We start from the raw sequence: 115,343 nt of genomic DNA, 5'->3' as shown, positions 1-115,343 counted from the left end.
GAATGGACTTCACCGACTCAACCTCGGAATCCTGACCGGTCACGACCGGTAGCGGCTTGCCCGCCTGCTCGGCTGAGGTCAGAATGGCGCGAGCGAGCGTGTCGTTCGGTGAGAGCACGCCGTCGAGCGTCTTGTCGCCGTAGCTCGACGTGAGCAGCGAGTCCATGCGGCGTTGGGCGTTTTCAGCCTTCCAGCCTTCAGTGGCAGTCTGCGCAATCTCGACCTGGCCCGAGGAAACAACGAGCGTGCCGTCGTCAATCTTCGGCTGGAGCACGTCCATTGCCCCGTTGAAGAACACCGCAGAGTTTGCATCGTCAGGTGAACCCGAGAACAGCTCAACGTTGTACGGTGCGTCGTGGTCGGCGCGGGAGTCGAGTCCTTCGAGAAGGGCCTGCCCCTGGAGCTGACCGACCTTGAAGTTGTCGAATGCCACGTAGTAGTCGACGGCCTCAGTGTTCTCGATGAGCCGGTCGTAGGCGATAACAATTGCGCCAGCATCGTGCGCTGCTTCGACCTGCGTCGAGAGCTGCTTTCCGTCCTTCGCGCCGATGACGATGACCTTGGCGCCGGCCGTAACCATAGCCTGGATCTGATTCTGTTGCTCGGCGACCGTGTTCGTCGCGGGTGCGTACTGAACGTCTGCCTTGAAACCGGCATCCTTCAGTCCATCTTCGAAGAGCTGGCCAGCAAGTACCCAGTTCTCCGAAGTCTTGTCGGGAAGTGCAACGCCAATGGTTGCACCGGCATCGAACCCGCCAGTTGCTTCAGAACCGGAGTCGGAGCCCGTGTCGCCGCCACGCTCAGAGGAGCAGCCGGTGAGCGCGAGTGCGGCGGAAGCGCCGAGGGCGAGGGTCGCCAGAAGGAATCGTCTCTTGTTCACTTGTTTCCCTTTTCTGTGTCAAGACCGCCCCCAGTGGGCTCCGCGGTCTTTTCGAGCTCGGCTTCGTTGCCGAGAGTCTGGATACGATACGTTCCGGGATCAGCGGAGTCCGCATCGAAGTTGCCGCGGTTTCTCCCGCGGGTGAGGAACCCGATCACCGAGGGGCGACCTTGGCTCTTGTTGAGAACATCGATACCAACGGCGAGGAGCAGCACGAGCCCCTTGATCATGGACACGAGGTCGGCGCCGACGCCGAGCAACTGCAGACCGTTGTTGAGGAACGCCATGACCAAGCCGCCGATAATCGAACCAATCACAGTGCCGATACCGCCGGAGACGGCAGCACCGCCGATGAAGACTGAGGCGATAGCGTCGAGCTCCCAGCCGTTGCCGTCCTGCGGGCCGGAGGCGGTCGCGCGAGCCACATAGATCATCCCTGCAACCGCGGCGAGCACTGACATGTTCATCATCACGAAGAAGTCAACCCTGCGGTCTTTCACTCCGGAAAGGCGCGCAGCCTGGCGGTTCCCGCCGACTGCGTACACGTGGCGGCCAGCGACGGTTCGGTTCGTGATGAACGAGTAGATGATCACGAGGGCGACGAGGATGAGACCCGAGATTGGGAAGCTGGTGCCCGTGCGCCCCGTGGCGAACAGCCACCCTGCGCCAAGGAGCACGGCAGTGAGCAGGACCACCTTGGTGACGCTCACCCAGAGTGGTGCAATCTCGGCTCCAGCCCGCTGCTGCTTGCTCCGGAGGCGGAACTCGAAATAGATGACCCACACTGCCGCGAGCGCCGCCAACAGCATGGTCAAGACGTTGAACGGCACACCGATCGGCAGCTCGGGCAGATAGCCCGCACCGATCACGGTGAACTCGCGGGGTACGGAGATGGTGGTTGAATCACCCACCCACTGGTTTGCCCCGCGGAAGAGGAGCATTCCTGCGAGGGTGACGATGAAGGCTGGGACGCCAACGTAGGCGACCCAGAAGCCCTGCCACGCTCCGACCAGCGCCCCGAGCACGAGGCCGAGGACGATCGCGAGCGGCCACGGAACGTTCCACTCACTCATTGACTTCGCGACGACGACCCCGACAAACGCGGCGACGGAGCCAACGGAAAGGTCGATATGGCCCATGATGATTACCATCACCATGCCGATCGCAAGAATCAGAATGTATGAGTACTGGTTGACGACGTTGATGAGGTTGCCGCTCGACAGGGTGAGGCCGGTGCCTCGGATCATGAACGTGAGCACCTGGAAGATCACGATGATGACGATCAGGCTGCCAAGAATGCCGAGCTGTCTACCGACGGAGTTTCCGCCCCCAAACATCTTCTTCAAGTCACTGAAGTGAAAACCTGTTGAGTCATGCTGTGTGGTCATACTGCCTGTGCCTTCCGGGTGAGCGAGGTCATGCTCCGCATCAGTGATTCTGGGGTTGCTTCTGCGATCGGGAGGCAGTCTGTGACGCTGCCTTCAAACACGGTGTAGATCCGGTCCGAGATGCCGAGGAGCTCGGGGAGTTCGCTCGAGATCACAATGACGCCCTTGCCGGCTGCCGCAAGCTGATTGATGATCGCGTAGATTTCGTACTTCGCTCCGACATCGATGCCGCGGGTCGGTTCGTCGAGGATGAGCAGATCGGGGTCGGTGAACATCCACTTCGCCAGGACAACCTTCTGCTGGTTTCCGCCGGACAGCGTGTTCACGCCCGTGTCGACACTCGGGGTTTTGATGCGGAGGGCCTTGCGGTAGTCCTCGGCGACACGGATCTCCGCGTCTTCATCGACGACGCCTCGGCGTGCAATCTTGGAGAGTTTGGCGGAGACCACCGACCGCTTGATTGTGTCGAGGAGATTCAGCCCAAGGGTCTTCCTGTCTTCGCTAACGTAGGCGAGCCCCTCGCGGATGGCGCTCGCAACGTCGAGCAGCTCGACCGGCCTGCCGTCCTTGGTAATGCTGCCGGCGAGGTATGTGCCGTAGCTGCGCCCGAATATGCTCCGCATGAACTCGGTGCGGCCGGCGCCCATGAGGCCTGCGATGCCAACGACCTCGCCGCGACGGACGTTCATGCTCGCGTGCTTAACGACGAGCCGGTCGGCAACACTCGGGTGTTGCACCGTCCAGTCACGCACCTCGAAGAACACCTCGCCGATGTCGGCACTGCGGTCTGGGTATCTCGCCTCGAGTGAGCGGCCAACCATGCCCTGGATGATGCGATCCTCGTTGATGTTGTCGCCGACCTGGAGCGTCTCGACCTTTCGCCCATCGCGGATAATCGTGATCTCGTCGGCGATCTGCTCGATCTCATTGAGTTTGTGGCTGATGATGATGGAGGCGATGCCGCGGTCACGGAGGCCAGCGATGAGGCCGAGTAGGTGCTGCGAGTCGGTCTCGTTGAGTGCGGCGGTCGGTTCATCGAGAATGAGCAGTTGCACGTTCTTGTTGAGCGCCTTCGCGATCTCGACGAGCTGTTGCTTGCCTACGCCGAGCTGCTTCACTGCGCTGTCTGGGTCTTCCCTGAGGCCCACCCGCTCCAACAGCTCAACGGCGCGGCGGCGGGCGGCATCCCAATCGATGATCCCGCGACTCGCGATCTCATTGCCGAGGAAGATGTTCTCAACGATGGAGAGCTCAGGAATGAGTGCGAGCTCCTGGTGGATGATCGCGATGCCTGCCTGCTCGCTCGAACGGATGTCGCGAAAGCGCATCACCTCGCCGCGGAGCACGATCTCGCCGGAGTAGGATCCGAAGCCGTAGACGCCGGAGAGCACCTTCATGAGGGTGGATTTGCCGGCACCGTTCTCGCCGCAGATCGCGTGGACTTCGCCCTCGTTGACGCTCAGAGACACTCGCGACAGCGCCTTGACCCCGGGGAACTCTTTGGAGATGTTGCGCATCTCAAGGATGGGGGGCGCGTCGCCTGGTGCCACCGGAGTGGAGTTCATGTGAGCCTTCTTTGCCTCATGGTCATGCAGTGTGATCGAAGATGAACACATAATGTGAACGTTCACATTCGAGAATGGACTCCGCAAGACGAGTTGTCAAGCAGCAGGTTGACTACGGTTGTGTAACGGTGTGTGGCGTGGCGGTTGAGTCGCGAACGATGAGGCGCGGGTGCGCCGGTTCGAGTACCGGCGGCGTCTCCCCGCGAATCTCCGCGAGCAGCAGCAGCAGAGCCCGTCGCCCGAGCGCCTGGAAGTCCTGGTGCACCGTTGTGAGCGCTGGCGTCACATGCGCGGCGACAGGGATGTCATCAAAGCTCACAACGCTCACGTCACGTGGCACCTCGAGCCCCATGTCGCGGAAGCCGTGTATCAAGCCGATCGCCATGACGTCATTGGCAACGAACACCGCCGTCATGTCTCCGCGGTGCGCGAGTTCCACGCCGGCGGTGTGGCCAAAATCAGCGGTCCAGTCGCCACGTACCGGAGGAAATGGGCTGATATCGGCGTCAAGCATCGCGTCGAGGTAGCCCTGCATTCGAGACTCAGCCTCGACCCAGTCCTGTGGGCCGGCAAGGTGCACGACGTCCCGGTGTCCGAGCGAAATCAGATGCTCGGTGGCGAGTCGTGCACCCGCGACCTGGTCTGCCGAGAGCGTCTCCGCGGTCGCACCCGAGGCGGTTTGCAGCGTCACGATTGGGATATCCGCGCGCATCCCCGCGAGCACGTGCGACACTCGAGCCTGTGGCGCGAGTGCGATGAGCCCGTCCACGCGCTCGTTCTGCAGCTGACGCACCGCGGCATGGATCGAGTCCGCTGACACGTCGGGGAGGTTGAGTGTTGTCACTGAGTAGCCTGCGGCGCGAGCCGCCTCCTCGATCGCTGTGAGCGATGAGGTGGCCCCAAACTCGCCAGTCGTAGCCGACAGTACGCCGATGAGGTTGAGGCTATTGGTGACGAGCGCGCGTGCTGCAACGTTCGGGCGATAATCGAGCTGGGCGATCGCGTCGAGTACTCGCTGCCTGGTTCCCTCACGTACGCTTGGGTGTTCGTTGATCACCCGAGAAACCGTCTGGTGCGAAACTCCAGCAAGGCGCGCCACATCGCGGATGCTCGACATCCGTGCTCTGTGCTCTTGCTGAACCAACCCGGTCCCATGTTTCGTTTGATGTTCCGTGCCATTGTGCACGTTCACATCCCACTGTACGGTGGGGAAGGCGCTGAGGCCAAGTAGTGGCTCGTGCTGCAGGCGGCCAACGCACCTGACACCGTGAGACGACTGGAGACCGTGTGAGCTCGACTGACCGCCGTGGAACGCGACCGGGCGAAGGCGCCACGACGACGGGCAGCGCGCTGCTCATCGGGGAGGCCCTCGTTGACATCATCGACGATGCGGGGATTCGCCGGGAATACGTTGGGGGGAGTCCAACGAACACTGCAATCGGCGTTGCGCGGCTCGGCCTGCGGGCGGAGCTCCTCACGAGCGTTGGGCGCGACGACAGGGGCGAGCGCATTGCCGCACTTCTCGCAGCGGAGTCCGTCGAGCTGCTCCCGGCCTCGTGGCATGCCGGCGCCACCTCGACGGCGCTTGCCACGATCGCCTCTGACGGCAGTGCGAGCTACTCATTCGATATCGCGTGGACGCTCCCTGCCGCGGAGACGCGAGCGGTCGACCTCGTGCACGCAGGGTCAATCGGACTGTTCCTCGAGCCCGGGGGCACCGAGGTGCTGCGGGTGCTTCGCGAACGCGCCGCCGACTGCCTCATCACGCTGGACCCGAACATTCGGCCATCGCTACTCGGGGACCGTGACGCCGCGCTCGGGCGCTTTGTCGAAGCCGCGAAGGTCGCAGATCTTGTGAAGCTCAGTGACGAGGACGCAGCGTGGCTCTACCCTGGCTGTGCTCCGGAGCAGGCCGCCAGCTCGATACGAGAACTCGGCCCCCGCATTGTTGTAGTGACGCTCGGTGGAGAGGGCGCGCTCGCTGTGAGCGCTTCGGGAATGACTCGCATTTCAGCCGTGCCGGTAGTCGTAGCTGACACGATCAGCGCCGGGGATTCGTTCATGGCCTGTCTGATCGCCAGCTTGCTCGAGCTCTCGCTCGCGGGCGTCGAACTTGAGCTCGAAGCGGTGCTCTCCCGGGCCGCACACGCCGCTGCGATCGCGGTCTCGGCAGCTGGCGCGAATCCGCCAAGCCGAGCCGCACTCGACGCGGCTGCGGGGTCAATGCCGAAGGCGGAGTAGGCGCGAAAAACCCGGCGGGCATTCGACGTGAACGTCATCGAATGCCCGCCGGGTATCGGAGCAGAGCGGGTTAGCCCGTCGCTTCCCTGGTTTCCTCTGCTGCGTGGCGCGAGCACCGCGCAGCTGGCCCATCATACGGGGCGGCGTCCGCCGCCGCGTTGAAGCGATGCAGGCCGGAGCGCAGCGACTCGAGCTCTTCCTCGCTCCAATCGGCGAGTCGCTCGCGATACGCGTTCGACCACCGCTCCCGCACGTCCCCCAGTAGCCCAGAAGCATGCTCGCTCACGGTGAGCAGCTGCACGCGCCGGTCCTCGGGTGACTCCGTAGCTTCAACAAGCCCGAGGTCGCGAAGCTTCGCAACATGTCGACTCACTAGAGACTTGTCCATCTCGAGCCAGTGCCCGATACCCGTCGCGGTAATGGGCCCGCGTCGGTAGATGATCTGCAGCACGATCATGCTCAGGCCGCTGATTTCCGTGCTTACCTCGTTGGCGTAGCGGGTCCAGCGGGTGCGTGAGAAGGCAAACGCCTCAGAGAACTCGGAGATGATCCCCGCGACGATTTCCTCTTCTGGTGCTGTCGAGGTCATGATTCATCGTCCCTTTCTTCAGGGGGTCCGGTCCGTACCAGGGCGGTGGTTGTGGGAGCATGATCGGCCCGGTCGTGTCAATCAGCACACGGCTCGCCGGCTTCGTCTTGATCGTACCGCTGTCCCCGTTCTCACCCGTCCCGCTCAGCGCGGATTCAGCCTCCTGCAGTTCCGCGATCCGCTCGGCGTTGCTCTTCGTGTTGAGCGGAATATTCGGGATCATGATGATAGCGATCAGCGCGATGATCGCGACGGGGGATGCCGCGAGAAAGATATTGCCGATCGCGTGCCCGTAGGCAGACTCAACAACGTCTCGAATCGGGGCGGTGAGTTCAGCGATCTTCGGGAGCTTGCCGTCGGCGAGCATCTCAGCTCCGACCAGGTCCTTCGGGGGGAGCTTCTTGAGCCCTTCCGCGACATAGGAAGAAACCTGGTGGCCAAGTATCGCGCCCATCACCGAGATGCCTGCGGTGCCGCCAACGGTGCGGAAGAAGGTCACTGCTGAGCTCGCGACGCCCATCTCAGTGGGCGAGACCGTGTTCTGCACCACGAGCACGAGGTTCTGCATCGTCATGCCGACGCCGGCGCCAAGGACGGCCATGGAGATGCCAACGTACCAGTAGTTCGTGTCATAGCGGAGCTGGCCCATGAGCAAGAGCCCTGCCAGCAGCGCGACCGCGCCGACAACCATGTAGCGCTTCCATTTGCCGGTGCGAGTGATCAGCTGGCCCACGATGGTCGAAGCGATGAGCAGGCCGCCCATCATGGGAAGGGTGAGCAGGCTCGACTCGATCACCGATCGGCCACGGGCCAGCTGCATGTACTGGCCAAGGAACACCGCGGTGCCCATCATGGCAAGGCCGACCGCGATGGATGCGATTGATGCCATCGTAAAGGTGCGGTTCTTGAACAGCGTCATCGGGATAAGCGGCTCTTCGACGTTCAGCTCAACGAAGACGGCCGCGACGAGCGCTGCAACGCCGCCGCCAACCATCAGCACGGTCTGCCAAGACCACCACTCGAAGTTGCTGCCGGCAAGCGTGACCCAGATGAGGATGCTGGAGAAGCCAAGCGAGATGAGCGTTGCGCCCCAGTAGTCGATCTTGATCTTGCGCTTGGTCGTCGGCAAGTGAAGCGTGCGCTGCAGCATGATGATCGCGACGATTGCGATGGGGGCTGCAACGTAGAAGTTCCAGCGCCAGCCGATGGTGTCGGTGAGGAGCCCGCCGAGGAGGGGGCCACCGACGGTTGCAACGGCCATGATTGCGCCGAGGATACCCATGTACTTGCCGCGCTCGCGTGGGCTGACGATCTCTGCGAGGACGATCTGGGCGAGTGCACCAAGACCGCCGACGCCGATTCCCTGGAACACGCGGAAGGTGATGAGCCAGGAGGCGTCCTGTGCGAACCCGGCCATCGCTGAGGCCAGGATGAAGATGATGAGTGCTACCTGGAGCAGCACCTTCTTGCTCGTGAGGTCTGCGAGCTTGCCCCAGATGGGAGTTGCGATCGCGCTCGCGAGCATCGTCGCGGTGACGACCCAGGTAAAGGCAGCCTGGGTGCCGCCGATGTCGGCGATGATAATCGGCATCGACGTGCCGACAACGTTCATTGCCAGCATCGATACGAAGTTAGCGAGAAAGAGTCCGGCCAGCGCAAGGTTCTTGGCGCGACCAGTGAGGATCTCGGGTTGTTCTGTAAGTGTGGTTTCCGCAGGTGCTGCGGGGGTGCTACGGCTCATGCGGGTGTGAGGATCCTCTCAAAGTTGATAACGGTCAACTATATCTCGATGGTTGATGTACGTCAACTAATGGCAGGGCGAGTGCCTGAGTCGCCTGGCATCGCGAACCCTGGTAGAACCCTTGCTCGACCCTGAGATGGAGAGAATTCACCGCAATCTCCCCGTACGCTGAGAAATGTGACGAGACCAGAAGACGATGCCGACAAGGCGAAACGCTTAGGAAAGCCGATCGCGCGGTTTATGGCGCGCTGGCGGTCCGCTATCCGCAAGCGTCCCTGGCTCAACGTGCTCTACCGAGCGCTGATCACTGTTCTTGGCGCGCTCATCGTCGTGATTGGCCTCATCCTTGTCCCACTCCCAGGCCCAGGCTGGTTGATCGTCTTCATCGGGCTGACCGTGCTTGGCTCGGAATACCACTGGGCTCGGCGCATACTCGGCTGGCTGCGACGGGCCCTGGCTCGCTTCTGGGAGCGGTGGAACGCATGGCGCGCGCGTCGCGCCTCGAGGCGCTCGGGCCACGAGCCGGTGTCTCAGGAGAACACTCCCGCGCGCGGCGACGGCCGGGCAGTCGCCGCAATTGACGTGGAACGCGAGGTGAGCGAGCCGTTGAGTGCGGGAGAGGCGGCACCGCGGCGCGGCGAGGATCCTGAGAGGCTGGCCGGCTAGGGCGAGCCCAACACACCGCAGGCGGCCCGGGCTTCGCCCGAACCGCCTGCAATTGTGCTCGTTCCCTCAGCTGACGGCTGAGGGGGAGGTGCTATCGCACCATCGGGGCGTTGAAGAGGAACGGGTCGGTTCCGCCCTGGCGATAGGTCTCGGCCACCTTCGTTGCCGCGATGATGTGAAGCACAAAACCGGCAAGGTGGGCTACGCCGACAAGCAGCGGCCCGAGCACCGGAATCACGGCGAAGATCCAGCCGAAAATCAGCAGAGCGGTGCGCAGCAGTGCAAAGTTCAAGTTTGCTGCGTGGAGCGCGCGCACCTGCGGCGAAGACTTGGGGCTCTCAACGAGGAAGAAAATGAGCGCAGGAATCCAGAAGAAGAATACTGACAGCCAGTAGTTGGCCGTCAGGTTCGACAGCGGGTTCGTCGCACCGTTCTGCGGCTGGTAGTACCCCTGCGGTGCGCCGTAGCCTGGCTGTTGCGGTGCGCCGTAGCCAGGCTGCTGTGGTGCGCCGTAGCCTGGCTGCTGTGGTGCGCCGTAGCCAGGCTGCTGTGGTGCTCCGAAGCCAGGGGCCTGGGGAGCGTATCCGGGGGGTGGCTGCGGAGCGCCGAATGGCTGCTGCGGCGCACCGTAAGGTGGTGGCGGCGTCGGTGCGCCGAATGGGGGCTGTTCAAAACCGGCTGGGGCCTGCGGCGGCGCGTAGCTCGGCTGAGCTGTAGGGTCGCCAACCGGGAGGCCATCTCCCTGGGCAGCAGCGTCGTCTGGGGCCTCTGCAGCGGCCGGGGCTGGGACAGCGTCGACTGATTCAGCATCCCCGGAACCGGGGGCGCTGGAGTTCGTCTCAGGCGTCTCATCTGCGGGCCGGGCGTCCTCGGGTGGAAGCGTGGTCATCGGAGTCTGCTCCTTTAAAGTTGCGGGGTACGCGCGATCTCACGAGAAGCCATACGGCAAACTCGTCGGGCGTTCTTCGAGACTACCCCGAAGCTATGGCTTCGCCTAGATGAAATCGGGGCTCGGTGACGATGACGGAAGGATGGCCACGTCAGCGTGCCGGTCGAAGCGGTAGCCCGTGCCGCGAACCGTGCGGACGATGTCTTGGTAGTGGGCCAGCTTCACGCGCAGCCGGCGAATGTGTACGTCAATGGTGCGTGCGCTCGGGATCTCTTCACCCTCGGCATCTGCCCAGAGCGTCTCAATGATCTCCTCGCGCGCCACCGTGCGGCCCTCGCGGAGCACAAGGAACTGGAGCAGTTCAAACTCGCGGAAGGTGAGGTTTGCCGGAACGCTGTCGAGCAGAACACGCTTTCGCGAGAGATCCAACACGACGCCACTCGCCGCCCGGTCTGGGTCGCTCTGCGGCTTTCGGTGTGCGTGGGCAGCCGCTGGATCGCCGAGGGCGAGGCGAACGACGTCGACATCGCGACCGCCGGTTCCCTCCGGTGCGAGCGCAACTGCGGCGTAGGTTTCAGCGCTTGGCGCCAGCTGCGCGACGAGACGCTTGATCTCGGTGACGATCGCACCGATGCTTGGATCGTTCGAGGTCAGCTTGTCTTCAGAGAGGCCGACGTAAAGGGCGAAGCCTCGTACCTCGTTGTCGGTCGGACGCTGCTGGTTGGAAGGCTGGGTTGGAAGTGTGGCGATGGTAGCCATGATGATGAAGTCCTTTGATGTGCTCCGGGTGGGAGCGTTGCTGCGAATGGGGAGGCGTTCACAGGCCGGAGTTCTGTCGCGAAACGTGAATCGCGAGAAATCCTGAGTGCCTGTCGCCAGAAACAGAAAATGCGTGTGGCAGTTAGTTGCACATTCGGCAGCGCATACCGTCGCGACCGGCCATCATCATGCCGGTCATCCCAAAGTTCACCTCGGAGGCGGACTGGGTGCGAACGAAATTATGCATAACGTTAAGTTACGGGTGACTTGCCTTTCTGTCAAGTCTTAGATGGTGAAGCGGGCCGGGGCGGCGTTGGAGAGGCGCCGCCCCGCCCCGCGTCTGGGGCGAAGACCGGGGGTCAGCCAGCGGTTTCTCCGCTCTGCACCCATGAGGATCCGGTGTCGCGAGTTCTGGCTGCGAGCACCAGCTTTACCCGGGGGTATCGGATGAAGCCCCAGATCGCTGCGGTTAGCGCGAGTATCCCGATCGTGAGCAGCATGGGGGTCGACACCCCGCTCGAGAGGAGGAGGTAGCACTGGTAAATGCTGATACTGGATCCGACCACAACGAGCGTCCAATGCGTTCTGGGGCCGAGTTTGAACGGTGCTCGCTCGTGGAGATCCGGTCGTAGATATCGCAGGCGCAGTGAGGCGACTATCACCAGCACGAATATCAGTTGCACGACCCCTGAGACCGCGCTGGCGAGCTCGCCAAGGGGTACGCCCGCGAGCACTGGGGCGAGCCCGAGGAGGAGCAGTATTGTCAGCAGCCAGTGAGGCGTGCCAAAGCGCTTGCTCACGGCCCCGAGTCCGCGGGGGAACCAGCCATCGTCGATAGCGGCGAGCAGGCTCTTCGTCCCCGTCAACATCTGCGAGTTCATTGTGCTGATGACCGCTATCATCGCACCCCCGAGGATAAAGAAGGCCCACGCTGCAGGCGGCAGGAATTCTCCCCCGACGATACTGAGGGGCTTGTCGGCGACCTCCGCGATCGGGAGCACGCCTGCGGCAACGAGCGAGATGAGGATGTACAGCACGCCGGCAAGCATTGTTCCACCGATCATTGCTATGGGTATGGCCTTGCCAGGATTCTTCATTTCTCCGCCAAGCTCTACGACCACAATCGCACCACCCGTTGCGAAAGTGAGGAGCGCGGCGGCTTCGAGTAACTTGCCGAAGCCATCGGGCAAGACGGGTGGGTAGTTGACCCAGTCGACGTTCTGCATCCCGACGGCGATGAAGGTGGCGAAGCCGATAAACATGATCAAGCTCATGACGAGCCCTACGCGGGATCCGATGACCGCCCCGGCGAGGTTCGCCAAGAAAAAACCGACGATGATGACCACAGCCACGACGGTCGGGTTGAACACCGAGTTAAGGCTATTCATATACTGGCCCGCCGAGATTCCGTAGAGGCCGATACTTGACTGCGAGAGGAAGTGCACGAAGAGGGCGATGTAGCCAACGACGGGATGAATGAGCCGGGTTGAGTACGAATACACTCCTCCAACGGTCGGCATCGCTGAGTCAACCGCGGCGTAAGGAATTGAGACGATGACAATCGTTACGATCGCGATGGCGAAGGCGATGCTCACGCCGCCGCCAGTGAGCGCGATCGCCACCCCGGTGAGTGAAACGATCCCACCCCCCACGATTTGATTGAACGCGACTCCTATGGCTCCGGGCGTGCTAATTGTGCGCTTTGAGGTTGCTTTGGTTGAGTTGCTCTGCTGTCGACATCGTTGTCTTCCTTCCGAGTTGCGATGGCGAAACGGATGGGCACTCGGCCAGAGGCAACGGGAAGGACCTCAATAATCCCGTTCCCATTTCGGCTGGGGATTGAAGATATCAACGGAAATACAACCATTGCAACTGCTATTTGAAGTCGCCTACAATTGTGTCGTAACGAGATTTCGAGCGGAGACCTTGGTATGAGCGTTGCACAGAGTATCGACGGCGAGCGCCTCATAGCAGTCTTTACAGCTGTTGTTGAGCAACTGGGTCGCGCGCTGCCGCGAAGCTACGAGCTCGTCCTGCATGACCTCAGCAAGCTGCCCAACTCGATCGTGGCGATTAGCGGCGAGGTTACGACGCGCACCGTAGGAGACCCAGCTACCGACCTGCTCCTCAAACAAGCAGCGACCGGAAACTTCGAAAGCAGACTCGACTACGAAACGGGTTTGGCTGATGGGCGGAGACTCAGGTCATCGACGATGATCATCGAAGATGTCAGCGGTAGGCCGGTTGCTGCACTGTGCATGAACGCAGATGTCTCCGTCTGGGAAGAGTTTCGGAGCATCGCCCACCAGTTGGTCTCAATGAACGCCTCGCCGGGAGTGGCGACGGGCATCGCAGCAGCAGAAGTGGAACCAGCTAACCGGGAGCACATGGAGCCGGGAAGAGGGCACGAGACATTCGTGCATGACGTTGACGAACTTGCCACAATTCTTATCGGAGCGGCCATCAGGAACGTCGGTATCCCTACGACGCTCATGCACAAGAACCACAAAGTGGAAGTGGTCAGGGACCTCAAAGCGCGCGGGCTGTTTCTCCTCAAGGACGCTGTGCAACTCATCGCGGATGAGCTCAACGTCACCAGGTTCACGATCTACAACTACCTCAATCAAATCGCCGAGGAAGAAGAGCCATCTGGGCAAGAACCGGCCACATCGGAAGGAACGTCACATGAGTAACCAGTCATTTGCGGAGCGTGCCGATGCGACGACCGCTGCGGAGCTCCGCAGCATCGGCGGCACGAAGTGGGCTGACCCCGACATGATCGGCGCATTTGTCGCGGAGATGGACTTTGGGGTGGCACCCGAGATCAGAGAGGCGCTGCACCTCGCGGTTGAGGAAGGCGCCTTCGGCTACGCGCCACCGCGGATCACCGGCGCGCTCAAAGCGCAGACTGCGGAGAGGCTACGCAGTCGCCACGGCTGGAATGTGACCGGCGAAGACGTGTTCGCTGTGCCCGACGTGATCACAGCATACGAGGTGGCGATCCAGCACTTTTCCGCCCCGGGAACGAAAGTCATCGTGCCCACACCGTCGTACATGCCATTCCTGACGGTGCCGGGAACGCTTGGCCGCGAGGTCATCGAGGTGCCGATGCTGGAGGTTGACGGCATCTGGCAGTTTGATCTCGTCGGGCTGCAGGCGGCATTTGAAGCCGGCGGTGGCATCCTCGCCCTGTGTAACCCGTACAACCCGCTCGGGCGGGTGTTCACGCGAGAGGAGCTTCTCGCCGTGAGCGAGGTTGTTGACCGCAACGGCGGCCGCGTGTTCTCCGACGAGATCTGGTCCCCACTCGTCTACCCCGGCACAGAGCTCATGCCGTACGCGACGCTCACCGACGTCACTGCGGGGCACACGATCACCGCCACAGCAGCCTCGAAAGCGCGGAATCTGCCCGGCCTCAAGTGCGCACAGCTTGTCGTGTCCAACGCGGTCGACCGGACCCGGATGGCCGAGCTTGAACACTGGGCAGGCCGCGGCACCGCGACCCTCGGCATGATCGCTGCGACGGTCGCATACGCCGATGGCGACGCGTGGCTGGGAGAGGCGCTCGACTACCTCCGGGGGAACCGGGACGAGCTCGTCGCGTTTGTCGCCGAGCACCTTCCCGGGGTGCGCGTGACCTCGCCCGAGGCGACCTATGTTGCGTGGCTTGACTTCCGCGAGCTCGGGATCGAGGAACCCGCCGCATTCTTCCAGGCACATGCAGGCGTCGGACTCACCGAAGGCAGCGCGTGCGGCGAAGCCGGGCGCGGCTGCGCGCGCTTTATTTTTGCGCTGCCCAGGCCACTGATGCGTGAGGCGCTTGAGCGGATGCGCGCGGCGCTGAGCGCGCGATAGTGCGTGACTGGCGCACCCGCTACAGCAGCATGTGAGCCTTAGCGTGCGCGGGCGCGACGCCGCGCCTGGGAGAATGGGGGAGTGGAGCGACAACCCGAAGCCTGAGACCGAACCGCACCCCGAGCGCACCACCGCCGGCGTCGGGCCGTGGCCCGGGGGCCGCGAGGAGTGGCCTTCAGAGCCGCACTTCGATCCCGAGCTCCTCGAGCACGGCGACAGCAGAAACGTCGTTGACCGGTATCGCTACTGGCTCATGGAAGCGATCGTCGCTGACCTTGACGAGCAGCGGCACGCGTTCCACGTCGCGATCGAGAACTGGCAGCACGACATGAACATCGGCTCGATCGTCCGCAGTGCGAATGCCTTCGCCGCCGACACGGTGCAGATCGTTGGTCGGCGGCGTTGGAACAAGCGCGGCGCGATGGTGACCGACCGCTACCAACACGTCGAGCACCGCGAGAGCATCGAAGCGCTCGTAGAGTGGGCGCGGGCCGAGGGGATCCCGATCATCGCGATCGATAACGTCCCAGGGTGTGTCCCAATGGAAACATTTGCCTGGCCAGAACGCTGCGTCATGCTCTTCGGGCAGGAAGGCCCGGGGCTTTCAGACGAAGCGATCGCTGCCGCTGAAGCGGTCGTGGAGATCACACAGTACGGATCCACCCGCTCAATCAACGCGTCGGCCGCCGCCGCGGTGGCCATGTACTCGTGGGTGACCGCCCACTCGCCGCTCGCTCCCCGCGCGGCGTAGCGAGTTAGCCAGGGCCGTCGCTCAACGCTAGAAGAGCCTCCCCGCCGCCGCGGGCTCGGGTTCCTCGAGGCTGAGGAGCGCGCGCTTGCGGTCGAGGCCGCCCGCGTATCCGGTGAGAGACCCGTCAGCGCCAACGACCCTGTGGCAGGGGATGATGATGCTCACCGGGTTATGCCCAACTGCCTGACCGACGCGTTGTGCCAGCGCCCGATTGCCGAGCGCCAGTGCGAGCTCCCCATAGGTCGTCGTTGCCCCGTAGGGAATGTCGCCGAGCATGCTCCAGACCTGCTGTGAGAACTCGTCTCCGCGGGGAGCGAGGGGCACGTCAAACGCGTCGCGCTCGCCGCCGAGGTACTCCCTGAGCTGCCTGGCTGCCTCAACAAGGACGGCGTCCACGGGGTCGGCGCCTAGGCTCTCGCCGATGTCATCGCGCGCGGGCGGGTAGCGGTGATCGGGGAAATAGACGCCGGTAAGCGCGTGGCCCTCAGCCACGAAGAGAAGCTCGCCGAGAGAGGTCTCAAAATAGCCGTGCCTGGTTCCCATGGCGCCAGTGTAATGCGGTCACGGGAACGCCTGTCCAGTCGAACTCGCTGCAGTGCGATGCCTCGCGGCCAGGCACCCCTGCGATGTCCCCCAAGGAAATCGTCGTTCCGTGCGCCAAAAGCCAGCGGATCCCGGCATGGCTCATGCAGGCCGAGGAGTGTGGAGGACGCGACTGCGTCGCGGTTAAGTGGAGGGGCCGACGGGAATCGAACCCGCGTTCTCAGCTTGGGAAGCTGATGTCTTACCATTAGACGACGGCCCCGAGGGGCTCACCGGGAGGAAATCCCGACCCGTATGAGCGTAGCAGAATCTCGGCTGCCGCTCCGCACAGGGAGCGGCACGCCAAGAATCTTTAGCCGGCTGCCTCCGCTTCGCCCTGGCACACGGCGAGCTCGGTGAGGCGCGCACCCTGGTCGTCTGCGGACCAGGGGAGTTCAGCGCCTGTGAGGGCTGCAAGCTGGAAGGCAAGCGCCTGGGCGAATCCTGCCCCCGCTGAGGAGTTATTCAGCGCAACGACGACGGTCAGCCCGGTCGCAGGGTCGCTGTACGCGGCAGTGAGTGAGCCAGTCATTGCGCCGGAGCGGCCGACAAGGGGCCCGACCTTCTCGACGCCGAAACCGATCTGCCTGCCCTCGGTGTCTGGCTCGGTGGTTGGTTCGCCGGCCTCATCGCGCTCGGGGTTCTTCGCCGGCTGGAACTCGGTCACGACCTGTGAGGTCTTCTCGTCACCAAAGCCGCCGCTGAGGAACTTCGTGTAAAAGTCCCGCAGATCGGTCACGGTGGTGAGCGTTGCGCCAGCGCCACGCATCATCGACGGGGACAGGGCGCTCACCTCGGTGACGCCTGCCTCGCATACCGCGGCGCCGCCGGAGGCAGGATACGTGAGCGGCTTCAAGCTGCCCTCAGGCAGCTCCGTGCTCCCAAAGTTTGTCGGGTACGAGGTAGCTGCCATACCGGCAGGCTCGAACACGTGTCGCTTGAGCAGCTCCGCTGAATCGTCGCGCGTGTTCAGCCGGATGGCACGGTCGAGGAGTACCGCGTTGGTGTCCGAGAGGTACACGTTTGCGCCCGGCCAAGGCAGCGGCGAGCTCGCGAGACCGTTGGCGAGGAGTTCCTGTTCCGGCCAGGGGCGGGTTGGGTTGTTCGCGAATCGATCCGTGAAGCCCGCCTTGAAGTCTGCGAGGCCCGAGGTCTGGTCGCAGAGCTGCCCGTACGTCACGTCTTGGATGCCGGCCTGGCGCGGGAGGTCTTCCGAGACCTTCCGACCGAGCGACAGTTCACCCCTGCCTACCGCGTCGAGCAGCAGTGCGCAGACGACCGGTTGCGAAGCTTGGGCTCCGCGGAACTTCGTTGCTGCCGAGACACCGTCGCCAAACCCGCGAACGTAGGCGGCATCGTCACCCTGCCAAACCCCGACAACGGCCTCAGTAGAGCCCGAGAGCGCGAGCGCATTCGCCACAGCATCATCAATGCTCGTTGCGATTTCTGGGCTCACGGTGCTCTGGTCTGAGTTGCCGGATCCCGCGTTGCTGCCCGTGCAGGCAGTGAGGGTAAGACCGACGATCGCAAGCATGCTGATCGCGGCCACGGGGCCAACTCGTTTGACTCTGGAAAACACGAAACCGCCAATCTCGACCCGCAGGCGCGCGGGAGCACGAATCCCTCGATGATACTCTGTGTGGCTCCCAGTGTCGCTGAGCGCGCAGGGCGCGTAGAATGAAAGATGTGATGAATTTTGATGCCGCAGTGATCGCTGCCGTTACGCGCCACATGAATGATGACCATCTCGATGACAGTTTGCTCATCGCGAGGGCCTTCGGGTATCCGGACGCGACCGAAAGCACGATGGTCGGTCTTGACGCGAACGCTGGGATTTGGCGGGTGACCGATGCTGCTGGGGTGCATGACCTTCGAGTCGAGTGGCCCGGTGCGCCGATCTCCGACCGGCCACAGATCCGTCGCCAGGTTGTCGAGCTGTACAAGCTTGCCTGCGAGAAGCTCGGCGTTCCGGCGCGGGACGAGCATGAGCCCGCAGCCGACCCACACGGCGCACACGGTCACGGCGCTCATGGACACGGCGCCGACAACCCACACGCTGCGAACCCGCACGCTGCGAACCCGAACGCTGGCGACGCGGGCGAATCGGACGGCCCGAAGCCGTTCTCGCGCGTCGTCCGAGAAAGCTCGTGGTCTGATCACTCGAGCAGCGAGGGGGCGAGCTTCATGGAAAACATCATGCGCGGCATCGCTTCCAAGCAGGACTACGTTGATCTCGTAGCGCAGCACTTCTTCATGTACGAGGCACTCGAGGAAGCAGGCGAGCAGCTTGCAGGCAACCCCGCATACGAGGCACTGCACCCAGAGGCGCTGCTGAGGCTCGGCACGCTCAAGGTTGACCTTGAGCACCTCCTCGGCGCTGACTGGCGAAACGAGATCCGTCCCGTTCCCGCGACGGCGGCATACGCTGCACGCATTCGCGAAGTTGCCGCAGAGGAATGGGTCGCCGGCATCATCGCGCACCACTACACGCGCTACCTTGGCGACCTTTCCGGCGGGCAAATCATCGCAAAGCGAGTCGCCCGCCAGCACGGCTTCGACGGCCCAGGGATCGAGTTCTACGACTTTGAGGCGCTTGGCGATCTCAAGGCGTTCAAGGAGACTTACCGCGACGGGTTGGACGCGCTGGGCGAGACGCTCGACGCTGACGAGCAGCAGCGAATGGTGGACGAGGTGCGGGCCGCATACGCGTTCAACACCGCAGTGTTCGTCGACCTCGCCGCACAGAAGTCGGCGGCGTAACCCGCAGGGTGGCGCACGCCGGCTAGCCGCGGGTGTGCGCCCACACGACGGCTTGGAGTCGGTCGCGCACTCCGAGCTTCTGCAGCACGTTCGAGACGTGAGTCTTTACCGTTGCCTCTCCGAGAAACAATTCCCCAGCGACCTCAGCGTTTGTCTTTCCCTGCGCCAGGAGGAGCAACACGGCTCGCTCGCGGGGCGTGAGGCCGACCTCGTCCATCGCGAGTTCGAGGGTGGACCCAAGCGATGAGTGTTCGCTAGCCAGCTTCTCGTCTACCTGGGGCGGCGGCGCGGCGCCGTCAGCGCCGGAAGTTTCACCCGGCACGCCCTGGGAAGCTGCGCGCGCATGCGCTTCGGCAGCGGTGCTGCGCACCCGCTCGAGTACTGCCCCGGTGACTTCTGCGCCGAGAAGCGATCCGCCATCCGCGACGACTCGCACGGCATCGATTAGCTGCTCTGCCCGTGAGGTTTTGAGGAGAAACCCGCTCACCCCCGCGCTGAGCGCGTCAAACAGGTAGTCGTCGTGACCGAAAGTGGTGAGGACCAGCACCGAGGTTGCGGCCTGTGGGGCGGAAAGGATCTGCCGTGTCGCCTCAATGCCGTTCATACGCGGCATCTCCACGTCCATACAAATGACGTCGGGAGAGAGCTGCGCTGCGAGGGAGACCGCCTGCTCGCCGTCCTCCGCTTCGCCAACGACCTCGATATCCGGTTCGGATTCGAGGATGATTCGAAACCCCGATCGTACGAGCGCTTGATCGTCGACGAGGAGCACGCGAATGCGCGGTGCGGCGTTCGCGAAGCTCATTCCCGCGCACCCGCCGCAGTGCTGTCAACCGGTTCCGGTTGCCCGGCGGCCGGCCCCCGCGCGGCGCCGTCATCACCACCCGGTTGCGGAGCCGAGAGCGGCACCCGTGCGCGAACCATGAACCCGTCGCGTTCGCGGCGGCCTGTCGCGACGGTTCCGCCGACTGCGCCGATCCGCTCCCGCATGCCGCGCAGCCCGAGGCCGCCCTCGTCTGGCTGGCCTCCAGTTGGGCTGTCTTCCCGTGGGGGAAAACGGCGGGCGACTCCGGTGTCCGTTACCTCCACCTCGATCGCCTGGGCGTCGAAGCGGAGCCGCACGTTGGCCTCAGCGCCCCTCCCGGCGTGCTTTCTCACGTTCGTGAGGCTCTCTTGCGTAACGCGATACAGCGCGACATCAACGAGGAAGGGGATCGGTCGCGGCTCACCGACAACGATAAACGTCGTCGGCACGCCGGCGCCCTGTGCCTCTTCGACGAGCGTGGGGATCTGGCTGATGCCAACCGTCACCCTGCCGTCCTCGTTCTCCGGGGTGCGGAGCGTGTGCACGAGCGCTCGAAGCTCTGCGACGGTCGTGTGCGCGCTCTCCTCGACGACTCCGAGCGCGAGCGCGGCCTGAGCCGGGTCCCGATCGAGGCTTCTGCGCGCTGCGGCAGCCTGGATTCCCATCACCGACACGTGGTGCGCGACGACGTCGTGAAGCTCGCGAGCGACTGAGAGGCGGTCGAGCGCAACAGCCTGGGCCGCGCTGGTTTGCCGCTCGAGCTCAAGCTCCTTGCCCTGCGCTTCAAGCTTCGCCTGTGTGCGCGCGGCAACCCACGCCCGGTGGCCGAACGCGATCGCCCCGCCAAAGTAGAGCAGGTTCGTGATGATCTGAATGACCGCGTACGTCGCGTAGGCCGAAAAAATCCCATACCGCGGCGCCCCAAGGAAGTCCTCTGTGGAGGACGAAGCAACGATGAGGGAGATCACCAACCAAGCGATCATCGCTGTCGTGATTCCGAGGAGAGCCCAGGCGGCAAGAGCTCGGCGCGGTTCCCAAGCGGTGACCGTGTAGATCGCGATGAACAGGCAAATGTTGATCACGAGAATCTCGGGTACCCCGAATTGACCGCACACGAAGAACCCGACCGCGACAACCACAGCGACAGGAATCGGCGCGAGGCGGCGCAGCGCGAGCGGCAGCGTGCACAGCGCGACCCCCACGATCCAGAGCCAGAGGGCAGGCGGGTCCCCAAACATGCCCGTGCGCGCGTAGAGCAGAGAGGTCGTCGTCGCGCCAACAGCAAGCACGGCCGCGAGCAGAATGTCGCGCCGCAGCGCTGGCGCATCCGGGCGCGGGCGCGCCCACTCAGCGGAGCGGCCGGCATGCGCGACGGGGCCGGCTGCTGCAACTGGAGGCCACTGATCGCTCATGATCCAAGGGTATATCGGCCGCTTCACGCGCAGCATCCACCCACAGGGGGAGGGCGGCGGCGCTGGGCGCAGTGGAATCCGCCGTCTGGGGGAGGCAGTACGAATCGTATGCAAATAGCCTGAGAGTAACGAAAGGGGCAAGATGATCGACATTGCAGGAATCACCCGCAGCTACGGCGATCGCCGCGTGCTCGACGAGGTGAGCTTCCGCGTCGAAAGCGGGCGAATGACCGGCTTCGTTGGGGCCAACGGCGCGGGCAAGACCACGACCATGCGCATTATTCTCGGTGTGCTGTCTGCCGACAGCGGCACCGTGAGTCTCGACGGCAAGCCGATCACCGCCAGTGACCGCGCACGCTTCGGGTACATGCCTGAGGAGCGCGGGCTCTACCCGAAAATGGCGGTGCTCGAACAGTTGATCTACCTTGGGCGTCTCCACGGCATGTCAACGGCGGCCGCGAAGGAATCCGCGAACGGCCTGCTCGATCGCCTCGGACTCGCAGAGCGAGCTGGCGATCACCTTGAGAGCCTCTCGCTCGGTAACCAGCAGCGCGCACAGATCGCGGCTGCCCTCGTGCACCAGCCGATCGCGCTCGTGCTCGACGAGCCCTTCTCGGGACTCGACCCAATGGCCGTCGAGGTCGTGCTCGGCGTGCTGCAGGATTACGCAGCGCAGGGCGCACCCGTACTGTTCTCCTCGCACCAGCTCGACATCGTCGAGCGCCTCTGCGATGACGTCGTCGTGATCGGTGGCGGCAGGGTCCGAGCGCAGGGATCGCGCGAGGGGCTGCGCGCAGAGCACGCGGGCAAGGTTTTCGAGTTGGACCTCGTTGGCCAGGCAGCAGATGCCGGCTGGGTGCGGGAACAGCAGGGCGTCACCGTCACGCACCTCGACGGCGGCTTCGCCCGCTTCGAGGCAGAGAGCGATGAGGCCGCCCAGGCCGTGCTCGCGGCCGCGGTGAGGCAAGAATCAACCGATGTGCGCAGCTTCTCGCAGGTCACGCCATCGCTCGCCCAGATTTTCAAGGAGGTCATCCGATGAGCGCCGCACCAGTTACCCAGCTTCGCCCGAGCGCGACGCACCGCCAACTCAGCCCAGCGCAGGGGGCGTGGATCGTCGCCGAGCGCGAGATTATGACCCGACTGAAGAGCAAGGCGTTCGTGATCTCCACCGCGATCCTGCTGCTCGTCGTCCTCGCTGGCGTAGTGATCGGTGGGCTCGTCTCGCAGAGCGGCGGCTTCGGCGGGCCGACGAAGGTGGCCGTGGTTGCCGGGGCATCCGGGGCGGCCGGAAGCGCGGGCCTCGAGGCTGCCCTCGGGGAGTCCTTCGAGGTGACGGAGGTTGCGGATCGCGCGGCCGCCGAGGAGCTCGTGCGCGACGGTGACGCCGACGCAGCGATTGTTGCCGGCGGTGACACCCCCGTCGGGCTCACGGTGATCGCGAATGACAGCCCGCCGGGCGACATTCTGCAGGCGCTCTCCGCCTCACCTGCGGTCGAGCTGCTCGACCCGAGCGAGACGAGCTTCATGCTCGGGTACCTCATTGCTATGGGATTCGGCATGGTGTTTTACATGACGGCGATGACGTTCGGCATGACCATCGCGCAGAGCGTTGTTGAGGAGAAGCAGACTCGCATCGTCGAGATTCTGCTCGCCACCATCTCGGCCCGCACGCTCCTCGCAGGCAAGATCCTCGGCAACAGTATTCTCGCGCTGAGCACGGTGGTCGCTGCCCTTGCGCTTGCCTCCGTCGGCATGCTCGCGACCGGGCAAGACATTCTGCTTGGCGAACTCGGGACCGCGCTCATCTGGTTCGGGATCTTGTTCGCGTTCGGCTTTGTCCTCGTCGCCGGGCTCTATGCCGCCAGCGCCGCGCTCGTCTCGCGCCAGGAAGACATCGGTTCGGTCTCGAGCCCCGTGATGATGCTCGTCATGATCCCGTTCTTCCTCATCATCTTCTTCTTCAACAACCCGAAGGCGCTCGCGATCATGAGCTACGTGCCATTTTCGGCGCCGACCGCGATGCCGATGCGCCTGTACTTCGGAGACGCTGCGTGGTGGGAGCCCATCGTGTCGCTCGCCGTACTGCTCGTCTCGATTGCGGTCGCGCTCTGGATCGGATCGCGCATTTACGAGAACTCCATCATGCGCACCGGTGCCCGTGTGAAGCTCAGTGAGGCAATCAAGGGGTAGTCCTTGCGCTCTGCCTGACGCTCGGCACTGATGGCCCTCGGGAACTCCCGGGGGCCATCAGTGCGTTCGGCGCGCTGCCCGGTTGGGGCATGCGCTGAGTGTGGTGCAACTGTCGGGTCGTCGGCGTCGGCGTTGTTGTTGTTGTTGTTGTTGTTGTTGTTGTTGTTGTTGTTGCTGTTGCTGTTGCTGTTGTTGCTCTTCCAGTCGTAGCCGCGGTATCTCTGTGATCTGCAGAAGCTCTGCCGTTTTCGGGCCGGTGCGACATGGTTATTGCAGATCCCAGAGTTACCGCCGCGCGATCCACCCCGCTGGCCCCGCAATCGCGCCCAGTCGACCGCATTCTGCGCGGGGCAGGGTTGACAAATATCCCGGAGCCTCCTAGGTTCATTAGTGAAGTAATGAACCAGAGAGGTGGATAGGATGCGCAGAGGGAACTACACCCCGCGAAACACGAGGTAGCAATGTTTGAAGACTCAAGGCCGATCTTTCAGCAGATCGCGGAGGGAATCGTCGACGACATCCTGCGCGGACGGTACGCAGAGGGCGAGCAAGTGCCATCGACGAACGAGCTCGCCGCCTACCTGCGGATCAACCCGGCCACGGCGGGCAAGGGCCTCGGCCTCCTCGTTGACCAGGGGATCCTTGTCAAGCGGCGCGGGATCGGCATGTTCGTCGCAGACGGGGCAACAGAGCGCGTTTCCGCCGAACGGCGCGAGCGCTTCGCAGCAGACTTCATTCAGCCGCTCATCGCGGAGGCCAAGGCCATCGGCCTCGACCAAGAGGCGCTCATCCGCCTCATCGCTGAGAGCACACCAGGCGGGGCCCCCGACGGCGGCCCGCCCCACACAGATTGAGAAACCAATGACCTACGCGATAGAAACCCGCGGCCTCACGCGGTCCTACGGTGACACCCGCGCACTCGACGACGTGACCGTGCGGATCCACGCCAACACCATCACGGGCCTCCTCGGGCGAAATGGCGCGGGCAAGACCACGCTCATGGCGCTCGCAACGGCGCAGGTGCTCCCCACCTCCGGTGAGGTGCTGATTGACGGCGAGCAGCCGTTCGAGCGCACGAGGGTGCTTGAAAAGCTCTGCTTCATCCGCGACAACCAGCGCTACCCAGATAACTATCGCTTGAAGCACGCGCTGCGTGCCGCGCGAATCTTTTATCCGAACTGGAGTCAAGAGCTGGCCGACGAGCTCGTCGCCCTCTTTCGGATCCCGGCGAAGACAGACGTCGCGAAGCTCTCGCGCGGCCAGTTATCTTCGCTGGGGATCGTGCTCGGCCTCGCCTCACGCGCCCCGATCACGTTCTTCGATGAGCCCTACCTCGGCCTCGACGCGACCGCCCGTATGTACTTCTACGACGCACTGCTGCGCGACTACCAGGAGGTGCCGCGCACGATCGTTCTCTCGACGCACCTCATTGACGAGATGGATCGCCTGCTTGAGCGCGTGGTGATTCTCGAGCGGGGGCGTGTGGTGCAGGACGCCGATGTTGACGAACTTCGGAGCGCCGCGCACACCGTGGCAGGACCGGCTGCGGCGGTCGACGCGTATGCAGCGGCTCGGAACGTGCTCAGCACGCACCGGGTCGGCGGGCTCGCAACCCTCGTTGTTGAGGGCGCTCCAAGCGCGATGGATCTTCAGGCTGCCGAACGTGGTGGCGTTGAACTCGGCCCCGTCTCGCTGCAGGAACTCGTCTCGGCGTACGGTTTCGACCGTGATCAGGGCCAGGACAGCACGCCCGTGGCCGCGACACTGACCAAGGAGGCACGCGCATGAAGCCGCTCATGAATGTCACCAAGATGCACCTGAATAAACCGCAGATGATGTTCAGCGCCCCGGCACAGATCGTCGGTACCGTGATGGTGGTCACTGCGCTCATCTCCCTGATTCTGCAACGCGCCGACGTCTTCGGCGGGATGGGCGGCTATCTCGGCGTTATGCAGCAAAACAATGCCCTGGTGTTCGCGCTGCCCGGCTTCTTGATCTACTACGGCGTGCAGGCGATCGCGACGACCTACCCGTTCGCGCTCGCGCTCGGGGTCACTCGCCGCTCATATGTGTGGGGAACGGCGCTCGCGAACATCATTCTGTCTGCCTATGTCGCGCTCCTGCTGCTCGTGCTGCTCGGGCTTGAGCTCGCCACCGACCACTGGTTCGCGAACATTTATGCGATGGATGTGTCCGTGCTCGGCAACGGCAACCCGCTCGTGTTGGTGGTGACCGCATTCCTGCTCACCTTTGCGTCAGTCTCCATCGGTGGGTTCTTTGGTGGGGTGTGGGTTCGCTTCGGATCGAAGGGTCCGCTGCTGACGGCGCTCGTGCTCGCCATTGTGGTCGCGGGCCTGTTGTTCCTCGTCGTGCCTTTCTCGCAAGAGATCATCGCCGCGATTACCAGACCGCTGCTCGCGGCAGTGGGTCTTGCTGTTACGCTCCTCGCGCTGCTGGGCACCTGGATCGTGATGCGCAGGGCGTCGGTGAGGTGAGGGCAGAGGTGCAGCACGGTGAGCTCCGGCGTGCTGCACCCGCGCAACGACCGCCATACCGGGCGGCACGAAGCTGGGCCGCCCGTGCAACAATGACGGTGTGTACGTAACCCTGAGCACCACCTCCGCCCCGGTCGAAGACCTCACCTTCCTGCTCCACAAGCATCCGGGCCGCGCGCACACGCGGAAGCTGTCGGTTGGCGAGGTCAGCGTCGCATGCACGGAGCTCACCCAGGAGCGCTGCACGGTTGCGCTCATGCTCGACGTCGACCCGATCGGGCTGCTGCGCGGGCAGGGTGCAGCGCACGAGAGCTTCACGCTCGGGCAGTACGTGAACGACCGACCGTACGTAGCATCGTCGCTGTTGACCGGGGCAATCCGCGGCGTATACGGCACCGCGCTCGCCGGCAACTGTGATGCTAGGCCAGACCGGGTCACTGCACCGCTCGACCTCGAGGTGCACCTGCCAACGGTCGCTTGCGTCGACGGGGCGAGCCTGATCGAGCGTCTCTTTGAGCCGCTCGGTTGGCGGGTCTCGGCGACCGCGCTCCCGCTCGACCCTGAGATTCCCGCGTGGGGCGAATCCCACATTTTCGACGTGCGACTCACGGGCACGGCAGTGCTGCAGCACGCCCTGCAGCAGCTCACGATTCTGCTGCCAGTACTGGACGACGCGAAGCACTACTGGGTGGACCAGACGGAGGCAGAGAAGCTCCTCAGGCACGGCGGGGACTGGCTCGGTGGGCACCCCGAACGCGAGCTCATCCTGCGCCGATTCCTCAAGCATCAGCGCGACCTCATCGCGGCAGCGGGTGCGGCTACTGGCGGGGCGGTGTCGGAAGCTGACGCATCCGCGCGCGCTGGCGGCAGCGAGAGTGAGCAGCCGGCACGTCCGCAGTCGCTCGCGCGGCAGCGGCGGGAGGCCGTGCACGCTGAGCTCACGCGGCTCGGCGTATCGAGCGTGCTCGACATGGGCTGCGGGCAGGGCGCGCTCCTCGCTCCGCTCGCCCGCGACCGGCGCATCACCAGGCTCGTCGGAGCGGACGTGTCGGCGCGTGCGCTTGCCCAGGCGGCCCGCCGGCTGGGGCTCGACGATGCCCCTGACGCGATCCGCGACAAGGTGGGGCTCATTCAGGCCTCGCTCACCTACCGCGACGACCGGCTCGCGGGCTTCGACGCGATCGTGCTCATGGAGGTCATCGAGCACCTTGACCTCGAACGGCTCCCGGTCGCCGAGCGCACAGTCTTCGCTGACGCGCGGCCGGAGCACGTGCTCGTGACGACGCCAAACATCGAATACAACGCCGCCTACCCCGGGCTCGCTGCGGGAGAACTGCGCAACCACGACCACCGATTCGAGTGGACCCGCACCGAGTTCGCCGGATGGGCAGAACGGGTCGCGAGCGCACACGGCTACACGGTCGAGCTGTCGGGAGTCGGACCCGCAGACGCTGACCTTGGAGCCGCCACGCAGCTCGCGGTGTTCAGCCGACAGCGACACACAGACACCGGTGCCACCGTAGCCACCGCACAGCCAGGAGAAACCGCATGACCGAGATTTCGATCCCCGAGGTCGCCCTCGTACTGCTCGTCGGGGCGTCTGGCTCGGGCAAGAGCAGTTTCGCGCGTGAGCACTTCGGGCGCTACGAGACGGTGTCGAGCGACGAGTGCCGCGGCATCGTGTCGAACGACCCGAACAACCAGGCGGCGACGCAACCCGCGTTCGAGCTTCTCCACACGATCGCGGCGAAGCGCCTCGAAGCGGGGCTGCTCACCGTCATCGACGCGACGAACGTGCAGCCCGCGGCCCGCGCCTCGCTCGTCGCGCTCGCGAAAGATCACGACGTGCTCCCCGTCGCGATCGTGTTCGACCTCGCCGAGACGGTCCTCACCGAACGCGACGCCGCCCGCGCCGATACCCCGCGCGGCGCGCAAGTGATTCGCCGCCAGCAGAGCCAGCTGCGCCGCTCCATGCGCGGCCTCAGGCGCGAGGGGCTGCGCGGCGTGCACGTGCTCAGCACACCAGAAGAGGTCGCATCGGTGCGGATCACGCGGCGCAAGCTCCTCACCGACTTCCGTGACGACCACGGCCCGTTTGACGTGATTGGTGACGTGCACGGCTGCCTGCCCGAGCTCGAGGAGCTGCTCGGTGAGCTGGGGTACGCGATCCAGCGCGACGACGCTGGGCGCGCTGTCGACGCGACCCACCCTGCGGGGCGCCGCATCCTTTTCCTCGGTGACCTCGTCGACCGCGGGCCAGACTCGGCCGGCGTGCTCCGGCTCGCGATGGGCATGCACAAAGCCGGTCACGCGTTTGCCGTGCCGGGCAACCACGAGGAGAAACTCGTCGCCGCACTCGATGGCAAACGAAAGACCTTCACCCACGGGCTCGCCGAAACCATGCTCGAGCTTGCGGGCGAGGGCGACGATTTTCGGCGCGAGGTGCGCGACTGGGCGCACGGACTCGTCTCGCACCTTGTGCTCGACGACGGCAAGCTTGTTGTCGCCCATGCCGGGCTGAAGGAAGCATTCCACGGGCGCAGCTCGGGTCGCGTACGGGCATTCGCGCTGTACGGCGACACGACCGGCGAGACCGACGAGTACGGGCTGCCCGTGCGGCTCGACTGGGCCGCCGACTACCGCGGGAAGGCAATCGTGCTCCACGGGCACACCCCGGTGCAAGAGGTGGAGTGGCGCAACAATGTCATGTGCCTGGATACGGGCTGCGTTTTCGGTGGAAAGCTCTCAGCGCTCAGGTACCCCGAGCGCGAGGTCGTGCAGGTGGCCGCCCGCGAACGCTACGCTGACCCCGTCCGTCCGCTCGCCGCCCCGCGCGGTAGCGCGGCCGTTGTTGCGAGCACGGCTCCGGTCGAGAGCGCGGCTCCGGCCGCCCCCTCTGACGGGGGAGGATCCGCTAGCGCAGGAGCCGCGGGCGAGGCGGCCGCGCACCAACGGGCCACGCCCCGCACCGCCGGAGAGCTGCGAGCGACCGACGTGCTCGGGCGCCGCGTCATCGAGACGTCCCTCCACGGCAAGGTCGGTGTGCGTGCGGAACAGGCGGCGGGCGGCTTCGAAACGCTGAGCCGCTTCGCCGTCGCACCCTCGTGGCTGCCGTACCTGCCGCCGACGATGTCACCTTCGCCAACGAGCTCCGAGCCCGGCTACCTTGAGCACCCGCGCGAGGCGTTCAAGGTGTTTGCAGCGGCCGGCGTCGAGCGCGTGGTGTGCGAGGAGAAGCACATGGGATCGCGCGCGGTCGTGCTGCTCTGTCGCGATGCTGAGACGGCCGCGCGGTGCTTCGGCGGCGAGCCAGGCGAAACCGGCATCGTGTACACCCGCACCGGTCGTGCACTGTTTGAGCGCGACACCACCGAGGCGTTCCTCACGGGGCTGCGCGCTGCGGCGGACTCAGTCGAGCTTTGGGACGAACTCGGAACCGACTGGGTGCTGTTCGACGGCGAAATGCTGCCATGGTCGCTCAAGGCCGGCGAGCTACTCACGGGCGTCTACGCGCCCGCGGGGGCGGCCGCCCGAGCGGGGCTTGGGGCGGCCGTGGCCGGGTTCGCGGACGCAGCCGCCCGCGGCGTCGACGTCGCCGCGCTCGAAAGCCGGGCCGCCACACGCCTTGAAGGCGCCGAGGCCTTTACCCGGGCCTACCGCCGCTACGTGTGGCCAACTTCGGGACTCGACGGAGTGAGCTTCGCCCCGTTCCAGGTGCTCGCGACGGAGGGGCGTGCGCGGTACGCGGATCCGCATCCCTGGCACCTCGAGATCATCGACCGCCTCGCGGCCGCCGCCCCCGAACTCGTGCGCCGCACACGCAACCTCACCGTCTCGCCCGCCGACGAGGCGAGCGTCGCCGAGGGCGTCGCTTGGTGGGAGGAACTCACCGGCGCCGGCGGTGAGGGCATGGTCGTGAAGCCGGAGGCCTCGGTCGTGCGCGGGCCGAAGGGGCTCGTGCCGCCAGGGCTGAAGGTGCGCGGGCGCGAGTATCTGCGGATCATCTACGGGCCCGAGTACCTTGAGCCGAAGAACCTCAGTCGGCTGCGCGAGCGAGACCTCGGGCGGAAGCGATCGCTCGCGGCAAGGGAGTTCGCGCTCGGCGCCGAGGGCCTCGATCGCTTCGTTGCCGGGGAGCCGCTGTGGCGGGTGCACGAGGCGGTCGCCGCGGTGCTCGCGCTCGAGTCCGATCCGGTCGACCCAAGGTTGTAGCGGTCTTCGCACGCTGACCGGGAAACCCTTCGGCGCACACTGGGCAAGTTCCCGGCCACGGCATAACCGCGAGGGAGTACCTTGGGAACAGGAGGCATCATGCGAGACATTGAAGTGCAGTTGGCAAGCGGGGAAACTCGAACATTCGGAGACCTGGCGCCCGGTGCGGCACTCGTGGTGAACGTCGCCTCGAAGTGTGGGTTTACGCCGCAGTACGCCGGTCTCGAGGAGCTCCACCGCGAGTTTGGCGAGAGGGGCCTCACCATCATCGGGATGCCCTGCAACCAGTTCCTCATGCAGGAGCCTGGCAGTGACGAGGAGATCGCCGAGTTCTGCTCGGTGAACTACGGCGTCACGTTCCCGCTGCTCGCGAAGGGGAAGGTCAATGGTCGAGGCACCGAGCCACTCTTCAAAGAACTGCGGCGAGGGAAGGACGAGTCTGGCGCGGCGGGCCTCGTGCGCTGGAACTTCGAGAAGTTCCTCGTCTACCCAGACCCGGCAGGAGGCGGCTCCCCCCGCATTCGGCGATTCCGGTCGTCGACGGAACCCGGAGACCCGGTAGTTCGAGAGGCAATCGAAGAGGCACTGGCCGCAGCGTAGTAGCCCGCGGGCGCTGCTCGCGTTTTGAAAAAGTGGTGGTGCGCCAGACAGGCGCACCACCACTTTGCGTTCTGGGGTGCAGTCATGCTCCGGATTCGGACGGGGCCGGGACGGAGGCTTGAGACTGCCCTTCAGAGCCGGGCGATCTCCTGGCGCGGTCGCACAGCCAGATCGGTGAGCTGCACGTCGGCGGGGGCGTCGACGGCGAAGCGGACCGTCAACGCGACGGACTCCGGCCGAATGTAGCGGTCTGCCTCGTAGGAGGCTGCGGGGATGTTGCCGCGCAGCATCGCGGTGTCGGTCTGTCCAGGCGCAATGGTCACGACGCGAAGCCGATGCGGTTCCTCGTCAATGCGGAGCACATCTGCGAGTCCGCGGAGCGCGTGCTTCGTGGCGGTGTACACGGCCGACCCGGGCACGGGCCGCGTGCTCGCGCCGGATCCAATGAACACGACGGTCCCTGCCGCGGCTCGCAGCAGCGGCAGCGTGAGTCGCGTGAGCTCGGCTGGTGCGGAGACGTTGAGCGCAAAGTTCTCGGCCCAGTCGGTCGGCGTTGCTACCGCAACCGGAAGGGATCCGCCCCGCGCTGCCGCGTGCACGAGCACGTCGAGCCGGGTGAGTGCTGTGGCGTTCGCGGTGAGCGCCTCAGTGTCGGTGAGGTCGATTGTCCAGGTCTCTGCGCCGGTCTCCCGTGCGAGCTCGGCGAGCCGGTCACCGTTGCGGCCGACAGCGATGACGCGGTGCGTCGCGACGAGGTCGCGAACGATTTCGGACCCCATGCCTCCGGTCGCGCCGGTCACGAGGGCTACTGGGCGGGAATCAGGCACTGAGTGCTCCTTCGCGGATCGGTGGTGTTGCTGCCAGGGTGGCGATCCCGAGCGCGCTGAATGCGACCCTGTCGGTCTCGCGCAGCATGGGCGGATCAGTTCCAGGCATTGGGCTAATGATGGTGCCGTGGAGGGTGTCGTCGGCGGGAATGCCGCTGAGGTGGACGGCGGGGTCGAGTGTGCCCGACGTGCCGATGAGGCGCCCTGTTGCGGGGTCGATGTCGATCCCAGCGGTAGAAACCGGGGCCTCGCCCGCGCGTGATCGGATATTGAAGACGCGGGCCCGTCCCGCATTGAACAGTGACACGGTCAGTGGATCTTCGCTCGACCGCGCGTCGTGCAGGTGCATCCAGGAGTCGATCAGCACGCGCGCTGTCACCTGGGAGTTGCTTACGGCTGAGGAGCTCGCGACGAAGCCGTTCGTGTTGACGTCGAGTGACGCCTCCGGTCCGATGAAGTGCACGATCCCCGCTGCGGCGAGGGCGAGTAGCTCATTGTTGCGGAACGCTGGCGGGCCCGAGCCAACCATGCCGCCGAGCGAGTTGAGCAGCGCTGCCCCGCTGCTGCGGGATTCCGCGTCAAAGCCGCCGAGGGTGCCGAGCTGTGCGGCGAAGCCGCGCGCCGAGCTCACCGACCACAGCCCGGCCTTCACCGGACTGGCTGCGCCGCGATCGACCTCCCGCAGGTCGGCTGCTACGCGTTCGATCACCCAATCGTTGAATTCCGCTGGCGCCCCAAATGGCCGATTCACCGGGCGGATCTCGCCCGCGAGGTCGAACCGATCCGCCTGTGAGGGGATCAGTGGGGCGACCGCTGCCGCTACCACGTCGGCGGTTTCGGCCAGGCCCGCGTTGGTGGAGCCGTCGATGATGGGTGCGATCGCACGCCGCACGGCGTCGTCGATCTTGGTAAGCGTGGCGTCGGGGGCGTCGCCGAGCGCCGCTGGGGTGACGCGGCGTAGCGTGGTGGCGTGCGCGAGGAACGCGTCGCCGACGATGCGTGGCCAGAGGAGCCTGTCGAAATTGATGGGGCGTCGCACCGAGCTCCAGTCGACCTCGTTCAGGAGGGTTTGCGCGGCGCGCGGAGGGAGTCCGCCGTAGCGCGACTTTGCGCGAAACGGCACGCCGCGCCGGGAGGTGACATGGAGGACTGGTTCCCGGCCGGAGGGGACGTAGCGCAGCCCGCCAGGTGCGTCGGGTTGGGGCGCGTAGCTGCCGCCGCGACCGAGCGTGAGAAGGGTCACGGTGTCGAAGAAGCCCATGCCGAGGCCGCGGACGATCGCGCGTTCGCCTGGCAGGATCGCGTCGAGCTGTTGCTCAACCGGGCTGCCCTCGCGCACCCACGTGAGTTCGTCGCGCTGAGCGGTTTTTGCTTCGAGCGCCGCGTCCGCTGGCGTCGCCTTCCGCGGGAGCCAGCCGGTTGCGGCGATGACGCTGTTTGCGAGTACCTCTGTGGTGCCCTCGGGCGATGGGCGGTCGAGGGCGATGTGCTCGACATCAGCAACGCGGGTGATATCGATGGCCCGCGCTCGGTGGTGGATCACGTTCACTGAGTCGGGAAGCTCGCTGATTGCGCGGTCGAAGAACCAGGAGAGGTATTCACCGTAGAGCGCGCGGCTTGGGTGGGATTCTGGACGCAGCTGCGCGAGCTCGTCGCGGTAATCGGCGACGAGGCCGTCCCTGGCTGGGTAGTCGGCGTACGTGGCCGTGCGTGAGCGGGGGATCGTTGCCCCGACAGGCCCGGCGCTTGTCTCCCGTGCGAGCACGCACCACTCGAACAGGGTGGGGCCTTCGATGATCGTTCCCGTGACGGTGCTGCCGGGTTCGGTGAACAGCGTGACAGCGTCGGCGAGGGTGTTCATGCAGAGGTCGCGCGTCTGGTCCGTGCGCCAGATCCGCCCCGCTCCTGGCTGGGCGTCGTCGATGAGGTGGAGTTGGAGTTGCGGACTGTCCGGGAGTACTGCGAGGTGCGCCCCAAGCCGTTCAATGAGTGAGGCGCCGCGCGGACCGAGCCCGATGATGGCGATGCTCGCCCGGTGGTCGGGCTGGCGCTGTGCTGCGGTGAGGGGCATTGATGGTGATCCCAATATAGGTGTCGGAATTATGTCTCACATAAGCCTAGCTTGGGTCGCCTGAGGCTTACCCGTTCGGCGGCTGAGCGTTACGGAGTGTGACGGGAGGTGTGTGGCTCACGTTGCGTGGCGATCGTGCGACGTGCAAGGATAACCATTTGTAATAGCTCGCAAAAGCAAAAGATATGTTTCGCGAGTTCTCGCCACCGAACTTCGGAGAACGAATCCATGTCACGCATACGTCGCACGGCCCTTGCCGCGCTGTCCCTCGCCGCAACGACCGCGCTCCTCGCGGGTTGCTCAAGCGGCGCGGCCGCTGGCGACGCCCCAGCGGGAGACCCCGTAACGGGCGGAACGCTCAGCTATCTCGAGCCCCAGGCATGGACAACGCTGTACCCACCAGCCGGTGGGTTCTACCCCAACGGCGGCATCGTGAACAACATCACCGATCGGTTGCTGTACCAGGATCCACAAACCCTGGAGCTTGAGCCATGGATCGCGAGCGAACTCCCCGAGGTAAACGCAGACGCGACGGAGTACACCTTCAAGCTTCGTGACGATGTCACCTACTCCGACGGGACACCGCTCACCGCGGAAAACGTCGTGAAGAATCTTGACCTCTACGGAAAGGGCGATGCGGATCGCGCCCTCACCCCCTCAGAAGCCATCAATAACTACGACCACGGTGAGGTCGTCGATGCGAAGACGGTGAAGTTCCACTTCACCGCGCCGTCGCCTGGCTTCGCGCAAGCGGTGTCAACCATCAACTCGGGCCTCGTCTCAGACGCAACGCTCGACCTCGACAGCGAAGGCTTCGGCCCGGGAAGCGCCACCGAGGTTATCGGCAGCGGGCCGTTCGTGATCTCCGAGGAGAAGATCGGCACCGAAACCGGCCTCACTGTCCGCGAGGACTACGACTGGGCACCGGCTGCAGCCGCCCACGACGGCCGCGCCTACCTTGACGGCATCACCTACACCGTCGCAGGCGAGAACAGCGTCCGCGTTGGCACGGTCGTCGCGAAGCAGGCTGACGTTGCTCGGCAGATTCCCGCACCGGACGAGCCGCAGTTCGCCGGCGACGGCCTCTCAATCCTCGCCGCACCCACGAACGGTGTGACGAACAGCCTGAACTTCCGATTCACGAACGACCTCCTTGACGACATCAAGGTTCGCCAGGCGATCATCGCAGGCATCGATCGCGCGAAGATCGTCGACACCCTCTTCACCGACAGCTACCCGCTCGCGACCGGTGCGCTCGCAACGGCAGCCCTCGGCTACGTCGATACCTCCGAGTACTACGAGTTCAACCCGAAGCGGGCAGCCGAGCTCCTCTCAGAGGCAGGCTGGAAGCCAGGCAGCGACGGCGTGCTCGAGAAGGACGGCAAGCGCCTGAGCCTCACCTTCAACGAGGCGCTGCCACAGCCGCGCTCCAAAGAGGTCGTGACACTGATCCAGGAGCAGCTCGGCGAACTCGGCATCGAGGTCAACCTGTTCTCCGGTGACCAGGCAGCGCAGACCGCAGCGAGCCTCGACCCCGACACCGTTCAGGTGTACCACTCGATGGTCGGCCGAGCCGACTACGACGTGCTCAAGTCGCAGTATTTCTCGACGAACCGCAACACGCTGCTGAACTACAACACGGCGACAGGCAAGAACGCCGACCAGGAGCTCGATGATTTGCTGGCGAAGGTCGCATCGGAGCCGACCGCCGACAAGCGTGCAGCGGCCTCAGAGGCAGCCCAGCGCTACCTTGCCGAGAACGCGTACATCCTCCCGCTCTTCGAGGAGCCCCAGGTGTACGGGCTCACCGACACCGTTCAGGGTTTCGCGACTGAGTCGGTCGGGCGGCCGAGCTTCTACAGCACCTGGCTGAACCGCTAGCCACGAGCACACCCGACTCCAGGAAGGAACGATCACATGCCGTACATCGTGAGGCGCGTGCTGCAGGCGCTCGTCGTGCTGCTGCTCGCCTACACGGTGGCCTACGTGCTGCTATCGGCCCTTCCTGGAGACGCGGTGCTCGCCCGCTACGGCAACCCAGAGCTGGGGCTTTCGCCCGAGCAGCTCGACGCGATCCGCGAGAGCTACGGCGCCGACCGCCCGCCGCTTGAGCGCTACCTCGACTCGATCTGGTCGTTCCTGCGCGGCGATCTCGGCTACTCGGTCAACAGCGGGGCGGCGGTGAGCACGCTGCTCGCCACCGCACTGCCCTCAAGCCTCGTGCTCGCTATCTCGAGTCTCGTTGTCGCGGTATTCCTCGCGGTGACTATCGCGTTCACCGCAAGTTTTGGCGGCGCGGTGTGGTTGCGCCGCTTCTTCCGTGGCCTTCCGCCACTGTTCGTGTCGCTTCCCGTGTTTTGGATCGGCATCATGCTCATCCAGGTGTTCTCATTCCAGCTGGGGCTGGTGCCCGCCATCGGGGCGACAGGAATCCAGGCACTCGTGCTTCCGGTACTCACGATCGCGATCCCCATCGCCGCCCCCCTCGCACAGGTCCTCCTCCGCTCCATCGACGAGGTGCGCACGCAACCATTCGTTGCCGTGGTTCGCGCCCGCGGTGCGAGCACCTCATGGCTGCTGTGGCGAAACGTCGCGCGCAACGCCTTGCTGCCGACCCTCACGATGGCCGGCGTGCTGTTCGGTGAACTCGTCGGTGGCGCAGTCGTCTCCGAGACCGTGTTTGCGCGTGCAGGTATCGGGCAGCTCACCGCGCAGGCCGTCGCAAATCGCGACACACCTGTGCTGCTCGCGATCGTCGTGTTCGCCTCGCTCACGTTTGTCATTATCAACCTCGTGGTCGATCTGCTGTACCCGGTGCTCGACCCGCGCCTGCGCGCGAAGACCGAAGCCCCAGCGTCCCTGAAGGGAGCCGTGCGATGAGCATTCTCACCAGACCGCGACTCGAGAAAGACGGCGCCGATCCCGCCGGCAGCGGCCAGACCCCGCGCACTCGGTCGCCACTGCGCGGCACGAACGCAGCACGGGTGTTCGGACTCCTGGTGCCAGCCGGCGTGATTCTTATCGGACTCGCCTGGGCGATCGCGCCTGGCCTCTTCGCGCACGGCAGCCCAACGGAGACGGTCGGACCCGCCCTGCAGGGCCCGAGCGTCGCGCACTGGTTCGGCACCGACGCGACCGGGCGTGACCTCTATACCCGCGTGATCTACGGGGCGTCAGAATCCATCGTCGGCGCACTCGTCGCGGTGCTCGTCGGGTTCGTGGTGGGAACGTCCATCGGTGTGCTCGCGGGCGCAGTTGGCGGCTTCGTCGACGAAGTGCTCATGCGGTTCGTCGACGTGCTGCTTGCGATCCCCGCGCTGCTGCTCTCACTGAGCATCGTGATCCTCCTCGGATTCGGCACAACAAACGCAGCGATCGCGGTCGGCGTCACATCGATCGCCGTGTTCGCGCGCCTCGCCCGCTCTCAGGTCGTCAGCGTTCGCGTGAGCGAATACGTCGAGGCAGCCTACGGCTCGGGCGGCACATTCCTAACGGTGCTGTGGCGACACATCCTCCCGAACTCGCTCACGCCGGTGCTGGCACTCGCAGCGCTGCAGCTCGGCAGCGCTATCTTGCAGATCTCCACCCTCGGATTCCTCGGGTACGGTGCACCGCCGCCCACACCCGAGTGGGGGCTGCTCATCGCGGAGGGCCGCAACTATGTCGCGACCGCGTGGTGGCTGACCGTGCTGCCTGGCCTCGTCGTTGTCGCGATCGTTCTCGCAACGAATCGACTGAGTCACTTCATCAGAGGGGGAGACCCAACATGAGCGAAATCCAGCTGCTGAGTGTGCGCGACCTGCGCGTCGAATACTCGACGCCCTCGGGCACCGTGGATGCCGTGCGCGGTGTCTCGCTCGACGTCGCACCGGGCAAGGTCACCGCGCTCGTTGGTGAATCAGGGTCGGGGAAAACGAGTGTCGCCCAGTCGGTGATCGGGCTGCTCTCGGGCAACGGGCGCGTGACCGGCGGCGAGATCACCCTTGCGAGCGAAGCACGCGGCACAGAACGCCTCACCGGCCTCTCCGAACGAGCTTGGCGTGGGGTGCGCGGTGAGCGCATCGGCCTCATCCCGCAGGATCCCGGAAACTCGCTCAACCCGGTCACGCGGATCGGGACGAGTGTCGGCGAGGCGCTCCGCATCCACGGCTGGCGTGACCGGCGCGCCGTCAACTCGCGCGTGCTCGAGCTCCTCGACCGCGTAGGAATTGACGACCCCGAGCGGCGCGCGCAGCAGTTCCCGCACGAACTCTCTGGTGGCATGCGGCAGCGCGTGCTCATCGCGGCCGCGCTCGCGTTGGAGCCCGAACTGGTGATCGCCGACGAGCCAACGAGCGCGCTCGACGTCACCATCCAGCAGACGGTGCTCGACCTGCTCGACCGCCTGCGGCAGGAAACGGGGATGGGGGTACTGTTCATCACCCACGATCTCGCGGTGGCGGCGGATCGCTCAGACTCGATCGTCGTGATGCGCGGCGGTGAAGTGCAGGAATCCGGTGAGTCCGGGGCAGTGCTCTCACGGCCGCAGTCGGAGTACACGAAGAAGCTGCTCGCAGACGCGCCGTCGCTTGCGCGCGTCGTGGTGCGAGACCGCGTGCCAGCTGACCCTGGCGTGGCTGGCCCTGGCGCGGCAGACCTCGCGCTCGCCGCCGAGCCGCTCGTTCGGGTGAGCGGGCTCAGGCAAGAGTTCAAAACCCCTGGCCGCGCTGCGCCGTTCGTAGCCGTCGACGACGTCACGTTCAGCGTGCCGCGCGGCACCACGCACGCGATCGTCGGCGAGTCGGGGTCGGGCAAGACCACAACGGGGCGCGCGATCGCGGGGTTCCAGCGCCCGAGCGCCGGCGAGATCGTTGTCGGCGATACCGAAGTGACAGGGAAGCGACTCGCCCGTGACTTCCGAAGGCGCACCCAGCTCGTCTACCAGAACCCCTACGGTTCGCTCGACCCGCGGCAGACGATTTCGGCCGTGCTCGCCGAGCCGCTGCGCAACTTCGGTATCGGTTCTGCGGCGGATCGTGCGCAGCGCATCGAACACGCGCTTGACCTCGTTGCACTCGCGCCCGAGATCGGGGCGCGGAAACCGAATGAGCTCTCGGGTGGGCAGCGCCAGCGCGTGGCGATCGCTCGCGCTTTGATTCTCGAACCCGAACTCGTCGTGCTCGACGAGGCAGTGTCCGCGCTCGACGTAACCGTGCAGGCGCAGATCTTGCGGCTCCTAGCTGAGTTGCAGCGCGACCTCGGCCTCACCTATATCTTCATCTCACACGACCTCGCTGTGGTGCGGCAGATCTCAGACACGGTCTCGGTGCTGCAGCGTGGGAAGCAGGTCGAATACGGGACGGCCGACCAGGTCTTTGCTGCGCCTGAGCACGACTACACGCGGGCCCTGCTCGCCGCGATCCCCGGGGCGGGCATCCGCGGCCCGCGCAGCACTGGCACCGTTGCAGCGGAGGCCGCGGCGTCCGCGAGGGGTCTGCTCACCGAGGCGCGCACGGACGCCGAACTCGCCGACGCCGAGCTCGCTGGCGCACCCCGATGATCGGGAAGCGTCCATGAGGGGGAGATCGCAGAGCGCTCGTCCTCGGACAGGGAGCGATCGACCTGGGGTTTTCGTGCAGGGCGCTTTTCTGCCGGGCGCTTTTGTGCCGGGCGCTTTTCGACCAGGTGGTTTTCGATCAGGTGGTTTGCAACCTGGTCGAAAACCGCCTCTGCGGAAACAACCTGGCGATCCGATGCTAGGTGGCGTCCTGCCGGGTGGCAAAGCGCCTGGAGCCGAAGCGACTGGCGACAAAGCACCAGGAGCCGAAGCGTCTGGCTGGAAAGCACCTGGCGGCCGAGTACCTGGGGGCGAAGCACCGGGCGGCCAAGCGCCTGGGGGCGAAACACCAGGAAGCGAAGCACCAGGCTGCAAAGCAACAGGCAGCAAAGCACCTGTTGGGAAACCGCAGGGTGTGATCTCACCCGGTGCTCCGCAACCGAGTGCTCGCGTACCCGGAACCACACATCACCGCACGGGAACACCGGCTTGGCGGCCACCGGGTAGGAAACGAGCAGGTTGTCTGGCAACAGGCAGCAAACCACCTGTTCGCACACCACCCTCACGCCCCTGGCACGGGGCGCCACCACACCACGCCGCACAGCACCGCAGCATCCGCGCAGGCCAACCACGACACACAAAGGACACGCAATGACCACAACCACAGGCGCAGACCTCATCGATCTGCTCGCTGGCATCGCCCCAGGCAGCCCCCTCGCCGCACTCCGCGCGCAGCGGGCCCAAGCCCAGGAGAACGCTCAGCTGAGCTTCGCGGCACTGCTCGAGCCGGAGGCTCCGGGGAGCTTCCCGCTCGCAGAGCGTTACGCCGTCGCGCTCTTCGTCGCGCAGCTCCACGAGTTTCGTGCGGCTGAAGCCTTCTACGCCGACGTTCTCGGTGACGAAGCCCCAGCACTGGCAGCGGTGATCCGCGACCTCGCAACTCAGGCCGCATCGCGCGGCCCTGTTGGTGCGTACCGCGAACCCGGCCTGCACAGTGAGAGCGTGCTCGCGCTCACCTGGGCGCCAGACCAGGCGGCTACCGAAGCGCTCGGCGAGCACCTCGCTGCAGCGCTCGCGCACGCCCACCTGCTCGTGTTCCGGCCGCGGGAAGCGTCGCCAGCTGCCCTCGCCGCGTTGATCGACGCCGGTTGGTCAGCAGACGACATCGTGTCGCTCTCGCAGCTCGTCTCGTTCCTCGCCTTTCAGCTGAGGGCGGCGTGGGGGCTGCGGATCATCGGCGGCGTCGCCGACGAGGCAGCGCCCGAGCAGACACCTTCGCGAACGGCGGAACAGGGCACCGGTGGGCAAGCTGCGCCGTCGGCGGCGCTGTCAGCGGAAAGCCAGGAGCTCATTACCCGCTACCCCGACCTCAGCCGCCCAGACGCGTTCACGCAGCAGGGCCTCGGCTGGGTACCCTGGCTCGCCCCAGTGGCGGAGGCAGACCTCAGCGAGGAGCAGCTTGAAGCGCTCATCGAGCCTGCCAGGGCCAAGCTGCCATACTTCAGGCTGCTCGCGCGCGACCCGAAGGCACTCCACGCCCGCACGCTCACCGACCTCGACATCTTCTTCAACGTGAACGATGGCATCGGGAGGGCGGAGCGTGAACTCGCCGCAACGGCTGCGTCCCGCCACAACGGCTGCGTCTTCTGCGCCTCGGTCCACTCAGCAGCAGCAACACGCGAATCTGGGAACAGCGAAAGCGTGCAACGGCTGCTCGATGAGGGCGTCGGCGCCGACCTGGGTGACCCGGTGTGGAACGCCGTGGTGAGCGCATCCGTCTCGCTCACAAACACCCCGCTCGAGTTCGGAGACGCAGACGTTCGCGCGCTCCGGGAGGTTGGGCTTGGGGATGCGGAGATCATCGACGTAGTGAACGGTGCGGCGTTCTTTAACTGGGCGAACCGGCTCATGCTGTCCATCGGCGAGCCCGAGCTGCCAGCAGGGAGGAGCCGCGCATGACCGCCGCACTCGATCACATTGTGATTGCGAGCCCAGACCTCACTGCGCTCGTTGAATGGTTCGCCGAGCGCACTGGTGTCACCGCCCAGCCGGGAGGCAGGCACCCAACTGGGACGCAGAACGCCCTTGTCGCCCTCACTATTGATGGTCGCCGTGGGCCGCAGTACATCGAACTCATTGGGCCGTATACCGACGCAGCAGCAGGCGCGCTTCCCGAGAAGTTCGGGATCAGTGAGCTTTCGGGCCCCGCAGTCCAGGCGTTCGCTGTGCATCCGTCGGATATCGCGGTCGCAGTTGAACGGGCGCGCACCGTCGGCTGGCCTACCGGACCGGTCGAGGGTCTCTCCCGGCACACCCCAGAGGGGGAGCTGCTGGAGTGGCGACTCACGAAGGGCGAGCCAGGAGTACCGGATCGCTACGATGTGCCCTTCCTGATTGACTGGGGCGCAACGCCGCAGCCAGGGGAGACGACAGTCCCGAGCCTTGAGCTACTCGACTTCGCACGCTTGGAGTCGAGTGTGGAGCGCGTCGACGCCCTGCGGGGTGAGTACGCCGAGGTCGGCGTGAGCGGGATCGATGTTCGGCTCGCGGAGCGCGCAGGGTTCGCGCTGACCGTTCGCACGGCGGCTGGCGACGTCGTCGAGTTCCTGCCGGCGTGACGTCAGTGCCGTGGCTCACCCGCGCCGGCGACGCCGGCGCGGATGGGCTCGGTCGGTCCGCGCTAGGCCGAGGGTGCCGCGGCCTCCGGGGTGCGGTCGGCGAAGAACCGCACGACGTTCGGGTCGACGATGACGTCGCGTGGCTGAAGCGGCCGCGCAAGGAAGAGGCCGTCGAGCGATCGCACCCGGCTGAGCGCAACGTACGTCTGCCCGGCGCTAAACGCGCGCGGACCGAGGTCGATCGCTGCGGCATCGTAGGTGTGGCCCTGCGACTTGTGTACGGTGACGGCCCACGCGAGCCGCAGCGGGAACTGCTCGAATTCTGCAACGACTTCTTTTTCGAGCTTCTTCGTCTCGGCGTCGTAGCGGTACCGGAACCGCTCCCAGGTTGTCGGCTCGACCTCGTATTCCTCATCTCCGACGTCGACCCAGACGGTGCCCTCGATCTTCGAGACCGTTCCGATCGTGCCGTTGACCCAGCGTCCGTCAGGGTCGTTGCGGAGGAACATGACCTGTGCGCCAGCCTTGAGTTCGAGCACCTCATCGGCCGGATACGTGTTTTCGCGAAACTCGCCGGTGATCTCCGCCGCGGCTTTGAGCGCGGTTCCCCGAATCTCGGCGAGCCGTTCTGCGTTGATACGGTTCACGGTCGCGTTCGTTGTCGCGAGTGTGATGACGTCGCGTGGTGCGGGGCGTGCTCCGGCAGCGTTGAGTTCGTTCGCCTGTGTCTCGTCGACGACGCCGTAGCGCACTGCACCGAGGATCTGCTTGAACCGGTCGTCGCTCTGCCTGTGCACCTCGGTGAGCTCGATGACGTCGAGCGGCGTCTCCTGCCACACCTTCGAATCGAAGAACCAGAGGGAGCGGTAGGTGTCGTCGAAGTAGGCCCGCTCGTGCGGATCGCGCGGCGGCACGGGCGGCAGCTGGAACGGGTCGCCGAACATGATGATTTGCGCGCCCCCGAATGCGTCGTGGCGTTTGCCGCGGGCGATCCTGAGCGAGCGGTCGATCGCGTCCATGAGATCGGCAGACACCATCGAAATCTCGTCGATGATGAGGGTGTCGATGGAGGCGAGCATCTTCTTCAGCTCGGCCGGTTGATCGAGTTCGTGGTCTGCGATGACCCCTGTGGGCAGGCGCAGGAGCGAGTGGATCGTTTGCCCACCTACGTTCAGTGCGGCGACGCCGGTTGGCGCACAGACGGCGATAATCTTCGACGTGTTCCACGAGAGGTGGTTGAGGATGGTCGACTTGCCCGTCCCGGCCCTCCCTGTGACGAAAATATGTTCGCGGGTATGCTCGATGCGCTCGTAGACGTTGAGCTGCTGCGGGCTAAGTTCTGGGCGAGACACTCGAATAGGCTACCCCGCAATGGGATACTAGTGCGGCGTCCTCGCGCACGGGCCGCTCATTCCCTCGCTCAGCTTGCCACGAAAGGCGGCCACCTTCGTGCCCCAACTCACCACTTTTAGACGCAATCTTGCGCTGTTCGCGCTTGCGCTCGGCGGTTTCGCGATCGGCACGACCGAATTCGCGACGATGGGTGTGCTCCCTGAAATTGCCGGCGACCTCCTTCCCGGATACGAGGCCGACCCCCAGCGGGTCATCGCGCAGGCTGGGACGCTCATCACGCTGTATGCCCTCGGCGTTGTCGTCGGCGCGCCAGTGTTTGCTGTGCTCGGCGCGAGGCTCTCGCAGACGAAACTTGCGCTGTGGCTGCTCGTGCTGCTCATTATTGGCACCGTGGGTTCCGCGCTGGTGCCGGGCTTTGAGGCAGTGGCCACGTTCCGGTTTATCTCGGGCTTGCCGCACGGTGCCTACTTTGGGGTTGCCTCACTGCTCGCTGCGCGTCTCATGGGCCCCGGGAGCATGGGCAAGGGAATTGCGCTCGCGATGAGCGGGCTAACGGTCGCCAACGTCATCGGGGTTCCGCTGTCGACGGTGCTCGGCCAGCAGCTCGGGTGGCGCTGGGTCTACGGACTCGTCGCGGTGCTGTTCGTGGCGACACTGCTGCTCGTGGCGCTGTACGTACCCCGCTTCCCGGGCGACCCACAGCGGAGCCCGCTGCGTGAGCTGACCGCGCTCGGCAGCGCACGGGTGTGGATCATGGTCGCCGTGTTGTCCATCGGCTTCGGCGGGTTCTTCGCGGTGTATTCCTACATTGCGGAGGTGACGACGCGAGAAGCCGGCCTCGGCGCGGGGATGGTGCCGTGGGTGATCGCGACGATGGGGGTCGGGATGGTGCTCGGAAACATTCTTGGCGGGATACTGACCGACAAATTCCCCATCGGCACCGCGCTGTGGGGGTTTGCGCTCTTTATCTCCTCCTTCGTGCTGTACTCTCTCCTCGCGTCGCACCCTGTTGGGCTTTTCGTCTTTGCCTTCCTGGTGAGTCTCGCCTCGTCGATTCTCCTGCCGACGCTGCAGGCAAGGCTCATTCGCATGTCGAGTGAGGCCAGACTGCTTGGCGCGGCGCTCAATCACGCCGCTGGCAACATCGCGAACAGTCTTGGCGCGTGGCTCGGCGGCCTCGTGATCGCCGGAGGTTTCGGCTACCTCGCGCCTGGATGGCTTGGCGCCGTGCTCGCTGGCGCCGGCCTCGTGCTGTTGCTCGTGAGCCTCGCGGTGCAGCGCCGCGACGGTGGCAAGAGCGTTGATACGGCGGGCATCCCCGTCGTATAGCGGGGTTACGCCTCGGCGAGGTCCGCGGGGTTCGGCTTCCGCACGAATACGAGCGTCATGACGAGGCCGATCCCGACGACGATGATCAGGCCGAGGATCCCGAAGTGCGTGGCGCCGAACCAGCCAATGAACGCGGCCCACAACCACGGCGAGAGGAAACTCATGACGCGACCCGTCGTCGCGTAGAGGCCAAACACCTCACCCTGCATGCTTGCCGGCGCCATGTGGGTGAGCAGCGATCGGCTCGACGCCTGCGCCGGCCCGACGGCGGCGGAAAGGATGAGGCCGCCGATCCAGAAGATCGCCTTGCCCTCCTCCCTGAAGAGGAAGATGAACAGGCCGCTCGCGACGAGCGTGATGAGCGAGAAGACGATGATCGCGCGCGGCCCGAACCTGTCGTCGAGGCGGCCGGCGATGATGGTCGAGACGCCGGCGACGAGGTTGAGGGCGACGCCGAAGATCATGACCTCGGTCGCCGAGAAGCCGAATGACACGGCGGCGAGAATGCCCCCGAACGCGAAGATGCCCGCGAGGCCGTCGCGGTAGACCGCGCTCGAGATGAGGAACCAGAACGTCTGGCGGTGCTCACGGAACAGTGCGCGGAGGTCGCGAACGAGCACCGCGTAGCTGCGGAAGAAGCCGACGCGGGGCCTGTCGGTGCGCGCGGGCGGTTCCGGCACCCAGAGCACAAAGGGAATCGAGAACACCACGGTCCAGGCCGCCGCCCCGACCGCGATGAGGCGGTAAGCAAGGCCGTTCGAGACGTCGAGCCCGAACCAGTCAAGCTCGGTGAGCAGCACGACGACAACGAGCGCGACGATGCCGCCGATGTAGCCGAGGCCCCAGCCGAGACCGCTCACGCGCCCGATCGTCTTCTTCGTCGAGACGTCATAGAGCATCGCGTTGTAGCTCACGCCCGCGATCTCGCTCGCGACCGAGCCGAGCGCGACGGCTGCGGCACCGAACCAGAAGAATTGTGGATCGGCGTAGACGAAGAACATCGCGAACTGGATGAGCGCGAGCAGGGCGGTTCCGAGCACGACCCAGCGTTTCTTGCTGCCGCGGGCGTCTGCCTGCTGGCCGAGCACCGGAGCGAGCAGCAGGATGAGGATCCCCGCGGCGAAGATGACCCAGCCGTAGTTCGCGGAGAGGTCAGCGAGGCCCGAGCAGTATGCGGTGCTCGCGTCTGTGCTTTGGGAGCAGGTGAGGCTCCCGTCGGCGTTCTGCGCCGCGATGTCTGGTGCGAGGAATGCGTCGGAAACGAGGTAGAGCGACACCCAAACAAACGTGAGGATCACCGAGTTGAACGGCTGCGTCGCCCAGTCCCAGAGGGCCCAGGAGGCTACTGTTCGCTTCGTTGCGGGGGTGCGTGGTGTTTCGCTCACACGGCCAGGCTACCCCGACCTGAGAGGGCTGTGGGGGAGTAAACGGCCTGGGAAGGTAACGGTCTCATGAACGAGTCGCGACCGCGCTGGGCGCCGCGGCGCTGGGGTGCCGCCGGCGCTGGGGCTGCCAGCGGCGGCGGCCCCAGCGCCTCACACCGAGCTAGCTGTCTGCGGCGTCCTCGCGCATCTCCAGTGCGATCTGCTCCGCGTCGAGCGTAGCGAGCGCGTGCGAAAGTGTCGCGGAGCTGAACCGGGCCTCTTTGCGCATGGCGAGCAACAGCTCACGCTGAGCGAGCAGGATTTCGCGGCGCAATGCGCTTCGGCGCGCGCGTTCCTGTGCGTCGTGCTCGCCCGCGCCGAGTGCGCCGAGAACCTCTGATTCTTCGCGCTGCTCGAGCCGCCCCGGCGTTACGGTCGTATCGCTGACGTGCGCTGGCCCCACTCGGTCCTTGCCCACCTCGATGAGGAGCTCGAGGAGTTCGGCGCGCTCTGCCGCGTCCTCTTGGGGGTCGGGGGAGTCCGGCTGTACTTTGCGCACCACCCAGGGGAGCGTGCCGCCCTGCAGCAGTAGCGAGGCGCCCGCGACGAGGAAGGCGACGAGGATGAGCAGCGAACGGCTTGGCGTCTCGGCCGGCAGCGTTTGCGCGGCGGCAAGCGTCACGACGCCGCGCATGCCAGCCCAGGCGATCACGGTGCCCTCGCGCCATCCGAGGGGTTTCTTGGTGAAGTAGTCGATGTCCGCGGACTTGCGGCGCACGTGCCCCTGGAGTTGAGAGAGGCGCCGTGCTGGAACGGTCCGCGAGCGGCCGTCTCGCACCATCTCAAAGTCCTCGTCGCCCGCACTGTCGAGCTTCGTCTGCAGGCGCTCGAGCGTCGGTTTGATTTGCTCGCCACGTTTCTGGCTTCGCCCGAGCGAGGCAATGAGGGGTGCTACATACAGTGCTCTGAGCAGGGTCACGACGACGAGGCCGATGGCAGCGAGGCCAACCGCGGTCCACACGCCAGCGCCGTCGCGCTGCACGTCGTTGATGATCTTCGAGAGCTCGAGGCCCATGACCAAGAACACGGTGCTCTCGAGTAGCAGTTCAACGGTGCGCCAGTTCTGCTCGTCTGAGATGCGGTGCTGCGGGGTGAGGTACTTGACCGAGCCCATGCCGGTGATGAGGCCGGCGACAACTGCTGCGACGAGGCCCGAACCGCCGAGGGCTTCGGCTGGCAGCGACGCGAGGAATGGCACGGTGAATGAGATCACGGTGTTCACTGTCGCATCCTTCACTCGTGCGCGAATGAAGAGGTTGAGTACGCCAATGACGAGGCCGATGAGTGCTGCGATGAAGACTGCCCACGCAAAATCTCCGAGCACGGTCCAGAGCGATACGGAGGCGGCGGAGGCGGCGATCGCAGATCTCAGGAGCACGAGCGCGGTCGCGTCGTTGAGGAGGCTCTCACCCTCGAGCACGGTCACGATGCGCGGCGATACGCCCACCCGCTTCACGATGGTGGTCGCGACGGCGTCGGTTGGGCTGAGGATCGCGCCAAGCGCGATGCCGCCGGCGAGCCCGAGACCGGGGATCAGCCAGGAGAAGAGCAAGCCGAGGACCACAGCGCTCACCACCACGAGCGCGACGGACAGGCCGCTGATGGTGGTGAATTCGCGGCGGAAGTCGACCGTTGGCATTGACACCGATGCCGAGTACAGCAGCGGTGGGAGAATTCCGGCGAGGATCCACTCGGGGTCGACTTCGAAGTCGGCCACGAACGGGAGGAAGCTGATAACGATGCCTACGAAGACGAGGAGCAGCGGTGCTGGTATTCGAAGTTTGGGAGCGATGAGACTGGCTCCCGCTATGCCGAGCATGCCGAGTACCCCAATGATGAGAAGTTCCATCCGGGTGCTCCTCTCTGGGTTGTGTTGGCGGGATCCGAGAGCGGATCGGGTCTAGCGAGGTATGCGATGTTGCGCTGGAGCTCGCGGCCGCTCGGGAGCTCGCGTACTCCCGGTGGAAGCTGCGCTGCGGGGCGCGTGATCTGCTCTCCGGTGAGTGTGCCTGGCACTGTGTGAGGAGGAGCCGCGGTTCATGGCTTCCCCTCTGTGTGTGAAAAGCGTACTCCTATAGACACGGTGAGCGCGAGTGAAGGAGGCTGCCCTGGTCCGGGGCCGGTCGCACGAACCTGAGAGTTGAGTGAAGTTCACTCAAGTTTCACTCGCTGAACTTGACTCGCGCCCGGGCTCAGCTAAACTTGAGTGCATAAGGCTCAACTTGAGAAACCACTCGAGGAGCCCCAGAGTCCACCGGCGCTCGCCGCCGGTCCAGCACAACGCAAGGAGAACATATGTCACGTGCAGTAGGTATTGACCTCGGCACCACCAACTCGGTCGTCGCCGTTCTCGAGGGTGGCGAGCCCACCGTCATCGCGAACGCCGAAGGCTTCCGCACGACCCCCTCGATCGTCGCGTTCACGAAGGACGGCGAGGTGCTCGTCGGTGAGACCGCGAAGCGCCAGGCCGTCACGAACGTTGACCGCACCCTCGCCTCAGTCAAGCGCCACATGGGCACCGACTGGAAGAGCGACGAGATCGACGGCAAGAAGTACACCGCGCAGGAGATCAGCGCGCGCACGCTCATGAAGCTCAAGCGCGACGCCGAGACCTACCTGGGTGACAAGGTCACCGACGCGGTCATCACGGTGCCCGCCTACTTCAACGACGCCGAGCGCCAGGCAACGAAGGAGGCCGGCGAGATCGCGGGCCTCAACGTGCTCCGCATCATCAACGAGCCCACCGCTGCTGCGCTCGCCTACGGCCTCGACCGCGGCAAGGAAGACGAGCTCATCCTCGTATTCGACCTCGGCGGCGGCACGTTCGACGTCTCCCTCCTCGAGGTGGGCAAGGACGACGACTTCTCGACCATCCAGGTGCGCTCGACCTCAGGCGACAACCGCCTCGGCGGCGACGACTGGGATCAGCGCGTGGTTGCGTGGCTGAGCGAGCAGTTCAAGAACTCGACCGGCGTCGACGTCTCCAAGGACAAGATCGCACTGCAGCGCCTCAAGGAAGCCGCTGAGCAGGCGAAGAAGGAGCTCTCGAACTCGACGAGCACCCAGATCCAGCTCCCCTACCTCTCGCTCACCGAGAACGGCCCGGCCAACCTCGACGAGACCCTCACCCGCGCGAAGTTCGAGGAGCTCACGAAGGATCTCCTCGAGCGCACCCGCAAGCCGTTCGAGGACGTCATCAAGGAAGCTGGCGTGAAGGTCGCAGACATCGCGCACGTCGTGCTCGTTGGCGGATCGACCCGCATGCCAGCCGTCACCGAGCTCGTGAAGCAGCTCACCGGCGGCCGCGAGCCGAACAAGGGTGTCAACCCCGATGAGGTCGTCGCAGTGGGCGCCGCGCTCCAGGCCGGCGTGCTGAAGGGCGAGCGCAAGGACGTTCTGCTCATCGACGTCACCCCACTCTCGCTCGGTATCGAGACCAAGGGTGGCATCATGACGAAGCTCATCGAGCGCAACACCGCGATCCCGACGAAGCGCTCGGAGACCTTCACGACGGCAGAAGACAACCAGCCGTCGGTTGCGATCCAGGTCTTCCAGGGCGAGCGCGAGTTCACCCGCGATAACAAGAACCTCGGCACGTTCGAACTCACCGGCATCGCACCCGCTCCCCGCGGCGTGCCGCAGGTTGAGGTCACCTTCGACATCGACGCCAACGGCATTGTTCAGGTTTCGGCCAAGGACAAGGGCACTGGCACCGAGCAGACCATCACCATCTCCGGTGGGTCGACGCTCTCGAAGGACGACATCGAGCGCATGGTTCGCGAGGCAGAAGAGCACGCAGCGGACGACAAGAAGCGCCGTGAGGCAGCCGAGCAGCGTAACAACGCTGAACAGCTCGCGTACTCAGTCGAGAAGCTCATCTCGGAGAACGAGGACAAGCTCCCCGAAGATGTGAAGACTGAGGTGCAGGGCGACCTCGACGCACTCAAGGCGGCCCTCGCAGGGGACGACGATGACGCGCTGAAGACGGCCGCCGACAAGCTCGGCGAGAGCCAGCAGAAGCTCGGCGAAGCCATCTACGCTCAGGCACAGGAAGCCCCAGAGGCAGCCGCAGAGGGCGCAGAGTCCAACGACGAAGATGTGGTCGACGCAGAGGTTGTTGAAGACGACGAGGAGCAGAAGTAACCATGGCTAACAAGGAACATCTGGGCGACGACCAGCCAGTGGGCGATGTTCCGGCTGGCCAGGCCGGTGAGGCATCGCAGAGCGATTCCGCACCAGCGCCCGGGGCGGAGGGCAAGTCCTCCGCCCCGGGGCCGGAGGCAGCTGACCTCACGGTAGACAACATGCTCGGAGCCGAGCAGACCGAGGAAGCCGCTGGCGCGGATTCCGAGGCCGCAGCCGACGAGGGGGAGAACCCGTACCTCGAGGACCTGCGCAGGCTCTCGGCTGAGTACGCCAACTACCGCAAGCGCACCGAGGCGAACGTCGAGCTTGATAAGCAGCGCGCAAAGGCATCTGTGGTGCTCCAGCTGCTGTCGGTGCTCGACGACCTCGACCGCGCAGAACAGCACGGCGACCTCGAAGAGGGGACCGCGTTCTCGACCATCGCGCAGAAGCTCCGTTCCAGCCTTGAACGGCTCGGAGTGGAGAGCTTTGGCGAGAAGGGCGACCTCTTCGACCCGCAGGTGCACGAAGCAATCGCTCAGGTCCCGGTTCCCGGCACCGAGCAGCACACTGTGCTCGACGTGATTGAGCGGGGCTATCGCATCGGTGATGTTGAACTGCGCCCCGCCAAGGTAGCGGTGGCGGTGGGGGCCGATGGCTAGTCAGGACTGGTTGGATAAAGACTTCTATCGGATGCTCGGCGTCTCCAAAGACGTCGACGATGCCGAACTGAAGAAGGTCTATCGTAAGCTCGCCCGCAAGTATCACCCGGACTCAAATCCGGGGGATGCTGCGGCCGAGGCGAAGTTCAAGGAGATCAGCGAGGCATACTCGGTGCTCTCCGACAAAGAACAGCGCTCCGAGTACGACCAGATTCGGGCCATGGGCGCAGGCGGCGCTCGCTTCACGGCGGGCGGCCAGGGCGGCCAGGGTTTCGAGGACGTATTTGGCGGCATGTTCGGCGGAGCCGGCGGGCAGGGTGGACGCAACACGCAGTACACCTTCCAGCAGGGCGGCGGCTACGACGACCTATTCAACATGTTCGGCGGAGGCGGTGCTCGTGGCCCCCAAAAGGGACGCGACGTGAACGCGACGACGACGATCGATTTTGAGACCGCAGTGAGCGGCGACACCGTCACCCTGCAAACCTCAAACGGCAACGTCAAGGTGAAGATCCCAGCGGGCGTCTCGAACGGCCAGAAGATCCGCCTTCGTGGCAAGGGCGAACCCGGCCAGGGCGGAACCCCAGCCGGCGACCTCATGCTCACGGTCACCGTGCGGAAGCACCCGGTGTTTGAGCGCGACGGGTTGAACCTCAAGCTCAAACTCCCCGTGACCTTCACAGAGGCGACCCTCGGCGCTACCGTTGAAGTACCGACCCTTGGCGGCGAAACCGTGCGCCTGAAGGTGCAGCCGGGCACTCCGAGTGGCCGTGTGCTCCGGGTGAAGGGCCGTGGTGTGAAGACCTCCAAGGGGACGGGAGACCTGCTCGCAGAGGTGCAGGTGGCGGTGCCAAGCCACCTGAGCGAAGCGGCCCGCGAAGCGCTTGAGGCGTTCCAGCAGGTCGAACCACAGGAAAACCCGCGGGAAGATCTGTTCGCGCGAGCGCGAACGTAACCGAGCACGAGAGGCGTAGGGAGGGACGATGGCGAACAGGCACATGGACAGGTTCACGCCGGTATTTGCGATCGCTGCCGCATCCGAACTCGCTGAAATGCACCCGCAGACGCTGCGGCAGTACGACCGAATCGGGCTCGTAGTGCCGCAGCGCACCAGTGGCAACACTCGGCGATACTCTCTGCACGATGTGCACCGGCTTCGGGAGGTCTCCCGGCTCTCGGCCGAGGGCCTCAGCCTCGAAGGGATTCGCCGCGTGCTCACACTTGAGGACCGCGTGCGTGAGCTCGAGGAGCAGGTGCACGAGCTCGAGCGGGCGCTGTCTGACGAGATGCTCAAGCGGCCCGAACGGCGCGTGTTCGCCGCCGGAGCCGGTGGCGAGGTCGTCACCCTTCGACGAGGCACGCGGGTGCGCCGCAATGCCGAGGTCGTCGTGTGGAAGCCGTAGCCGCGTCGCTCGAAGAGCTGTGTTCATCCCTCAGCCGCGAGCCAGACTTTGATGCGCCCGAGCTGCAGGCGTTCGACACCGCAGATCTCCTCATTCTGACGACAGCAGCGGCACGCATTCGGAGTTCGGCTCCCGGCTCCGTTGCCATCATCGGGGACAGGCACGGCGCTCTGACGCTTGGAGCGGCTGGCGTGCTCGGCGCGAGCGGTCTCCGCACCTACCAGGACCCCGTGCTCGCTGAGCGGGCACTCGCGCGCAACGCGGACAGCCTCGGGCTGAGCGACAGCTACGCCAACACAACGCTCGGACCTGAGCTCCTTTCCGGCGCCGAAACGGTGATCCTGCAGCTCCCACGCGGCCTCGAAGCCCTCGAAGAGATTGCGTGGAAAATCGCGCGCTTCGCCGATCCCGGTGTGCGCATCTTCGCCGGCGGCCGTGTGAAGCACATGACGCTGGCACAGAACGAGATCCTCTCCCGGTACTTCGGCGACGTCAGCGCCGGACTCGGCTGGCGCAAGTCGCGGGTCATTCAAGCCGGCGATCCGCGGCCGACGCTCGCCAGCTCGGAGCCCCCCTTTCCTAAGTGGGGAAACGACCGCGAGCTGAGCTTCGGGGTCGCAGCCTTCGGGGCGACATTCGGCGGAACGAAACTCGACCATGGCAGCAGACTGCTGCTGCGCACGCTCGACGCAGACTGGGCGGGCGATCACACGCACCCCGCGAAGGTCGGCGGAACGCAGACCGGGCACGCAGCCCGCGCAGCCGCCGCACCCGAGCACGTGCTCGACCTGGGGTGCGGCAGCGGAGTCCTCGCCGTATCGGCCGCGCTCGCACTCCCAACCGCGACAGTCGTCGCGAGCGACCAGTCCGACGCGGCAGTGCGATCAACCGCGCTCACCGCCGAGGCGGCGGGGGTCGCCAGCCGGCTCGTGATCCACCGCGCTGACGGCGCTGAAGCGGTGTCAGACGCCTGGGCCGACCTTGTCCTCCTGAACCCGCCGTTTCACACGGGCGCGACCGTCCACGCCGGCGTGGGACACAGACTTATCCGCGATTGCGCGCGCATCCTCCGCCCGGGCGGTGAGCTGCGAATGGTCTTCAACTCCCACCTCGGGTACCGGCCGCTGCTCGAACATGTCATCGGCCCGGTGCGGCAGCTCGCACGCGACGCGACGTTCACCGTGCTCGCCGCGACGAGGCGATAGCGCAGAAGCCACCGAACTCCCAGGCACCCGAAGCCTAGAATAAGAGTGTGAGCGATAAACTCTTGCACTTGGTGCGCCATGGCGAGGTCCATAACCCCGACCTCGTGTTGTACGGTCGGATCCCCGGGTTCCGCCTCTCGGAACGCGGCCATGCGATGGCGGAGGCCGCCGCGCTGGAGCTCGCAGGCAGCGATCGGAAGGTAGCGGCACTGTACGCATCCCCGCTCGAGCGTGCGCAGCAGTCCGCACGGCCGATCGCGAGCGCCCTCGGCCTGGAGATCCAGACCGAGGACCGCATCATCGAGCCGACGAACTTCTTCGAGGGCAAAGTGAACTCTGGCCCCGAGGCCGCCTTCAAGAAGCCGCGGTACTGGTTCAAATTCTGGAATCCTTTCCGCCCGAGCTGGGGAGAGCCCTACCGGCACGTCGCAGCTCGCGTGCGCGAGGCCATGGATGATGCTTGGAACCGGACACAGGGTGGCGACATCGTCATGGTCGCCCACCAGTCACCGATCTGGATGGCCCACCTCGATGTCGCAGGCAAACGGCTCTTCCACAACCCGGCGACGCGCCGCTGCGATCTCTCAAGCATCACCACCTTCGAGCGTCGCGGTGAGCGCTGGTTTGAGGTCGACTACCGCACGCCGGCGAAGTCGCTCACAGACGATGCTCTCGACGTAGGGGCCGTATGAGCGCGCGCCGCACGATCGCGATTGCAGCCGCGGCAGCCGCACTCACCGTTGGACTCGCAAGCTGCAGCACGAGCGAGGCCGACAACCTCTCCTCCCAGTGGCAGGACGGCGGAGACAAGGGCTATGTTGCCGGGGACGGCTCATCAGCTTCGTTCCCCATCGGTGACCGCGGGGAACCCGTTGAGTTTGGTGGGGAAACCGAGTTCGGTGAGCAGTTCGGCTCGGACGACACCGCCGGAAGCGTGACCGTTGTGAACTTCTGGTACGCCGGATGCGCGCCGTGCCGGGCGGAGGCGCCCGATCTCGTTGAGGCGTACACCGAGTTCGAGCCGCAGGGAGTGCAGTTCGTTGGCGTGAACACCCGCGATCAGGCAGCCCAAGCCAAGCAGTTCGGCATCGAGTTCGGTGTGGAGTACCCCTCGATCCTCGACAACCCGGGCGGCCGGACGGTGCAGCGCGCATTTGCCGGACAGATTCCGCTCAATGCTGTTCCGACAACACTGATTCTCGATAGTGAGGGGCGCGTCGCCCACACCGTCGTCGGTCAGCTCGCCGGTGCCTCGCAGCTGCGGACGCTCATCACGGAGACGCTCGAAGAGCAGCCCGCCGCGGGCAAAAACTAATGGGTGTCCAGGAAATCATTGCCGACGGGCAACTCCTCGTAGCCTCGGCAATCGCGATTGCTGCTGGACTCGTGTCGTTCCTTTCGCCGTGCGTGCTGCCACTGATTCCCGGCTATCTCGCGTACGTTTCAGGCGTCGCCGGCACCCCGAGCTCGAACGCGGCGAACCCGCAGCAGGCTGGCAGGCGCGAGCGCAACCGGATGGTGCTCGGCTCGATACTGTTCGTGCTCGGCTTCGCGATTGTGTTCGTTGTGCTGCTCACGCTCTCAGGCGCAGTCGGCGGAAGCCAGTGGTACCTCGACTGGCAAGACGTGATCCTCAGGGTGATGGGTGTCATTGTCATCGTGATGGGGCTCGTGTTCATGGGGGCATTCGCGCGATTCCAGCGCACCACCAGACTGAAGGTGAGCCCGAAGGTTGGGCTCGCTGGTGCCCCGTTCCTCGGCATCGTGTTCGCGATTGGGTGGGCGCCCTGCCTCGGGCCAACGATCGGCACAGTGAGCTTGCTCGCGATGCAGCAGGGGTCCGTTGGGCGGGCAGCGCTGCTAGCGCTGCTGTACTCACTCGGCCTCGGCATCCCCTTCGTGCTCGCAGCATTCGGCTTCGGCTGGATGACGCAGACGATGACCTTCTTCAAGCGCCACATCCGCACGGTCAACATCGTCGGTGGCGTGATTCTCATTGTTCTTGGACTGCTCATGGTCACCGGATTGTGGGGTCTCATCATGAGCGAAATGCAGATATGGATTGGTGGCTATGTCACGCCCCTCTGATTACGATGACGGTTCAGGCGCCCCAGCGGCGGTTGTGAGCCCCGAGCTCGGCTTCACAGGCTGGCTGCGCTGGTTCTGGCGCCAGCTCACGAGCATGCGCGTCGCGCTTATCCTGCTGCTGCTGCTCGCGGTCGCGGCGATCCCTGGGTCGCTCGTGCCGCAGCGCGGCGCAGACCCCAACGGTGTCATTCAGTACGAGAAAGACAACCCGACGCTCTTCAAGATCCTCGACACGTTCCCGATCCAGGCATTCGATGTCTACGGGTCCGTGTGGTTCTCTGCGATCTACCTGCTGCTGTTTATCTCGCTCATTGGGTGTGTGCTTCCGCGCATCACCCACCACTGGCGTGCGTGGCGAGGCACTCCGCCGAAGACCCCAGCGCGCCTGAACCGTATGGCGGGCTTCTCCGAGATTCGCGTCACCAACGAGGAAGCGACTCCGGAGGAGCGCGTCGCCTTCGCGAACGCCGCTATCGCCTCCGCAGCTGAAATCCTTGGCAAGCAGCGCTACCGGGTCGAGGTGCAGGAAGCGACGCACCGCGGTGTATCGGAGGTATCCGTATCGTCTGAGCGCGGCTACCTGCGCGAGACAGGCAACCTCCTGTTCCACACAGCACTCGTCGGCGTGCTCGTGTGCGTGGGGCTCGGGAGCGCGTTCACCTTCAACGGACAGCGCGTGCTGTACGAAGGCGAGAGCTTCGTGAACCAGCTGATGGACTACGACTCAGCGAACTCCGGCCGTGCGTTCCGCGCGGACACCCTCGTGCCGTTCAGCTTGCGGCTTGACGATCTCGACGTGAACTACATCACCCCAGAGGACCCAGACGCCAGCCCGAACTCCATCGGACAGGTGCGTGAGTTCATCGCGAGCATGACGCTCACCGATCCTGACGGCACCGAAAGCGCCGAGGAAATCCGGGTCAACCACCCGCTGCGCGTGCACGGCTCGCCCATCTATCTGCTGGCCAACGGCTACGCTCCGACCATTGTGGTGCGCAACGCTGAGGGTGAGATCGTCTTCGACGAATCGGTTCCGTTCATCCCGCAGGGAGCCGACCCGAACCTCACGTCGCTCGGCGTCGTGAAGGTGCTCAACGGCCTCACCGACACAGCGGGGGAGCCGGAGCAGCTGGGGCTGCGAGGGTTCTTCTACCCCACCCAGACGAAGCTGCAGTCTGGTGCGTACACCTCAAACTACCCAGATCTCGAAAACCCCGTTCTCACCCTCGACGCCTACGTTGGCGACCTCGGAATTGACGACGGCATCGCGCAGTCCGTGTACTCACTCGAGACGGGCAAAATGGAGCAGCTCACCGGTCGAGCGGTCGACAAGCCGTCGATCGAGCTGCGGCCGGGGGACTCAGCCGACCTACCGAACGGCCTGGGGACGATCACACTCGAGGCAGTGCCGCGCTACGCGTCGTTCGACGTGATGCAGAACCCCTTCCAGGTAGGCATCCTCACCTTCGCGCTGCTCTCGCTCGGCGGGCTGCTGTGGTCGCTGTTCGTGCCGCGGCGGCGGCTGTGGGCGAAGGCGATCCCAACGGACGACGGTGTTGTCCTGCAGTACGCTGGCCTCGCGCGCGGCGACGATCCCTCGCTGGATCGTGCTGTCGAAGAGATGCGAGAGGCGCACCGCGACGCGCTGTAAGCACGTTGCCCCCGCCCCCGCTCGGCGCGATTCTTCGCACCGGGCGGGGGCGCAGCGCGCCGCGCTGTCGGTCTGTGCGCATGGGAAGATGGATTGATGAACGTTCTCCCCGACGAGATCGCCACGGCGCGGCTCCTCCTCACCCCGCTGCAGCCTGGTGACGCGGCCGACATCTTCAGGATCTACGGCGACGCAGGCACCTGGCAACATCTTCCGAGCGGGCGCTTCGCCGAGTTCTCGCAAGCGGAACAGCAGATCGAGAAGTCACAGGCGAGCTTCCGCGAATGCGGCCTGGGCATGTGGGCGGTCCGGGTGGGAGCCGAGGGCGCAACCGCGGCCCTGCCGGCTGGCACCTTTATCGGCTCTGGCGGGCTGCAATACCTCCCAGCGGGCGCCTTCAACCTTGGCTACCGTTTGGCCCCAACGGCGTGGGGGAGAGGGTTCGCGAGCGAGATCTCCCGCGAGGCGCTGCGTGCCGGGGGCGAGGTCGCCCCGCAGCTCGCGATCACCGCGCGGGTACTCACCAGCAACCCCGCCTCGGCCGCTGTGCTCGAGAAAGTAGGCTTGTCGCTGCACTGGGAGGGCGTTCGGGCTGGCGAGGGATCGGCTGGAGCTCCAGACGACCCGCTCAGGCGGATCTACGCCGACCGTCCCCTGAACGAAGCGCTGCACAACTGGCTCGTGCGAAACGCCTAGCGACTGCGTGCTTGCCCGCCGCAACCGGGGCGCGGGCGCGGTGCTGGGACTACGCCTGAAGCGCCGTGAGGAACGCGCGCACGTCGACCTCAAGCTCCGCGAGCGAGCGCTCTGCAGCTGCGCGGCGCTTCGAAGGCTTGCCCTTCTCACTGAAGGTGTCGATATAGACCTTCAGCTTCGGCTCGGTGCCGCTCGGCCGAATCATCACGCGCGATCCGTCTGCGAGGTCATACCGCAGCACGTTCGCAGGCACTTCCGCGAGCCCCGGCTGGAGCAGGTCCTTCGTTTCGTTCACCGCGCGCACTCCGAACGCTGTCGGAGGCGACGTGCGAATCTGTGCGGACAGATCGGCCGCTGCCGCCATGGAGTCGAGCCGAAGCGTGATCTGGCTGCTGGCGAAGTGACCGAAACGCTCGGTCGCCTCTTCTAGCAGCCCCCACACATCGGTGCCGCGACCCTTGGCCCAGCGAGCCATCGCTATGGCGTCGGCACTCGCTGAGATGCCGTCCTTGTCGCGCACCACGTGCGGCTGGGTGAGATAGCCGAGCGCCTCCTCAAACCCAAACAGCAGGTTGGGGACGCGCGAAACCCACTTGAACCCAGACAGCGTCTCCGCGTAATCGAGGCCGTAGTCGGCGGCAACGGCACGAAGCGCCGGCGACGACACGATCGTGCACGCAAGCGTCCCCGTCAGGGGTACCTTGCGCTCCTCAGCGTCCTGCAGCGCACGTTCGGCCGCACGCCAGCCAAGCAGCAAGCCGAGCTCGTTGCCGGTGAGGCGCCTGAAACCGGCTTCCTCCTCAAGGTGGGGCAGTGCGATCGCAAGCCGGTCAGCATCCGGATCGTGGGCGATGATGAGTTCGGCGCCGACCTCACGGGCCGTGCGGTACGCAAGATCGAGCGCACCCGGTTCCTCAGGGTTCGGGAAGTCAACGGTCGGGAAGTTGCCGTCGGGGTCGTTCTGCTCAGGAACCGGAATCGGTAGCGGCAGGCCACTCGCGAGGAAGACGCGATTCGCGATCTCCGCGCCGACGCCGTGCATCGCCGTATACACAACCTTGAGTGGGATCTCCGTGTTCAGCGTGCTGCCGTCGTGCGTCACCGGGAACCCGGCGAGCAACGAAGACGCTGTGCGCGTGACGTAGGTGTCTGCGAGCTCTGGGCCGGCGATCGTATACGCCGAGCTACGTGCGAGCTCGGTGACGGGCTGCGCCGCTGCGCTGTCGATGAGCTCCGCGATCCGCGCGTCAGCAGGGGCAACGATTTGCGAGCCCGCATCGGCGTCGCCGAGATACACCTTGTAGCCGTTGTCCCGCGGGGGATTGTGGCTAGCAGTGACCATGATGCCGGCTGAGGACTCGAGGTAGCGCACCGCGAAGGCGACGAGCGGCGTCGGCCCTGCGCTCGGCAGCAGCGTCACCTGCACGCCGGCAGCCGACATGATCTCGGCCGCATCGCGCGCAAACACGTCGGAGTTCACCCGCGCGTCATAGCCGATGACGACGGAAGGCGGGCTGCTGGCCTCACCCCGGGCCGCACGCTCAAGCAAGAACGCAGCAAAGCCGGCGCTCGTCTGCGAGACGACGACGCGGTTCATCCGTGCAGGGCCAGCGCCAAGCCTGCCGCGAAGGCCCGCGGTTCCAAACGCGAGACGGCCAGCGAAGGACTCCTCGAGTTCGAGTCTCGCTGATTCGTCTCCGGCCTCAGCCTGTGCGACCAGGCGCTCGGCCTCGGCCTTCGTGACTGGGTCAATATCGTGCGCCGCCCAATTGCGCGCGCGCTCGAGCAGAGCTTCGAGCTGATTCGATGGCATCGCGCCCCCCACGGTCGTTTCTTCGGTAGACAGTTCAAACTATCATCGAGTCGACCGTTTCCTCGGTAGCGTCAACGAGAAGCTGAAGGAAGACACAGCTGCAGCACGGTTGCTGCCCGGTTGGGTGCCCGCTGTCCGCCGCGCCGCCGCTCTGCCGCCCGCTGTGCGCCGGCTCGCCGCTGGAAGGCGCCATCCCGCCTAGAAGCGCGCAACAACCTCGCTGAGGAGCGCTGCGAGACGCGGCTCCGCCTCCTTGCCAGCCTCGATGACCTCCGCGTGGCTCAGCGGAGTCTCCTGGATTCCGGCGGCAAGGTTCGTGATGAGCGAGAGCCCAATGATCTCCATACCGGCTTCCCGTGCCGCGATCGCTTCGAGTGCGGTTGACATTCCGACGATATCGCCGCCAATGATGCCCGCGTAGCGCACCTCGGCTGGGGTCTCGTAGTGTGGGCCGGTGAACTGCACGTACACGCCGTCGTGCAGCGAGGGGTCTACGTCGCGAGCGATGTCACGCAGCCGAGACGAGTAGAGATCGGTGAGGTCGACGAAGGTTGCGCCCTCGAGTGGCGACGTCGCCGTCAGGTTGATGTGGTCGCTGATGAGGACGGGCTGACCGGGCTTGTACGCCGGGTTCACGCCACCTGCACCGTTCGTGAGCACCATGACGGTGGCGCCCGTGGCCGCGGCGGTGCGGACCCCGTGCACGACCGCCCGCACACCGCGCCCCTCGTAGAAGTGCGTGCGTGCGCCGATGATCAGGGCGTGCTTGCCGTTTGCCATGCGCACCGACCGGAGCGTTCCAGGGTGGCCGGGAACTGCCGAAGCGTGGAAGCCAGGCACCCTGTCGGCTTCGATCACGGCGACCGTCTCACCGAGGGCGTCTGCGGCTTTGCCCCAGCCGCTTCCGAGGGTGAGCGCGATGTCGTGATGTGCAACGCCGGTGAGGTCGGCGATGGTGGCTGCTGCCTCGGCCGCAAGGGCCTTCGGGTCTGAAGAAGTGCTCATGGGTACAGAATACGCGGGGTGCGCACGAACCCGTGAGCACCCCGCGTTATCCCGCAGATATTTACGAGTCCTTGATGATTCGGTACCCGCGCAGCGGGTCGTAACCGTGGATCTCGCGAGTGTCGAGCACCTGCATGAACGCGAGCACCTCCGGAGAAACGACCTGGCCGGGGACGAGCACTGGGAACCCTGGCGGGTACGGGGTCACGAAGCCAGCCGAGACGGGCTGCTCGCCGGCGTCGACCCGCGCGCGCAGGTCGTCACCGAGCACGTACTCGACGTTGCCGCGGCGCTGCCCCCGGAAGAACGCCTTCCGGAGATCGCCGTCGGGGAGCACGCCGTCGGTTGCGTACGTTGGCGCGAACGCGCTGAAGTCAGGCAGCGTCGGCATGACGATCTCAGGGGGGAGCGGCTGCTCGGGATCGCGTTGCGCCTGCTCCTCCTCAAAGCGTTCAGCGAGCTTCACGAGCACCTCGATGAGGTACGCCACGGAGCTCCGCGAGGTGCCGATGTTCGTCATAAACAGCACCGTGTTGCGGCTCGTCTTGTTCACCTGGATGCCGTATCGATCCATGAGGTATTCGTGTTTGAACGTGTCGCCGTCAACGCCTGTGCGTGAGATTTCGATGGTGATGCGTGAGGGGTCGACGACGAATTCGTCGGTTGCCCACGCCTCCCACATGCTTGAGAGACCGTCGCGCAGGGGCATGGCCCGGCCGGTCTCGCGGTACTGCTCCGGAATGAGTTCGTGCGCAGTAAGTACCCGGAACGTGCGGCGCAGCAGCGGGTGCCGCGCGATGGCCTGGGAGAGGCTCGTCGCGAGGTCGAGCTGCCGCTGCACGAGCTCGAAACCCTCAAGCTCAACCTGGCGCCTGCCGATGTCGAGCGAGGAGAGGATCTGGTAGTTCGGTGACGTCGAGGTGTGCGTCATGTACGCCTCGTGGAATGGGTCCTGCGCGTCGCGAACCCAGTCCTGATCCCACACGTGGATCATGGAGCCCTGCCTGAGGGCCGTCAGCGTCTTGTGCGTCGACTGTGTCGCGTAGACCCGGATCCGCGCGTCTGGCGAGGGCACGAGCCGCTCGCTCAGCCACACCTCGTCAGGCGCGGGGGTGCCGTCTTCGGCGTACAGCACCGACTGCTGCTCCTTGTAGGCGCGGGCGTGCCCAGCGGTCTGCAGCTGCTGTTCGAGGAGCTTCGCGGAGGCCATTGCTGTGCGGCGCCGCGTCACAGGGTGGAACGCGCCAAAGGCAAACCAAGCCTCATCCCACAGGAACACGAGGTCTGGCTTGATCGCAAGGCACTCGCTCATCACGCGGAACGGGTCGTAGACGATGCCATCGAAGGTGGTGTTGGTGAGCGTCACCATGCGGACCTCGTCGAGGCGTCCGGCCGCGCGGTAGTCGAGCAGCAGTTGCTTCACGCGCTCAATCGGGACCGCCCCGTAGAAGGCGAACTCGTTCAGCGGGTATGCGTCGAGATACGCTGGCCGCGCTCCGGTGAGCATCATCGAGTGGTGGTGCGACTTGTGGCAGTTCCGGTCGACGAGCACGACGTCGTTTGGTGCGACGAGGGCCTGGTGGACCACCTTGTTCGCGGTCGACGTGCCGTTGGTGACGAAGAACGTGTGCTTCGCCCCGTACGCTCGCGCTGCGAGCTCCTGTGCTTTCTTCAGCGTGCGCACGGGCGCCAGCAAGGAGTCGAGCCCGCCCGAGGTCGCACTGGTCTCGGCGAGCAGCAGGTTCAGGCCGTAGAAGTCGGCGAGGTCGCGGATCCACTTCGACGACATGACCGACCCGCCGCGCGCCACTGGGAGCGCGTGGAAGACACCGACGGGGCGGCGCGCGTGATCCTGGATTGCCGAGAAGAACGGGGTGTCGTACAGGTGAGACACGCGCCGCAGGAGCGAGAGGTGCAGTTCGAGGTTGTCCTCTCGCCTGAAGACGCGGCGGAACCGCTTGGTGAGCGCCCCTGCGAGCTCTTCAATGTGTGCGCCAGCCATGAGGTACAAATCGAGTTCGGGGCGCAGCGCAGAGAGTGTGTCGGCAAGCCCGAGCACGCGCTGCACCGAGGCGAGCTGGTTGCGCGCCGAGGTATGCGGGGTGGCCGTCGCGGCGTGGGCGAGCTCAATGGTCTCGCGCAGGTCGCGGCTGAGGGTCTGCTTGGTTCGCTCACTGAACCCGGGGCGAACGACACAGGCAAGGATGTTGGGGTTTGTGAGCACCGCTGCGACAGCGTCGTCGGCGGACGGCACGATGACGTAGTCGTAAATGAACGCGTCAGCTGCACTGCGCATCCGGAGACTTTCGGCGCGGATCGTGTCACGGTCAGCGGTGGTGGTCTCGTCGACAACGAGCACCTCGAACCGTGGGCGCGGGTCGCTATCGCCAGGGAACTCTTCCTCCGCCTCTGGATCGACGTCTGACGCAACCTCCTCGGAGGTGCCGACTGCGCGCAGCCGGTTGACGACGCGCCCAATCCGATCAAGCGCAGTCTGGTATTCACCGGAGGCGAGAAGCTCCCCGATCGTGGTGACGTACCGCTGGCCGAAGCCCGCCCAGTACATCTCCAACGTTTCAAGCGCTCGGAGCGAGCGGTGAATTTCGCTATCGGCAGCGAGCGCCTCGTCGGCCTCGGTGCGATCGCCAAGCGCGAGTCGTTTCACCGCAAATCGGAGGTATTCCCACGCATCGCTGCGCATCCGCCACGTGCTCGAAGGCATGCCAGGGTCTCGTTCAAGTACCGGTTCTGCCTTAGCGTCTGACACCAATTGCCTCCAACGTCCCTGTCGTCTAGACGGTCTGCGCGGCCAGCGAGCCTGCGCAGTACCCTGAGTCCCTGATCTTACGGTGACGAGTATGCCGTAGCACGCCTAGACTTGTCACATGGCGAAAGAACGTAAACACAGGATCGTTGTACTTGGCGGCGGACCTGGAGGGTACGAAGCCGCGCTTGCGGGCGCGCAGTTGGGGGCAGAGGTCACGCTCGTCGAACGCGCAGGCGTCGGCGGATCCGCGGTGCTCACCGACGTCGTACCGTCGAAGAGCCTCATCGCGACCGCAGGTGCAGTGCAGTCGGTTCGTGATGCTGGCAAGCTCGGCGTCCAGGCTTTCCTGCCAGGCAGCGATGGCAAGCCGGTGCGGCCCGAAATTGCGGTGAACCTTGCTGCGGTGAACAAGCGGCTGCTCGCGATGGCAGGGGCCCAGTCGACGGATATGCGGCAGAGCCTTGAGGAAGCTGGTGTGCGTCTCGTGCACGGCTCCGGTCGCCTCGACGGCCCAAACGCCGTTCTCGTTTCCACCTCACAAGCTGGCGGAACCGACTTCGACCGCGTCGAGGCCGACACGATTGTCGTCTCGGTGGGCGCCAGCCCGCGCGAGCTTGATTCGGCGAAGCCCGACGGTGAGCGCATCCTCACCTGGCAGCAGGTCTACAACCTGCAGGATGTGCCCGAACACCTGATCGTTGTCGGTTCGGGAGTCACGGGCGCTGAGTTCGCGAACGCCTACGCCACGCTGGGCTCCGAGGTGACCCTCGTCTCCAGCCGTGAGCAGGTGCTCCCGGGCGAGGACCCGGACGCCGCCGCAGTGATCGAGCACGAATTCAAGCGCATCGGCATGAACGTGATGTCGAAGTCGCGAGCAGACGCCGTCGAACGCACCGAGAACGGTGTGCGCGTCACCCTCTCCGACGGCAGCGTTGTTGAGGGCTCACACTGCCTCATGGCCGTCGGCTCCGTGCCCAACACCGACGGGCTCGGCCTTGAGGAAGCAGGCGTCGAGCTCAACGAGAGCGGCCACATCAAGGTGAACAAGGTCGCGCGCACGTCGATCCCATCGGTGTACGCCGCCGGGGACTGCACCGACTTCTTCCCCCTCGCCTCCGTCGCCTCCATGCAGGGACGCACCGCGATCATGCACGCGCTCGGCGACTTCGTGCGGCCAATCGACCTCCGCAACGTCGCGTCGAACGTCTTCACCTACCCCGAGATCGCGACGGTCGGCTGGAACGAGCGCACCCTCGCTGATGCGACGAGCGTCGCGACGGCGATCAGCCACACGATCCCGCTCAACGCAAACCCCCGAGCAAAGATGATCGGCTTCACGGACGGTTTCGTGAAGCTGTTTGCCTGGAAGGCCTCTGGCACCGTCGTTGGCGGCGTGATCGTCGCCCACCGCGCCAGCGAGCTCATCTTCCCGCTCGCGCTCGCCGTCGAGCACCGCCTCACCGTCGACCAGGTCGCGTCGGCGTTCACCGTCTACCCATCGCTCACCGGCGCGATCACCGACGCCGCCCGTGCGATGCACGTGCACTAATGGCTGCCTGGAGCAACGGCGCCGGCAGTGGCGATGGCGTAGCGGTCGCCACCAGGCTGCGCGACCACAGCCACTTCGCCGTACGGGTCGCGACGAGCGTCGGGGTCGCGGTGCTCGCGATCCTGCTCAGCGTCGGGCTGGCAGGGTGCGCTGCGGGCAAGCCGCCGGTCGTCCCCTCTGACGATGACGCGAAGGTCGCGGTGACGGTTCGCGTGGTCGACAACAGCTTCGAGCCGAGCGAGATCACGATCGACGCCGGTCAGGCAGTGAACTGGGTGTTTGAGGGCCCGTCGTCGGAGCATGACGTCGTCGCGGACGACGGAAGCTTCGTCAGCGAACTCATGCGGTCGGGGAGCTATACGCACGTGTTCACGGACGCTGGCTCGTTCGACTACCTCTGCTCAACCCACCCGGAGATGCGCGGGAACGTCACCGTCGAGTAGCGCGGGTCAGCGCGCGCAGTGCCGATCCGCGTGCGCGTGCGTGCGCTCGCCGTGGATGCTGCTTGCTGCGGCGGATCGGCGACCGTAAGTCGGAGATCTGCGATATCTCAGCCGGTCTGCTGCGTTTTTGACCTATCTTCTGCAGATCACCTATGTAATCGGAGGCGGGTGCGCCCCGTGTTGGGGAGCGACCCGTGCTGGGGTGCGCCCCGTGTTGGGGAGCGACCCGTGCTAGACCGATGCTGCGCCGAGGCGAAGCGACTCGAGCTGCTCCTCACGCGTCGGGGCGGGGTGCACTGTCACCAGTTCGTCCGCGTCAGCGAGCTTCGCGAAGTCCGCGAGCTGCTCGCGCACCCGCTCTGGCCCGCCAACAGCGGTGTATCGCATCATCGAGCGGATCTCTGTCGCTGCGGGGGTATCGCGGATCGCCTCGGCTTGTTCGTGGGTGAGGGGTACTTCGCGCCCGCGCGACAGGAAGCTCCTGATGCGCTCGAGCTCGGCCCGCGCGAACAGTTGCCGTGCGGACTCGTCGTCTGCGGCGGCGATAACGTTGACCCCGGCGCTCACGTAGGGCTCGGGGTGGGCTTCACTCGGCTGGTAGTTCGTCCGGTAGTGCTGCACAGCGGCGTTCAGCGCCTGCGGGGCGAAGTGCGACGCAAATGAATACGGCAGGCCGAGCTGCGCGGCGAGGTTCGCGCCGAACAGGCTCGAACCGAGGATCGTGATCGGCACCTTTGTTCCCCTGCCAGGGTATGCATTCACGCCGGTGAGCGGCAGGTCATCGCCGAGGTAGGCCTGCAGTTCGAGCACATCGTTCGGGAACGCGTCTGCCGCCTGCACGGTCCGCCGGAGGGCCCGAAACGTCAGGCCGTCCGTTCCCGGAGCCCGGCCGAGGCCGAGGTGAATTCTGCCAGGGTGCAGCTCTGCGAGCATGCCGAACTGTTCGGCGACGACCAGCGGGGAGTGGTTCGGCAGCATGATGCCGCCGGAACCAAGCCCGATCCGCTCCGTCTGCGACGCGATGTGCGCGATGAGCACGGCCGGGGAGCTCGACGCGATTGTCGCCATGTTGTGGTGCTCCGCGTACCAGATGCGTTCGTACCCGGCCGCCTCTGCCACCTGCGCGAGTCGCACTGAGTGGTGGAGGGCCGAGGCGACGCTGCTGCCCGACTCGATAGTTGCGAGGTCAAGGAACGAGAGCTTTACATCTGCCATACCGAATGCAACAGGGGCGCGTGTCGGGGTATTCCCCGACACGCGCCCCTGTTGTGGACTGCATGCGATGCTGCTGGCGGCTTCACGCGCCGCCACGGTGAGCGTTAGACTGCGTCGACGATCGACAGCAACGGGTGACCGCTCGCGACGGTCTGGCCAAGCGGCGCGTCGATGTTGCAGACGATGCCTGCACGGTGCGCGTAGATGGACTGTTCCATCTTCATCGCCTCGAGGACGACGACGAGTTCACCCTCGGTTACCTCCTGGCCGTCGGCAACAGCGAGCTTCACGACGGTGGCCTGCATGGGTGCAGCGACGGAGTTTCCGGTCGCGGTCGCCACGCCTGCGCCCTTCGCGCGCTTGGGGGCTGGGCCGCGTGTAACGTCCTGGTCTGAGAGCGGGAGCAGCGTCGTCGGCATCGTAACTTCGACGCGGCGACCGGCGACCTCAACGACGACCGACTGGCGCGACGAGGTCGTGACTGGCGAGGTGTTCTCGCCTTCCCACGGCTCGATGTCGTTCACGAACTCGCTCTCGATCCACAGCGTGTAGACGCCGAACTTACCGTTCTCCGCGGTGAACGCGGGATCGCGCACGATCTTCCTGTGGAACGGGAGCACGGTCGGAAGGCCGCGCACCTCAAGCTCGTCGAGGGCGCGGCGCGAGCGCTCAAGCGCTTCCTCGCGAGTTGCACCGGTGACGATGAGTTTGCCGAGCATCGAATCGAACGCGCCGGAGATGACGTCACCCGACTGCACGCCAGTGTCGACGCGGACGCCGGGGCCGAGCGCGGGCTTGAAGAGCGTCACGGGACCTGGCGCGGGGAGGAAGCCGTTACCCGCGTCTTCGCCGTTGAGGCGGAACTCGAAGGAGTGGCCGTGCGCGACGGGATCCTCGTAGTCAAGTACGCCGCCCTCTGCGATGCGGAACTGCTCGCGAACGAGGTCGATGCCCGTGACCTCCTCGGAGACCGGGTGCTCGACCTGCAGGCGGGTGTTCACCTCGAGGAAGGAGATCGTGCCGTCCTTCGCGACGAGGAACTCGCAGGTTCCGGCGCCAACGTAGCCGACCTCGCGGAGGATCGCCTTCGAAGCTGCGTAGAGTTCGGCGTTCTGCTCATCGCTGAGGAAGGGCGCTGGCGCCTCCTCGACGAGCTTCTGGTGGCGGCGCTGCAGCGAGCAGTCGCGCGTCGAGATGACGACGACGTTGCCGTGGCTGTCGGCGAGGCACTGGGTCTCGACGTGGCGTGGCTTCTCGAGGAACTTCTCCACGAAGCACTCCCCGCGGCCGAACGCTGCGACGGCCTCACGGGTTGCCGACTCGAAGAGGTCGGCGACCTCCTCGCGCTTGTATGCGACCTTCAGGCCGCGGCCGCCGCCACCGAACGCCGCCTTGATCGCGACGGGCAGACCGACCTCGTCGGCGAACGCGAGGACCTCTTCGGCGCCCGCAACGGGGTCGCTCGTTCCTGGTGCGAGTGGGGCGTTGACCTTCTCGGCCACGTGGCGTGCTGAGACCTTGTCGCCGAGCCGCTCGATGGCTTCGGGGCTCGGGCCGATCCAGGTCAGGCCAGCGCCGATGACCGCGCGAGCGAAGTCGGCGTTCTCTGCGAGGAAGCCGTAGCCGGGGTGGACAGCGTCGGCGCCGGAGCGACGAGCGACACTGAGGATCTTGTCGATTGCGAGATAGCTGTCGGCGCTCGTCGAGCCGCCGAGGGCGTACGCTTCGTCGGCGAGCTGCGAGTGCATGGCGTCGCGGTCCTGATCGGCGTAGACGGCGACGGAGGCGATACCGCTGTCACTAGCGGCACGAATGATGCGAACGGCGATCTCGCCTCGGTTGGCGATGAGCACTTTACGAATGCGAGACATAAATTACAGCCTATTCGAGGAATGCTTCCCCAAGTTGGATATTCGTCACAAACCTTTTGCCGGATCGTTGCCGAAGACTACATCGCGCTCGAATCGGGGGAGGTAGTGTATGGGAGTGTGGGTCGCACCGGGCGACACTCGATTGGGGACACCGAAATGGCAAACAACAACGCACTTGATGCCCTGCTCTCGCAGGTGCCGGTCGGCGAGCTCGCCGCGAAGCTTGGCGTCGACGAAGATACCGCGCTCGCAGCAGTGAAGCAGGCCCTGCCAGGGCTGCTCGGCGGCCTTGCCGTGAACGCTGCGACGGATGAGGGGAAGCAGAAGCTCGAGGGTGCACTGAGCAAGCACACCCCAGCCGACGGGAAGATCTCGCTCGACGCGATCGACGAGAAGGAAGGCGAGAAGATCGTCAACCACGTGCTCGGCGATAAGCAGGACGCGGTGGCGAACGCGCTTGGCCAGCAGGCAGGCAACGCCGGCGTTGCAAAGCTCATCCCGCTGCTCCTCCCGCTCCTCGCCCCGATCGTGATGCAGTTCCTCGCTGGCAAGAAGCAGCAGGCACCGGCGCAGGCTGAAGAAAACGGCGGCGGCATTGGTGATGTGCTCGGTGGCCTGCTCGGCGGCCTCACGGGTGGCGGCCAGACGAAGAACCAGGGCGGCATCGGCGATCTCCTCGGCGGTCTGCTCGGTGGCGGCCAGGCGAAGAGCCAGGGCGGCATCGGCGGCCTCCTTGGTGGCCTCCTCGGAAAGTAATTTCGGGTCAGTACACGCGTGAGCGTGCCGCTGGAGTCTCAGCGGCACGCTCACGCGCGTCGGCGTGCAACGGGGCACGGCCGACGCGACCGCTACGCGCTCGCCACTGCGACCTCTTCCGTGTGCAGCGATATGCCCTGTGTCTCTCTGAGGGTGAGCACACACACGAGGCCGATCACGGCGATGCCCGCGAGCATGTAGCCGATGGCAGCGCTGCCGACCTCGGTTGCAACGAGCGCGGCAGCAACAATCGGCGCGACGGCTCCGCCGAGCACGCCCCCAAGGTTGTAGGCCATTCCTGCGCCGGTATAGCGGTATCGGGTCTCGAACAGCTCTGGCAGGAACGAACCCATGGGGCCGTACTGGATGCCCAGAAGAAGCATCGTTACCGACAGGCCGGCTCCGAAGGCGAAGACGTTGCCGATGTCGAGCACCGGGAACAGCGCAAGCGACCAGATCGCCGACGCAATGATCGCGCCTATCATGACCTTCCGGCGGCCGAACCGGTCTGAGGCTGCGCCGCCGACGATGGTGAACGCTGCGAAGAAGAGCGCCCCGATGATCCCGCAGAGCAGCACGGCTGGCCGTGACAGGCCGAGCTCGCCCGCGCCGTAGCTGGTGAGGAACGCCGTGCCGATGTAGAAGAACGCAAAGATGAGGATCATCGGCCCGCTCGCGAGGAGAACCTCTCGCGGCTGCTGCACGAGCACGTCGAGCACGGGGAGCCGGCCCTTGGCCGGAGAGCTCGCCTGCGCTGTGCGCTCCTGCTCGGCGGAGAACACGGGGGTTTCTGCAATGCGCACGCGGATCCACAGCCCGATAAGAACGAGCACGGCACTGAAAATGAACGGTATCCGCCACGCCCAGCCGATGAAGCTTCCCGACTGGTCGCCAAGGGTCAGGTTCGTTACGAGGAACGTCGCGCTGGCCAGCGCAAACCCGAGCGACGGGCCAAGCTGGGGCATTGAAGACCACAATCCACGTCGCGCGGGCGGCGAATACTCCGCGGCAAGCAGCGCAGCGCCCGCCCACTCACCCCCGACGGCGATGCCCTGGAAGAAACGCAGGGTGAACAGCGCGATGGGTGCGACGATGCCGATGGTCGCCGCGCCAGGGAGGATTCCTACGATGAACGTCGCAACACCCATGACGAGCAGGGTGATGACCAGCACTCGTTTGCGGCCGATGCGGTCGCCGAAGTGCCCGAAAAACAGTGCGCCGAACGGACGCGCGATGAACGCGACAGCGAATGTTGCGAACGATGCGACCGTGCCCGCTGCGTCTCCCAGCGCGGGAAAGAAAACCGCGGGGAACACGAGGGCTGCCGCTGTACCGAAAATAATGAAGTCGTAGAACTCAATCACGCTGCCGATCGCGCTCGCTGCTGCGACGCGACGCATGGGCACTTCGGAGTGTGGCTTTCCTGGTTTGGACATGATATCTCCTTTGACATGAAGGACCGACTGGAGGAAGGACCGACTGGGAGGCCCGTCGATTGCCTCAAGAACCTAGCTCGCGGTCACACACACAAACTGCCCGTTACCTAGCTGAGATATTTGCACCCGTCAGAATGGTTGTATCTTGTGCCAATCACATGAACCACAAGCGTTCGGATTGTGTGGATTCCTGTCTCGCGTGGGTGCGCGGTTCCGGGGGTGAAGGGCCGCAGCGCGCCGGCGCACCCCGCCCGGCTAGACTGGTGGCGTGGTTAATCCAGACGTTCAGGGCCGGGTCTACCCGCCCACCCAGCCGTATCTTGTCGGTCGCGAGAAGGTGCGCGAGTTCGCTCGCGCTGTGCTCAGCGACTCGCCAATCCACCACGACCCCGAGGCCGCAAAGGCGGCCGGGTTCGCCGACGTTGTCGCGCCGCCAACCTTCGCGGTGACGGTGCAGGAAGCGACGCTGGCTCAGCTGCTCGCAGACGAAGAAGCCGGGGTTGATTTCTCCCGCGTCGTGCACGGCGATCAGCGCTTCAGCTACACGCGGCCGATCGTCGCTGGCGACGAACTCACAGCGACGCTCACGATCGCGGCGGTGAAGCAGCTTGGCGGCCACTCGATGGTCACCGCCTCGAGCGCCATCGTTGACGCCGCCGGCGAGCACGTCGTCACCGCCCTGTCGACACTCGTGGTCAGAGGAGAAGAAGCATGAGCGCCGCGACACCAGCGTCCCCCGCATTCGAGCAGCTCACCGTCGGTGACGTCGTCGCCGAGCGCGAGCTCACCCTCACGCGCGACAGTCTCGTGCGCTACGCGGGTGCGTCGGGAGACTTCAACCCAATCCACTACCGCGATGATTTCGCGCAGTCGGTCGGGCTTCCGGGCGTCCTGGCGCACGGCATGCTCACGATGGGCGCTGCCGGCTCCGTCGCGACCGGCTGGCTTGGAGCTGGTGGCTGGGTGAAGGATTTCCAGTCGCGCTTCACTCGCCCGGTTCCGGTCGACGCTGAGGCTGGCGCTGCCGTGACTGTGACCGTCACCGTCGGCGCGCTCGACGCTGACGCCCGCACCGCGCGGCTCGACCTGAAGGTGACCTTCGACGGCGCGACCGTGCTCGGCAAGTCGCAGATGCTTGTGGCGTTCGCGTGAGCGCACAGCCCCTATCCGCACTGACCACGATGCGCGTCGGCGGCCCCGCAGAGGAATTCGTCACCGCGCACACCCGCGATGAGCTGGTTGAGGCTGCGATCTCGCTGTGGCAGCGCAGCCACGATTGGCTGCTCCTCGGCGGCGGATCGAACACAGTTGTCTCCGACGAGGGGTATCCGGGCCCCGTGCTGCTCGTGCGCACGTCTGGGATCTCGCAGGTCGAGGATCCTGACCTTGCCCCTGGCAGCGTGCGCATCCGCGCCGAAGCGGGACACGACTGGGACGCGCTCGTCGCCGAGTGCGTGAACCGAGGATGGGCAGGCATTGAGGCGCTCTCGGGCATCCCAGGGCTCGCCGGTGCCGCCCCCGTGCAGAACATTGGCGCGTACGGGCAGGAGCTGTCGGAGGTGCTGCACTCGATCGAGTTTCTCGACGCGGCAACGTTCGAGCCGCGGCGCATGCTCGCGGCCGAACTCGAGCTCGGCTACCGCGACTCCGTCATCAAGCAGGGACTTGAGGGCGTCGTGCTCTCCATCGATCTTGTGCTCGCGGACGCGGCGGTCGTTGCAGCGGAGACCGGGCCCGAGGCCATTTCCGAGCCGATCCGGTTCGCGCAGCTCGCAACGGCGCTCGGCGTTGAGGTGGGGTCCCGCGTTCCGCTGCACACGGTGCGCGACGCAGTGCTTCGGCTCAGGGCCGCGAAGGGCATGGTGCTTGACGAGGCAGACCACGACACGTGGAGCTCAGGGTCGTTCTTCACGAACCCGATCGTGACCGAGCGTTTCGCGCGCGGCCTCCCGTCAGACGCCCCGCGATTCCCGATTGTGGACCCGGGCGAGGCTCCCGCTGTGACGACATTTGAGGAGCTTGCCGAGGGGCAGCCGCTTCGTGTGCCTACGCCGGCGCGTGAGCGTCGAGTGAAGCTCTCTGCGGCCTGGCTGATCGAGCATGCAGGGGTTCCGAAGGGCTACAGGCTGCCAGGCTCTGGCGCCGCTCTTTCTTCGAAGCACACGCTCGCGATTACGAACAGGGGTGCGGCATCAGCTGCCGACGTCGGCGAGCTCGCGCGGTTTATCGTGCAGCGCGTGCAGCAGGAGTTCGGCCTCGTGCTCGTGCCCGAGCCAAACCTGTACGGCATCGAGGTCTAGCAGCGGCCGCTAGGGCCGCCCGGCCTGAGCGATCACCTGCTGCACCTGCTCGGAGTCGAGGCGGAAGACCTCGCCACCGGTTGCCGGCTCAGACAGTGGCAGGACGCGCACGCGGTGCGTGTCGATGTCGATGACTGCCGCGCCGAACCAGTCGCTCGCCGACTCCTCGGTGTGGCCGTCAAACGCCGCTGCAAGGTTCGTCACCCCCGGAGCTACGACAACGGGAATGCCGTAGACGGTTTCGACGATGGGATGGTGGTAGTGGCCGCTCAGGATCGCGCGCACATCGGTGCCGCGTACGCGCTCCCACAGACCGTTCGTCGACTCTTCGCCGAGGGCGAGGGCCTGGAGTAGGTCGGTTTCTGCGTGAACGGGCGGGTGGTGCATCACGATCACGGTGCCGCGCCCAGCCGGCGATCGGATGATGTCGGAGAGGAATTCGAGCTGTGATTCGGCGAGTTCGCCGTAGCCTGCGCCGGGGACCGTTGTGTCGAGAACGATGGTGCGCCAGCCGTCGATTTCCGCGACGGAGACGACCGGGGACCCCGGTTCGCCATGCTGGTTGCCGGCGGGAGAGGCTGCTGGGGTGTCGACGGCGACACCCGGCTGGCCCTCGCCGAGCACCGCGCGGAAGCTTTCGCGGTTGTCGTGGTTGCCCATCGCGTAGATGGTGCGCGCGCCGCGCTCGGCCGCCCACGGGTCGAGAATGTCGCGCACGCGTTCGTAGGATTCCACGCTTTCGTCCTCGCTGACGTCCCCGGAGCACACGACAAGATCGAGGGGTCGATCGGCGACCCGAGCGAGTGCTGACCGGAGGTGTTCCCTGGTGTCGACGACACCGTAGTGTCGGGTGTCGTCGCCGTACAGGTGGGTGTCGGACAGGTGCAGGATCCGGAGTGTGGACATGTGAGCAGACTAGTTCTCGGGGGTGAACTTCGGGTAACAATGTGCCGAGTGGGGAACGCCGAGGGAATGGACTCGGGGGATTCTTGGTTCCCACTTATGTACACCCAGGGTTTTCAGAAAGGAACTGCTTCATGACTACATACAACATTGGCTTCCTCGTAGGCAGTGTGTCATCCACCTCGATCAACCGCCGACTCGCCAATGCGCTGGTCAAACTCGCCCCGCAGGCGAACCTCAACCTCACTGAAATCCCGATCGCGAACCTGCCGTTCTACTCGGCCGATCACGACGCCGAGATTCCCGAGGCAGCAGCTGAGTTCAAGCGCGCCGTGGAGGCCGCTGACGGTGTCATCATCGTGACCCCCGAGTACAACCGCTCCGTTCCCGGCGTCCTCAAGAACGCGCTCGATACCGCGAGCCGCCCCTGGGGGCAGAACAGCTTCACCGGCGTTCCCTCCGCGGTGCTCGGCGCTTCGATCGGACAGATCGGGACAGCGCTCGCGCAGGCGCACCTGCGTTCAATTCTTGCCTTCCTCGACTCGCCTGACCTGCAGCAGCCGGAGGTGTACCTCCAGCTGAGCGAGGGCCTCATCACTGAAGACGGTGAGATCACCAACGATTCAACAGCCGAGTTCCTCCTCGGGTGGCTCCGCGCGGCACACGCGCACTTCGAGCTGCACGCACGCTCCAACGGCTAGCGGCACCCGCTCAGGCACAGCGAGGCGGACAGCCCAGGTCGGCATCCGTCGCCGCGTGCCAGCGGTTCGGCGAGGCGCAGCGTCTGCTGCGCCTCGCCGTTTCGCGCGCGCCGCGGAATAGCGAGGAGGGTGTTGCGGTTGCACCCCGTATGCCAGGCACCGTATCCCCATCCCTCAGCAGCCTGCTCGAGCGCATTGACGTCACTGTCACCGAGACGACGCGTGTCAGCGTGCAGCAGCACCGGCGGTATGTCGCGCCGCGAGACGAAATCACCCTCGTGTACGTAGCCGAAGGCGAACTGCGTGGAACCTCCGCGGCGGCCTGCGCGCCAGACCCCGGCCGCGCAGGCAGTCTCGTGGTGAGCCCACTGCAGCACACCGGCGATTTTCCCGCCGGCGCTGCCCTGCTCACCATCGGGCGCTCAACGCTCACGCTTGAGGCGACGAGCGACGCGATGCTCGTCGTTGTCGCGCTCGAACTCAACGAGGCCGCGCATCGGCTGCGACAGCTTGTACCCGATCCGCTGCTCATCACCGATTTTGCGAGGCTCGACCCAGCGGTCTCCGCACTCGTGAGCGGCATGGGGACCCCTCGCGACGCTGATGAGGCTGCGCGCGCAACCGACGGCCAGGATTTCATCTGCAGGCTGATGGCCCGCACGGCGCTTGTCGGTGTGCTCCGCGCGTGGGTGACGGCTGGCTGCGCGCCGCGTGGCTGGGCCGAGCGGGTTGTGGATCCCCATCTCGACCCGATCATCAGCGCGATCCACAGCGATCCTGGCCGCGACTGGTCGATCGACTCACTCGCAAGCCTTGGAACGATGTCGCGGTCCGCGTTCTCGCGCCGCTTCCGCGAATTGCTTGGCGCTTCGCCAGGGCAGTACCTCACCGGGGTGCGAATGGAGGATGCGAAGCGGCGACTTTCGCTCGGCGCTTCCGTGACGCAAACGTCGCGCGAGCTCGGTTACGCCTCGGACGAGGGCTTCAGCCGGGCGTTTCGGCGCCACACCGGCGTAGCCCCGTCGCAGTGGCGTCGTGGCCGAAGCGACGGCGCCACCGCTGCGGGGAACGCGGAACTGCTGCTCGAGGCTGCGCCTGCGGCGTAACCCCGAGCAGCTCGATCCTGCCGCTATGCGCGGCTGCGGTGCGACAGCCCGAACAGCAGCGAACCGACCGCGAGCACAACGATCGCGCTGGAGTACAGCATCGGTACGCCGAGCAGGTCGCTGAGCGCGCCGCCACCGGCAGCCGCGAGGAAGATCGCCGCCTGGAACCCGACGACGACGAGGCTGCCGCCAGCCTCGAGCTGATCAGGCAGCTTGTTTCCGGTCCAGGTGTTCACGATGAGCAGCCACGAGGCGAAGCAGGCGCCCCAGACGGTGACAGCGACGCCGACCGCCCAGAGCGCTCCGGGTGCGGCAAGCACGGTGAGCACCGACACCGCGATGATGAGCGGCGCGACGACAGAGAGCAACCTGTACGTGCGGTCGACGACGAGGCCGATGATGAAGTTGCCGACGAGGCCGCCAGCGCCGAAGAGCACGAGGAGCGTCACCACGGTGCCGGCCGAGATGGGTGCGCCCTGCGCGTCACTCACCCGCTCAAGCGCGAGGCGAATGTACGTGTACGCGGCAAAGTGGCCGAGCACGACCAGCACGTGGCCGGAGAGCCCGAGCGCCATGCCGGGATGGCGCAGTGCCCTGCCAAGTGCGCCGAAGCTGCTCGCGGTTGCCGCGGGGATCACCGGGAGTACGAAACGCAGCGCTACAGCGAGCAGGAGGAGTGCGGCTCCAATGATGGCGAACCCAACGCGCCAGTCGAACGCGTTTGAGAGCATCACGCCGACGGGAACACCGGCGACGGTCGCGAGCGACACCCCGCCTGAGGTGAACATGAGTGCCCTGCCAAGCCGCGCCGGCCCGACGATGCTCGATGCAGCGCTAATCGACATCGACCAGAACGTGCTCAGTGCCGCTCCGAGCAGGAAGCGCGCGACGAGAATGATCCAGAACGCCGGGGCGAGGGCGACGATGAAGTTCGAGAGCGCACCGAGCAGCGCCATCCAGACGAGCAGCGTGCGGCGATCGAGGCGTGGGAAAAGGCTTCCGACCACGAGCGCGACGATGAGGCCAGCGAGCGCCGTGATGCTCACGGTCTGGCCGGCCTGTCCGGTGGTGATGCCGAGGCCCTCGGCCATTTCGGTGAGCACACCGTTGGGGAGGAACTCGCTTGTGACGAGGAGGAAGCTCATCATCATGAGCGTGATCAGTGCCCCGTAGGGCATGCGCGAGGCGTTCGCGGCAGCGGCCTGTGAGGCGACGGGAATGGGGGCAGTAGTGGTCATATACACAGGTTCCCAGTGGGCGGGCTTGCGCGCCCGACCGTGCGAACCGGCTTCCCGACCGATCGTCCACGGTTGGGAAGCCGGCTGCGCTGGGGCGTCGCAGTTACCCGGCGGTGGGCACCCCGGCGAGTGCTTGGGCGAGGTCAGCGATGAGGTCGCGTGGCGACTCGAGGCCGATCGAGAGGCGCAGCAGACCGGGCGTGATGCCCAGTCGGTCGTTGATCTCGGGTTCGAACGTGGCGTGTGTTGAGCTGAGCGGGTGGATCACCATCGAGCGAGTGTCGCCGATGCCGGTCATGCGCGAGAACACGCTGAGCCCGTCCACGAATGCGCGTGCGCCGTCGATGCCGCCGCGCACGGTGACGCCGAACACCGAGCCGGTGCGCGCTCCGGCCCCGCTGGCTGCGATGCCGTAGTCGCGGGCGGCGAGCTCGTACAGTGGCGAGCTCGGGAGCCCCGCGTAGTCGACTGCCGCGACGCTTGGCTGCTGCTCAAGCCACGTCGCGATCTCGAGTGATGACTCGACGTGTCGCTCCATCCGCAGGGAAAGCGTCTCCATGCCCTGGTGGAGGAGGAATCCGTTGAACGGCGAAAGCGTCGGCCCGATGTCGTTGACGACGGCCTCGCGCGCGGCCCTGGCGTACGCGCCAGTACCGAAGCGATCCACCATCGACCCGAGCCCTGGCTTCACAGCGGTGATGAGCGGGAACGAACGTCCAGCGCGCTCCGCGGCCTCCCAGTCGAAGTTTCCGCCGTCGACGATGGCGCCGCCAACCGCAGCGCCATGCCCCGTGAGGAACTTCGTCGTTGAGTGCACGACGATGTTGGCGCCGTGCTCGAACGGGCGGATGAGTGCTGGGCTGCCAACCGTGTTGTCGACGATGAGCGGAAGGTTGTGCCTCGCGGCTACGGCCGCGATGCGGCGCAGGTCGGTGACGTCGTTGCGCGGGTTGGGGATGGTTTCTGTGTAGATCGCCTTCGTGGTCGGGCGGATCGCGCGATCCCACTCTGCGTCGTCCTCCGCATCCCACACGTAGTCAACCTCGATGCCGAAGCGCTTGAGGCTGCGGCCGAAGAGGATCCGCGTTCCGCCGTAAATCGATGCGGTCGACACGATGTGGTCGCCCCCCTGCGCGAGGGTGAACAGCGCGGAGGAGATTGCGGCCTGCCCGCTCGAGACCGCGACAGACACCGATCCGCCCTCGAGCGATGCGAGCCGCGCCTCGGCGACCGAGTTCGTTGGGTTGCCCTGGCGCGAGTAGATCGGGTCGATGCTGCGGCCAGCGAAGCGGTCGACCTGGTCGTCAAAGTCCTCGAACACGTACCCGGCCGAGAGCGCGATCGGTGGCACGCGAAGCCCCGTGTTCAGGTCTGGGTATTCGCCAGCGTGCACCTGCCTCGTCTCGAAGTCGAAGCCCTCCCAGTTGAGGTTCGGGGGAGTGGCCGGTGCGTGCTCGGTGCCGGCGTGCTCGGTGCCGGCGTGCTCGGTGCCGGCGTGCTCGGTGGTCGCCATGGTCAGTTCTCCCTGGTCGTCGTTGCGGGGAGGATCGCGGCGATGCGCCGCACCGCCTCCCGGAGTGTGTCTGGTGCGCAGGCGAGGTTGACTCGCACGTGCCCGGCCCCACCTCGCCCGAAGTGGGCGCCGTCGTTGAACGCGACGCGCGCCTCGGTGAGCACGGAAAGGTACGGGTCGTCGCCGAGCCCCGCGCCGCGGAGGTCGAGCCAAGCGAGGTAGCCGGCGCGCGGCCGGGTGAGCGTCACGCCGGGGAGGTGCGCTGCGACGAGCTCGGCGAGCAGGGCGCTGTTCGCTTCGATCTGTGTGATGGCCCGGTCGAGCCAGTCACCGCCGCGCGCGAACGCGGCGACAGAGGCGTGGAGGCCGAGGATACTCGCCCTGGTCGTGGTCTCCGGCGGCAGCCGCAGCAGCAGCGCATTAGCTCGCTCGTCCGCCGCGACGATCACCGAGCACTTTGTCCCCGCGATGTTCCACCCCTTGCTCGCCGAGGTGGTCGTCACGGCGAGGGCACCGGCGGCCGCTGCGACCGGCGCGAACGGGATGAACGTTTCCCCTGCGTGCGTGAGCGGTGCGTGGATCTCGTCTGAGATGACGGCCACGTCGTGCCTCGCCGCGAGCGCCGCCAACCCAGCGAGCTCCGCACGCGTGTGCACCGTGCCGTGCGGGTTGTGCGGGTTACAGAGCAGGAAGGCGCCAACGCCGGCTGCGAACTCGCGCTCGATAGCGTCAAGGTCGAGCCGCCCCCCTGCGCCCTCGGAGGTGAGGGGGATCTCGACGACGTCGCCGGGTACCTCCTCGAGCATCTCGAAGAATCCAGGGTAGACGGGGGTCGTCACCGCGATGCGGGTGGCAGCCGGAGCAAGCACGCGCAGCGCCTCGACCACGCCCGTCGCGACATCGGTCGCGAGGTGAATGTGCTCGTGCGGCACCTCCCAGCCCCAGCGCTGCTGCGCGAATCCCGCGAATGCCGGGGCGAGCGGGCCCGGTCCATCGAGGTACCCGAGGTCTGAGGCGGTGACGCGCTCGATGAGGGCTTCCCGGATCACGGGGGCGACGGCAAAGTCCATCTCTGCGACGAACAGCGGGAGCGTGTCCGCTGGGAAGCGCGTCCACTTCAGGCTCGTGCGGGTGCCGCGTAGGAGCGCGGGGTCGAGTTCGCCGAACGGGGTACCGCTCGGATCTGCGCCGGTGGGGTGCTGACAGTCAACCATGTAGCCATCTTGCCCCCGGGCGTCCCCGAGGCGCGATCCCGGAGGTAACGCGGCGTCATCCTGGCGAAGTTATGTGCGGGTGACCCCGCGCACAATGCCTGAGGTGAGTGCTTCGAGTGGCCCGCGCCGCCCCAGCGCGGAGAGGATCGCGCCGATGACGAGCACGCCAGCGAGCTGGATGCCGTACGCTCCAAGGCCTGCAACCCACCAGGGGAACGTCGCGCCGAAATCGGTTCCAGCGTAGATCGGCCCGTACGCTGCGGCTGTCGCGATGAGGTGCAGCGTGTAGATCGTGAGCGGAGCGGCACCGGCTGCGCGGAAGATGTCGGTGATGCGGCCCGGGGGCGTGCGGCGGGAGTCGAAGAGTGTCACGAGCAGGCCGATCACGGCGAGCGAGATACCGACAGTGCGGAGCATCTCCATCGGGGCGCCAGAGTGCGGGGCTGCGACAAGCTGCGCCCACAGCTCGGGCGACGTTGGTGCGCCGAACTGCTGCATCCCGAGGAACTTCGTGAACGTCGCCATGTCGAGACCCTCGGGGGCTGCGACACCGAAGCGTGCGAGGTTTGCGAGCGTCCAGTTCGAGACGAGAGTTGCCGCCACCGCGAGCCCAGTGCCGACGACGGCCAAACTCAGCGCGGTGCGTGAGAGGCGGCCCCGGTCGTTCGCCGCGATGAGTGCGCGGGCGATGAGCATGCCGACGAGCAGGTAGGCAACCCAGGTGATCGCGGGGTAGGTGCCGGTGAGCAGCAGCCCGCGGACCGTCTCGAGTGGCTCGGCTGCGATCGTTTCGAACGATGGGGATCCCGCCTCGCTGACGATCTCGAGAGCGTCACGCACGAATGCGTTGACCGGTCCGCCAGCGAGCCAGAGCACCCCAGCTGCAACCGCGATGACCCACGAGCGGGCAGCGATGAACACGGAAACGAGGATGAGGGAAGCACCGTAGTACGCGAGCACGACGATGATTGGGCTGAGGAGCGCGCCGAGCGCGAGACCGATCACGATGAGGATCACGCCGCGCAGCATGATCGACACGATCGCGGCACCCGTGCGGCCGTCGGCAAGCGCTCGACGGCTGGCGAACACCGCGCTCACCCCGCCAAGCACCGCGAAGAGTGCTGCGGCTATCCCGCTCGTCAGGGTGGTCGCGATTTCGGCCGCGCGCTGGTCGAGCAGCGAGGCTTCCGGGTTCTCGCCGACGATCGCGACGAGGTGGTTCGCCATCATCCCGATGACGGCGAGGAACCGGGCAAGGTCGATTCCGATGTAGCGTGCGCTCGCGCCCCGCGCCTTCGGTGCGGCGCGGTCGGGTGAGAGTGTGCTGCGTTCCATGGTGTCCAGTCTGTCTGAAGGAGCGGGAATCGCAATCAGCCGGGAGGACCACCGGCGTGGCACCTGGGTACCGTCGTTACGATGCTCGCCTGATGTGGTCACGCGCGTGCTCGAGTGCCGGGTCGAGCTCGTCGAACAGGTGGTGCGGATCGCGCAGCGAGGAGATGACTCCGAGCCTGTCGAGTAGCCTGCGGTGGTGCGCCTGCACGCCCTTGATGAGCACGGTGACGCCGCGGCGTTCGAGGCTCGCGACGAGGCCAGCGAGGGCGTTCGCTCCCGTCGCGTCGATGATCTGCAGGTCGGAGAGGCGGAGGATCGCGACCTCGACGCCCTCCTCGTCGGAGATGGCTTCGACGAGTCGGTCCGCCGCGCCGAAGAACAGTGACCCCTCCACCCTGAACAGTGCGATCCGCTCGTCACCGGTGTGCGCTTCGCCCGGGAGGGGCTCCCTTGTCGCGACGCTCATGTTGCCGAGCGTGCGCAGCGCGAAGAACGCCGCGACAGCGACGCCAATTCCCACGGCGACGACGAGGTCGACGCTGACCGTGATGAGTAGCGTGATAGCGAAGGTCGCCGCACTCGACTTGCCAGAGCGGAAGACGCGCTTCGCCGTTTCAAGCGAGACCATTCTGGCCGCGGTCATCATGAGCACGCCTGCGAGGGCAGCGAGGGGGATCGCTCCGACGACGGGCGCCGCGACGAGCACGACGAGGAGCAGCGCGAGCGCGTGCACGATAGCGGCCATGCGGGTGCGTGCGCCGGAGCGCACGTTCACTGCGGTGCGCGCGATGGCTCCCGTCGCCGGCATTCCGCCGAACAGGCCCGAGGCGATCGATGCGAGGCCCTGGCCGAACAGTTCGCGGTCCGCGTTTACCGGGCCGGTGTCTGCGATGCTCGCGGCGACCCGGGCGGAGAGCAGCGACTCGATCGCGGCAAGGGCGGCGACCGCGGCGGCTGGGCCAGCGAGCGAGGCGAGCATTGCCGCGTCGAACGTCGGCAACGTGGGTGCCGGAAGCGAGCTCGGCAGTTCGCCAATGGTCGGCAGCAGCGACCCAGCGAGTGCTGCGGCGACGGACACGATGAGAATCGCGGCGAACGAGGAGGGGAAGCCGGGTGCGAAGCGCTCGAGCAGCAGCATGATGACGGCGACCGCGGCGACCGCTCCGAGCGGCAGCAGCGCGCCAGGCCAGCTCGCCTCGGTAACGGTCTGCCAAGCCGCGACGACGGCATTGGATGAGTGACCGGTGTTCGTGACGCCGAGCGCAGCTGGCACCTGCTGCAGGAAGATGATGATGCCGATACCGGCGGTGAAACCCTCAATCACGGGCCAGGGGATGTAGCTCACCGCACGCCCGAGCCGGAAGATGCCGGCGAGTACGACCATGATCCCAGCCATGAGACTCACGACGGCGACCGCCCCGGCGCCGTGGAGCACCACGATGGGGGCGAGCACGACGACCATGGCGCCGGTCGGGCCGGAGACCTGCACGTTGGATCCGCCGAAGATTGCGGCGACGAGCCCGGCAACGATTGCGGTGATGAGGCCAGCCTCGGCGCCGACGCCAGAGCTCACGCCGAACGCGAGCGCGAGTGGGAGCGCGACGATGCCGACGGTGAGCCCGGCGACGAGGTCACCCCGCCAGCCTGTGCGGAGGCCACGGTAATCATCGCGAACAGGGAGCAGGGACCTGAGCCCCGCCAGGATTGTGGACACGTGTCGCCTTTCTCTTCTCTCTCCATAATGCCCCATCTTGCTTGATAGATGTTTCACAGAAAAAGCTGGGTACGAACGCGCTGCAAGGATAGTCTGATCCAGAATTAGTCAAAGGGGAACTGATGGATATCTTCTTGTTCATTACGCAGTTGCTCGTTGTGCTCGGATGCATCGTCATGGGCACACGGTCAAGCGGCGTCGGGCTCGGACTCTGGGGTGGCACTGGTGTCGCCATCCTCGTCTTCGTCTTTGGGCTCGCACCGGGAGCTCCTCCCGTCGACGCCCTGCTCATCGTCCTGTCGGTCGTGCTCGCGTCATCGATGATGCAGGCAGCAGGCGGGATCGACTGGATGGTCTCGATAGCGGCGAAGGTGATCTCGAAGAACCCGAAGCAGATCACGCTCATCGCGCCGCTCACCGCGTTTCTGTTCTCGGTCGGCGCCGGCACGTCGAATATTCTCTACCCGCTCCTCCCCGTGATCTACGACCTGTCGTACCGCAACGGGATTCGCCCATCGCGGCCGCTGTCGCTTTCCGTTGTCGCGACCGGCATCGCGCTTGCGTGTAGCCCCGTCTCGGCCGCGATGGCGGCGATGATCGCGCTCACCGACACGGCACCGTGGAACTTCGAGCTCATGGACATCATCAAGGTGACGCTCCCAGCCGCGATCGTCGGCATCTTCCTCGCGAGCCTGTTCGTGCGCCGGCTCGGTAAGGACATCGCAGACGACCCCGAGATCCAGGCGAAGATCGCCTCGGGCAAGCTCGTCGCACCCGGCGCAACCGCGACCGAGGTCAAGGCAGAGGTCACCGTAACCAAGGAGGGCCGCTGGGCGGCAATCATCTTCCTCCTCGGGGTGCTCGTCATCGTCATCTTCGGCCTCTTCTCCGGGCTTCGCCCGCTCGGCGCCGGCGAGGTGCCCCAGCCGATCGGCATGACCCCGATCATTGAGATCATCATGTTCGTCGCCGGTACGCTCATCATGCTCGTCTCGAAGCCCAAGGTCGCTGAGATCCCGACGATGACCGTGTTCCGTGCCGGTATGGTTTCGGCGATCGCACTGTTCGGTCTTGCCTGGCTCACGAATACGTTCCTCGGCGAGCACTCGAAGCTTGTCGCAGAGGGCATCGGCGGCCTCGTTGATACCGCGCCCTGGATCTTCGCGCTCGGTGTCTTCCTCGTCTGCGTGCTCACGACCAGCCAGTCGACCGCGACGAACTCGATCGTGCCGATCGGGCTTGCAGCTGGGATTCCGCTCGGTCTCATGAGCGGTATGTGGGCGGGCGCCTTCGCCGGTATCTATCTGCTGCCGACCAACGGCTCGCAGATTGCGGCGGCGAACTTCGATGAGTCGGGCTCGACCAAGCTCGGTACGAAGCTTGTCGACCACTCGTTCTTCCTGCCGACGCTCATCCTCGCGGCCGCCACGATCGCGGTCGGCTCGCTCTTCGGAGTGCTCTGGGGCGGATAGGTTCGCACGTCACGAGGAGCGGCTCGCCTGATGGCGGGCCGCTCCTCGTGCGTGTGGGGCCCGTCGCACCCGCGCCGCGGCTAGCCGGCGACGCGGAGGTAGGTCTGCACCGTCGGCGACCCGGGTATGGCGACCTGTTTGGCCGGAACGTAGCCGATGCGCTCGTAGCGTGCGTCGTTCGCGGGGTTCGACGATTCGAGATACGTCTGCAGGCCAGCCTCGTCGTAGCGTTCGAGCGCCGCGGCGACGAGGCCCATCCCGATACCAAGCCCGCGCGCCTCGGGAGCCACCGCGAGCATTGACAGGTACGCGTGGGGTGCGGTCGGCCGCGCCTCCGCAAACAGTTCACCCTCGCTCAGCAGCGCATCCGCGGCAGCGCCGCCGATGGTCGACCGCAGCAGCGACTCGTATGCTGGCGCGTCATCTTCGTGCACCTCGTCCGCGCCGGGCGGGAACCACGTCGACACGGCACCGATGCTGCCGTCGGGCAGCACCGCTACGAGCGGTTCGCCGTGGCGGATCGCCTGGTCTACCATGAACCGCCAGTGCGCCAGCGCATGCTCGCGTCGCGCAGGGTGCTCAGGGAACGCTGGCCCCCAGACCGGATCGTTCAGAAAGCCCTCGCAGAGGATACGGGCGGCCTCCTCGAGATCATCCGCGCCGAGCGGGCGAACCGTGAACTGTGCGGGAGCGTCTGTGCTGTGAGCCATAGTGTTCCGATATTACTGCGCGTCGCGGAACGCGTCCCAAGCTCGCTTGCAGGCGCGTGCGATCATGTCGACGTGCGCCGGGTCCTCGGCGACCCAGTCGGTCCCTGGTTGTTGGAGCTCTGTCGCGGCCGGGGCACCGAGCAGGAATTCGCGAAGGAACTCGGCCTGCACCGCGCCCAGCTTGAGCCCGGCTGCGTCGGCGTCGGCGCGTAGCTTGCCGAAGCGTTCGCCGGCCGCGCGGATTTCCTCGCTGCCAAGGTAGGGCTGGTTGAGCAGCACGGCGGCGGGATCCGTGACCTCGAAGCCGGAGCGGTGGGCGGCAGCGAGCGCCCGCAGGTCCGCAGGGTCCATGGTGGGGAGATCCGACGGGTCTCGCTCCTCGCCGTCGTGGTCGCCGCGGTTCGAGAGCGCGACGACTGCTGGGAGCCGATCTGCCTCGGCGCGCTCGACGTTCACCGCACCCTCGCGGGTCGTCGTCGTGTTCATCGTGTCGTGGAATGACAACCTGGTGAACGAGCCGCCCTGTTCGAGGCCCTTGGCGACAAACCTGTCGGTGAGTTCCTCCCGTGTGCGCTCGTACACGCCAAGCCCCTGCTCGGCGGTGTCCGCGAAGGCGTCAACGAGGCGCTGCAGCCCCTCGTCTGTGTCAGGGATCTCGAGGATCGGGAAAAACGAGAACGTGACGGGGCGGATCGCGTCAACGCCGGTGAGGTCGACCTTCTGCCACGCTCCGGCCTCTCGCACCCGCTCAATCGCTGCGGCGAGATCGGCGCGCACGTCGGCTGGCTTCTTCCGGTTCGGGTCGCGGATGAGGCGCGGGTGCGGGTTGATCACCGCGACGATGCGGGGGTCAATCTCGGCCCAACGACGCACGATCGCCGCGGTTGCAACGTCCGAAAAGTCGTATTGCAGCCTGCGGGTGAGCGCGGGTGAGAGGAACTCGGCGAGCTCCTCGGGGATTGCTGCGCCAGAGTGTGGTGTGGCAACCAACACATCGGCGTCGGCGATCGCTTCTTCGAGCGTACGGGTCTCCGGGTTCGCGTAGTGCGTGATCTGTTCAGCGGTGAAGATCGTGCCGGCCGGGATTAGGTCGAGTGAGTTCGTGCTCATGTGCTCAGACTACCCACGCCGCAGCGACCTGACCAGGGGTTTGTGAGTGCGGATTGAAAAGCCTATGCGCGGCCGCGGTTGCGTTTCCGGATTGCCGCCGGCGGGCGGCCCCCCAGGTACGACGCGCCCGAGTCGACCACGTAGCCCTGCTTGAGTGCTTCGCGCCCGATGAGCATGCGAAAGACCATCTCCTCGCGATCCGTGAGGGTCACCTCGACGGGCACGACCCGGCCGACGAGGCCGAGCTCCATCACCACAACGAGCCGGTCCTGCGTGTGCCCAGACGAGCTCCGAACCGTGCGCCTATCGTGAATCGGCAGCTCAACCTCGACGAGGTCGAGCGCCCCCTCCTGCCACGGTTGCACTGTGAACCTGACCCACTCGGCCCCGTCACGATCGAAGGGGGTAATGTTGCCCGCGTGCAAGGCCGAGGTTTGCGCCCCGGTGTCGATCTTGGCCTTGATCCACTGCACTCCAACACCGGGCAGGCTCACCCATTCGCGCCAGCCCGTAAGGGTGCTTGAATAGTCTTTGTCCACGGCACCTATCTTGGCAGGAAATCAGCTTGAAACTGGCGATTCTTTCGCGCGCCCCACAGGCGTACTCGACGCAGCGCCTCCGCGCGGCCGCTGAACAGCGCGGTCATAACGTGAAGGTGCTGAACACCCTTCGCTTTGCGATCGACCTTGCGACCGATGAACCGGACCTGCGTTATCGCGGCAAACAGCTGAGCGACTACGACGCGATCCTGCCCCGCATCGGCAACTCCATCACCTACTTCGGCACCGCCGTCGTTCGCCAGTTCGAGCAGATGGACGTCTACACGCCGAACACCGCGAACGGCATCTCGAACGCGCGCGACAAGCTGCGAGCCATCCAGATCCTCTCACGGCACTCGATCGACATGCCGCCGACCGCATTCGTGCGCAACCGAGCCGACGTGCGCCCAGCGATCGAATCCGTCGGCGGCGCACCCGTCGTCATCAAGCTGCTCGAGGGCACGCAGGGGATTGGCGTGATCCTCGCCCCCCAGGTGAAGGTCGCCGAGGCCATTATCGAGACGTTGCACTCGACGAGGCAGAACGTGCTCATCCAGAAGTTCATCTCCGAGAGCCGGGGCCGCGACATCCGCGCCCTCGTCGTTGGGGACCGCGTCGTCGCAGCGATGCGCCGCGTCGCATCCGGAGACGAATTCCGTTCGAACGTGCACCGCGGCGGCACCGTCGAGCCCGTGCAACTCGATCCCGCATACGAACAGACCGCGGTGCGCGCAGCCCAGATCATGGGCCTCCGCGTCGCGGGCGTCGATATGCTCGAGGGCGACGACGGCCCACTCGTCATGGAGGTCAACTCCTCCCCGGGCCTGCAGGGCATCGAGACCGCGACCGACCTCGATATCGCCGGCGCGATCATCGACTACATCGCGAACCAGGTGAACTTCCCCGAGATCGACGTACGCCAACGCCTCTCCGTCTCCACCGGCTACGGCGTTGCGGAGCTCGCAATGCACGCCGGCGCGGAACACGTGGGCAAGCAGCTCGGCGACCTCGGGCTGTGGGAGCGTGATATCACCGTGCTCACGCTGCACCGCGGCGTTCAGGTGATCCCGAACCCGCGCAAGCACGTCGTGCTTGAGCCAGAAGACCGACTGCTCTGCTTTGGCAAGCTCGAAGAGATGCGATCCATGATCCCCGAGCGTCCGCGTCGCCGCGCCCGCGTGCGGAAACTCCCGCCCGAGGCGCAGAACTTCGTAGACGGGTAGCGGCACCGTGGCGGAAGACCTTGCTGGCCTCATCCGTCGCATGGGTGAGGGTGCGCATGTGCCCGAGCAAGACATTCGTGCTGTCACAGCGGAAGCTGACGTAGCCGAGGCTCTCCTCGACCTATCGCGACGCACAGCTGGCCTTCGCCAGCGCAGCACCGAGCTGCGCGCGGTCATGTCGTCAACACGCGACCTGCTGTCGACGACGGACGCTGAGCTCCTGCTGCACCGCATCGTCGATCGCGCACACGAACTCATCGAACTCGACATCGCGTATCTCTCTGTTTACGACGCAAGCAACGAGGAGCTGTATGTGCGTGCCGCGACGGGCACGACGTCGCCACGGTTCCTCACGATGGTTGTTCCGGCAGGCATCGGTCTCGCGAGCCTCGTTGCGCGCACCAGACACCCGCAGTGGGTGGAGGACTACGACGCGCTCACAAGCGTTCCGCACGACCCCGTCATCGACGACATCCTGCGGGAAGAGCAGCTCCGTTCGCTCGTTGGCGTCCCGCTCGTCGTCGGTGACGACGTACTTGGAGTGTTGTTTGGTGCGAGCCGACAGCCGCACAGTTTCAGGCCGGAAGAAATTTCGCTGCTGACCACGTTCGCCGGACATGCGGCGCTGGTGTTGCAAACGGCGCGACTGCTGCAAGAGGCAACCACCGCGACCGCGCAGGCGGCCGAGCGGCAGCACGCTGCAGAGTGGGCGGCGTCGCTGCACGGTGAACTCACCGACCTTGTCGTGTTCGGGTACGGAACGGACGCCGTGATCGGCGCCCTGGGTGATGCGCTGCAGCGCAAAGTTGGGCTCCTCGACGTCGCGGGGAAGCCCGTCACTGGGCAGCTCGCAGGTGGCGAACAGCGGCGCAGTATGCGCGCGCACATCGAGCGAGCTGTGGCCGGGGGCAAGAGTATCCGGCTGAGCAGCGGTGCCGTCGAGCTGGTTGCGCCAGTGCTTGCCGCGACGGGCCACCTCGGCGCGATCGTTGTCGAGCGTGGCCGCTCCCCGCTGACCTCCGTAGAGCAGCGGGCGGTCGAACGCTCCGCAGTGATCGCGGCACTCGTGACGCTGAGACATGACGCTGTGGAGCAAGCAGAGGATCGTGTACGCGGCGAGCTCGCAGTTGAACTGTTCGAACCAGAGCGCCGTGAGTCAGGTATCAGCAGGGCCGCGGCCAGAGGGTATGCCGTTGCCGAGCCGTGGGTCTTGTTCGTTGCGGTACTCCCGCCCGAGCAGCGCGCTGCGGCCCTTGCCGGTGTTCGGCGGCGTCACGAATACCTCGCTGCCCCTGTTCCAACGGGGATCGGGGTGCTCGCGCCGCTGCGTTGCGCTGGGGAGCGAGGCGAGCGCATTGTCGCGGCGACAGGGCAGCCGCGCGTCGGTGGTGTCTATCTCCACGCTCCGAGTCTTGAGGGTGCGGCCAAAGGCGTGGAAGAGGCTGTTCAGAGTTCAAAGCTTGCGCTCGGCCTCGGCCTCGGCAGCGGCATTGCTCCGGTGTCGACGCTTGCGCCATACGCGCTCCTATTCGGCGGAGATGGGGGTCGGCTCAGGGAATTTGTTGCGGACACGCTCGCGCCGGTGATCGCCTGGGACAGTGCCAACGGCTCACAGCTGGTCGAGACGCTCGCGGCGCTGTTTGATACGAGATGGTCACTCACCGCCGCTTCGCGCGAGCTACACATTCACCTCAACACGCTCAAACAGCGCGTGCAGCGCCTGCGTCCCCTCATCGGGGATGCGGCCGACAACCCAGAGGCGCGGTTCCGGCTCGAGATAGCTGTGCGGGTCGAGGTAGCGCGCCGGGCTCTCAAAGAGACATAGTCGACCGTCCAATTACGTCCAATTTGGACCTGATCTCGCGGTGCTCGGCCTGCTTTGATAGCTCGGATGGGGTGACCGCGGCGTGCGCGGTCCGCATGAGAGGACAAAGACGTGGCCAAGACTTCCCGCCTGAGCGGACTCCGTAATCTCAGCGTTTCAGAGCGGCGCACCGCGCTCGCCGAAGCGCTGGACATCGATGAGGTCGCGCTTCAACCGCTCACGGGCGATGGCCTCTCCGAAGAGCAGGCCGAGCGGATGATCGAAAACGTTATCGGCCAGATTGGTGTCCCCGTCGGCATTGCAACAAACTTCATCGTCAACGGGCGCGAAGTCCTCGTGCCCATGGCAACGGAAGAGCCTTCCGTCGTCGCCGCAGCGTCGAACATTGCTCGCATGGCGCGGCCGCTCGGCGGCATCACCACCACCACGAGCGCTCCGCTCATGCAAGCCCAGATCCAGCTGCTTGACGTCACGGACCCGCACGGCGCGCGTGCACGTATCCTCGAGTCAGCGGTCGAAATCATCACGCTCGCGAACGAGCAGGACCCAAAGCTCGTTGAGATCGGCGGGGGAGCACGCGAGGTCCGGGTTCGCCTGGTGCCCAGCTCTGCGGGTGGCGTGCACGTGGTCGTTCATCTCGTCGTCGATGTCGCGGATGCTATGGGCGCAAACGCCGTGAATACCATGGCTGAGGCGGTCGCCGGTCGGCTCGCAGAAATCGCCGGGGGTAGGCCGCTGCTGCGGATCCTCACCAACCTTGCCGACATGCGCCTGGTACGCGCCAAGCTCAGCATCGAACCCGAGGCGCTCGGCGGAGAGCAGGTCGTCGCGGACATGCTCACTGGGGCCCTCCTCGCGGTGGACGATCCCTACCGTGCGTCGACCCACAACAAGGGCATCATGAACGGCATCTCTGCGGTGGTCCTCGCAACCGGAAACGACACGCGTGCCGTAGAGGCTGGCGCGCATTCCTACGCGGCACGCGATGGAAGATACCGTGCTCTCTCGCGCTTTGAGCGGGATGCTTCGGGCGCGCTCGTCGCAACGCTCGAGCTCCCGATGGCTGTCGGCCTTGTCGGCGGGGCGACGAAGAGCCATCCCGCGGCACGCGCCGCTGTCGGGATCACCGAGGTTCGTTCTGCCGCAGAGCTTGGTGAGATCGTCTGTGCAGTCGGCCTCGCCCAGAACGTTGCAGCGGTTCGGGCGCTTGCCGCGGAAGGAATTCAGCGCGGACACATGGGGCTGCACGCACGCAACGTCGCCGTGGCAGCTGGCGCGGCCGCCGAGGAAGTCGATGCGCTCGCCACAGCTCTCGTCGCTGACGGGCGGGTGCGCCAGGATGTTGCGGAGCAGTTGCTCACGCAGCTTCGGGAGCAGCAGTGAGCGACATCCGGGCGCTCGGTCTCCCCACGGCGTCGCCGCTCGCTGGGCTGCCAGACACGGTCGAGATTTGGGAGATGGCGCCGCGAGATGGGTTGCAGGCGGAAGCCAGCATTCTCGGCATCGACGACCGGGTTGAGCTCATCGAGCGCCTTGCCGCCGCTGGGTGCCCCGTGATCGAGGTGGGGAGCTTTGTACGGCCCGACCGGGTCCCAGCAATGGCGGGTTCTGACGAGGTGCTTCGTCGCGTCTCCCACCTGCAGGCTCGCACGCCCGTTCTCGTACCGAACCTCCGCGGATATGAGCTCGCGAGGGCGGCAGGTGCAGAGGAGATCGCTGTCTTTCTCAGCGTCACCGAGTCGTTCTCGCAGTCCAATCTTGGCGCGTCGCGCGAAGCAATGGAAGCTGCCGCGGCGGCGGTAGTGGCGCGGGCAGCGGCCGACGGGGTGCGAGTTCGGGGTTATCTGTCGATGGTGTTCGGTGACCCGTGGGAGGGTGCCGTCAACGTGCGCGACGTCCTCGGACTCGCGCAGCGAATGCGCGCATTTGGTGTGAGCGAACTCTCGCTCGGAGACACGATCGGCGTCGCGACCCCTGGCCAGGTCACCGAAGTTATCCGCACGCTGACAGGCGAAGGGATCCCCATCACCGATCTCGCCCTGCATATGCACGACACCTATGGCCAAGCGCTCGCGAACGTCGCAGCAGGTCTCGCCGCTGGTGTGCGTGTCTTCGATGCTTCGGCGGCCGGAACCGGAGGCTGTCCCTTTGCGAAATCGGCGACGGGAAACCTTGCAACCGATGATCTTCTCTGGATGCTCGCTGGGCTGGGCATTCGCACTGGCATCGATCTCGATGCACTGACTGAGACCAGTGCGTGGCTAAGCGCCGCGCTCCGGAAGCCCCCAACATCACGAGTCGCAATGGCGCTGGCCCGCTAGAAAAGAGGACCTTGAATGAATAACGACCACCTTCTGGAGGTGTGGGGTGACACGGTTGACAGCCGGCACCTCATCGCCTCGATCGGACTCGGCGTCGGCATCGCCGTGCCTGCCTATTTTGCCGCGGAGTGGGGCTTTGGCATCCTCACCGGAGGCGACGCGCTCGCCCACTCCTACTCACTCGTGAGCGGACTCGCCGCGTGCGTGCTTGCCGCAGTGATCGCCGCCAGGATCTTCAAGCCCAAGCGCGTTGTTCGCATTGGCGAAGCCAGCACTGGGTCGCGAGCAGAGGCGATGGACGCCATTGAGGCTGAGCTCGGCCCGCTCGGCGATCCTGACGAGCTGCCGGCTGCGACCCTTGCAGAGGTGCGCGAACTCGGCCTCTACGACGACCTCCGTGCGCAGCACTTGAAGAACGAGCAGCGTCGCTCTACAGAGGAGACAACGAACTAATGGAACTCCTCGAACTCGCTCTCTGGGCCATCAGTATGGCCCTCGCTGGGGCCGTAGTGTTTGGTCTGCTCGGCCTCGTCTCAGGCACTGATGAAACGGCGACCATCGCGCCCCTTACGCTCCTCGTGATCCTATTGGGAGTGCCGCCGGTCGGCGTATTCGCCTTCTTCATGGCGGCGATCGCCGCTAAACACATCACGCACGCAATCCCGACGACGCTCTTGGGTATCCCCGGAGATACTCTCGCAGCGCCTCTGCTGCGAGACGCGCAAATGTTGCGCGAGCTTGGCGTGCCCCACATTGCGCTGCGTAAAGCGATTTCTGGTGGCGTCGTCGCCGCGCTCATTGCTGTGCCACTCGCCGTGCTGTTTGCGATGATCCTCACTCCGTTCTCTGACGCGATCAGCTCGGTAGCACCGTGGCTGTTCCTTGCCGCGGCAGTGCTCATCGCCGTGCTCTCGAAGGGCCGGTGGGGCGCCCTGATCGCCCTCGTACCGTTCGTGCTCATCATTGTCGGCCTGCAAGGGTGGGCCACAGGCGTGCTCGGCAAGGGTCTCTCGATCAGCTTCTTCCTTGGTATCGCGATCGGACCGCTCATCGCTGACCTTGTGCTCGCTTCCAGCCCGGTCGGGCGAAAACTGCTCAAGCGCGACGCCCCCCGCACGTTCGAGCTTGCCGCTGACGTGCGCACCTGGAAGGGTCGTGCCCCGAACCCGCTGCGCGTGCTCGACCGTGGCCAGCTCTCCGGCACCGCCGCTGCGGCCGTTGTATCGAGCGCCACCTTCGTATTCTCGCCAGTAGCGATGACGGTGCTCATGGGCGAGACATTCGGAGGCCGCATCAAGAACGGTTACCGGCGTCTGACCTCGATGATGGCGATCAAGAACGGCACGACGGAGTCGACGTATATCGCTGAGACGCTTATTCCGTTGATCGCGATCGGTCTGCCGCTGTCGCCAATGGCGGCTGGCCCCGCCAACCCGCTGTTCAATGCACCTCCGGTGTACACCATTGACGCGGAGACGGGCACGACGAACAACCTCCACAACATGCTCGAGCCGTGGCAGTTCTTGGTATTCGGGCTCATCGCGGTGATCATCGCGTTGCTCATCACCTACCCGTTTGCCATGACCCAGGCCCACCGTGCCGCATCATGGATTATGCGCAAGGTGTCGCACGAAGCGATCATCGGGGCGTTTGCCGGCCTCATCGCGGTTATCTGCCTCTACGAGGGCGGCCCGGTCGCTCTCCTTGTCGCAGTGAGCATCGGCCTCGTCGGTGGCCTCCTCAACCGGATGTTCCAGGTGCACACCGGTGTTCAGTTCATGGGCTACTACGTAGCCGCGTTGACTGTTCCGGCAATTGGAGCGCTATTCGGTTAGTGATGCAGCGTGAAGCCTGCCGGGAGAGGTCTCCTCTCCCGGCAGGCTTCTGCCGTTACTGCCCTTCGGAGGAGGCGCGCTCGGGTTGACTCCGCGCGTTGCCGCCGCCCGACACCGTCAGCCACAGGGGCCAGCCGACGAACCAAATGCCGGTGACGATCCACACGCGGCCGATCCACCCGACGAGCTGTTCCGTGCGCGACGTGTCGCCGACGAGCCACACGATGAGGCCGATCACCGCGGTCGCGATCACCGCGCAGAGCAGCATCCTGCCCCACTGCTGCCATTCGTACCGCAGCTGCGCAGGGCCAGACTTCGGCGCCTTGAACGGTGGCGGGCCGCCGGCGAAGCGGTGCGCGAACCAGCCATCTGCGCGTCCGATGATCTGATGGCCGAACGCGACCGTGAAGCCGAGGTAGACCGCACCGAGGCCGTGCGCGAAGTCGGCGGTCGCGCCGTTGACCGCGAGATCCCACGTGATAAGCCCGAGCAGCAGCAGGTCGAGCAGCGGCACGCACAGCAGCAGCACGCTCGAGAGCCGCCGCATGCGCAACAGGTAGCGTGCGCCAAGGCCCGCCGCGAGCACAGCCCAAAACCCGATCTCGCAGGCGATGATGCCGATCACAATGATGTTCATCCAGCAAGCATCGCTGGCGTGAAGCGTGCGCGCGTCATGCGGCCGGTCGGTCCTTCTCCTCCGTTCGAATGAGCCCCGGTTTGGCCCGTGTGCGCGAGGATGGAACCATGGGCGTTGCTTGGATTGAAAGACTGCGGTCGCAGCCGGCAAGCCGTGCGATCGCGATCGCAGTGTTCTGGCTCGTCGTCGGCGTCGTGCTCTGGTCGTTCGGCGTATTCGGCCTGTGGCAGCACCTCGCTGTGCTGCACGCCCCACGGTCGGCGTTCCTGCTCACGCTCGGTGCCATGAGCGCACTGCTCCTGCTGCGCACGCGTATGCCCATGCTCGCGCTCGGGGTAGGCGTTGTTGTTGCGACGCTCGATGTGCTCATGGGAGCGAGTCTTGCGGTGGTGGCCATACTCACCGACCTCATCTACGCTGCCGTGAAGTACGGCAGCGTACGCGGTGTGCGGATCCTGCTGCGGATCGCCGTGGCCGCTGGTATTGGGCTCGCGATCGGTATCCCTCTCGTCGCGCAGAGTCGCCCCGACCTCGCGGTGATGCTGTTTCAGTGGGCACTCATCGTGCTCGTATCGGGGCTCTGGGGAGGGAACGTCCGCGCCGAGCGAGTGCTCACGCGGACGGAGCTCGCCGGAAGGCACGCTGCCGAGAACCGGGAGCTCCGCACTCGTATCGCCCACGATCTCCATGACCTCGTCGCGAACCAGATCGCCGTTGCTGGCCTGCACATCGAAGCGGCCAAACTCCAAGCCGCGAAGCTGCAATCAGCTGGGGGACTCGCGCAACTCACGCTGAGCCTTGATCGCGCAACGAGCGGAACGGAGCGTGCCCACCGCGAACTGCGCGATCTCATCTCTGTCCTCACCGTGGTGGATGAGGTTGCCGGTGACGGTGACCCCAGCGACCCGGTGCGGCTCGCTGAGGCGTTCGCCCAGCTCGGGCAGATGCTTCCAGCCGGGCGAGCATTCGACTGGGAGACCGGAGCGAAAGAGCGCCTGAGTGAGGCCCTCCAAAGCGCCGAGCCAACTCGGGCGAAGCTCGTGCTGCGCGCCCTCCAAGAGCTCGTCGCAAACAGCGCGAAACACGGCGAAGGCAACGTCAGCTTTCGCACCGAAGTCACCCCGGACGGCAGCACCATGCGTGTCTCGCTCGAGAACGCTGTCCCGCCTCACCCGCCGGTGCGCCCGCCGGGCACGGGGCTGGGGATCGGGGGCACCAGGGTGCTGCTCGCGAGCGTCGGCGGCGAACTCGAATCGGCGCAGGCGCCTGGCGGCTGGCGAGCAACACTCACCGTTCCGTTACACCACACCGAAGCCGGGAGGCCGCAATGAATACCCCGATTCGAGTCGTCGTCGCAGATGACCATGAGGCGGTGCGAAGTGGGGTCGTTGCGATCCTGCACACCGGTGACGACATCGAGGTCGTAGCCGAGGCAGGAAACGGCTTCGACGCGCTCGCCGCATGTCACCGGGAGCGGCCAGACGTCGCGATTCTCGACCTTCGCATGCCGGGAACCGACGGGGTATGGGCGACCGAGCGCATCACCGCTGAGACGGCTACGCGCGTGTTGGTGCTCACCACATACGACTCGGGCGAGCTCCTCGCGAGCGCGCTCGCTGCCGGAGCACACGGCTACCTGCTGAAGAGCACGAGCGGGGGCGACCTCATCGAGGCGGTGCGGCACGTCGCGGCTGAACGGCACGTCCTTGACCCGGTGGTCACAGGTTCCGTCATCGCGGGCTTTGCCGCAGCCCAACGCGGCGCCGGCGCATCAGCGGAAAGCGGAACAGGCAGCGCAGCCCAACGCGGCGCCGACGCGCCGGCGGTGGCCTGGCTGAGCGAGCTGACGCCCCGCGAGCGCGAGGTGCTCGCACTCTTGGTGCTCGGGCTCACGAATCAGCAGATCGCTGACGAGCTGCACGTTGGCCTCACCACAGCGAAAACGCACGTTGGCGCGCTGTACGCGAAGAGCGGGGCAACGTCGCGCGTGCAGCTCGCTGCGCTCGGGGCCGACTTGTAACTCGGGTGGCGTGCTACCGGACTGCGAGGGCGGATGGGAGGATCCGCACCTCGAACCCTGTGACGTCCTCAAAGTTGTCCCCGTCGACCTCAAACGCATGCGGGTGGGGGAGCTGGGCTCGCACGGTCGTCGCCCGCAGGTGCTGTGTGCTGTCGGAGCTTTCTGCGCGGTCTGCGCGGGTGAGGATCCGCTTGAGGCCGTTGTCCCACACCATGTTGCGCATCGTGTCGAGCCATGCTGCCGCGCCGTCTGCGCGGAGGACGAGCAGGTCGAGTTGCCCATCGTCCGGTTGCGCGTCTGGTACGAGCGTCATCCCGCCCTGGATCATTCCGCAGTTCGCGATGAGGAGCGTGTGCGCGTGTTCTGGCGCGGGGCGTTCGTCATCGAGGGAAAGGGAGAACTCAACGACCTCAGTCGCTGTCGCGGCGCGGCCGAGCGACTCGACGTAGGCGAGCCAGCCCGCTTTGGCCTTGAGCTCGTCGTCGGTCTCCACGATCATGTGTGCGTCGATCCCGAAGCCGATCATGACGACGAACCCGTGCTGCTCGACCGACCCGTTCGCGAAACTGATCCGCACCTCGCCGAGGTCGAGCGGCGAGGCGGTGCCGGTGAGTACTCGGGAGAATGCCGCGGTGATGTTTCCCAGTGGCACACCGAGATTGCGGGCGAGCAGGTTGCCCGTGCCGAGGGGGATGATCCCGAGTTCTGCCTCGGGTGAGCCCGTTCCCCCGATCCCCTCGGCGACTGCCCGAACCGTCCCGTCACCGCCCGCCGCAACGACGATATTGCAACCGGCGGCGAGAGCCTTCGCGGCTGCGCCCTGGCCCGGATCCTCCGGGGTCGTTTCGAACCACTGCACCTCGGGTGCGGCTGGGGTGCCCTGTGCCGCGTCTCCATCCGGGTCACCGCCGGTGCTCCCGACATTTGTGAGGGCGGTGTCGATCGCGCTGCGGAGGTCTTCCTCGCTGACCTTCGATGGGTTCCACACGAGTCCGATTTTCTGATCCAAGGTGTTCCCCCCGAAAGTGTTATGTCTTGAGCTTTCCCAAAACATTCGTGAGTCTATGATGTCGATGCACGCTGGTTGGCAGCTGAACACGGAGGGGATCCACCCCCGCCCCGCGCCAACCAAGCGGCAGGAGAGCGCACTAGAGCGCGCCGAGCTGCGCCTTCCAGTGCGCGCGCCACCGCTCAATGACCGAGCCGTCGGCAAGTCCTTCATGGCTGACCGCGAGGACGGTCTTCCCTGCGTCCTTCGGCGCCGCAGACACTTCGACCTTCCCCGCGCCACCGAGCGAGAAACGCACGAACGATCGCTTCGCGGTCTCAGACGTCCGCAATCCGGACACCGAATGACCAAGATGCTCGGCCGCCGCGCCGTTGGCGGCAACCCAGGCAGCAATCGCCGCGTCGCGGTCAACCGGGAGCGTACGACTCGCGCTCACACGAAAGTCTCCTGTCGACGACTGCCCTGGGACGCGGAGCCCGACGTGCTGCTCGAAAGCAATCGCGGTGCCCTGCGCCCACCACCCCTCGTTGTCGACGCCCGGTGGCATCGTCGCCAGCGCAAGCTTCGCGATTTCCGCGTGGCTGAGCGAGCGCGCACCGTGCGCATCGAACACCGCAAGCCAGTCGCTCCACGAGCGACCCGTTGCCCGCTCGACAGCTGGAACGCGCTCGCCCCTGGTGTCATTGCCAGTCGGCCCCGTCATGCTGTTCATGGAATCAGTGTAAGCGCGGCCCCCGGCACTGTCAGCCCCGCGCGCGGCGGCGCGGACGGCCCCACGCACGGCGGCGCGGACAGCTACGCGTCCCTGTCGCCAGCGAGCATCCCGTACACGAGTGTGTCGCACCACTCACCGTGCATCCAATCGTTCTCGCGCAGGTGACCCTCGAGCTGCATCCCGAGACGCTCGGCTACGCGCATTGACGGCGTGTTCCGCGGGTCGATTTTTGCCGCGACGCGGTGCATCTGAACCTGCCCGAACAGAAAGTCGAGCAGCCCAGCTGCCGCCTCCGTGACATAGCCCTTCCCCGCGTGCTCCGGGTCGGCCGCCCACCCGATGTCCGCGATGCCGTGCTCGCGATCCGTGTACCAGCTCACGAGATCCACGACGGGCTCCCCATCGCACGTCGCAACGACGGAAACAGCCCCAGCATCCGTATCGAAACCGCGGCGCGACAGCCGCTTCGCCACTTCGCCGTCCGCGATGTCTTCGGTCCACGGGCCAGCCGGGATGAAGCGGCCGACGTCAGGCCGGGCGTGCACACTCACGAGCCAGTCAACATCGGCCTCGGTGAGGAGGCGCAGTTCGAGGCGTTCGGTGTGCAAGAGCATGTCAGTCATAACTCAATGCTAGAACGGGGCCGCCTGAGTGGTTGAATGAGGGGCATGACTGAGCACGCGATTCCGGTGACCCGAGCGAGCAGAAGATACGCCGAACAGGAGTCCTCGCAGCACGCGTCTCTCACAGCCGACACCCCTGACGTGCAGGGTGAGAGTGGTGAGATCGGCGACAGCTCAGAGCTCGAACAGTTCCGCATCGATCTTGAGCGCATCCGCTTCTCGTCGTACTTCGCCCGCCTCTCCGACGTCACCCAGGTGGTACCACAGTCGGGCGTTGGGCCCGTGATGCACAACCGCCTCACGCACTCGTTGAAGGTGAGCGCGGTCGCGCGTGTCGTCGCGTCAAACCTCGCGGGCGCCGCGGCCCAGCACGAGGCCTTCGCGCGCGGCGAGGCAGCGCACGACGACGAGACCGGCGCGACCATCGTCGCGCTCGGCGGCTGCGACACGATCGTTGCGCAGGCCGCAGCACACGCGCACGATCTCGGCCACCCGCCGTTCGGGCACCTCGGCGAGCGGGTGCTCGACCGCGTCGCCCGCGAGCGGCTTGGCCTCGCCGAGGGCTTCGAGGGCAACGCGCAGACATTCCGCATCCTCACCTCACTCGACACGCTCGGGCGCGATTTCCCCGGGCTCAACCTCACTGCGGCCGTGCGCGCTTCGGTGCTCAAGTACCCGTGGACGCGCGGGCGGTGGATCGGCGTCACCGCCGATGACCTCCCCGTCGCCGAGCGGCCGCGCGGCGTAGGCAACGACCCGGTCAACGGCGCCGAAAAGTTCTCAAGCTACGTGCTCGAGGCTGGCGAGCTGGAATCCTCGCTCGCTGCGTTCCCCGCAATCGGCGAGGGTGTTCAGACCGTCGAGTGCGCGGTCATGGACGTCGCAGACGACATCGCCTACGCCGTGCACGACCTGGACGACTTCACGCGCGCAGGCGTGCTGCAGCACGCTGCCGTTTCGGCCGAGCTGCAGACCTGGCTCGCGAAGGACACGGCGCTCGCCGCCGAGCCGCTTGCGGCGATCCAGGCAGATTGGCGCAGGCCTGGTCGCTCGCTCGAGCTGCGCTGGCGGAGCATGAGCCGCAAGGACGGCTGGATCGCCGACCGCGGTGCCTTCCGTGAGGCCGTGCAGCGAGTGAGCGACGAACTCGCAGACGGACTGCTCTCGACTCCCTACGACGGTGGAATCGCGAGCGAGCGGGCCGTTTCGGGCTTCACCAGGCGGTGGATCGAGCGGCTCCGCTCGGCGATCGTCGTTGAGGCGAGGCCGCACATGCGCGGCGGGCACGTTCGGTTGAACCAGCGAGCGTGGCACGAGGTCGCCGTGCTGAAGTTTGTGCACTCAAGCTTCGTGCTCGAGACCCCGGACCTCGCCCACTCGCAGCGCGGCCAGGCCAGGGTCGTCGAGGAACTCGTGCTCGGCTTCGACTCCTGGCTGTCTGACCCCGTCGACGCCGGGCGGGCGCCCAGGCGGCTGCTCGAGTGGGTCGACGAGGCGACGGAAAGCCTCTTTGAGCTGTCCCGGGATCGCCCTGAACTGCTGCAGGGCGACATTACTGGGACGGGAATCCGTCGCCGCGGCCGCGCCCGCGCGATCCTCGACTACGTCTCCTCGTTCACGGACCAGCAGGCGGTCGCAGCCTTCGGCCTGCTCACCCGTGCGGGGTGACGCTCAGCCGGTGACCGCGAAGTCTGTTCCCGGCTGCCACGGCGTCGACCAGCCGACGCCGTCGTAGACGCTGGAGAGCAGCATGCCGGTGAACCCCCACACGGTGTGCCCGCCGAAGCGTTCCTGCAGTTTGAAGGCTGCGCCGCGGTGGGTGAAGCCGTCGCGCTGCAACACCGAGTGGCCGCGGGCCGCCGGGTCGAGCATTTCCGCAACGGGAACGCGAAACACCTCGACGGACTCCGTGCGGTCCGCTGCGACCTCGCTCGGCAAACGCCACCAACCGATGACGGGCGTCACGAGGTTGCGGCTCACTGGCACGTGAATCTCGGGGAGCGTGCCGAGCACCTCGACCCCTGCCGGGTCCAACCCCGTCTCCTCCGCAGCCTCGCGGAGCGCGGTGGCGGTGATGTCGGCGTCTTCAGGTTCGACGCCGCCGCCGGGAAACGCGATCTGGCCGGCGTGGTGGCGCATACGGTCGGCCCTACGGGTGAGGAGAATGTCCAACTCGGTTGGTACCGGTCGCCCTGCGGTCGGATCGGCTGGGATGCTGTCGAGCGCGCCGAAGAGAATCAGCACCGCCGATCGGCGCAGTTCGCCTTCCCGAGCGGGAAACGGCGGGGTGAATTCGATGTCGAATCCGCGATCCACCGCGTCTTTGAGTTGTTGCCGGGCTTCCGCTGCAGTACGTGCCATACCCCCAGCCTAAGCCGTTATGCGTCGAGCAGGAGGTCTGCGATGCCGTCAGGGACGCGCTGTGACCGCGCCCAGGGCTCACGGTCGCGCCTGGCGACGCGCTTCACTCGACGGGTCTCCTCGGCGCGTGCCTCGGTGAGCACTGCGATGACCGCTGCCCGCTCCTCCTCGCTCACGCCGCGGGTGACGAACGTGATGTCGTCGCCGTTGATCGCGTCGTCGGTTTCGCCAACGTCCTCGCGTTTCGCGGCGTCGCGCGCCGCGGCGTCTGGCGGAAGCTCGCCAAGCGCCGCGTCGTCGAATCCGAGTTCGCGGGCGAGCTCGGTTGCCTGGAGCGGAGTGTTGCCGTTCATAGCGGGATGTTTCCGTGCTTCTTCGCCGGCAGCTCGTCGCGCTTGCCGCGGAGGCCGCGGAGCGCCTTGATGACAGCGAGGCGGGTGCCAGCTGGCTCGAGCACGTTGTCGATCTCGCCGCGCTCAGCAGCGAGGAACGGGCTCGTGACGTCTGCCGTGTACTTCGCGGTGAGCTTCGCGCGCAGCGCCTCGACGTCCTCGCCAGCGGCCTCAGCTGCTGCGAGCTCCTTGCGGTAGAGGATGTTCACGGCGCCAGCACCGCCCATGACGGCGATCTCGGCGGTGGGCCACGCGATGTTGAAGTCTGCGCCCATCTCCTTCGAACCCATCACGATGTACGCTCCGCCGTAGGCCTTGCGGGTGATGATGGTGACGAGCGGCACGGTCGCCTCGGCGTATGCGAACAGCAGCTTCGCGCCGCGGCGAATCACGCCCTGGTACTCCTGCTCGGTGCCTGGCAGGTAGCCCGGCACGTCGACGAGGGTGAGGATCGGGATCGAGAACGCGTCGCAGAACCGCACGAAGCGTGCGGCCTTCTCGCTCGCGTCGATGTTCAGGGTGCCTGCCATCTGGTTCGGCTGGTTCGCGACGATGCCGACGGTGCGGCCCTCGACGCGGCCGAAGCCGATCAGGATGTTCGGCGCGAACAGCGGCTGTACCTCGAGGAAGTCGCCGCCGTCGAGGATCGCCTCGATGACGACCTTCATGTCGTATGGCTGGTTCTGGCTGTCGGGGATGATCGTGTTCAGGCGACGATCGGCCTCGGTGATCTCGAACGCGGTGTCGCTGTCGTAGATCGGTGCCTCAGCGAGGTTGTTGTCGGGGAGGAAGCTGATGAGGGTGCGCGCGTAGTCGAGCGCGTCGAGCTCGTCGCTTGCGAGGTAGTGCGAGACGCCGCTCGTCTTGTTGTGCGTGAGCGCGCCGCCGAGCTCCTCGAAGCCAACCTCTTCGCCAGTGACGGTCTTGATGACGTCGGGTCCGGTGACGAACATGTTGCTCGTCTTGTCGACCATGATGACGAAGTCGGTGAGCGCGGGGGAGTACACGGCGCCGCCGGCCGACGGGCCCATGACGATCGAGATCTGCGGGATCACGCCAGACGACATCGTGTTGCGCTTGAAGATGCGTGCGTACTGCGAGAGCGAGAAGACGCCCTCCTGGATGCGGGCGCCGCCGGAGTCGAGCATGCCGATGATGGGAGCGCCGGTCTTCATCGCGAAGTCCATCGCCTTGACGATCTTTTCGCCAGCTGCCTCACCGAGCGAGCCGCCGAAGGTGGTGAAGTCCTGCGAGTAGACGACGACCTGGCGGCCGTGGATTGTGCCGGCGCCCGTGACGACGGCGTCGCCGAATGGCTTGTTCGCGTCCATGCCGAAGGCGGTCGCGCGGTGCTTCACGTACTTGTCGAACTCGACAAAGGATCCAGGATCGAGCAGCGACGCGATGCGCTCGCGGGCGGTCATCTTGCCGCGTGGATGCTGCTTGGCTGCCGCTGCCGCGTCGCGGTCGCCGACTGCCTCTTGGTACTTCAGGCGATGGTCCGCGATGCGGCCAGCCGTCGTTGCGAGGTACTCGGGGGCGGTGTCGTTCTCTGAGGTCACCCGTTTAGCCTAGCGCGGGTACATGCCGCAAAGTTCAAGAACTCCTCCAACTGAACTGCAGATCCTTCGTTGATTTCCTCAGCGATCGGGGGTTGGGGGTGCGACGCAGCGCGTTCGGGCGGGCATAAGCTCGGAGCTATGGAACTCAGGCTTACCCGCGCCCAGCAGCCCCGTGTCGAATGGCGAGACGAGTCGCCGTCTACGAATGCCGAGCTGCGTGACCTCGCGGCCGAGGCGGTGCGCGCTCGCGAGCCCCTGCCGCACGGCACGGTGCTGCTCACCGACAACCAGACCGCGGGGAGGGGGCGCCTGTCGCGCGGCTGGGAGGTGTTGCCCGGCCGGGCGCTTGCCGTCTCGATGCTGGTGCGCGGTTACGGCGTCGACCCGAGCGCCGGAGCTGAGTCGGCTGGCGCGGCGCCCCAGTGGGGCGAACTGGGCCCAGGCTGGCTCCCATTCATCACGGGTTCCGCGGTGAACGCCGCGTTTCAGCCCCTGTTTTCGGCAGCGGCCGCGCGCGACGAGACGGAGGCGTTGCGCGTAGGGATGAAGTGGCCGAACGACATTCATGTGCGTGATGAGGCAGACGCGATCGCTGGGCGCACTGGCAAGAAGCTGTGCGGGATCCTGTGCGAGCTCCTCCCAGACGGGACCGCCATCGTCGGCATGGGCATGAACCTGCTCATCCCCGAGTGGGAGTTGCCGACGGAGCGCGCAACGTCGCTGCTCGCCGCGGGAGCGGATGTCGGCGGAGCTGAGAGCTTCGGTGATCCGCTCGGCGCCGAGCTTGCCGATCGTGTCGTCGCGGCGGTGACTGCTGAGCTGCTCAGGCTGACCGAGCTTGCCGCGCGCGAGCCGGAAGCGATCCGCATCCGCTCAGCACGGCACTCCCTCACCCTCGGAACTGAGGTGCGCGTGCACCTGCCCGGCGACGAGATCGTCGACGGTAGGGCGCGCCAGCTCGCGGAGGACGGCGCGCTCATTGTGGATCTGCCGACCGGGGGAACTCTCACGGTGAACGCGGGCGACGTGCAGCACCTGCGCTAGCCCCGCCGCGCGATACCGCAGTGGCGACATCGCGCGCCCTGCCCGCAGCTGACTCGTGGTGCTGCGGGCAGGGCGTCGCGTTGGCTAGCCGCGGTCGCCCTCGAGCGGGTACTCGTCGCCGAGCGCGTCGATCTGGGTGGTTGTTGGGTCGCCCTCAGAGAAGTCCATCTTCGGCACTGGCTTCCTGAAGCCCTTCGTCACGAGGGCGATGACGCCGATGCCCACCGCGATCCAGACGAGCCCAACGAGCCACGTTACGGGTTCAAGCGACGTCCACAGCCAGATGGTGAGTCCGAAGCCGATGAGCGGGAAGAGGCCGTAGCGCACCAGCTCCCAGAAGGCCGCTGGCCGCGTGCGGCCGCCCTTCGGGAAGAGGTAGGTGCGGATCACGGAGAGGTTCACCATCGCGAATGCCGCAAGCGCGCCGAAGCTGATCATGAATGCGACGGTGTCGAACGGCACGAACAGCGCCGAGAGCGCGAAGACGGAAACGACGACACCCGCGATGCTCGGGGTGCCGAACCGCTTGTGCAGCCGCGAGAGCGGCTTCGGGAGCATGCCGTCGCGGCCCATTGCGTAGAGGATGCGCGAGACGGAAACCTGACCCGTCATGCCAGACCCGAACGCGCCTGCGACGTACACTGCGACGAAGAACGACGTAAACCAGCCGGCCCCGAATGAGTCCATCACCGTCGTGCCTGCGGCCTCGATCTGGGCGTCGGTGAGCGATGACCAGTCCGGGTTGAACGCGAGTGCGCCCGCCCACGCGACGAGGATGAAGAAGAAGCCGCCGACGAGCGTCGAGAGCATGATGGCACGGGGGATATCGCGGCGGGGGTTCTTCGCCTCCTCCGACAGGGTCGAGACCGCGTCGAAGCCGAGGAAGGAGAGCGCGAGGATCGCAGCACCCGATGCGACCGCGCCGATGCCGCCCTCACCGAAGGTGAACGGCTCGATGATCCCCACAGCCTGGTCGCCGCCGAGGTACTGCTTGAAGGCGAGCGCCATGAAGACGACGACGAGTACGACGGAGAGCGCGATGATTGCCATGTTCAGCTTGCTGACGAGCGTGATGCCGAGCACGTTGAACAGCAGCACGAGAAGCAGCGCGACGAGCGTGAACGCCCACACCGGGATGGCGGGGAACTGCGTGTTCAGGTAGATCCCGATGAGCATGAAGTTGATCATGGGGATGAACAGGTAGTCGAGCAGCATGACCCACCCGGTGAGGAAGCCTGGCCCGCCGCCGAACGACTGTTGCGCGTACGTGTAGGCGGATCCGGCGACCGGGTACCTCCGCACCATTGCGGCGTAGCTCGCCGCGGTGAAGAGCATCGTCACCACGGCGACGATGTACGCGGCGGGGAGCTTGCCGTCGGTGACCTGGTTCACGATGCCGTACGTCGTAAACACGGTGATCACGGTCATGTAGGTCACGCCAAAGAACGTGAGCCCGGTGAGGCCGAGCGCCCGTCGCATGTGCGGCTGGGCGGTGGTCGGCGTCTGCGTGTTGGAATTCGACACGATTCTCCTTTGAATCATTGGGTGTGGTTAGTGGGTTCGGGCCCCGGCGAGCCAGGTACCGCGTACCTCGATCGATGGGATGGAGTTGGGGTCGACGGTGAGCGGATCGTTTGAGAGCCAGACGGCGTCGGCGATCATGCCGACGTTGAGTGTGCCGCGTTCGGGGGCGAGCGCCTGCTTCGCGGTACCCATCGTGTAGGCGGAAAGCGCGGCGCCGGCGCTGACGCGCTCGTGTGGCAGCCACGGCTCCGCCGCAGGCTCTAGGTGGCTGTGCCGCGTCACTGCGGTCGCGAGTGCGGGGCGCCAGTCTTTCGTGGTGACCGGCCAGTCGCTCCCGAATGAGACGGTTGCGCCCGAGCGCAGCACTGAGCCGATGAGGTATTGCCATCCCTCGCGGTCGTGCCCGATGTGCGGGATCGTGAGGTCCTGCATGACGGCGTCGCACTGTGCCCAGTACGGCTCGAAGTTCGCGATTACGTCGAGTTGCGCGAAGCGCTCGATGTCTGCGGGGGCGAGCATTGCGACGTGCGCGATGACGTGCGCGCGCTGACGTGGCTCGTTGCTTGCGCGGACGGCAGCGATGGTGTCGAGTGCGATGCGGTTCGCGCTGTCGCCGATTGCGTGGATGTGGAGCTGGAAGCCGGCGTCGTCGAACGCGATCGCTGCCGCGGTGAGCTCGCTCTCCTCCCAGTTCGGCAGACCGCGCTCGTCTGGGCGGTCTGCGTAGGGCTCCGCGAGGAGGGCCGTATGGTTCTCGATCACACCGTCGACGAAGAACTTGATCGTTTCGGCGCTCAGGCGCTCATGCCCGAGCGCGCGGATCTCGGCGCGGTGCGCGACAAAGCTGTCGAGTTGCTCGCGCCAGAGCGATGGGTCCGCGCGAAACGCGAGGTTGACGCGGGTGTGCAGCCGATCCTCGCGTGCTGCGGCCAGATAGGTGGGAATGTCGCTTGTCTCCACCCATGCGTCCTGCACCCATGTTGTGCCCTGCCTGGCGTAGTCCAGTGTCGCGGATTCAATGGCGCTGACCCTGTCGGCGAGTGCGAACGGGGGCACGACCTCCGCGATGAACGTGTTCGCCGCGGCCTCCTGCAGGGTCCCCGTCGGGGTGCCGTCTGCGCGCCGCACGTAGCGGCCAAGAGGTGGGTCTGGGGTTTCGGCGGTGATGGAGCCCGCGGCGAGAGCCGCCGAGTTCACCCATGCCGTGTGGTAGTCCCATGAGCGGAGAATCGTTGGGGTGTCGCCGGTGACCTCGTCGAGCCACGTGGCGTCAAACACGCCGCCTGGAGCGAACGTTGCGTCGTAGCTGGCGCCGACGATCCACTCGGCGTCTGGGTGGCGCGCACGCCACTCGGCGACGGCGGCAAGAATGCCTGCGAGGTCGGCCGCCTCGCGGACGTTTGGGCCGATTGCTTCGAGCCCGCCGAGCACCGGGTGGGCGTGGCCCTCACCGATTCCTGGCGCGAGTGTGCCCCCGGCAAGGTCGACCGTTACCGCTCCGGGCTCTGCGGCGAGCGCTGTGGCAGCTGCGCCGAGCGCGGCTACCCTGTCTCCCGCGAATGCGACGGCGTCGCTCGTGCGGGTGTTGCCTGCTCGATCCGCCTCAATGATGATGGTTCCGCCCGTGAAAACCGTAAGTGTCATGTCGGCCCCATCTCTGGCCCCTATGCCAGCTCGGTGAATTTTCTCATTAAATGAACAGTGTTCGTTATTCTAGGGCTAGTCGGGCTGAGAATGCGAGCCGGGGTGCGTCATCTGTTCCGATAGCCTCAGACGAGCAGTGAACAAGCTCTGAGAGAAAGTGGCGCACCATGGCGGTGAACGACGAGGCACCAACACGCAGGTCTGGTCGACCAACAACGGCGGTGCTCACCCGGGGGCTCATCCTCGAGACCGCGCTGCGGCTCCTCGATGAGCGGGGCGAATCCGGCGCAAGCCTGCGGCTCATCGCCAGAGAACTCGGCGTGCGCCCCTCGGCGCTCTATAACCACATCGGGGGGCAAGACGACCTCATTTCGGGTATCCGCGAGCTCGTGAGCGACCGCATTGACGTCTCGGGCTTTGCCGAGCTGCGCTGGGACGACGCGCTCGAACGCTGGGCGCGCTCCTACAGGAACGCCTTCGCAGCGCACCCGCCGACCATCGCCCTGCTTGGCGTTCTGCCCATCGCAACGGGGACGCGCACCAGCCAGATGTACGAGGTCGTCTGCGGGGGGCTGATCGCGGCTGGCTGGCCGGAGTCCGAGGTGCTCACGACCATCGTCGCGGTCGAGTGCTTCATCTTGGGTGCTGCCCTCGACCACACTGCGCCCGACGACATGCTCAACCCGGGGGTCGATCCCGACGCGCCAACGTTCAGCGCAGCGTACGACGCTGCGCGATCCGCGGCCGGCGCTGAGCGGCCAACCGATATCTCCTTCGAGATTGGGCTCAGCGCCATGCTCACCGGGCTCCGGGCGCGGCACGCCGCGCGCTGCGTGGAGGCGTAGCCGGCGGGAGAAAACGCCCGATCATCACGGCAGAACGAATCCAGGATAACAAATAGGCTACGTTTGTCGCTGATCGGTTCCCTCGCAGTTAGCTTTGAGGGACAGCGTGTAATAGTCACCAGGCTCTTGAGGTCGGGTCGCAACGACTGGGTCCCGGCCGAGCCTTCGACTCGCGCGAAGGCGGCGCAAGGACGCTCCGCCCTGATGAAGGGAGTAGTTCATTGAATCCAGTGCTCTTAATGCTCCTCGGCATCACGATCTTTGCCCTCGGGTATTTTGTCTACTCGAGATACCTTGCAAAGCGCGTGTACCAGCTCGATGGGGGCTTCCAAACACCAGCTCACGAGCTCGAAGACGGTGTCGACTATGTCCCCACCAACAAGTTCATTCTCTGGGGGCACCACTTCACCTCGGTCGCCGGGGCCGCGCCGATCGTCGGCCCAGCGATCGCAGTGATCTGGGGCTGGCTACCCGCCTTCCTCTGGGTCACCATCGGCACCGTGTTTTTTGCGGGGATGCATGACTTGGGTGCCCTGTGGGCATCAAACCGCAACAAGGGCAGATCGATCGGGGCGCTTTCGAGTCGATACATCGGCGGGCGCGGCGCAAGCCTCTTCCTCGTCGTGATCTTCCTCGTGCTGCTCATGGTGATCACCGCGTTCGCAGTGGTCATCAAGAACCTGCTCATCAGCACCCCGAGTGCGGTGATCCCCACCTGGGGTGCGATCCTCGTCGCGCTGCTCGTCGGGTTCGCCGTGTATCGGCTCAAGTGGCCACTCATCCCCGTCACGATTGTCGCCGTCGTGATCCTCTACTCACTCATCGTGGTCGGCGACAGTTACCCGGTCGTGCTGCCAGAGTCCTTCCTCGGGATGAGCCCGTCAACCGTCTGGATCCTGGCGCTCTTCATTTACGGCGGCATCGCCTCGCTGCTACCCGTGTGGGTACTCCTCCAACCCAGGGACTACATCAACGGCGTGCAGCTCTTCGTCGGGCTGGCGCTGCTCTACAGCGCAGTGCTCATCGGGGCGATATTCTCGAGCACCCCGCACAACATCGTCGCACCGATGTTCAACGAAGCCACGCCGCCGGGCACCCCCAACCTGGTGCCACTGCTGTTCGTAACAATCGCCTGCGGCGCGATCTCTGGGTTCCACGGCCTGGTCTCATCCGGCACCAGCTCGAAGCAACTCGATAAGGAGCCTGACGCGCGCTTCGTCGGATACTTTGGTGCGGTCGGCGAGGGACTGCTCTCGCTCGGAACGATCCTCGCGGTCGTCGCAGGCTACCGCACCGTCACCGACTGGGACGCTGTGTACAGCTCATTCGGGGGAGGCGGGGTGAACGCCTTTGTCGAAGGCGGCGGACTCCTCATGCAAGACGGTATCGGGCTCCCCGCCTCGCTCAGTGCCACCGTGCTGGCGACCATGGCCGTGCTGTTTGCCGCAACCACGATGGACACGGGGATGCGGCTACTCCGGTTCGTTGTCCAGGAGATCGGCGAGGCGGTGAAGGTCAAAGTCGCCAAGTTCCCCGCAACGCTCATTGTGGTGCTTGTCGGGCTTGGCCTCACGTTCTCGCAGGGCCTCGGCGGCGACGGCGGCCTGCGAATCTGGCCGCTCTTCGGCACGACGAACCAGCTGCTCGCATCGCTCACCCTGTCGATCATCGCGGTGATCCTCATCCGGAAGCGGCGCAACCCCTGGCCAGCGCTCATCCCGCTCACCATCGTGTTCGTCATGGCGTTCTGGGCGGCAATCGAGCAGGTCTCCGGGTTCGCCGACCCCGCAAACCCGGACTGGCTGTTGTTCGCGCTCGACATCATCATCATCATCGCGAGCGTCTGGGTTGCCGTCGAGGTGCTGCTCGCGATGCGCAAGGCAGCAAAAGACCCGCCTGAACCCGCGGGAGCAGACGAACACCAGGCCGCCGTGCGCGAAGAAGTGTGATTCGGGCTGTGGCCGGATCAGGCGGCGCGCTCAGGCGGTGGGGACAGCAGATTCCCCACCGCCTGAGCGGCCTCCGCGCGGGGCTGCTCGAGTACTACGTCGGGCCGTACCGGCAGACACTCGCGCGTGAGCAACGCGATGAGGACGACTACTTCACGATGCTCGTTCTCGGTGAGGCACTTGGCGTGCCAGACCCGGCGGCGTACTACACGGTAGAGCTGATGCCGGCGCTGCTCGAGGATTTCCACGCGTGGCACAGGCGCATGGGGATGGGGCGCTCGCCGCTGGAGCACGTGTCGTGCTGCTAGACGACCTCGGAACCAGTCGAATCCTGTTCGTTGGCGGGAAGGGCGGTGTCGGCAAGAGCACGGTCGCTTCGGGAATCGCGCTCGCCGCAGCGCAGCGCGGCCGCCGGGTGCTCCTGGTCTCCACCGATCCTGCGCACAACCTCGGACAGCTGTGGGAGCGCACGATCGGGGACGCCCCAACGCAGCTGTTCACGGCTGGAGCCGGCGGGGTCACCGGGGTGGAGATCGATCCGCAGCGCACCGTCGACCGCCACCTGGCCGCTGTGGGAGAAACCATGTCGCGGCTGCTCCCCGAGCGCATGCGCAAGCAATCACTTGCCCACCTCGAGCTTGCGCGGGAGGCCCCTGGCAGCCACGAAGCTGCGGTGCTCGAACGGGTCGCTGAGGCGGTGCAGCTGGGGCTCGAGGACTACGATCTCGCGGTCTTTGACACGGCGCCGACCGGGCACACACTGCGCTTACTCTCGCTCCCAGCTCAGCTCGGCGAGTGGGCGACGAGCCTGCTCGAAAACCGTGACCGGTCTGAGCGCTTCGGGGCCGCGATGCGGGGGCTCGTGAGCGCGCGAGGTGCTGAGGGGGACACCGCTAAGGAGGCGGCGGATCGTCGACTCAGGCAGACGCTGCGCCTGCGGCAGCAACGATTCACGCGTGTGCGCGAGGTGCTCACCGACTCCGGCGTGACGCGGTTTGTTGTGGTGAGCATCGCCGAGTCAATCCCGGCAATGGAGACCGTCGAACTCGTGCGGGGGCTCGACGCCATTGGCATCGCAGTTGGGGCGCTCGTGATCAACCGGCGAACCCCGGCCGAGAGCGGCACGGTACTCGCCGAGCGCAGCGAACGCGAGCGCGTCAGCGCACGCGCGCTCGTCACGGCCTTGGCGGGGGTGCCTGCCGTGCAGCTCCCGCTCTTCCCGGAGGAACTCATGGGGGAGGCGGGGCTTCGCGTTGTCGCGGCCGCACTCGAGGCGGGGTGAGCCGTTAGCGGAAGATGATCGTCCGATCGCCGTCCTGCAGCACGCGGTTTTCCGCGAACCAGCCAACAGCGTGCCTGAGCACGCGAGACTCGACGTCCTGGCCGAGCTGCACGAGCTGCCGCGGCGAGTACGAGTGGTCGACGCGGGTCGTGTCCTGCTCGATGATCGGGCCCTCGTCGAGATCGGTGGTCACGAAGTGGGCGGTCGCGCCGATGAGCTTCACGCCCCGCTGATGCGCCTGCTTGTAAGGGTTCGCGCCCTTGAAACCGGGGAGGAAGGAGTGGTGGATGTTGATCGCACGGCCGGCGAGCGCCTCGCAGAGGCCAGGGGAGAGGATCTGCATGTAGCGGGCGAGGACCACGAGTTCGATGTCGTGCTCGGTGACCGCCTCAAGCACGCGGGCTTCGAACGCTTCCTTCTCGGACGCGTTCGTCACGGCGCGGTGCTCGAACGCCACCCCGTAGAACTCCGCAATGTCACGCATGGTCTCGTGGTTGGACAGCACGAGCGGAACCTCGATGGGAAGCTGCCCAGCGCGCGTCCGGTAGAGCAGGTCGTTGACGCAGTGCGTCGCTGTCGAGCCGAGGATGAGGGTGCGCACCGGGCGGCCGACCCTGTCGAGGCGCCAACTCATGTTGTAGCGCTCGGTCACCGGCGCGAGCGACACCCGAAAGCGGTCGTCGAACGTGTCAGCCTGCGCGACCGCTTCGACCTGGAGTCGCATGAAGAAGCGACCGGTGTCTGCCGAGGCGAACTGCTGGCTCTCGGCAATGTTTCCGCCAGCGGCGACGATCGCACCGCTGATCGCATGCACGATTCCTGGTCCGTCAATGCAGGAAAGCGTGAGTACCCACTGTGCGCCAGGCGTATCGGCAACGATCATGTTCATCCGGCCAATTCTAGCTGGCTTCATATGGCGCGTTGAATTCGTGCAGTGCTGATCCCGAGCGATCGCCACCGCTGGCGCTGCTAGGATTGCATGGTCGTGACTGGCGTGCAGATGGAAACCATCGGGGAGCGACACCTGTGAACGGCCGCTCGCCTGGGCCATACATCCTGGAAACATCACACAAGGGAGACTCATCGTGTCCAACCAGTCAGCATTCTTTAACGAGCCGCTCGAGCTCGTTGATCCCGAAATCGCCGAGGTACTCAAGAACGAGCTCGGTCGCCAGCGCGCAACGCTCGAGATGATCGCGAGCGAGAACTTCGTGCCGCGCGCCGTGCTGCAGTCGCAGGGTTCCGTGCTCACCAACAAGTACGCCGAGGGCTACCCGGGTCGCCGCTACTACGGTGGCTGCGAGTTTGTCGATATCGCTGAAGACCTTGCACGTGACCGCGCGAAGAGCCTCTTCGGTGCCGCATACGCGAACGTGCAGCCACACTCAGGTGCGCAGGCAAACGCCGCCGTGCTTTCGGCGATCGCCGAGCCGGGCGACACGATCCTCGGCCTCGAACTCGCGCACGGTGGGCACCTCACCCACGGCATGAAGCTCAACTTCTCGGGCAAGCTCTACAACGTCGTCTCGTACGGACTCGACCCGGAGACGTTCCTCGTTGACATGGATGTCGTCCGCCAGAAGGCGCTCGAGCACAAGCCGAAGGTCATCATCGCCGGCTGGTCCGCCTACCCGCGCACGCTCGACTTCGCGGCGTTCCGCGCGATCGCTGACGAGGTCGGAGCAACGCTCTGGGTCGACATGGCGCACTTCGCGGGTCTCGTTGCAGCCGGTCTGCACCCGAACCCCGTCCCGCACGCGCACGTCACCTCTTCGACCGTGCACAAGACCATTGGCGGCCCCCGCTCCGGCTTCATCCTCACGAACGACCTTGAGCTGCACAAGAAGCTCAACTCGAACGTGTTCCCCGGCCAGCAGGGCGGCCCGCTCATGCACGTGATCGCAGCAAAGGCGACCGCGTTTAAGCTCGCAGCAACGGACGAGTTCAAGGATCGCCAGGCGCGCACGCTCTCGGGCGCAAAGCTTGTGGCTCAGGCGCTCACGAGCGACAGCGCGAAGGCCGCCGGAGTCGACGTGCTCACCGGCGGAACCGACGTGCACCTCGTGCTCGCAGACCTGCGCAACTCGAAGCTCGACGGCCAGCAGGCTGAGGACGCGCTGCACGCGGTCGATATCACCGTGAACCGAAACGCTGTGCCGTTCGATCCGCGCCCGCCGATGGTGACGAGTGGCCTGCGCATCGGCACCCCCGCGCTCGCAACGCGTGGCTTCGGTGACACCGAATTTGCAGAGGTCGCTGACATCATCGCGCAGACCCTCACCGAGACCGGAAACGTCGAGGAGCTGCGCGCACGCGTCGCAAAGCTCACCGAAGCGTTCCCGCTCTACCCAGGCCTGGAGAACTGGTAACCAGTTCCGTGCTGAGTCCGTCCGGGGCGTGTGAGGCCTTGCCTCCGCGCCCCGGCGGGCTTTGTGGCCCCCAAAGAATTTCAAGGAGCAAAGAATGACCGCACAGAAACTTGATGGCACCGCAGCTGCGGCCGCCATCAAACGTGAACTTACCGATCGAGTATCAAAGCTCGCGGAGCGCGGCGTCGTCCCCGGCCTCGCAACCGTGCTCGTCGGCGCCGACCCCGGATCGCAGTGGTACGTCGCGGGTAAGCATCGCGACTGCGCTGAGGTGGGCATCGCGTCGATCAAGCGCGAGCTGCCTGAGACCGTGACGCAAGATGAGCTTGAAGCCGTCCTCGACGAGCTCAACGCTGACGAAAGCTGCACGGGGTACATCGTGCAGCTGCCGCTTCCCAAACACATCGACACCGACCGGATTCTCGAGCGCATCGACCCGAACAAGGACGCCGATGGGCTGCACCCAACCAACCTTGGCCGTCTCGTGCTCAACGCGAACACCGAGATCTCGTCGCCGCTGCCGTGCACACCGCGCGGTGTGATCGAGCTTGTCGAACGCAATGGCCTGTCGTGGGCAGGCAAGCGCGTCGTCGTCGTTGGCCGCGGAGTTACCGTCGGCCGCCCCATCGGCCCGCTGCTCACGCGGCGCGAATACAACGCGACCGTCGTGCTCACGCACACGGGCACGACGGATCTGCCAGCCGAGCTGCGCCAGGCAGACGTGATCGTCGCGGCAGCCGGTGTCGAGGGCATCGTACGCGCAGAAGACGTGAAGCCCGGCGCGATCGTGCTCGACGTCGGTGTGTCACGCAAGGTGGCCCCAGAGACCGGCAAGAGCCGCGTCGTTGGTGACGTGGATCCCGCAGTCGCAGACATCGCCGGGTGGATCTCACCCAACCCAGGCGGGGTTGGGCCGATGACCCGCGCACTGCTCCTGAAGAACGTCGTCGAGATGGCGGAGCGCCAGCTGGGCTAGCCTTGCGACGTGACGTGAGCGGCGCTGCCTGTCGCAGCGCCGCTCACTTCTTGCTGCGGTTCGTCCCCGCAATGATTCCCATCGCGGTCGCTCTCACGATTGCGGCATCGCGGTCACTGACTTTGAGCTTTCGGTATACCGAGGCCAGATGCTTCTTCACGGTTCCGGTGGTGACGAACAGGCTCTGCGCAGCATGGCTGGCGTTTCGGTGCAGCGTGATTGCCTCCAGGCTTTGGACCTCAGCGTCTGTTAGGCGCTGATAGCGATGCGGGCGCGCAGCAGGGGGGATGCTGTCAAGGGCCCCAATCACGTCGCACGCCCCTGCTTCCTGTGCCGCGAGGGCCACCTCCCTCAGCTGCTCATATGGCACACCCAATAGCGTGCTCGTGAGCGCGTACTTCTCTATGAGTGCCGTAGCGGTGCACAGCGAAGCGATGGCTTCGCCCCGGCGACCGCACTCCCAAGCCGCAGTCGCCAAAATGAGTCTTCGGTCGACTCTGGCGCGCTTGGAAGTCCCGGGGTCGCCGATGCTCAGGGCAAGCATCAGTGCGTTTACATCATTGCTCCCGAAGATCGCTATCCTTGCTCGTTCGAGCCGCATCGATGGTTCGGCCAGCTGTCCCTGGATGAGTAGCGCTTCAGCCCCCCGGAGGTTGCCGACAACGCAGCTGAGCATAGCCGCAAACGACGTGATGCAGTCAGACCAGGGCTGCATCAGGGGCACTGTCCGCCGAGCGTCGGCGATGGCTGCTTCGAGATGGACGAGGGCGGCTTCGGCGCCCTCGTTCTGCCGCACAATAGCTGCCTCCGACAGAAAGACGAGCGGCCAAGGTTCCAAGCGTTCGCTTACTCCCTCAAGCTCTCTCCGCGCGCGGTCGAGCTGCGTCTCTTCGTTGAGTTCCTGCGCGAGGAATGCCCGCGCGATCTCTAAGCGGCCACGAGCGGCGGCGTTGGGTGGCGCACCAGACGCTGTAACGGCAGCATCGAACTCGGCGATGAGTTCTGCTGCGCGACGGTTGTGCCCGTCTACCAGGTCAGTAAGAACCAGTGCCGATAGGAGGTTAAAAAACCATTCGGTTCGCGAGTGCGGTGCGATCATTCTGAAA

The 115,343-nt window shown here is 65.8% G+C and carries 100 protein-coding genes, 1 tRNA gene and 1 riboswitch (1 of these 102 running past the window's edge); of the genes, 56 read left to right on the top strand and 45 right to left on the bottom strand.

Annotation, left to right across the window (positions count from 1 at the left end; all coding sequences use genetic code 11):
• The 4 genes from SD72_RS08075 to SD72_RS08060 all read right to left on the bottom strand — a co-directional run.
• A protein-coding gene (locus tag SD72_RS08075; RefSeq protein WP_042543926.1) for a substrate-binding domain-containing protein crosses the window boundary here: on the bottom strand, positions 1-880 show its 5' portion. It extends 245 nt beyond the left edge of the window; the window shows 880 of its 1,125 coding nt (coding positions 1-880); its start codon is at positions 878-880; the stop codon falls past the left edge of the window.
• Positions 877-2,268, bottom strand: a complete 1,392-nt coding sequence (mmsB, locus tag SD72_RS08070) for a multiple monosaccharide ABC transporter permease (protein WP_084766972.1) — start codon at positions 2,266-2,268, stop codon at positions 877-879. The genes SD72_RS08075 and mmsB overlap by 4 nt, the downstream gene beginning before the upstream one ends.
• The gene (mmsA, locus tag SD72_RS08065) at positions 2,265-3,833 is read right to left on the bottom strand and encodes a multiple monosaccharide ABC transporter ATP-binding protein (protein WP_042543925.1); all 1,569 of its coding nucleotides are present in this window, start codon (positions 3,831-3,833) and stop codon (positions 2,265-2,267) included. The genes mmsB and mmsA overlap by 4 nt, the downstream gene beginning before the upstream one ends.
• Before the next feature lie 112 nt (positions 3,834-3,945).
• A complete protein-coding gene (locus SD72_RS08060) occupies positions 3,946-4,950 on the bottom strand; it encodes a LacI family DNA-binding transcriptional regulator (RefSeq protein WP_042543924.1) in 1,005 nt (334 codons plus the stop codon).
• A gap of 170 nt (positions 4,951-5,120) precedes the next feature.
• Here SD72_RS08060 and SD72_RS08055 point away from each other — a divergent pair, with 170 nt between their 5' ends.
• Positions 5,121-6,074: a PfkB family carbohydrate kinase gene (locus SD72_RS08055; protein ID WP_084766969.1), complete on the top strand. Its 954-nt coding sequence runs from the start codon at positions 5,121-5,123 to the stop codon at positions 6,072-6,074.
• Positions 6,075-6,144: 70 nt separating this feature from the next.
• On the opposite strand, the gene SD72_RS08050 is transcribed toward SD72_RS08055, so the two are convergent.
• A complete protein-coding gene (locus SD72_RS08050; RefSeq protein ID WP_084766968.1) occupies positions 6,145-6,663 on the bottom strand; it encodes a MarR family winged helix-turn-helix transcriptional regulator in 519 nt (172 codons plus the stop codon).
• Positions 6,605-8,404, bottom strand: coding sequence for a DHA2 family efflux MFS transporter permease subunit (locus SD72_RS08045; protein WP_232299693.1), 1,800 nt, complete (start codon positions 8,402-8,404; stop codon positions 6,605-6,607). Before SD72_RS08045 ends, SD72_RS08050 begins: the two co-directional genes overlap by 59 nt.
• A 177-nt stretch (positions 8,405-8,581) precedes the next feature.
• On the opposite strand from SD72_RS08045, the gene SD72_RS17385 reads away from it, so the two are divergent.
• Positions 8,582-9,070, top strand: coding sequence for a TIGR02611 family protein (locus SD72_RS17385; protein ID WP_232299692.1), 489 nt, complete (start codon positions 8,582-8,584; stop codon positions 9,068-9,070).
• A gap of 91 nt (positions 9,071-9,161) precedes the next feature.
• Here SD72_RS17385 and SD72_RS17725 read toward each other — a convergent pair whose 3' ends face one another.
• The 3 genes from SD72_RS17725 to SD72_RS08025 form a co-directional block, all read right to left on the bottom strand.
• Positions 9,162-9,959 (bottom strand): DUF4870 domain-containing protein, encoded by a 798-nt coding sequence (locus SD72_RS17725; protein ID WP_042543923.1) that lies wholly within the window; start codon positions 9,957-9,959, stop codon positions 9,162-9,164.
• Between the two features lie 105 nt (positions 9,960-10,064).
• Positions 10,065-10,718: a winged helix-turn-helix domain-containing protein gene (locus SD72_RS08030; RefSeq protein WP_042543922.1), complete on the bottom strand. Its 654-nt coding sequence runs from the start codon at positions 10,716-10,718 to the stop codon at positions 10,065-10,067.
• A 359-nt stretch (positions 10,719-11,077) separates the two neighbouring features.
• Entirely contained in the window at positions 11,078-12,412 is a 1,335-nt protein-coding gene (locus tag SD72_RS08025) for an APC family permease (RefSeq protein ID WP_084766964.1), read from the bottom strand.
• A 237-nt stretch (positions 12,413-12,649) separates the two neighbouring features.
• Between SD72_RS08025 and SD72_RS08020 the strand changes: the two genes are divergently transcribed.
• From SD72_RS08020 to SD72_RS08010, 3 genes are all read left to right on the top strand, one after another.
• Complete coding sequence (locus SD72_RS08020; protein ID WP_042543920.1) at positions 12,650-13,411, top strand: helix-turn-helix transcriptional regulator; 762 nt, start codon at positions 12,650-12,652, stop codon at positions 13,409-13,411.
• Positions 13,404-14,573: a MalY/PatB family protein gene (locus tag SD72_RS08015; protein WP_042543919.1), complete on the top strand. Its 1,170-nt coding sequence runs from the start codon at positions 13,404-13,406 to the stop codon at positions 14,571-14,573. Before SD72_RS08020 ends, SD72_RS08015 begins: the two co-directional genes overlap by 8 nt.
• Before the next feature lie 73 nt (positions 14,574-14,646).
• Positions 14,647-15,324 carry a TrmH family RNA methyltransferase gene (locus tag SD72_RS08010; protein ID WP_042543918.1) on the top strand — a complete coding sequence of 226 codons (678 nt, stop codon included), beginning with the start codon at positions 14,647-14,649 and terminating at the stop codon, positions 15,322-15,324.
• 27 nt (positions 15,325-15,351) lie between these two features.
• Here SD72_RS08010 and SD72_RS08005 read toward each other — a convergent pair whose 3' ends face one another.
• From SD72_RS08005 to SD72_RS07995, 3 genes are all read right to left on the bottom strand, one after another.
• Complete coding sequence (locus tag SD72_RS08005; RefSeq protein ID WP_042543917.1) at positions 15,352-15,867, bottom strand: methylated-DNA--[protein]-cysteine S-methyltransferase; 516 nt, start codon at positions 15,865-15,867, stop codon at positions 15,352-15,354.
• A gap of 188 nt (positions 15,868-16,055) precedes the next feature.
• A tRNA-Gly gene (locus SD72_RS08000) sits at positions 16,056-16,129 on the bottom strand.
• Between the two features lie 90 nt (positions 16,130-16,219).
• Positions 16,220-17,455 (bottom strand): serine hydrolase domain-containing protein, encoded by a 1,236-nt coding sequence (locus SD72_RS07995; RefSeq protein WP_232299691.1) that lies wholly within the window; start codon positions 17,453-17,455, stop codon positions 16,220-16,222.
• Positions 17,456-17,595: 140 nt separating this feature from the next.
• On the opposite strand from SD72_RS07995, the gene SD72_RS07990 reads away from it, so the two are divergent.
• On the top strand, positions 17,596-18,666 hold the full coding sequence (locus tag SD72_RS07990) for a biliverdin-producing heme oxygenase (protein WP_084766962.1): 1,071 nt from the start codon (positions 17,596-17,598) through the stop codon (positions 18,664-18,666).
• 22 nt (positions 18,667-18,688) lie between these two features.
• Here SD72_RS07990 and SD72_RS07985 read toward each other — a convergent pair whose 3' ends face one another.
• Together SD72_RS07985 and SD72_RS07980 are read right to left on the bottom strand one after the other, a co-directional pair.
• A complete protein-coding gene (locus tag SD72_RS07985) occupies positions 18,689-19,471 on the bottom strand; it encodes a response regulator transcription factor (protein ID WP_042543916.1) in 783 nt (260 codons plus the stop codon).
• Positions 19,468-20,883, bottom strand: a complete 1,416-nt coding sequence (locus SD72_RS07980) for a sensor histidine kinase (protein WP_052492553.1) — start codon at positions 20,881-20,883, stop codon at positions 19,468-19,470. The genes SD72_RS07985 and SD72_RS07980 overlap by 4 nt, the downstream gene beginning before the upstream one ends.
• Positions 20,884-21,025: 142 nt before the next feature.
• Between SD72_RS07980 and SD72_RS07975 the strand changes: the two genes are divergently transcribed.
• From SD72_RS07975 to SD72_RS07940, 8 genes are all read left to right on the top strand, one after another.
• Entirely contained in the window at positions 21,026-21,925 is a 900-nt protein-coding gene (locus tag SD72_RS07975; RefSeq protein WP_042543915.1) for an ABC transporter ATP-binding protein, read from the top strand.
• Positions 21,922-23,076 carry an ABC transporter permease gene (locus tag SD72_RS07970; RefSeq protein ID WP_042543914.1) on the top strand — a complete coding sequence of 385 codons (1,155 nt, stop codon included), beginning with the start codon at positions 21,922-21,924 and terminating at the stop codon, positions 23,074-23,076. The genes SD72_RS07975 and SD72_RS07970 overlap by 4 nt, the downstream gene beginning before the upstream one ends.
• Positions 23,077-23,537: 461 nt before the next feature.
• Entirely contained in the window at positions 23,538-23,930 is a 393-nt protein-coding gene (locus SD72_RS07965) for a GntR family transcriptional regulator (RefSeq protein ID WP_042543913.1), read from the top strand.
• Positions 23,931-23,937: 7 nt separating this feature from the next.
• The gene (locus SD72_RS07960) at positions 23,938-24,864 is read left to right on the top strand and encodes an ABC transporter ATP-binding protein (RefSeq protein ID WP_042543912.1); all 927 of its coding nucleotides are present in this window, start codon (positions 23,938-23,940) and stop codon (positions 24,862-24,864) included.
• Positions 24,861-25,571 carry a hypothetical protein gene (locus SD72_RS07955; RefSeq protein WP_042543911.1) on the top strand — a complete coding sequence of 237 codons (711 nt, stop codon included), beginning with the start codon at positions 24,861-24,863 and terminating at the stop codon, positions 25,569-25,571. Before SD72_RS07960 ends, SD72_RS07955 begins: the two co-directional genes overlap by 4 nt.
• Before the next feature lie 100 nt (positions 25,572-25,671).
• Positions 25,672-27,123, top strand: coding sequence for a 3' terminal RNA ribose 2'-O-methyltransferase Hen1 (locus SD72_RS07950; protein WP_042543910.1), 1,452 nt, complete (start codon positions 25,672-25,674; stop codon positions 27,121-27,123).
• Entirely contained in the window at positions 27,120-29,783 is a 2,664-nt protein-coding gene (locus tag SD72_RS07945; protein WP_042543909.1) for an AAA family ATPase, read from the top strand. Before SD72_RS07950 ends, SD72_RS07945 begins: the two co-directional genes overlap by 4 nt.
• A 99-nt stretch (positions 29,784-29,882) precedes the next feature.
• A complete protein-coding gene (locus tag SD72_RS07940; protein ID WP_042543908.1) occupies positions 29,883-30,383 on the top strand; it encodes a glutathione peroxidase in 501 nt (166 codons plus the stop codon).
• A gap of 131 nt (positions 30,384-30,514) precedes the next feature.
• Here SD72_RS07940 and SD72_RS07935 read toward each other — a convergent pair whose 3' ends face one another.
• Positions 30,515-31,210, bottom strand: coding sequence for an SDR family oxidoreductase (locus SD72_RS07935; protein WP_232299690.1), 696 nt, complete (start codon positions 31,208-31,210; stop codon positions 30,515-30,517).
• The gene (locus SD72_RS18225) at positions 31,203-33,281 is read right to left on the bottom strand and encodes an FAD/NAD(P)-binding protein (RefSeq protein ID WP_042543907.1); all 2,079 of its coding nucleotides are present in this window, start codon (positions 33,279-33,281) and stop codon (positions 31,203-31,205) included. Before SD72_RS18225 ends, SD72_RS07935 begins: the two co-directional genes overlap by 8 nt.
• 228 nt (positions 33,282-33,509) lie before the next feature.
• Between SD72_RS18225 and SD72_RS07925 the strand changes: the two genes are divergently transcribed.
• From SD72_RS07925 to SD72_RS07895, 6 genes are all read left to right on the top strand, one after another.
• Positions 33,510-35,162: a TIGR04028 family ABC transporter substrate-binding protein gene (locus SD72_RS07925; protein ID WP_042543906.1), complete on the top strand. Its 1,653-nt coding sequence runs from the start codon at positions 33,510-33,512 to the stop codon at positions 35,160-35,162.
• A 36-nt stretch (positions 35,163-35,198) separates the two neighbouring features.
• Positions 35,199-36,161 carry an ABC transporter permease gene (locus tag SD72_RS07920; RefSeq protein ID WP_042543905.1) on the top strand — a complete coding sequence of 321 codons (963 nt, stop codon included), beginning with the start codon at positions 35,199-35,201 and terminating at the stop codon, positions 36,159-36,161.
• The gene (locus SD72_RS07915) at positions 36,158-37,051 is read left to right on the top strand and encodes an ABC transporter permease (RefSeq protein ID WP_084766955.1); all 894 of its coding nucleotides are present in this window, start codon (positions 36,158-36,160) and stop codon (positions 37,049-37,051) included. Before SD72_RS07920 ends, SD72_RS07915 begins: the two co-directional genes overlap by 4 nt.
• A complete protein-coding gene (locus SD72_RS07910) occupies positions 37,048-38,820 on the top strand; it encodes a dipeptide ABC transporter ATP-binding protein (protein WP_042543904.1) in 1,773 nt (590 codons plus the stop codon). Before SD72_RS07915 ends, SD72_RS07910 begins: the two co-directional genes overlap by 4 nt.
• A 648-nt stretch (positions 38,821-39,468) precedes the next feature.
• Positions 39,469-40,776: an alkylhydroperoxidase domain protein gene (locus SD72_RS07900; RefSeq protein WP_042543902.1), complete on the top strand. Its 1,308-nt coding sequence runs from the start codon at positions 39,469-39,471 to the stop codon at positions 40,774-40,776.
• Complete coding sequence (locus SD72_RS07895; protein WP_042543901.1) at positions 40,773-41,435, top strand: VOC family protein; 663 nt, start codon at positions 40,773-40,775, stop codon at positions 41,433-41,435. Before SD72_RS07900 ends, SD72_RS07895 begins: the two co-directional genes overlap by 4 nt.
• A 62-nt stretch (positions 41,436-41,497) precedes the next feature.
• Here SD72_RS07895 and SD72_RS07890 read toward each other — a convergent pair whose 3' ends face one another.
• Positions 41,498-42,787, bottom strand: coding sequence for an ATP-dependent DNA helicase (locus tag SD72_RS07890; RefSeq protein WP_042543900.1), 1,290 nt, complete (start codon positions 42,785-42,787; stop codon positions 41,498-41,500).
• A gap of 97 nt (positions 42,788-42,884) precedes the next feature.
• Between SD72_RS07890 and SD72_RS07885 the strand changes: the two genes are divergently transcribed.
• The gene (locus tag SD72_RS07885; RefSeq protein ID WP_042543899.1) at positions 42,885-44,117 is read left to right on the top strand and encodes an MFS transporter; all 1,233 of its coding nucleotides are present in this window, start codon (positions 42,885-42,887) and stop codon (positions 44,115-44,117) included.
• Between the two features lie 5 nt (positions 44,118-44,122).
• Here the strand turns inward: SD72_RS07885 and SD72_RS07880 are convergent, their stop codons facing one another.
• Both SD72_RS07880 and SD72_RS07875 read right to left on the bottom strand, forming a co-directional pair.
• Positions 44,123-45,502 (bottom strand): MFS transporter, encoded by a 1,380-nt coding sequence (locus SD72_RS07880; RefSeq protein WP_042543898.1) that lies wholly within the window; start codon positions 45,500-45,502, stop codon positions 44,123-44,125.
• Positions 45,503-45,662: 160 nt separating this feature from the next.
• Positions 45,663-47,390, bottom strand: a complete 1,728-nt coding sequence (locus SD72_RS07875; protein WP_042543897.1) for a cation:proton antiporter — start codon at positions 47,388-47,390, stop codon at positions 45,663-45,665.
• Positions 47,391-47,836: 446 nt separating this feature from the next.
• Here SD72_RS07875 and dnaK point away from each other — a divergent pair, with 446 nt between their 5' ends.
• The 10 genes from dnaK (at position 47,837) to SD72_RS07825 (ending at position 57,371) form a co-directional block, all read left to right on the top strand.
• Entirely contained in the window at positions 47,837-49,684 is a 1,848-nt protein-coding gene (dnaK, locus tag SD72_RS07870; protein WP_042543896.1) for a molecular chaperone DnaK, read from the top strand.
• Between the two features lie 2 nt (positions 49,685-49,686).
• A complete protein-coding gene (locus tag SD72_RS07865) occupies positions 49,687-50,328 on the top strand; it encodes a nucleotide exchange factor GrpE (RefSeq protein WP_042543895.1) in 642 nt (213 codons plus the stop codon).
• A complete protein-coding gene (locus tag SD72_RS07860; protein ID WP_042543894.1) occupies positions 50,321-51,283 on the top strand; it encodes a DnaJ C-terminal domain-containing protein in 963 nt (320 codons plus the stop codon). Before SD72_RS07865 ends, SD72_RS07860 begins: the two co-directional genes overlap by 8 nt.
• A gap of 28 nt (positions 51,284-51,311) precedes the next feature.
• Positions 51,312-51,731: a heat shock protein transcriptional repressor HspR gene (locus tag SD72_RS07855; RefSeq protein ID WP_198141911.1), complete on the top strand. Its 420-nt coding sequence runs from the start codon at positions 51,312-51,314 to the stop codon at positions 51,729-51,731.
• Positions 51,719-52,936, top strand: coding sequence for a class I SAM-dependent methyltransferase (locus SD72_RS07850; RefSeq protein WP_042543893.1), 1,218 nt, complete (start codon positions 51,719-51,721; stop codon positions 52,934-52,936). The genes SD72_RS07855 and SD72_RS07850 overlap by 13 nt, the downstream gene beginning before the upstream one ends.
• Positions 52,937-52,983: 47 nt before the next feature.
• Positions 52,984-53,628, top strand: coding sequence for a histidine phosphatase family protein (locus SD72_RS07845; RefSeq protein WP_042543892.1), 645 nt, complete (start codon positions 52,984-52,986; stop codon positions 53,626-53,628).
• The gene (locus SD72_RS07840) at positions 53,625-54,251 is read left to right on the top strand and encodes a TlpA family protein disulfide reductase (protein ID WP_042543891.1); all 627 of its coding nucleotides are present in this window, start codon (positions 53,625-53,627) and stop codon (positions 54,249-54,251) included. The genes SD72_RS07845 and SD72_RS07840 overlap by 4 nt, the downstream gene beginning before the upstream one ends.
• Positions 54,251-55,024: a cytochrome c biogenesis CcdA family protein gene (locus SD72_RS07835; protein WP_042543890.1), complete on the top strand. Its 774-nt coding sequence runs from the start codon at positions 54,251-54,253 to the stop codon at positions 55,022-55,024. Before SD72_RS07840 ends, SD72_RS07835 begins: the two co-directional genes overlap by 1 nt.
• Complete coding sequence (gene resB, locus SD72_RS07830) at positions 55,008-56,675, top strand: cytochrome c biogenesis protein ResB (RefSeq protein ID WP_042543889.1); 1,668 nt, start codon at positions 55,008-55,010, stop codon at positions 56,673-56,675. Before SD72_RS07835 ends, resB begins: the two co-directional genes overlap by 17 nt.
• Before the next feature lie 96 nt (positions 56,676-56,771).
• Complete coding sequence (locus SD72_RS07825; RefSeq protein ID WP_052492552.1) at positions 56,772-57,371, top strand: GNAT family N-acetyltransferase; 600 nt, start codon at positions 56,772-56,774, stop codon at positions 57,369-57,371.
• 49 nt (positions 57,372-57,420) lie between these two features.
• Here SD72_RS07825 and SD72_RS07820 read toward each other — a convergent pair whose 3' ends face one another.
• From SD72_RS07820 to SD72_RS07810, 3 genes are all read right to left on the bottom strand, one after another.
• Entirely contained in the window at positions 57,421-59,184 is a 1,764-nt protein-coding gene (locus SD72_RS07820; protein ID WP_042543888.1) for a phospho-sugar mutase, read from the bottom strand.
• Between the two features lie 198 nt (positions 59,185-59,382).
• Positions 59,383-60,189, bottom strand: a complete 807-nt coding sequence (locus SD72_RS07815) for a purine-nucleoside phosphorylase (RefSeq protein WP_042543887.1) — start codon at positions 60,187-60,189, stop codon at positions 59,383-59,385.
• Between the two features lie 61 nt (positions 60,190-60,250).
• Positions 60,251-62,911: an aminotransferase class I/II-fold pyridoxal phosphate-dependent enzyme gene (locus tag SD72_RS07810; RefSeq protein WP_042543886.1), complete on the bottom strand. Its 2,661-nt coding sequence runs from the start codon at positions 62,909-62,911 to the stop codon at positions 60,251-60,253.
• Between the two features lie 163 nt (positions 62,912-63,074).
• Between SD72_RS07810 and SD72_RS07805 the strand changes: the two genes are divergently transcribed.
• Both SD72_RS07805 and SD72_RS07800 read left to right on the top strand, forming a co-directional pair.
• A complete protein-coding gene (locus SD72_RS07805) occupies positions 63,075-64,505 on the top strand; it encodes an NAD(P)H-quinone dehydrogenase (protein ID WP_042543885.1) in 1,431 nt (476 codons plus the stop codon).
• Complete coding sequence (locus tag SD72_RS07800) at positions 64,505-64,948, top strand: cupredoxin domain-containing protein (protein WP_084766953.1); 444 nt, start codon at positions 64,505-64,507, stop codon at positions 64,946-64,948. Before SD72_RS07805 ends, SD72_RS07800 begins: the two co-directional genes overlap by 1 nt.
• A gap of 231 nt (positions 64,949-65,179) precedes the next feature.
• Here SD72_RS07800 and SD72_RS07795 read toward each other — a convergent pair whose 3' ends face one another.
• Together SD72_RS07795 and SD72_RS07790 are read right to left on the bottom strand one after the other, a co-directional pair.
• On the bottom strand, positions 65,180-66,163 hold the full coding sequence (locus tag SD72_RS07795) for an LLM class flavin-dependent oxidoreductase (protein WP_042543884.1): 984 nt from the start codon (positions 66,161-66,163) through the stop codon (positions 65,180-65,182).
• A gap of 104 nt (positions 66,164-66,267) precedes the next feature.
• Positions 66,268-68,034 (bottom strand): acetyl/propionyl/methylcrotonyl-CoA carboxylase subunit alpha, encoded by a 1,767-nt coding sequence (locus SD72_RS07790; RefSeq protein ID WP_042543883.1) that lies wholly within the window; start codon positions 68,032-68,034, stop codon positions 66,268-66,270.
• A gap of 156 nt (positions 68,035-68,190) precedes the next feature.
• On the opposite strand from SD72_RS07790, the gene SD72_RS07785 reads away from it, so the two are divergent.
• Positions 68,191-68,790: a DUF937 domain-containing protein gene (locus SD72_RS07785; RefSeq protein ID WP_042543882.1), complete on the top strand. Its 600-nt coding sequence runs from the start codon at positions 68,191-68,193 to the stop codon at positions 68,788-68,790.
• A gap of 92 nt (positions 68,791-68,882) precedes the next feature.
• On the opposite strand, the gene SD72_RS07780 is transcribed toward SD72_RS07785, so the two are convergent.
• A complete protein-coding gene (locus SD72_RS07780; protein WP_042543881.1) occupies positions 68,883-70,226 on the bottom strand; it encodes an MFS transporter in 1,344 nt (447 codons plus the stop codon).
• Between the two features lie 268 nt (positions 70,227-70,494).
• On the opposite strand from SD72_RS07780, the gene SD72_RS07775 reads away from it, so the two are divergent.
• The 3 genes from SD72_RS07775 to SD72_RS07765 are packed head-to-tail and all read left to right on the top strand — an operon-like array spanning position 70,495 to position 72,526.
• On the top strand, positions 70,495-70,941 hold the full coding sequence (locus tag SD72_RS07775; RefSeq protein ID WP_042543880.1) for an FAS1-like dehydratase domain-containing protein: 447 nt from the start codon (positions 70,495-70,497) through the stop codon (positions 70,939-70,941).
• Complete coding sequence (locus SD72_RS07770; RefSeq protein ID WP_042543879.1) at positions 70,938-71,378, top strand: MaoC family dehydratase; 441 nt, start codon at positions 70,938-70,940, stop codon at positions 71,376-71,378. Before SD72_RS07775 ends, SD72_RS07770 begins: the two co-directional genes overlap by 4 nt.
• A gap of 29 nt (positions 71,379-71,407) precedes the next feature.
• Positions 71,408-72,526 (top strand): UDP-N-acetylmuramate dehydrogenase, encoded by a 1,119-nt coding sequence (locus tag SD72_RS07765; protein ID WP_042543878.1) that lies wholly within the window; start codon positions 71,408-71,410, stop codon positions 72,524-72,526.
• 9 nt (positions 72,527-72,535) lie between these two features.
• Here the strand turns inward: SD72_RS07765 and SD72_RS07760 are convergent, their stop codons facing one another.
• Positions 72,536-73,432: a metallophosphoesterase gene (locus SD72_RS07760; protein WP_042543877.1), complete on the bottom strand. Its 897-nt coding sequence runs from the start codon at positions 73,430-73,432 to the stop codon at positions 72,536-72,538.
• Positions 73,433-73,563: 131 nt separating this feature from the next.
• Here SD72_RS07760 and SD72_RS07755 point away from each other — a divergent pair, with 131 nt between their 5' ends.
• Entirely contained in the window at positions 73,564-74,130 is a 567-nt protein-coding gene (locus SD72_RS07755) for an NADPH-dependent FMN reductase (protein ID WP_042543876.1), read from the top strand.
• A 149-nt stretch (positions 74,131-74,279) separates the two neighbouring features.
• Entirely contained in the window at positions 74,280-75,236 is a 957-nt protein-coding gene (locus SD72_RS16930) for a helix-turn-helix transcriptional regulator (protein WP_052492551.1), read from the top strand.
• A gap of 23 nt (positions 75,237-75,259) precedes the next feature.
• On the opposite strand, the gene SD72_RS07745 is transcribed toward SD72_RS16930, so the two are convergent.
• The 5 genes from SD72_RS07745 to SD72_RS07725 form a co-directional block, all read right to left on the bottom strand.
• Positions 75,260-76,474 (bottom strand): MFS transporter, encoded by a 1,215-nt coding sequence (locus SD72_RS07745; RefSeq protein ID WP_042543875.1) that lies wholly within the window; start codon positions 76,472-76,474, stop codon positions 75,260-75,262.
• Positions 76,475-76,577: 103 nt separating this feature from the next.
• The gene (locus SD72_RS07740) at positions 76,578-77,987 is read right to left on the bottom strand and encodes an O-acetylhomoserine aminocarboxypropyltransferase/cysteine synthase family protein (RefSeq protein WP_084766949.1); all 1,410 of its coding nucleotides are present in this window, start codon (positions 77,985-77,987) and stop codon (positions 76,578-76,580) included.
• A gap of 2 nt (positions 77,988-77,989) precedes the next feature.
• Complete coding sequence (locus SD72_RS07735) at positions 77,990-79,201, bottom strand: MalY/PatB family protein (protein WP_042543874.1); 1,212 nt, start codon at positions 79,199-79,201, stop codon at positions 77,990-77,992.
• Between the two features lie 69 nt (positions 79,202-79,270).
• Positions 79,271-80,536, bottom strand: a complete 1,266-nt coding sequence (locus SD72_RS07730; RefSeq protein ID WP_042543873.1) for a heparan-alpha-glucosaminide N-acetyltransferase domain-containing protein — start codon at positions 80,534-80,536, stop codon at positions 79,271-79,273.
• Between the two features lie 76 nt (positions 80,537-80,612).
• Positions 80,613-82,286 (bottom strand): SulP family inorganic anion transporter, encoded by a 1,674-nt coding sequence (locus SD72_RS07725; RefSeq protein ID WP_042543872.1) that lies wholly within the window; start codon positions 82,284-82,286, stop codon positions 80,613-80,615.
• Between the two features lie 86 nt (positions 82,287-82,372).
• Between SD72_RS07725 and SD72_RS07720 the strand changes: the two genes are divergently transcribed.
• A complete protein-coding gene (locus tag SD72_RS07720; RefSeq protein WP_042543871.1) occupies positions 82,373-83,722 on the top strand; it encodes an anaerobic C4-dicarboxylate transporter in 1,350 nt (449 codons plus the stop codon).
• An 80-nt stretch (positions 83,723-83,802) separates the two neighbouring features.
• Here SD72_RS07720 and SD72_RS07715 read toward each other — a convergent pair whose 3' ends face one another.
• The 3 genes from SD72_RS07715 to SD72_RS07705 all read right to left on the bottom strand — a co-directional run bounded on the left by SD72_RS07715 (position 83,803) and on the right by SD72_RS07705 (position 86,081).
• Positions 83,803-84,432: a GNAT family N-acetyltransferase gene (locus SD72_RS07715; RefSeq protein ID WP_052492550.1), complete on the bottom strand. Its 630-nt coding sequence runs from the start codon at positions 84,430-84,432 to the stop codon at positions 83,803-83,805.
• A 12-nt stretch (positions 84,433-84,444) separates the two neighbouring features.
• Positions 84,445-85,542, bottom strand: coding sequence for an N-formylglutamate amidohydrolase (locus SD72_RS07710; RefSeq protein WP_042543870.1), 1,098 nt, complete (start codon positions 85,540-85,542; stop codon positions 84,445-84,447).
• Positions 85,543-85,604: 62 nt separating this feature from the next.
• Positions 85,605-86,081, bottom strand: a complete 477-nt coding sequence (locus SD72_RS07705) for an ATP-dependent zinc protease family protein (RefSeq protein WP_084766947.1) — start codon at positions 86,079-86,081, stop codon at positions 85,605-85,607.
• A gap of 26 nt (positions 86,082-86,107) precedes the next feature.
• Here SD72_RS07705 and SD72_RS07700 point away from each other — a divergent pair, with 26 nt between their 5' ends.
• The 6 genes from SD72_RS07700 (at position 86,108) to SD72_RS07675 (ending at position 93,285) form a co-directional block, all read left to right on the top strand.
• Complete coding sequence (locus SD72_RS07700; protein ID WP_042543869.1) at positions 86,108-87,304, top strand: RimK family alpha-L-glutamate ligase; 1,197 nt, start codon at positions 86,108-86,110, stop codon at positions 87,302-87,304.
• A 7-nt stretch (positions 87,305-87,311) separates the two neighbouring features.
• The gene (locus SD72_RS07695) at positions 87,312-89,129 is read left to right on the top strand and encodes a helix-turn-helix domain-containing protein (protein ID WP_042543868.1); all 1,818 of its coding nucleotides are present in this window, start codon (positions 87,312-87,314) and stop codon (positions 89,127-89,129) included.
• Between the two features lie 111 nt (positions 89,130-89,240).
• Positions 89,241-90,512 (top strand): hydroxymethylglutaryl-CoA reductase, degradative, encoded by a 1,272-nt coding sequence (locus tag SD72_RS07690; RefSeq protein ID WP_042543867.1) that lies wholly within the window; start codon positions 89,241-89,243, stop codon positions 90,510-90,512.
• Positions 90,509-91,450, top strand: a complete 942-nt coding sequence (locus SD72_RS07685) for a hydroxymethylglutaryl-CoA lyase (protein WP_232299688.1) — start codon at positions 90,509-90,511, stop codon at positions 91,448-91,450. Before SD72_RS07690 ends, SD72_RS07685 begins: the two co-directional genes overlap by 4 nt.
• 15 nt (positions 91,451-91,465) lie before the next feature.
• Positions 91,466-91,903, top strand: a complete 438-nt coding sequence (locus SD72_RS07680) for a hypothetical protein (protein WP_042543866.1) — start codon at positions 91,466-91,468, stop codon at positions 91,901-91,903.
• Positions 91,903-93,285 (top strand): tripartite tricarboxylate transporter permease, encoded by a 1,383-nt coding sequence (locus SD72_RS07675; RefSeq protein WP_042543865.1) that lies wholly within the window; start codon positions 91,903-91,905, stop codon positions 93,283-93,285. Before SD72_RS07680 ends, SD72_RS07675 begins: the two co-directional genes overlap by 1 nt.
• Positions 93,286-93,340: 55 nt before the next feature.
• On the opposite strand, the gene SD72_RS07670 is transcribed toward SD72_RS07675, so the two are convergent.
• On the bottom strand, positions 93,341-93,922 hold the full coding sequence (locus tag SD72_RS07670; RefSeq protein WP_198141910.1) for a hypothetical protein: 582 nt from the start codon (positions 93,920-93,922) through the stop codon (positions 93,341-93,343).
• A gap of 107 nt (positions 93,923-94,029) precedes the next feature.
• Here SD72_RS07670 and SD72_RS07665 point away from each other — a divergent pair, with 107 nt between their 5' ends.
• On the top strand, positions 94,030-95,253 hold the full coding sequence (locus tag SD72_RS07665; RefSeq protein ID WP_042543864.1) for a sensor histidine kinase: 1,224 nt from the start codon (positions 94,030-94,032) through the stop codon (positions 95,251-95,253).
• On the top strand, positions 95,250-95,942 hold the full coding sequence (locus tag SD72_RS07660; protein WP_042543863.1) for a response regulator: 693 nt from the start codon (positions 95,250-95,252) through the stop codon (positions 95,940-95,942). The genes SD72_RS07665 and SD72_RS07660 overlap by 4 nt, the downstream gene beginning before the upstream one ends.
• A gap of 13 nt (positions 95,943-95,955) precedes the next feature.
• On the opposite strand, the gene SD72_RS07655 is transcribed toward SD72_RS07660, so the two are convergent.
• The 3 genes from SD72_RS07655 to SD72_RS07645 all read right to left on the bottom strand — a co-directional run bounded on the left by SD72_RS07655 (position 95,956) and on the right by SD72_RS07645 (position 98,289).
• The gene (locus tag SD72_RS07655) at positions 95,956-96,951 is read right to left on the bottom strand and encodes a diacylglycerol/lipid kinase family protein (RefSeq protein WP_084766944.1); all 996 of its coding nucleotides are present in this window, start codon (positions 96,949-96,951) and stop codon (positions 95,956-95,958) included.
• Positions 96,952-97,090: 139 nt separating this feature from the next.
• Positions 97,091-97,663, bottom strand: a complete 573-nt coding sequence (locus tag SD72_RS07650) for a hypothetical protein (RefSeq protein ID WP_042543861.1) — start codon at positions 97,661-97,663, stop codon at positions 97,091-97,093.
• An 83-nt stretch (positions 97,664-97,746) separates the two neighbouring features.
• Positions 97,747-98,289 (bottom strand): GNAT family N-acetyltransferase, encoded by a 543-nt coding sequence (locus SD72_RS07645; protein WP_042543860.1) that lies wholly within the window; start codon positions 98,287-98,289, stop codon positions 97,747-97,749.
• Positions 98,290-98,334: 45 nt separating this feature from the next.
• Between SD72_RS07645 and SD72_RS07640 the strand changes: the two genes are divergently transcribed.
• Positions 98,335-99,957 (top strand): deoxyguanosinetriphosphate triphosphohydrolase family protein, encoded by a 1,623-nt coding sequence (locus SD72_RS07640; protein WP_084766943.1) that lies wholly within the window; start codon positions 98,335-98,337, stop codon positions 99,955-99,957.
• A gap of 3 nt (positions 99,958-99,960) precedes the next feature.
• On the opposite strand, the gene SD72_RS07635 is transcribed toward SD72_RS07640, so the two are convergent.
• The 3 genes from SD72_RS07635 to SD72_RS07625 are packed head-to-tail and all read right to left on the bottom strand — an operon-like array spanning position 99,961 to position 102,604.
• Positions 99,961-100,650 carry an NUDIX hydrolase gene (locus tag SD72_RS07635; protein ID WP_052492549.1) on the bottom strand — a complete coding sequence of 230 codons (690 nt, stop codon included), beginning with the start codon at positions 100,648-100,650 and terminating at the stop codon, positions 99,961-99,963.
• 17 nt (positions 100,651-100,667) lie between these two features.
• On the bottom strand, positions 100,668-101,003 hold the full coding sequence (locus tag SD72_RS07630) for a hypothetical protein (RefSeq protein WP_232299687.1): 336 nt from the start codon (positions 101,001-101,003) through the stop codon (positions 100,668-100,670).
• A complete protein-coding gene (locus tag SD72_RS07625) occupies positions 101,000-102,604 on the bottom strand; it encodes an acyl-CoA carboxylase subunit beta (protein ID WP_042543859.1) in 1,605 nt (534 codons plus the stop codon). Before SD72_RS07625 ends, SD72_RS07630 begins: the two co-directional genes overlap by 4 nt.
• Before the next feature lie 138 nt (positions 102,605-102,742).
• On the opposite strand from SD72_RS07625, the gene SD72_RS07620 reads away from it, so the two are divergent.
• Positions 102,743-103,648 (top strand): biotin--[acetyl-CoA-carboxylase] ligase, encoded by a 906-nt coding sequence (locus SD72_RS07620; RefSeq protein ID WP_042543858.1) that lies wholly within the window; start codon positions 102,743-102,745, stop codon positions 103,646-103,648.
• Positions 103,649-103,732: 84 nt separating this feature from the next.
• Here SD72_RS07620 and SD72_RS07615 read toward each other — a convergent pair whose 3' ends face one another.
• Both SD72_RS07615 and SD72_RS07610 read right to left on the bottom strand, forming a co-directional pair.
• Entirely contained in the window at positions 103,733-105,127 is a 1,395-nt protein-coding gene (locus SD72_RS07615; protein ID WP_232299695.1) for an APC family permease, read from the bottom strand.
• 72 nt (positions 105,128-105,199) lie between these two features.
• Positions 105,200-106,816 (bottom strand): amidohydrolase, encoded by a 1,617-nt coding sequence (locus SD72_RS07610; RefSeq protein WP_042543856.1) that lies wholly within the window; start codon positions 106,814-106,816, stop codon positions 105,200-105,202.
• A 167-nt stretch (positions 106,817-106,983) separates the two neighbouring features.
• Here SD72_RS07610 and SD72_RS07605 point away from each other — a divergent pair, with 167 nt between their 5' ends.
• From SD72_RS07605 to SD72_RS07590, 4 genes are all read left to right on the top strand, one after another.
• Positions 106,984-107,661 (top strand): TetR/AcrR family transcriptional regulator, encoded by a 678-nt coding sequence (locus SD72_RS07605; RefSeq protein WP_042543855.1) that lies wholly within the window; start codon positions 106,984-106,986, stop codon positions 107,659-107,661.
• A 239-nt stretch (positions 107,662-107,900) separates the two neighbouring features.
• Positions 107,901-109,610, top strand: a complete 1,710-nt coding sequence (locus tag SD72_RS07600) for a carbon starvation CstA family protein (protein ID WP_232299686.1) — start codon at positions 107,901-107,903, stop codon at positions 109,608-109,610.
• An 8-nt stretch (positions 109,611-109,618) separates the two neighbouring features.
• Entirely contained in the window at positions 109,619-109,918 is a 300-nt protein-coding gene (locus tag SD72_RS07595; protein WP_420038421.1) for a cory-CC-star protein, read from the top strand.
• Positions 109,861-110,892: an ArsA family ATPase gene (locus SD72_RS07590; RefSeq protein ID WP_232299685.1), complete on the top strand. Its 1,032-nt coding sequence runs from the start codon at positions 109,861-109,863 to the stop codon at positions 110,890-110,892. Before SD72_RS07595 ends, SD72_RS07590 begins: the two co-directional genes overlap by 58 nt.
• 4 nt (positions 110,893-110,896) lie before the next feature.
• Here the strand turns inward: SD72_RS07590 and purU are convergent, their stop codons facing one another.
• Positions 110,897-111,781: a formyltetrahydrofolate deformylase gene (gene purU / locus SD72_RS07585; protein WP_052492548.1), complete on the bottom strand. Its 885-nt coding sequence runs from the start codon at positions 111,779-111,781 to the stop codon at positions 110,897-110,899.
• Between the two features lie 86 nt (positions 111,782-111,867).
• Positions 111,868-111,947, top strand: a riboswitch (ZMP/ZTP riboswitch).
• Between the two features lie 30 nt (positions 111,948-111,977).
• On the opposite strand from purU, the gene glyA reads away from it, so the two are divergent.
• Positions 111,978-113,261, top strand: a complete 1,284-nt coding sequence (glyA, locus tag SD72_RS07580) for a serine hydroxymethyltransferase (RefSeq protein WP_042543852.1) — start codon at positions 111,978-111,980, stop codon at positions 113,259-113,261.
• A 94-nt stretch (positions 113,262-113,355) separates the two neighbouring features.
• Positions 113,356-114,237, top strand: a complete 882-nt coding sequence (locus tag SD72_RS07575; RefSeq protein ID WP_042543851.1) for a bifunctional methylenetetrahydrofolate dehydrogenase/methenyltetrahydrofolate cyclohydrolase — start codon at positions 113,356-113,358, stop codon at positions 114,235-114,237.
• A gap of 43 nt (positions 114,238-114,280) precedes the next feature.
• Here SD72_RS07575 and SD72_RS16925 read toward each other — a convergent pair.
• Positions 114,281-115,343, bottom strand: a 1,063-nt coding sequence (locus SD72_RS16925) for a helix-turn-helix transcriptional regulator (RefSeq protein WP_232299684.1), incomplete at its 5' end; no start/stop codon positions are given.

The organism is Leucobacter komagatae, assembly GCF_000834055.1.
Lineage (GTDB): Bacteria > Actinomycetota > Actinomycetes > Actinomycetales > Microbacteriaceae > Leucobacter > Leucobacter komagatae_A.
This window is presented reverse-complemented; position numbering and strand designations above follow the sequence as displayed.

Bases quoted from the DNA above. Each gene is read 5' to 3' on its own strand.
- SD72_RS07810 (WP_042543886.1), bottom strand. From the start codon at position 62,911: ATGCCTTCGAGCACGTGGCGGATGCGCAGCGATGCGTGGGAATACCTC.
- SD72_RS07735 (WP_042543874.1), bottom strand. From the start codon at position 79,201: ATGGTTGACTGTCAGCACCCCACCGGCGCAGATCCGAGCGGTACCCCG.
- SD72_RS07925 (WP_042543906.1), top strand. From the start codon at position 33,510: ATGTCACGCATACGTCGCACGGCCCTTGCCGCGCTGTCCCTCGCCGCA.
- SD72_RS07645 (WP_042543860.1), bottom strand. From the start codon at position 98,289: ATGACTGACATGCTCTTGCACACCGAACGCCTCGAACTGCGCCTCCTC.
- SD72_RS08020 (WP_042543920.1), top strand. From the start codon at position 12,650: ATGAGCGTTGCACAGAGTATCGACGGCGAGCGCCTCATAGCAGTCTTT.
- SD72_RS07985 (WP_042543916.1), bottom strand. From the start codon at position 19,471: ATGAGCTTCGCGAACGCCGCACCGCGCATTCGCGTGCTCCTCGTCGAC.
- SD72_RS07780 (WP_042543881.1), bottom strand. From the start codon at position 70,226: ATGTCCAAACCAGGAAAGCCACACTCCGAAGTGCCCATGCGTCGCGTC.
- mmsA (WP_042543925.1), bottom strand. From the start codon at position 3,833: ATGAACTCCACTCCGGTGGCACCAGGCGACGCGCCCCCCATCCTTGAG.
- SD72_RS07720 (WP_042543871.1), top strand. From the start codon at position 82,373: ATGGATATCTTCTTGTTCATTACGCAGTTGCTCGTTGTGCTCGGATGC.
- SD72_RS07680 (WP_042543866.1), top strand. From the start codon at position 91,466: ATGAATAACGACCACCTTCTGGAGGTGTGGGGTGACACGGTTGACAGC.
- SD72_RS07945 (WP_042543909.1), top strand. From the start codon at position 27,120: ATGACCGAGATTTCGATCCCCGAGGTCGCCCTCGTACTGCTCGTCGGG.
- SD72_RS07815 (WP_042543887.1), bottom strand. From the start codon at position 60,189: ATGAGCACTTCTTCAGACCCGAAGGCCCTTGCGGCCGAGGCAGCAGCC.
- SD72_RS07635 (WP_052492549.1), bottom strand. From the start codon at position 100,650: ATGGCACGTACTGCAGCGGAAGCCCGGCAACAACTCAAAGACGCGGTG.
- SD72_RS07920 (WP_042543905.1), top strand. From the start codon at position 35,199: ATGCCGTACATCGTGAGGCGCGTGCTGCAGGCGCTCGTCGTGCTGCTG.
- SD72_RS07600 (WP_232299686.1), top strand. From the start codon at position 107,901: ATGCTCCTCGGCATCACGATCTTTGCCCTCGGGTATTTTGTCTACTCG.
- purU (WP_052492548.1), bottom strand. From the start codon at position 111,781: ATGAACATGATCGTTGCCGATACGCCTGGCGCACAGTGGGTACTCACG.
- SD72_RS08050 (WP_084766968.1), bottom strand. From the start codon at position 6,663: ATGACCTCGACAGCACCAGAAGAGGAAATCGTCGCGGGGATCATCTCC.
- SD72_RS07875 (WP_042543897.1), bottom strand. From the start codon at position 47,390: ATGGAACTTCTCATCATTGGGGTACTCGGCATGCTCGGCATAGCGGGA.
- SD72_RS07660 (WP_042543863.1), top strand. From the start codon at position 95,250: ATGAATACCCCGATTCGAGTCGTCGTCGCAGATGACCATGAGGCGGTG.
- SD72_RS07820 (WP_042543888.1), bottom strand. From the start codon at position 59,184: ATGCCATCGAATCAGCTCGAAGCTCTGCTCGAGCGCGCGCGCAATTGG.
- SD72_RS07860 (WP_042543894.1), top strand. From the start codon at position 50,321: ATGGCTAGTCAGGACTGGTTGGATAAAGACTTCTATCGGATGCTCGGC.
- SD72_RS07835 (WP_042543890.1), top strand. From the start codon at position 54,251: ATGGGTGTCCAGGAAATCATTGCCGACGGGCAACTCCTCGTAGCCTCG.
- SD72_RS07640 (WP_084766943.1), top strand. From the start codon at position 98,335: ATGACTGAGCACGCGATTCCGGTGACCCGAGCGAGCAGAAGATACGCC.
- SD72_RS07970 (WP_042543914.1), top strand. From the start codon at position 21,922: ATGAGCGCCGCACCAGTTACCCAGCTTCGCCCGAGCGCGACGCACCGC.
- SD72_RS07965 (WP_042543913.1), top strand. From the start codon at position 23,538: ATGTTTGAAGACTCAAGGCCGATCTTTCAGCAGATCGCGGAGGGAATC.
- SD72_RS07795 (WP_042543884.1), bottom strand. From the start codon at position 66,163: ATGGCAGATGTAAAGCTCTCGTTCCTTGACCTCGCAACTATCGAGTCG.
- SD72_RS07745 (WP_042543875.1), bottom strand. From the start codon at position 76,474: ATGACCACTACTGCCCCCATTCCCGTCGCCTCACAGGCCGCTGCCGCG.
- SD72_RS07865 (WP_042543895.1), top strand. From the start codon at position 49,687: ATGGCTAACAAGGAACATCTGGGCGACGACCAGCCAGTGGGCGATGTT.
- SD72_RS07800 (WP_084766953.1), top strand. From the start codon at position 64,505: ATGGCTGCCTGGAGCAACGGCGCCGGCAGTGGCGATGGCGTAGCGGTC.
- SD72_RS07855 (WP_198141911.1), top strand. From the start codon at position 51,312: ATGGCGAACAGGCACATGGACAGGTTCACGCCGGTATTTGCGATCGCT.
- SD72_RS07770 (WP_042543879.1), top strand. From the start codon at position 70,938: ATGAGCGCCGCGACACCAGCGTCCCCCGCATTCGAGCAGCTCACCGTC.
- SD72_RS07630 (WP_232299687.1), bottom strand. From the start codon at position 101,003: ATGAACGGCAACACTCCGCTCCAGGCAACCGAGCTCGCCCGCGAACTC.
- SD72_RS07955 (WP_042543911.1), top strand. From the start codon at position 24,861: ATGAAGCCGCTCATGAATGTCACCAAGATGCACCTGAATAAACCGCAG.
- SD72_RS07990 (WP_084766962.1), top strand. From the start codon at position 17,596: ATGAATTTTGATGCCGCAGTGATCGCTGCCGTTACGCGCCACATGAAT.
- SD72_RS07975 (WP_042543915.1), top strand. From the start codon at position 21,026: ATGATCGACATTGCAGGAATCACCCGCAGCTACGGCGATCGCCGCGTG.
- SD72_RS07790 (WP_042543883.1), bottom strand. From the start codon at position 68,034: ATGTCTCGCATTCGTAAAGTGCTCATCGCCAACCGAGGCGAGATCGCC.
- SD72_RS07670 (WP_198141910.1), bottom strand. From the start codon at position 93,922: ATGAACATCATTGTGATCGGCATCATCGCCTGCGAGATCGGGTTTTGG.
- SD72_RS17725 (WP_042543923.1), bottom strand. From the start codon at position 9,959: ATGACCACGCTTCCACCCGAGGACGCCCGGCCCGCAGATGAGACGCCT.
- SD72_RS07715 (WP_052492550.1), bottom strand. From the start codon at position 84,432: ATGGCTCACAGCACAGACGCTCCCGCACAGTTCACGGTTCGCCCGCTC.
- SD72_RS08060 (WP_042543924.1), bottom strand. From the start codon at position 4,950: ATGTCGAGCATCCGCGATGTGGCGCGCCTTGCTGGAGTTTCGCACCAG.
- resB (WP_042543889.1), top strand. From the start codon at position 55,008: ATGTCACGCCCCTCTGATTACGATGACGGTTCAGGCGCCCCAGCGGCG.
- dnaK (WP_042543896.1), top strand. From the start codon at position 47,837: ATGTCACGTGCAGTAGGTATTGACCTCGGCACCACCAACTCGGTCGTC.
- SD72_RS07610 (WP_042543856.1), bottom strand. From the start codon at position 106,816: ATGACACTTACGGTTTTCACGGGCGGAACCATCATCATTGAGGCGGAT.
- SD72_RS07840 (WP_042543891.1), top strand. From the start codon at position 53,625: ATGAGCGCGCGCCGCACGATCGCGATTGCAGCCGCGGCAGCCGCACTC.
- SD72_RS08005 (WP_042543917.1), bottom strand. From the start codon at position 15,867: ATGGGAACCAGGCACGGCTATTTTGAGACCTCTCTCGGCGAGCTTCTC.
- SD72_RS07825 (WP_052492552.1), top strand. From the start codon at position 56,772: ATGAACGTTCTCCCCGACGAGATCGCCACGGCGCGGCTCCTCCTCACC.
- SD72_RS16930 (WP_052492551.1), top strand. From the start codon at position 74,280: ATGCCAGGCACCGTATCCCCATCCCTCAGCAGCCTGCTCGAGCGCATT.
- SD72_RS07960 (WP_042543912.1), top strand. From the start codon at position 23,938: ATGACCTACGCGATAGAAACCCGCGGCCTCACGCGGTCCTACGGTGAC.
- SD72_RS07760 (WP_042543877.1), bottom strand. From the start codon at position 73,432: ATGTCCACACTCCGGATCCTGCACCTGTCCGACACCCACCTGTACGGC.
- SD72_RS07725 (WP_042543872.1), bottom strand. From the start codon at position 82,286: ATGGGGCATTATGGAGAGAGAAGAGAAAGGCGACACGTGTCCACAATC.
- SD72_RS07785 (WP_042543882.1), top strand. From the start codon at position 68,191: ATGGCAAACAACAACGCACTTGATGCCCTGCTCTCGCAGGTGCCGGTC.
- SD72_RS07730 (WP_042543873.1), bottom strand. From the start codon at position 80,536: ATGGAACGCAGCACACTCTCACCCGACCGCGCCGCACCGAAGGCGCGG.
- SD72_RS07650 (WP_042543861.1), bottom strand. From the start codon at position 97,663: ATGAACAGCATGACGGGGCCGACTGGCAATGACACCAGGGGCGAGCGC.
- SD72_RS07575 (WP_042543851.1), top strand. From the start codon at position 113,356: ATGACCGCACAGAAACTTGATGGCACCGCAGCTGCGGCCGCCATCAAA.
- SD72_RS08045 (WP_232299693.1), bottom strand. From the start codon at position 8,404: ATGAGCCGTAGCACCCCCGCAGCACCTGCGGAAACCACACTTACAGAA.
- SD72_RS07710 (WP_042543870.1), bottom strand. From the start codon at position 85,542: ATGAGCACGAACTCACTCGACCTAATCCCGGCCGGCACGATCTTCACC.
- SD72_RS07895 (WP_042543901.1), top strand. From the start codon at position 40,773: ATGACCGCCGCACTCGATCACATTGTGATTGCGAGCCCAGACCTCACT.
- SD72_RS18225 (WP_042543907.1), bottom strand. From the start codon at position 33,281: ATGCCCCTCACCGCAGCACAGCGCCAGCCCGACCACCGGGCGAGCATC.
- SD72_RS08030 (WP_042543922.1), bottom strand. From the start codon at position 10,718: ATGGCTACCATCGCCACACTTCCAACCCAGCCTTCCAACCAGCAGCGT.
- SD72_RS07915 (WP_084766955.1), top strand. From the start codon at position 36,158: ATGAGCATTCTCACCAGACCGCGACTCGAGAAAGACGGCGCCGATCCC.
- SD72_RS07805 (WP_042543885.1), top strand. From the start codon at position 63,075: ATGGCGAAAGAACGTAAACACAGGATCGTTGTACTTGGCGGCGGACCT.
- SD72_RS07620 (WP_042543858.1), top strand. From the start codon at position 102,743: ATGGAACTCAGGCTTACCCGCGCCCAGCAGCCCCGTGTCGAATGGCGA.
- SD72_RS07605 (WP_042543855.1), top strand. From the start codon at position 106,984: ATGGCGGTGAACGACGAGGCACCAACACGCAGGTCTGGTCGACCAACA.
- SD72_RS07615 (WP_232299695.1), bottom strand. From the start codon at position 105,127: ATGCGACGGGCGCTCGGCCTCACCGGGCTCACGTTCTTTGGCGTGACC.
- SD72_RS07940 (WP_042543908.1), top strand. From the start codon at position 29,883: ATGCGAGACATTGAAGTGCAGTTGGCAAGCGGGGAAACTCGAACATTC.
- SD72_RS08015 (WP_042543919.1), top strand. From the start codon at position 13,404: ATGAGTAACCAGTCATTTGCGGAGCGTGCCGATGCGACGACCGCTGCG.
- SD72_RS07675 (WP_042543865.1), top strand. From the start codon at position 91,903: ATGGAACTCCTCGAACTCGCTCTCTGGGCCATCAGTATGGCCCTCGCT.
- SD72_RS07910 (WP_042543904.1), top strand. From the start codon at position 37,048: ATGAGCGAAATCCAGCTGCTGAGTGTGCGCGACCTGCGCGTCGAATAC.
- SD72_RS07740 (WP_084766949.1), bottom strand. From the start codon at position 77,987: ATGGCGACCACCGAGCACGCCGGCACCGAGCACGCCGGCACCGAGCAC.
- SD72_RS08010 (WP_042543918.1), top strand. From the start codon at position 14,647: ATGGGGGAGTGGAGCGACAACCCGAAGCCTGAGACCGAACCGCACCCC.
- SD72_RS07765 (WP_042543878.1), top strand. From the start codon at position 71,408: ATGCGCGTCGGCGGCCCCGCAGAGGAATTCGTCACCGCGCACACCCGC.
- SD72_RS07755 (WP_042543876.1), top strand. From the start codon at position 73,564: ATGACTACATACAACATTGGCTTCCTCGTAGGCAGTGTGTCATCCACC.
- SD72_RS07900 (WP_042543902.1), top strand. From the start codon at position 39,469: ATGACCACAACCACAGGCGCAGACCTCATCGATCTGCTCGCTGGCATC.
- SD72_RS07980 (WP_052492553.1), bottom strand. From the start codon at position 20,883: ATGAGCGATCAGTGGCCTCCAGTTGCAGCAGCCGGCCCCGTCGCGCAT.
- SD72_RS07665 (WP_042543864.1), top strand. From the start codon at position 94,030: ATGGGCGTTGCTTGGATTGAAAGACTGCGGTCGCAGCCGGCAAGCCGT.
- mmsB (WP_084766972.1), bottom strand. From the start codon at position 2,268: ATGACCACACAGCATGACTCAACAGGTTTTCACTTCAGTGACTTGAAG.